Below are 114039 nucleotides of genomic sequence, written 5' to 3' on the forward strand. Positions count from 1 at the left end.
CCCGGCGCCGCCGGTGACTCCGTACGAGAAGTGGGGCCGCTGGTCGGGCTTCCGGGGGCCGGAGGGCTGGACGCCGAAGACGGCCTTCCCGTCGTTCTTCCCGCCGTCGGCGGGGGCGGCGGCCGTGGCGTGCGGGATTCCGGCGCACGCGAGCAGCAGGACGAGCAGCGCCGTGAGGAGCGCGCCGGCCGGTCGGGCGGGGCTGGGCGGGGTCATGGCGGGTCTCCAGAGGTCAGGGGCGGGGCGGAACCGCGGCGCGGTTCCGCCCCGGAGCTCACGCCTGGATCAGATGGCGGTGAGGGTGAGCGTGGTGGTGTACGTGCCGGCCTGCGTGGAGGTCGGGACGCTGAGGGCCAGGTCGGCACCGATGTGGGCGGTGCCCAGGCCGGTGCCGTTGGCCAGCGTGCGCGCGGTCTTCAGACCGCCGGTGCCGGTGTCGCCGGGGGCCACGCCCTCGGCCGCCGGGACGGTGGAGCCGGGGGTGACGGTCTGCGCGGGGGCCTTGCCGACGACCTTCGGGGACCAGCCGAGGTTCTGGCCGTTGATGGTGTGGGTGGCGCCGTCGGTGAAGTCGGTGACCTGGCCGCTCACGGTCCAGCCGGGGTTGCCGGCGCGGGTGTCGGTCAGCGTCACCGGGCTGAGGGCGCCGGCGGTGGTGAGCAGGTCGCCGTCGCCGTTGAGGACCGGCGAGGGGAGGGTGACCTGCGGGGCGTCGACGCTGATGACGAGGGCGCCGGCGTTGACGGTGGTGGTGATGGTCTCCGAGGCGGTGACGCCGGTGAACGCGCCGACGGTGTACGGGATCGCGGCGGAGTCGGAGGCGGTGTACCGGGCCGGGTCGGCCGGGACGAAGACCGCGGTGAGGGAGTGCGCGCCGGCGGCGAGGCCGGAGGTGGTCAGGACGGCGGTGCCGTCGGTGACCGGGACGGTGCCGAGCGGGACGGTGGCGCCGCCGACGGTGTCGGTGAACTTCAGCGAGCCGGTGGCGCCGGCCGGGGTGACCGTGCCGGTCAGGGTGACGGGGCTGTACTGCGGGGTGCCGGACGCCGGGGAGACGGCGAGCGCCGTGGTGGTCCGGGTGGCCGCGGCCGCCTCGACCTCGTAGGAGACGGCGGTCGACGTGGAGCCGTTGTAGGAGGCGTTGGCCGGGGTGAACACGGCGGTGAGCGCGTGGGTGCCGGCCGTCAGGTTGCTCGTGGTGAGCGTCGCGGTGCCGCCGTTGACGGTGACCGGGGTGCCGAGGTCGGTGGAGCCGTCCTTGAACTGGACGGTGCCGGCGGCGCCGGAGGGGGTGATCGTGGCGGTCAGGGTGACCGGGGAGCCCGCCTGGGCCGGGCCGGCCGGGGTGACCGCGAGCGAGGTGGCGGTGTCCGTCTTCACGGCCGGGTCGTTCGCCTGGTAGGTGGTGTCGGACGTGAACCAGATGGCGCCCGTGAAGTCGCCCAGGCTGGTGCCGTTGAACGCGGTGCGGCAGATGACGGTGAAGTCGTACTTGCCCTGGAGGGTGGTGAAGCCCGCCTGGGAGGCGTAGTCGCGCATGGTGGACGTCAGCGGGATGATCATGCCGCCGTTGCCCGCGGTGGGGTAGGTGGCGATCGGCGAGTTGCCGACCACGTTGAGGCCGCCGGCGGGGAAGCCGGAACCCTCCACCTTCACCAGGACGTTGGTGGCGTTGGCAGGGCAGGCGCCCGAGGTGGTGAAGGAGACGCCGCTGGTGTCGGCACCGGTGGCGGGGGTGGTGTCGAGGGTCCCGATGGGGGCGGCGTACGCGGCGCCCGCGGTGGCGAGGCCCGCCGCGACGGCGGTGGTGACGGCCGCGACGCCCAGCGCGAGGGCCCGGGAGATTCTGTTCTTCAGCACGGTGGAGGCTCCTGTCAGGGGGTCTGCTTGGTGATGTCGCCGCAGTTCGGGCTGGTCGCGAAGCCGTAGGTGTTGATCAGCGCGGACTGCTTGCAGATCCCGGAGTCGGGGCCGACGAAGGCGTCGCTCCACGGCGAGGTGGTGACCTTGCCGGTCGGGATGACGTTGTAGACGTCGCGCTTCACGCCGAAGCCGGTGTTGAGGACCGTGGGCGCCACGCCCTCGACGGTGCCGAGGAGGGCGCGGCCGCGGAGGTCGGCGATGGTCTGCGAGGACTGCGCCTGGTACTGGGCGATGGAGAAGGGCACGATCGACTTGTCGTCGAGGACGCGGCCGTCGTGCTCCTGGACCGGGGCGGTGCCCTTCTTGTCCTTGATGCAGGGGTAGACGCCGGCGACGACGTCGGCCTCGGTGATGCCCATCTGCGACTGCCAGAAGGAGCGCGTGCCGGAGCCGGCCTGCGGCAGGTAGACGGTCAGGTCGTAGTTCGGCCCGGCGCCCACGTAGTTCGGGTCGCAGTGGTAGATGGCCTTGAGGTCGGCCATGGCGAGCTTGCGCGGGATCGAGGAGCCGGGGGTGACGGCGTAGCTGACGCCGTCGATCGCGAACGGCACGTACGTCAGGCCGGGGCTGGCCGCGCCGAGGTTCAGCGAGGAGGAACGGGCGAAGTCGAGGCACCCGTTGGCGTTCTGGAGGGAGGACAGGAGTGCGGTGCGTCCGGCGCCGGAGCCGTTGGCGCGCGGGATCGTGCAGTTGGGGTTGGTCGCCGGGTTCTTGGTGGTGATGGTGGCCGAGCCCGTGGCGTCGTAGGAGCCGAGGACCTTCTGGCCGTTCACGGTGACGACGTCGGCGAGGCCGTTCATCACGTCCTGGGTGGTGTCGGAGCCGACACCGGCGAGCTGGCGGTACTGCGGAGGGCCGGCCGGGTCGGCGGCGGCCAGGCCGCTGCCGGCGGTGATGGCCGCGACCGCCGCGAAGGCGAGCGCGAGGCCGGTCTTCTTCTTGTTCACTGGGGGTTCTCCTCAGCTAGGCTGCGCTCCGGTGGTGCCCGGGGCGCGTGTGCAGGACTTCCGTTGGCGCGGACGAATCAGACGTTCTCGGGCATCACCTCCCCGTCCGCTCGCGTACGGCCGCCACGAGGCGCGGCAGGTACCTCGGCAGCGTCGGGCCCGCGAAGGCGGCGAGCGCGCCGACGATCAGACAGACGAGCAGCACGTACCGGACGGCGCCGACCGTCCAGGCGGGCGTCGGGGAGCCCACGGCCGTGACGGTCTGCGGGCCGGTGGCGGGCTTCGTGGCCGCGGCGGGCGGGGCGGACCGGCTCGTGCTCGGGGCCGGGCTCGCGGAGGAGCCCGTGCCGCCGGCCGCCGCCGCGCCGGCGGCGTTTCCCGAGCCGCCGCCGGATCCGTCGCCGCCCGATCCGCCCGTGGTCGTGGCGCCGTCGGACCCGCCGGTGGTGGTGCCGCCGTCGGAACCGGTGCCGGTGGTCGTGCCCCCGGTGGCCGGGGACGTGGACGGCGCGGGCGTCGGCGTGGGCGTGGGGGTGGCCGTCGGCGGCTTCACGCCCGCCTGGGTGGTCACCTGCCGCGCGGCGGTACGGGTCTGGGCGCGCAGCGTCTCGGGCAGCGGCGCGTAGCCGTGCGGCAGGCTGCCGGCGGCGACGCCCGGGGTCTGTCCCGCGCCGGCGGCGTAGGTCAGCAGGGTGCCGTAGTCGCGGCCCTCGGCGGCGGTGAGGTCGGCGGGGACGGTGGCGGCGTAGGTGAGGACGGTCAGCGGGTAGGCGGCGGGGTCCCGGGTCCCCGGGTCGGGGACGCTCACCCCGTTCGCGCCGGGTTTGCGGGCCTTCGCGCCGGCCGTCAGGGACGCCGCGTCGGGTGCGGTGAACCGGCCTGCCGCGTTGAGGAGTTCGGCCCGCATCAGGCCGTACCGCTCGGCGGTGGCGGTGTCCGTCACGGCGAGCACGGCCCGCTGGCCGGCCGGCTGCGGCGGGTCCTTCTTGTACGCGGGCGGGGTCGCGGTCGCGTCCCAGGAGGTGCGGGCCAGCGTGTCGCCGCGACCGGCGGCGCGCGCGGCGGCGTGCATGTCGGTGGCGTACGGCTTCTTGTCCTGGACGCAGAGCGGGTGCTCCGGCCGGTCGTCGAAGGTCTGGCAGTACGGGTCGCTCTTGGGGAAGGAGTCGAGGGGCGTCGCCAGGCCGCGGTAGTGCGGGTTGACCTTCATGCCGGCGTTGCCCGGGTCGCCGTGGGCGCCCTCGTCGTCGGGGGTGCCCTTGAGGAACTCGGCGGCCGCCGGGTCCTGCGCCACCCAGTCCCACAGCTGCCGGGTGGTGTCGGCGAGCGGCTGCGGGACGAGGGCGTCGCCGAGCTTGCCGCCGAAGTCCAGGTCGGCGTACTCGGGGTTGTGGCGGATGAACTCCGGGTCGCGGCCGAGGTTCTCGGGGTTGCCCGCCACGCTCTCGGCGAAGCGGGAGACGCCGTCGCGGTACGACTCCGTCAGGAGCTTGGCGACCAGGCGCGGGGTGAGCCGCAGGGTCGTCATCCGGGTGCCGTTGCGCTGCCGGACCTCGTCGGGGGCGCGGAAGGACGCCTGGCTCTCGATGGAGTAGCCGATGGTGATGCCGGAGAGCGCCACCGGGGCGTAGACCGGGGTGCGCCCGGCGGCGGCGGGGGCGGCGCGGCCGAGGAAGACCAGGCCGGGCGTGCCGGAGAGCAGTTTGACGCGGGCGGTCTCGTCGGGGACCTGGGCGTAGCCGTAGATGGCCTTCGCGCCGGTCCGGCAGAGGGTGGGCTGCCAGCGGGTGACGACCTCCGCGACCATCTCGCTGCCGAGGGTGCCGCGTTCCTCGGCGCCGATCGGGCAGTAGCTGCCGATCGGTTCGAAGCCGAGGGGGACGGTGATGCGGTGCTTCCAGTTGGCCGGGCTGAGCGGCGAGGACTGGAGCTGGCCGCTGGACTGGGCGGTGTACGGGGTGCCGTCGACCTCCTTGGTGCCGCGCGGCACGACGACCAGCCAGCAGCCGCGGCCGGTGACGGTGCCCTGCGTCTCGACGGCGGCGCCGCAGCCGAGGCCGGGCGCCTCGACGCCGGTCTGCATCTCGAAGTGGACCTCGCCGGTGCCCCGGGCGTCGGTGCGGGCGTAGGGGACCTCGTTGGTGCTGTTGACGTCGAAGAACTCGTTCCAGTTGCCGGGGCTGACGTCGTCGCCGGTGACCGAGCGGAACGGCGCGTACGAGATGCCGCTGGGGCCGGGCGGGGGCAGCGGCTGGTTCTCGGAGTCCTTGAGGTGGGCGCCGTAGTTGAGCTGCCGTCCGTTGGTGTAGGCGCCCGCGGCCTGGTTGCCGGCGCCCGCGCCGAGCGCGGAGGAGCCGCCGAACTGGCACTGGTCGGTGCCGGGGCCCCGCTCGTCGCCCCAGCACTGCATGATCTGGAGGTAGTCGGCGGCGTAGGCGGTGTCGGAGACGGTGGGCGTGCCGCCGGTCCAGTTGATCCGGACGACCTGGTTGACGAGGTTGCGGGTCTGGCCGACGGTGATCCGCAGGCCGGCGAACTCGCCGGTGCCGGAGACCGTCACCGCCGAGTTCTCGCCGGTGGCGGCGTAGGCGGGTGCGGCGGCCGGGTCGAGGCCGGTGCCGACGGTGGCGACGACCGGGACGAGGGCCAGGCAGAGGCTGCCGAGGAGGGCGCGCAGCCGGCCGGGGCGGCGGGGTCTCATCGGGGTCCCTCCCCCGCGCGGCGGGCGGCGAGCCGGCGGTGCAGCAGCGGCGGGCCGACGGTGACGGCGACGAGGAGCAGCGCGCCGAGCACCATGAGGGTGGTCTGGAGGCCGCCGCCGACGCTCGCCGCGGTGGTCACGGGGACGCCGTACAGGTCGCCGCCGCCCCCGCCGGAGCCGCTGTCCGCGCCGCCGCCGGTGGCGCCGCCGTCGCCCAGGGGCTGGCCGGTGTCGGGGTCGAGCGCGCCGCCGGTGGCCGCGCCGCCGGTGGCCGCGCCGCCGCCGGTGGCGCCGCCGGAGCCGCCCGTCGCGCCGCCCGCGGCGGTGCCGGTGGCGCCGCCGTTCGCCGCGCCGCCGGTGCCGCCCGTGCCGCCGCCGGAGCCGCCGGTCGCCCCGCCGCCGCCCGTTCCCCCGGTGCCGGCGCCGGTGGTGCCACCGGAGGAGCCGTTCGTCCGGGTCGGGGTCTTGTTGCCGCCGGTGCCGGTGTCGCACTGGGTGGCGCCCTTGAGGTCGCAGGCGGGCGGCATGGGGGCGGTCCTGGCGAGGGTGTTGGTGCCGTCGCTGGAGAAGGTCGGGTTCTTGCAGCTGCGGATGTCGATGCTCTCGGCGACCACGCCGGGGATGCGGCGGACCTGGTCCAGGCCGGCCCGCACCAGGTTGACGGGGAGCGGCGAGTAGCCGAGCCGGTCCACCGACTGCTGTCCCTGGCACAGGAAGTAGTAGGCGAACGCGCCGAGGGACTTGCCCTTCTGCGGGTTGAAGTTCGACTCCACCGCCGTCGGGACGATCATGTAGCTGTAGCTGGAGAGCGGGTAGGTCCGCGGGTCGGTGGAGTCGTAGACCCCGTCGAGGCGCTGGGTGAGGTCGGGGTTGAGGCGCGCCTCGGTCAGCGAGACCGCCACGTTCTGGGCGGTGGGTTCGGTGTAGTAGCCCTTGGCGTTGAGGATCTTGGCCACCGGGAAGCCGGTGGTGGACACGGCGTACGAGTACTCGACGTAGGTGATCGTGCCCTGGTTGCCGTCCTGGGCGACGTAGCCGGAGACGCCGTTGGAGCCGGACTGGCCGACGAAGCCGGTGCCGCCGACCACGGGGAAGTTGGAGGTCGGCCCGCAGGGGGTGCTGCGGCCCGCCCGGCGGCAGTACGCGTCCCAGAGCGCGGGGTGCTTCCTGCTCATCCAGGTGGTCAGCTGGGCGGTGGTGCCCGAGCCGTCGGAGCGGACCACGGGGACGATCCGGCGGGCCGGGAGGCTCGCCGCGATGCCCGGGTTGTCGGCCTTGAGCGCGGGGTCGTTCCACATGGTGATGGCGCCGGTGAAGATCTTGGCGACGTTCTCGCCGGACAGCCGCAGGTTGGTCACCCGCCGGTTGCCGATCCGCAGGTTGTACATGAAGGCGGTGCCGCCCGCGACGATCGGCATGTAGCTGAACTTCCGCGAGGGCGGCGGGTCGGCGACGCCCGAGTCGTTGATGCCGTACGGGATCTCCGAGACGGCGAAGTCGACGGTGCCGTTGCGGAACTGGTTGCGTCCGTCGGAGGAGCCGGTGCCGTTGTAGTTGACCGTCATCCCGTACTGCTTGACGTTGGCCCGCCACTGGTCGAGGGCGTTCTGGCTCCAGGTGGAACCGGCGCCGGAGACCGGCACGTAGCTCTCGGCGGAGGCGGGCTGAGCGGCGGGCGCCACGAGGGCGAGGGCGGTGACGAGCACGGCCAGGGTGCGCCGCAGCACGCTCGCGGGGAATGCCGGTGGGCGTCCGGACATCGGGTTCTCCTGATCGGTGGCGGGTGGTGCGGGTCGTACCGGCACGCGTACGGGACCGGGTCCGCGGGCGGATGCGGGTCGTACCGGGGTGTCGGGGTCGTACGGGCGGCCGGTCAGCCGGCCGGGGGCGGCACGGTGGGCCCTGGCCCCTCCGGGCGGTCGCCGGCCGGTGCCGGCCCTTCGGCGGCCGGTGCCATGCGCTCCAGGTCCCGCAGCGAGGCGGCGGCCCTGCGCCGCTGCTGACGGCGGCTCAGCTGGCCGGGTCCGCGCCCGCCGATCAGCCGGGCGAGCAGGAAGAGCAGCAGGACGAGGGCCATCAGCAGGGCGGCGCAGCCGAAGCCGCGGGCGATCATGGTCTTCTCCGGGGAGGCGACCAGGGTGAAGGTGGCCAGCGGCAGCGAGGTCTGCGGCCCGTCGAAGGGGTTGAGGTTGAGGCCGGTCGCGGCGCCCGAGGTCAGCAGCACCGGGGAGGTCTCGCCGATGCCGCGGGCGGTGCCGAGGATGACGGCGGTGGTGAGGCCCGAGCGGGCGGTGGGGAGCACCACCGTCCACACGGTGCGCCACTGGCCGGCGCCCAGGGCGTACGAGGCCTCCCGGAGCGAGCCGGGCACCAGCCGGATGACCACGTCCGCGGCCCGGATGATGATCGGCAGCATCATCACCGAGAGGGCGAGGGAGGCGGCGAATCCCGACTTGCCGAGGCCCAGGGCGAGGATGGCGGTGGCGTAGACGAACAGGCCGGCCACGATGGAGGGCAGCGCGGTCATCGCCTCCACGATGGTGCGCACGAAGCGGGCGTACCGGCCGGGCACCTCGTTGAGGAAGACGGCGCAGGCCAGGCCCAGCGGCACCGTGACCAGCAGGGAGATGCCGATCTGCTGGAGGGTGCCGACGATGGCGTGGACCATGCCGCCGTCGGTGAGCGGCTGGAGGGGGCCGGTGCCCGACATGTCCTCCGTGAAGAAGTTCAGGTGGGGCAGGGCCTCCCGGCCGCGCCAGAGCGCGTAGCCCACGATGAACAGCAGCGCGGCGAGCAGCAGGAACGCCAGGGCGTGGACGACGGTCCGGGCGAGCCGGGCCCGGATCGTGGCGCCGTTCTCGTCGAGGGAGACGAGCACCGCGTACAGCGCCGTGAAGACGAGGTAGGTGACGACGGTGAAGCCGATGGCGCCGTCGAAGGGCAGCACCCGCCCGAAGAGCACGGAGGTCAGGGCGACGGCGGCGGCACCGGCGCCGACCAGCGCGAAGACGTCCCTGGCGTGCAGCGAGGAGGTGGCGCGGCGGGTCTCCGCGGGGGCACCGGGACCGTCGGGGACGACGTCGGGCGTGACCGTGGCGGCGTCCGGGGTGATCTGGTCGGTGGTCAGGGTCATGCCTCGGCTCCCGTTCCGGACCGGCTGCGGGCTACCACGGAGGACGCGATGAAGTTGACGACGAGGGTCATCAGGAAGAGCGAGAGGCCGGCCGCCATCAGCGCGGACATGCCGAACGGGCTGGCCGCTCCGTAGCGCAGGGCGATCAGCGCGGAGACGGAGTTGGCGCCGTTCTCCAGGAGGTGCGGCTGGAAGACGAAGACCGGGGAGATGATCATGACGACGGCGATGGTCTCGCCGAGCGCCCGGCCGAGCCCGAGCATCGTGCCGCCGATGATGCCGCCCTTGCCGAAGGGCAGGACGACGGTGCGGATGACGCCCCACTGGCTGGCGCCGAGCGCGAAGGCACCCTCGCGTTCGCCGGGCGGCGCCTGGGCGAAGCCCTCCCGCATCACGGAGCAGGCGATCGGGGTCACCATCAGCGCCACGACGATGCCGGCGATGAAGGTGGAGGAGGTGTAGACGGTGGCCGGGGACAGCGGGTCGTCCGGGTCGGCGCCGTTCACGGCGAGGATCGGGATCCAGCCGAAGTAGGTGGAGATCCAGCGGGCCAGGCCGGTGACGTGCGGCTGGAGGAAGAAGAACCCCCACAGGCCGTAGACCACGCTCGGCACGGCCGCCATCAGGTCGACGAGGCTGACCAGGGTGCGGCGCAGCCTGCGGGGCGCGTACTCGGTGATGTACAGGGCCGTGCCGAGGGCCAGCGGCACGGCGAAGCCGATCGCCGTGAGGCCGATGAGGACGGTGCCGGGCAGGACGGCCGCGATGCCGAAGCGCCGGGAGTCGGGCTCCCAGGCCGGCGTGGTCACGAACGAGCCGCCGGCCTCGCCGAGCGCCTGGGCGGCGCGGACCGCGAGGAAGACACCGACCAGCGTCATGGTGACGAGGACGACGGCGCCGGCGCCGCGGGCGCCGATGCGGAAGACCCGGTCGGCGGGGTCGTGCGCCGCGGTCCCGGTGCGCGGCGGCTCGGCCTCGGTGGCGGCGGGGACGGTGGGGGTCACGGTGCTCACGGGGCGTTCCCCCGGACGGCGTCGGGCAGCCGCAGGTCGCGCAGCCGCCGGGTGTGCGTCACGTCGGCGGCCACGTGGCCCTCGGCGGCCGCGACCAGGAAGAGGCGGAGGCTGTCGCGGCATTCCCGCTGGCGGCGGAAGGCGCGGGAGGCGACCGCCACGCGGTGGTCGTCCACGGCGAGTTCCCACGTCCAGGCGCCGTCGGAGGAGGCCATGAGCACGTGGGGCACCGCGCGGTCGAGTCCGGCGCGGAGCCGTCCGACGGCGGCGCTGCAGGCGGTGTGGTCGCGGTGGAGCTCGGGTCCGCGCCCGAGTTCGTGATTGTTGGCGCCGACGAGCCGCCAGCTCACCGTGCCCGCGCGGCCCGCGCCGGTCGTCCCGGCGTGCCGTACCTGAGGTCTTTCGAGGTCCACCCGTGAGACAAACAGAAACCGTGGCCGAGACACGGAACCGCCCCCTTCGCCCGACCCTTCGTGCAGGGCCGACATTCGGCCACGCATTCGGGGCCGCGGGCATGACAATCACGGCGCTGGGCGCTGACCACTCCACGGACCGGTGAAGCAGCAACGGCGAGAACGTGAACGCGAGACGGAAGGCCTTGGGAGGTATGAAGGGGATCGCCGCCCTCCGGTGGTCGCGGAGCCCCACCGGGCGGGCGGGTCAGCCGCGCAGGGCTTCGGCCGGCTGTACGGAGGCCGCGCGCCGGGCGGGATGGATCCCGGCCACGACCCCGGTCGCCAGCCCGATGAACGGGGCGGTGGCCAGGACCGCCGGGTGCATGACCGGGGTCCAGTCCCTGGCCAGCGCCACCCCCAGGACGGTGAGCGTGCCGATGGCCGTGCCGACGAGCCCGCCGAGCGCGCCGAGCGTGCCCGACTCGGCGAGAAACTGGGCGGTGACGTGCCACCGCCGTGCGCCGAGGGCACGGCGCAGGCCGATCTCCCCGGTGCGCTCCAGGACCGCGACCAGGGTGGTGTTGGCGATCCCGACCGCCCCGATGACCAGGCACACCCCGGCGAGCAGCAGGAAGAGCTGTTCGAGGTCGGAGGTCACCGAGGTCCGCAGGCCCCTGGGGTCGGGCGGCGGGACCGCCTTCAGATACTCCGGGTGGTCGGGGCGCAGTGCCGTGGGGGCCTCCCCGGCCACCTGGCGGGCGGCACCCAGGTCGGTGGCGATGAGCATCCCGGCGCCCTCGGCGGGCCGCCCCCAGAGTTCGACCGCGGTGGTCTGCGGCACGAGGACCGAGAGCAGCACGTCCGGCCGGCGCCGCACGTCGTCGACGATGCCGATGACGGTGAACGGCTGCCCCCCGATGAAGACCGCCGGCCCGGTCTCCAGCGTGGCGATCCCCAGCCGTGCGGCGACGCCCGAGCCGATGACGGTGACGCGCTGGCGGGTGCCGGCGTGGAAGTCGTCGTACAGCCTGCCCTGGGAGACCCGGGGCTCGGCGGCCAGCAGGGCGCCGGGGGCGGCCGCCACCACACCGAGGGCCTCTCCCCCTCCCGTGTCGCCCACCGGGGCGGCGGTGACGGCGAGTTCGCCGCCGCCCCGGGGCCGCACCGTCCACAGCACACCGGCGTGCCGCACCCCGTTGAGCCTCTCGACGCGCTCCGAGGCGTCGTCCGGGAACGCCGGGCCGGCGAACTCGTCCTGCTCGCGGGCGATGTCCTGGACCGTCACCTCGGTCGCGGCGAGCACGTCGAAGCGCGCGTCGATCTGCGAGGAGGCGGTGGCGGTGAGCCCCAGCACGGCGACGAAGGCACCGACGCCCAGGACGGTGCCGAGCATGGTGAGCGCGGAGCGCGCGGGCCGCTGCAGCATCCCGGCCAGTGCCTCCGCCAGCAGGTCCCGCGGCGCCAGCACGGAGCGCCCGACACCGGGCGGGAGAGCGGCACGCTGCGCCCTGCCCGTACGGCTCAGCACGCGCGCACCCGCCCGCTCTCGCTCAGGACGCCGTCCCGGACGGCGACCGTCCGCCGACCGCGCGCGGCCACGGCCGGGTCATGCGTGACGAGGACGACCGTGACGCCCTCGGCGTTGAGGGCTTCGAGGAGCCGCAACACCGCCTCGGCGTTGCCGGTGTCGAGGTTCCCCGTCGGCTCGTCGCACAGCAGCAGCGAGGGCTCGGCGACCAGGGCCCGCGCCACGGCCACCCGCTGGCGCTCGCCGCCGGACATCCGGGTGGGCAGCGCCTCGGTCCGGTGGCCGAGGCCGACCCGGTCCAGCGCCTCGCGGGCCCTCCGCGGGCGCTCGCGGCGCGGCACGCCGCCGTAGACCAGGGCGAGTTCGACGTTCTCACGGGCGCTGCGGTGCGGCATCAGGTGGAAGGCCTGGAAGACGAACCCGATGCGGCGGCCGCGCAGCGCGGTGCGCTCGCCGTCCCCGAGCCGCCCGGTGTCGACGCCGTCGAGGAGATAGCTGCCCGTCGTGGGGGTGTCGAGGAGTCCGACGATGTTCAGGAACGTGGACTTGCCCGATCCGGAAGGGCCGACGACAGTGACGAACTCGCCCCCAAAGACGGCGAGTTCGCAGGGGCGGAGCGCCTCCACGGGCGGCGGCCCCGGATAGGTGAGGCCGACCTGCCGGAATGCGATGACGGGCGGCGCGGACGGGGGCGGGGTCGGGGCCGAGGTCGGGGCCGGGGCCGAGGCCGAGGTCGAGGTCGGGGCCGGGGCCGAGGTCGGGGCCGGGGTCGGGGCCGGGGTCGAGGTCGGGGCCGGGGCCGGGGCCGGGGTCGAGGTCGGGGCCGGGGCCGGGGCCGGGGCCGGGGCCGGGGTCGGGGCCGGGGCCGAGGTCGGGGCCGGGGTCGAGGTCGGGGTCGGGGCCGGGGTCGAGGTCGGGGCCGGGGTCGAGGTCGGGGCCGGGGTCGGGGTCGGGGCCGGGGTCGGGGAACTGGTCATCCGATGCCTCCCCGCGCGGCGGCGTCGGCCCGGATCCCGGTCACCACCCGGTCGCCCGCGCCGAGGACCCCGCCGTCCAGGGGAACGACCTCGACGTTGCCGTCGCCGGTGGTACCGGGCCTCACCCGGACCCGGCGCTGCCCGCCGTCGTCATCGAGCACGGTGACCGCGGTGGAGCCGTCGGCGCCCGCCGACACCGCCGTGACGGGCACGACCAGGACCTTGCCGCCGGTCGTGGCGGCCACGACCGTCAGGCGGACGTTCCGCCCGGTCCACTCGGCCCCCAGCGGCCGGCCCGGCGCCAGGACCATCAGATAGCCGTCCGCACCGGCCTGCCCCCCAGCCGGCTGCCCGTCCTGTCCGTCGCCCCCGGGACGCGGCGTCGTACGGGTGGTGGCGAGGGACCGTACGGAGGCCGTGGCGGTGGCCCCGTCGAGCTCGGAGAGGACCTCCGCCCGCTGCCCCGCCCTGATCAGGCCCCTCTGGTGGTCGGGCACGTAACCGTGCACCACCGGGGCGCCCGCCGCGACGGTCATCACGGCCCCCTGCACCTTCGCCCCGAGCCGCACCGGAAGGTCCTGCACCCGCGCCGGGAAGCTCACCAGGAACGCGACCTCCCCCGACGGCACCATGGGCCCGGCCGCCGCCCTGGCCGCGACGAGGCCCTCGCGTGCGGTCGCCAGATCCTCCCGGGCCCGTGTGACGGCCTTGCGCAGGCCGCCCAGGACCCGACCGCCGCCGCCCGCCTCGGCCGCTCCCGCGGTCACTCCCCCGGTGGTCACTCCCCCGGTGGTCGCTTCCCCGGTGGTCGCTTCCGCGACCGTTCCCACCGCCGTTCCCGCGACGGATCCCGCCGTAGTTCCCGGGGCCGCTCCCGCGGTCGGGCCGGGCGTGCCGCCCGAGCCGGTTCCGGAGCTACCGGAACCGGAGAGGGAGCCAGGGGCGCCTCCGCCTCCAGCTACAACTCCTGCTCCTGCTCCTGCTCCTGCGCCGAAGTCGGCCTCGCCCTCGGCGGTCCTCAGCGCGTCCTCGGCGTCGTCCAGGGCTCGTTCGGCCGCCGTCACCTGTGCTTCGGCCGCGGTGACGGCGGCCGGGCCCTCGACGCCGCCGACCGGGACGGGTTCGTACCCGAGTGAGCCGTAGAGCGCGGTGACCGCCGCCTTCGTACCCTCCCCGAACAGCCCCCGGTCGTCGGGGGCGGTGGAGTGGCCGAGCCGCCGGAGCGCGTCCTGGAGCCGGCCCACGTCGCTGCCGCGGGCACCGGGCTTGAGGTCGCGGTAGAGCGGCACGGTGCCCTGGAGCGCGATCACCGGCCGGCCGGATATCTCGACCAGCAGCCGGCCCGCGCGCACCTCGTCCCCCGCTTTCAGCGGCAGCTTGGAGACCGTGGGGATGCTCCCGTCGGCCGTGCCGCCGGGGGTGATCTCGACGCTCTGGCCGGCGACCACGGTGCCGCGGAGGATCACCGAGGAGGCCAGCGTCCGGTACTCGACCGGGGCCGTGATCACGGACGGCGCGGGGGGCCGGGAGTCCGCCGCGGCCTGGGCGGGTGACTTGATCAGCAAGGAGGCACCGAAGCCCGCCCCGGTGAGCGCGACCGCGCCCACCGCGACCAGGGCGACCCAGCGGCGCCTGATCCGTACCCCGTCACCACCGCCGCCGGCCCCCTCGGCCGCGGAGGACTTCTCGTCGCTCTGCATTCAGTTCGCCCATGCCTCGGCGGCCGACATGACGACCGCGTCCTGGTCCTTCTCCACCGGTGCTCGCGCCTTCTCGGCCACGCTCGGCCATGGGTCGGCGATCAGAAGTTCTACACAGTCCCCGCGCGGTTGTCGCCACGGAGGGGCGAGTCCATCACGTCGCCGGCAGGGGATCCGCGCTCCCAACCGCACGCCGCTCGGCACCGATCCGATTCCCACGCGCAGAGGCTCCGCCCCCCGTACTGGGGGCGGAGCCTCATGGCCGTTCGTCGGCCCAACGTCTTCCGCCAGGTCACCGATCGCAGCCCTCTACACCAAGAGGAGCTGGACCCCATCCTGACGTACCGACCCCGACGACCGCCCCGGCCCCGGGGGCACCGCATGTGCGCGGGCCACCCAGGGCGGCTACCCGAACGGCGGTTTCACCCGATATGACACCGTTTTAGGCTGCCCGGACACGGGACGGGTGTAATCCGTTCCGACAGCCCCGGATCGGGAGGCTCCATGCGCGGCCGGACGACTCGTCGTCGGAGCAGGACCAGGGACGCACTCCTCGCGCTCGTTCTCCTCTGCACCGGGGCCGCCCCGCTGACCGGCTGCTCCTCCGGGTCGGAGGGGGAGGACCGGACCTCCGAGACCGGCGTCGCCTCGGACGCCACCGACACCGCGGCGACCGCCGGGACGACGGGGGGAGGCGACCAGGACGAGGACGCGCAGGAGCGGCGGAGGCAGGAGAAGGACAGCGGAAGCTTCAGCCGCGCGGGCCGGCTCTCCGACGAGTTCGGTGGCTTCTTTCCGGAGAACTACACGAAGTTCATGGAGAATCCGTCGTCCGAACCCTACGTGGGCACGGTCGCGGTCGTGGACTGCTCGCCGGACGGGAAGCGCCAACCCATCGCCCCGCCGAGCCAGACCGTCACCGTCCCGCCGAAGACGGAGGGGAAGGACTTCGGGGTGTCCTTCGATTTCCCCCAGGAGCAGGGAGACGTGACCTCCAACGAGCCGCGCATCATGTGCGTGACCCTTCGGGACGAGGGCGGGTTCAGGGGTGAGGACAAGGACGCGCTCTCCGTTCAACTGAACCCCCCCAGCGAGACCCCCGGCGAAGTGACCGAGGAGACGACCGGAGAGGCCACGGGCGAGACCACCGACGGAGGCACCGGGGAAACCACCGACGGAGGCACCGGCGAGACCACCGATGGAGGCACCGGGGAAACCACCGACGGAGGCACCGGCGAGACCACCGACGGGGGCACCGGGGAAACCACCGACGGGGGCACCGAAGAAACCACCGCCGGGGGCACCGGCGAGTCCGGCGGGCTCGGCTGAGCCGCCCGAGCGAAGGGGGCCGCATGGCCGAAGGGAACCGGGGGAACGACGGGGGCCCCGGAGCCGACGGGCCCGTCACGGCCGAGGAGGACTCCGGCAGCGGCGGCCACCCCTGGAGCAACTGGGCCATCACGCTCGCCACGCTGCTCGCCCCGACCACCTTCATCGGCGCCCTGCTGCTGTACTTCGGCTTCGCCTACACCGGCGCCCTCTACGCGCACTTCGGCGTCGACGCGGCGACCCTCGGTTTCTCCACCCAGGACTACGCGCTGCGCAGCGCGGGCGCCCTCTACGTACCCGCCGGCGTCGCGCTCACCGTCGCGCTGGTCGCCGTCCTGGTCTACTACGCGGCACGCGCGCTGGGAGCAAGGAGCGGTCGCCTGCCGCCCGGCGGCCGGTTCGCGCCGTACCTGCTCTCGGTCTGCGGCCTGGTCCTCTTCGCTCTCGGCATGCTCGGCGGGCTCGGCGTGTGGGACGCCGGGGCGATGGACACCCCGCTGCTGCTCGGCAGCGGACTGGTGCTGGTCGTGTACGGCAGGGCCCTGTTCTTCAAGCTGAGCGGCGCCGACTACCCGGTGGCGCGCGAGCGGCTGGCGCTCGCGCTCGTCGCCGCGCTGGTCGGCCTGTCGTCCTTCTGGGCGGTCCACGCGTACGCGAAGCAGCACGGCGACGACGACGCCCGGTATCTGGCGCGCAATCTGTGGCTGCGCCCGGCGGTGACCGTCGACACGACGGAGCGGCTCCACCTCCCGCCCCGGCAGGTACGCGAGACCGTCCTGCCCGCCACCGACCAACCGCAGCGGTTCCGGTACAGGTACGAGGGCCTGCGCCTCCTCGCGGAGGTGAACGGCCGGATGTTCCTCATCCCCGAGAACTGGTCCGAGACGGGCGGCAGCGTGCTCGTGATCCCGGCGGGCAACGCGGTCCGCGTCGCCTTCCGCACGGACTGAGGCGTCCGGGTGACTCCGGGCGCGTCGCTGCCGTGATGCACGTCATGACGGGTGCGCCGTGGGAGTAGGAAGCCCGCGGTCGCGGAGAAACCTTCCTGCGGCCACGGGCTGCGGTGGGGCGGGTGGGACTCGAACCCATTTCGGTGACGCGTCTCACCTGCGACGTTGTCGAAGGGCCGGGCACATCCATCCGATTCCATCCGGCTGGATCCCCCCTTCAATCCCGCTGAATCGGGGGCCGTTAGGCGTTCGCCACACCACTTCTTCTGCGTCCCGCGCTCCTCATGCACTGGCGGAGTTGGGGAAGACCCCGCCTGACTGTGTTCCCGAATCACTGCGCAGGTTGCCACGGCTCCCCACGCCCTGACCCTCGTTCGCCCATTGCGCACAGCTACGTTGCGTAGTGCCGCTGCCATTGACTCGGGCGTCCGCACGTTGACGGTGACGACGTCCTCGTCCTCACCACGGGCTACAGGGGTGATCGAGCCGAAGGCCATACAGCTATGGACCCCCGTCACCGCTTGCCTTCCCTCTCGGCGTCCGGTCGACCGCAAGGACCCCGGAAAGGCGCCGATCAGGGATCGCCGTCGCGCGGCTTCCCGGCAGTGTCGAGTCCGTGACAGTTGGGTTTACCCGACCCCATGGCGGCTTCTTCAGCGCCGTGCTGCAACGTGCGGCAGTCCGCGACGAACGGCGACCTCGGCCGGACTGCGTCCCCGGATACGAGGACCGCGGCCAACGAACCTTGATCTCCTACGCGGGCAACGACCTGTGAGCGCGGCTGCCCGGGGCCACCGCGGCTTCAGCGTCGGGACATGCAGAGGTCGAGGGCCTTGTGCAGAACCTTGTCGAGTGGAAAGTCCCACTCGCCAAGGTATTCGACGGCCTCGCCGCCGGTGCCGGACTTGAACCGCAACAGTCCCAGCAGGTGGTTGCTCTCCTCCAGGGTGTCGGTGATGCCGCGGAAGTCGTAGACACCGGCGCCGAGCGCATGGGCGTCGGACACCATCCGCCACTGGATGGCGTTGTTCGGCTGGACCTCGCGCCTGCGGCTGGTGGAGGCGCCGTAGGAGTACCAGACCTGCTCGCCGACAGTCGGCATCATGGCCGCCGCGAGCACCTCACCCTCGTGGTGGGCGAGGCAGAGGCGCATGCGGTCGGGGTCCTCAGCCGCCAGCGCGGTCCACATGCGCTGGAAGTAGGCCAGCGGGCGAGGAATGAACCGGTCCCGCTCGGCGGTCTCCACGTAGATGTCGTAGAAGGCGGGCAGATCCTCGTATCCGCCCTGGACGACCTTGACGCCGGCCTTCTCGGCCTTCTTGATGTTGCGGCGCCACTGCTGATGGAGGCCCTGCTGGATCTCGTCCGGGGAACGCCCGGCGAAAGGCACCTGGGAGACGTAGCGTGGCTGGCCCGCGGCGAAGCCGTCCTCGCCTCCCGGCCCGGTCTGCTGCCGGCCCATCCGGCGCAGCCGATCGGCGATGTGGAAGGCCCGCGGCTCGTGAACAGTCGCCTCCACGTCCCGCAGCCGCCCCGCCTGCGGGTCGGCGATCGCCGCCTTGACCGCCTCGGCACTCCAGCTGATCGACCTGACATATTCCACTACTGGATTCAGCAGCCCCGCTTGTGTCCGCAGCGCTCTGGACAGAAGAAAATTCCGCCCGCGCCTCGGCCTTTAGATCGGTCAAACCCCATCCAATGTGTTATCTCATTTGGTCGGCCCCGCAGTAGCGGGAGGGGCGGAAACGATGGTGGCGAAGGCAAGGAAGTGGGCGTCTATACGTTCGCAGCAACAGCGGGGCCGACGGCCCGCCGGGCCAAACCACGATGCGGTCGAAGCTTCAGCGATGACGCCCCGCCCGTGCCGAGCCCTCGGCGATCAGGTCGACCTTCACGCCGACCCCGCTCCGACCTCACCGGATCCGGGCCGACAGATCCCCTATCTCATCGCTCTCCCGTGCACCGAGTCGATCGCACTACGCGACCAGTCGAGCTCGTCTCGGGATCCGGTCCCCTCGAGGATCAGGCGGTGGAGATCGACCCACACTCCGGCTTTCGTCCACTCCGAGAAGCGTCGATGAACTGTGGCTCCCGAAGGACCGAAGGACGCGGACGGCAATTGCTGCCATGCACAGCCCGACGTCGCCACGAACATGATCGCAGCCAGCACTTCCCTGTCACCGTGGCGCCGACGCCCACCACCCTGAGGCCGCGAAGGAACCTCTGGCACCACCCGCTGAAACAATTCCCACAGGTCATCCGGCACTAATCGCTCAACGATCCCCACCATGACGAACAGCCTATCGAGCCAGCCGGTTGAGATGATCGTGAAACGGCAGGCCCTGCATCGACATAACCCTCAAAAACCACCCAAAAGATCATCACTGCACGGGAAAGCTCTCGTATCTTGCAAATTACTGCACGTCAGGCACCCTCAAGGCCGGCGTGATCTACGAGACGCATATCGACCGGTGCTAGGTTCTGTAGCCACTGGAACTGAATCCAAGGGGGGATTCGGCGACCGTCGCCAAAATGGATCGGACGGCCGCACCAGCAGGCGTCGACTTCACTGACGTCGACTCTTCTCAACACTTTCAGTGTGTTTTCAAGAGGGGGTAGCAGTGAAACGAGTCACTACGCACAAGGTTCGCAACACAGCGGCTTCCGCGCTTCTCGCCTCAGGAGTCGTCCTCGGAGGGAACGCCGGCACGGCTTCGGCCGCGACGACCGCAGTACCCTCCTGTGCCAGTGGCAACGCCTGCGTGTACTGGAGCTCGTTCTTCAAGGACGGGATGAGGGGCTTCTACGGCAATGTGAACGAGTACGGCAGCTTTGATTCCTGGGGCGGTCGCGAAGGATACAGCGAATGGAGCACCCTTCCCGACACCCGCAAGAACGCGTTCAGCTCTCACGAGTTCTACTAGGATCGCGGCGTGCGGGCTCCATCACATGGGGCCCGCACGGCCTTTTAGTGACACCCCGATCCACTTGGAGTCGAGCATGTCCCCGATACAGGCAGGTCCCCGGCGTTCGATAATTGCGATCGGGGCTTTGCTTGCAATTCTGGTCATGTCGGGGTGCAGCACTGAAGATCCCCCCTACGAGGGATCGGCGCACAGTCCCCGAGTAGAGGGCGATTCAGTGACCGGCGCCTGGGTGCGCCTGCAGGCGACAGAGTACGGAGGCTGCCCGAAGGGCAGCTGTAAAGACTACTTGTCGAATCTTGTTCAGCAACTGGAAAGCCTCAACGAAGTGATGGCGGCGACCGACAGCGAGAAGTTCGCCAAGCCAATTGAGATCATGCAGGAAATCCCGGATTCCCCCATTGACGACATCGACTCGAAGAGGGAATCCATCCTGGACATCCGAGCGCAATCGAAGTCCCGGCTCTCCCGCCATCCAGAGGAAGCCACGGGGCTGGGGTTCCCTCTCGGCGCCTACCGCCTGTCACCGGAGGAGGACATGGTTCTCCAGCAGGGCGTGGATGCACTGGTGACCGATTGCATGGCCCGGTACGGATTCCAGTACAAACCCGCACCCGCCCGCACCCCTTCGGGGCAATCGCGAAGCCGGATCCACGGAGTCACGGAGTCACGGAGTCACGGAGTCACGGAGGAACGCGAAGCAAGGTCTTATGGCTATCGCAATCCGGAGCAGAGTAGACCTAAGAATTCCGGCAATCAGGCCGGCGCACCAGACGAGAGCGCGTGTTCACGAAGTGGTCCGCCTACATGAAGGAGAAAGGTTACTCGTACGCCACTCCGGTAGCTGTGCTCGAAGACAGCGCGATCTTTGAATCCCCGACCGCTGGCAGTCGCGAGATAAACATGGCCGTGGCCGACGTCCAGTGCAAGAAGAAGCACAACGTCGTGGGGGTGTGGTCGTCGGTCGAGATGGCTTACCAGAACGTTGCCATCGAGCAGAACGCCGAGGAATTGAGCGAAATCAAGGAGAATCTCCGCCATCAGATTCCGACCGCAAATTCCGTGATGGCGGGCCGCACAAGGTAGTAATTTCGGCAAACCTATCGGGCTTGACATTGAATGAGGAACTGGCATGTCGACGGGTGATGAGACAGAAGCGCTGACGACGCTGAGCCGCCGACGTCGATGGGTGGGAGGCCTGGTCGCCTGCACCGTGCTGCTCGCAGTGGGGGGATCACGGCCATGCAGGTGATCAAGTCGCCGGCGCAAGCGGCGGCAGAGTCGTCACCACCGCCCCCCAGCCTCTTGACAGCCGAGGTTGAATATCGCGTGCTCGCCGACGCGGTAATTCTGCGAGGCAGCGTGACGGCGAATCAACGCTACGACGTCACTGCCGTTGCGGGCGAAGCGGAGGCCTCTGCTGTGGTCACCAAACTTCCACTCGCTGCCGGCGCAGAGGTCCGCGAAGGACAACTTCTGGCAGAGATATCCGGGCGCCCCGTCGTCGCCTTGAAAGGTGGCCTTCCGCTCTATAGGGACCTCAAACCGGGTGCCGGGGGCGATGACGTCGGTCAATTGCAAGCGGCGCTGGCTCGGGTCGGTCACAGCACTGCGGGCGCTCCCGAAGGATTCTTCGGTCCTCAGACGAAAGCCGCGCTAGCAGCCCTTTACGCACGGATCGGCTACGATCCTCGGCCGGCACAGCCGGACGAAGCCTCTCTCGTCGAGGGGGCCGAGGAAGAGGTGACATCTGCCAGGCGGGCCCTCGAAGACGTCGAAGAAGCCACCGATTCCAAGCAGGGCAGCTCAGCTGTCAAACAGATCCGGCGTGCGCAGCAGGACCTTGCCAAGGCACTCGGTCGGCTGGCCGACGTAGAGGCGAAGACGGGACCGATGCTGCCCATGTCCGAGGTGGTCTTCCTGTCTCGATACCCGGGCCGTGTCGACACCGTCAACTCCCTTCTGGGGGCTCAGGTTTCAGGAAGCGTTCTTTCGGTCTCGGCCGGCGGGTTGGAAATACACGGCTACCTTCAGCAACACCAGAAGGGTCTCGTCAGGCCGAACCACCGAGTTGACATCCTGTCCGAGGCGACAGGGCAGTCGCTTTCCGGGACCGCCGTGACGGTGGCGACAACCAACGGCGATCGTCGTCGCGTTCCGGTGACGACCGGTTCAACCGGAGGCGGATACGTCGAGGTTCGCCCGAATGCCGGGGAACGCTTGGCCGCTGGCGACCGAGTGGTCGTGGGAATCAGGGACGAGGCTGTCGGGGAAGGCAACGGGTGATGGCCGACAACGCTGCGGGCCGGCAGCCGGTGATCGAGCTGCGGGCGGTCGGCCTGAGGTATCCCGGCCCCCCTCCGGTCGTAGCCCTCTCTCCTTGTGACCTGCGCATCTGGCCAGGTGAGTTCGTGACCGCGGTCGGGCCGTCAGGGGCCGGCAAGTCATCTCTGTTGAACATCATCGGCCTGCTGGACGCTGCGACCGAGGGCAACTACCTGCTGGACGGACGGGACACCGCAGCCCTCGGAGAAGCGCAACGCACTGCTCTCCGTGGGAGGGGCATCGGGTTCGTGTTCCAGGCATTCCATCTGCTGCCGCACCGCACGGCATGGGAGAACGTGGAGCTCGGCCTCATCCACGGCGGCACACCGAGGAAGGAACGCCGGGCGACGGCTCGCGATGCTCTCGTGCGCGTGGGCCTGGAGCACCGTCTCAAGGCGCTCCCGACCACCCTGTCCGGCGGGGAGCGTCAACGAGTGGCGATCGCCAGGGCTGTCGCGGGCAGTCCGTCGCTCCTGCTCTGTGACGAGCCCACGGGGAACCTCGACAGCGCCACCGCTGCAACGGTCTTGAATCTTCTTGACGAGCTGTTCCTTTTGCCGGCATTCATTTGCCTGTTCGTCGGCACGGTCGGCATTGCCAACACCACGCTCGTGGCTGTGCTCGAACGCACCGGGGAAATCGGTCTGCGTCGAGCTCTGGGAGCACGTGCACGCCACGTCGCGGCACAGTTCCTCTTGGAATCGGGGACTTGGGGGGCTCTGGGCGGCCTGATAGGGACGGCTCTCGGAATTCTCACCGTTGTCCCGGTGGCTCTGGCGCGGTCTTGGACTCCGGTGATCGATCTCGGTTTTGTGGCAGCAGCGCCTTTCTTGGGTCTGGCCACCGGGCTGTTGGCGGGCCTGTACCCAGCGTGGAGAGCGAGCCGGATCCAACCCGTCGAGGCACTCCGCCGCTGAAGTCAGGCTTCGTCGCGAAACAGAGCAACCGTCCCAGTTGCCGCCCACAACAGTGGCGCCCGGGCTCCGTCGCGACCCTGTTGGCCGAGGTCACTGTCCAGGGTTGCTCGCAGTCTCCGCCTGAGGGGCCACCTCACGTCACGTAGAGAAGGAAAACCCATGCACGTCCTCAGGCGAACGACCGTCGCCACCACTGTCATGCTCGCGGCAATCTCGCTCGGTGCCTGCGCCTCGTCCGGATCGGCCTCCGACCCGGCGAAGGACAAGGCCCCGATCGACCAAGCCAACTGGCCTGCGGAGGTCCCCACTTCCGGGCTGGTCAAGGGCCTGGAGCTGCCGCTTGAGTCCTACCTGCCCTCCTACGCGGATCAGGTCGCCGTCGACACCGCGCTGCGCACCCTGCAGACGCGGTGCATGTCCGAGTACGGGCTGACCGTCGATCTGCCGCGTCCCGGCGCGAACCCGCCGCCCCACAGCAACGCCGTCTCGATCGAGCGGCGTTACGGCCTCAGCGACCGCGCACAGGCCCAGAAGTACGGGTACGGGCTGCCGAAGGAGCTGACCCGGAGCCTCGAATCCGTCGAGGAGGGGCTTTCAGGCATCGAGGTGGAGGTCCTGACCGGGCGGAAGAAGCCCGAGTTCGCCCCGCCCAAGGGCGCCAAGGCCAGCGACGGCCATTTCGGTGGGGTCCCGGAGCCCGCGCGCGCCGAGCACAACGGAAAGAGGCTGCACGAGGGCGGCTGCGACGGCTGGTCGAAGCGGCGGCTCAAGGTGAACGAGGAGGATGCGGGCTTTGTCTCCGGGCTCGCCTCGACGAGCCTCTCCGAGTCCCGGCCGCTGAAGCCGGTCGAGAAGGCTCTCAAGAGCTGGTCGACCTGCATGAGGGGCAAGGGCCGCAAGGTCGCCGATCCGTACCGGGCGATGGAGCAGGGCTACGCCGACGGCGACGGCACCACCAAGAACGCGATCGAGCTCGCGCTGGACGACATCGACTGCAAGGAGCAGACCCGTCTGATCGAGGTCTGGTTCAAGGAGGAGTCGGCAGTCCAGAAGCGGCTGATCGAGGAGAACAAGGACCAGCTTGCCGCCATCAAGAAGCGCACGGGCGAGGTCCTTGCGGCTGCGAAGACAGTCAAGTAACCAGAGAGGGAAAGCAGTTGAGAAAGATACGTATCCGTCTGCGCGTGCCGATCACCCTTGCGGTGACCACCGCGCTGGCGATACCGCTGAGCCTGCCCGCGCAGGCCGAGGAACCAAAGCCGCCCAAGGGCGCGGCGCAGGGGTGGAGCGACACCACCCAGCAGCAGAAGAAGCTGTCCCTGGAGCCCTCCGCGATCCCCGCGAAGGACCGCGTCGGCCTGCTCGGCAAGGGCTACGAGAAATCCGCGGACACCGCGGTCACCACGACCGGTGACGGCACCGGCTTCCACCTCCTCGCGGGCAAGGAGAAGGACGGCTACCAACTCCGTACGGTGGCCAGTCTGTTCGAGGACGGTTTCGCCTCGGACACCTGGATCGGCAACCACTGCGTCACCGAGTCCGGCAAGTACGCGGCCGTCTCGTACGCGCCGCGGATGTTCACCAACAAGCCCGAACTGATGGTGCGCGGTGCCTTCACCGCGGTGGTCGACCTGACCTCGGGCGAGGTCACCAAGCTGCCGTTCCAGTCGTCGCTCGCCTACTTCTCGCCCGGCTGCGGCCAGGGCGATCAGGCGGTGTTCACCCAGCTCACCCATGACGGTGACGACAAGCAGCAGACCCGTCTGATCACCGTCGACGCGGCCACCGGCAAGAAGTCGAAGCCGGTCACGCTCGCCGGCCAGATCACCTCGGCGATCCCCACCGACGCGGGCATCGTCGCCGCCCACGGCAACAAGCTGGTACGGATCAACGGCACGGCCGAGAAGATCCTGGCGTCCACCACCACGGTGCCGTTCCAGATCACCGCCGACGCCGACGGCGGTATCACCTTCATCGACCGCGAGTTAGACAAGAAGGCGTCCGACAAGCCGGCCGCCTGGGCCAAGCACCTGGACCGTACGAAGGTGAGGCAGGGCAAGAAGACCGAGCCCGTCACCGTCGCCTCCGGCGGGCTGCACGCCTGGGACCTGACCCGCTCGGCACACGGCGAGGTGTTCGTCACCGGTGACGCCACGTCCAAGGCCCTGCCCAAGCGGGTGCACAACCCCGGCAAGCTCCCCAAGGGCGCGGCGATCTCCAGCAACGCCCAGGCGGCCCTGACCACCACCTGGTCCGATGGGAAGAGCACCCTGGTCAACCCGGAGGACGCCGCCAAGCCGCGCCCCGCCCGTACGGCCCTGCGCATGCTGGACTCGGGCAAGTCCGTGACCCTCGACCTGCGCCCCGGCGCGCACCGCGTGGGCGACGAGGCACAGGGGCACGCCCTGTCCCCCGCTCTACCCACCGGCGGCCCGGTCGACTCCGGCCCGGACATGGGCGAGAAGAGCACAGACGGCCTGGCCACGCAGGCCGTCCGTACCCAGGCCCTCACCGCGCAGGCCGACAACCCGAGCGAAGGCACCGGGGAACGCTACTGCTCGGTGGCCCGCAACGACGTGAAGAAGCAGGCGTTCCAGCCCACTCCGCGCCAGGTCGAATGGGCCGTGGACCAGGCCGTCGTCGGTGAGCTGAACTTCTACCGCGACAGCAACTGGAAGAACACCGGCATCGCCGGCGGCTACCAGCCCCAGGGCCTGTTCCCGCCGACCGTCCTCGCGGGTGACCCCAACGGCAAGCTCGACAACGAGGACCCCGACGTCACCGACAAGTGGCACATTCCCGCGCAGGTGATGCTGGGCATCACCGCGCAGGAGTCCAACATGTGGCAGGCCACCCGCTTCGCCGTGCCCGGTGTCACCGCCAACTCGCTGATCGGCAACTACTACGGCGTCGACTACGCCGCCTCCGGCGAGCAGCTCGACCCGTGGCGTATCAACTGGGCCGACGCCGACTGCGGTTACGGCATCACCCAGGCCACCGACGGCATGCGCCTGGCGGGCAAGACAAAGCCGGGCGAGACCGCCCTGTCCACGCTCGCCCAGGAAGCGGTCGCGCTGGACTACACCGCGAACGTCGCGGCCGGCGTGCGGATCCTGTCGGAGAAGTGGAACCTGACGTACAACGCCGGCATGAAGATCAACGGCGGCCACCCCAGGTGGATCGAGAACTGGTTCTTCGCCCTGTGGGCGTACAACTCCGGCTTCTACGGCACCGCCGACTCCGCGGGGCACTCGGGCGTGGGCTGGACGAACAACCCGGCCAACCCGCTGTGGAAGGCCAACCGGGTGCCGTTCCTGCAGCACGCCACCGACTCCTCCAAGGACGACTACAGCCACGCCGCGCACCCGCAGGACTGGCCGTACCAGGAGAAGGTGATCGGCTGGGCGGCGCGCCCGATCTCAGCGATGTTCGCTCCGGGTAACTTCCAGGCGGGCTATCGCCCCGCATGGTGGACCACCAACGCGGACCGCGCGAGCGCCAAGCCTCCGGTCGACCTGTTCTGCAACGCGTCGAACAACTGCAACCCGGCCAAGATCGGCGACAACGACTCCAACGACCCGGGCCTGGGTGCCTGCACCCTGGACGCGGGCAACAGCGACACCAACCCGCACTGGCTGCACTGCTGGTGGAACCAGCCAGTCACCGAAGCGCAGTGGAAGAACTGCACCACGGGGGCCAGGTGCGGCAACGGTGTGCACCGCTTCACGACGTCCTACGGCGAGCAGCCGGATGCCGGCTCCTACCCGCCGAACTGCGCCACCACGCCTCTGCCCGCCAACGCCCTGGTGGTCGACGATCTGGCGGACGGGACCATACCCGCCGGCGTGGACGCCAAGCGGGGATGCGGGGCGGTGAAGTCGAGCGGCACATTCAACTTCACGTATGTCCCGTGGGACACGCAGATGGATCTCACCAACGACGGTACGGACAACCCGACCACCGTCACCACGTATCCGGGGAAGATCGACACGCATCAGATCGGTGCGGGCTACGGCAACCACTTCTGGTTCACGCACACCCGCTCGCCCGAGTCGACCCCGGCCAACGCCGAGCGTCTGAAGGTGACCGGCACGTGGAAGCTGAACGCTCCGCTGACCAACACCACGCGCCAGGCGAAGATCTTCGCGCACATACCCGACCACGGGGCGCAGACCACCAACGCCGTGTACCGGATCCAGACCCCCGAGGGGGAAGAGGAGGCGGCGATCTCGCAGACGGCGAACCAGGCCAACAAGTGGGTGGACCTGGGCGCCTATGAATTCGGTGACCAGATTCCCGAGGTGCGGCTCGACAACTTCAACGGCGGCAACGGGTCGGCGGACATCGCCTTCGACGCGGTGGCGTTCGTCCCGGGCACGTACGAGGGTCAGGCGCTGACCGGCAACATGACGGCCGACCCGACCGCTCCGGATCCGGCGCCGGTCGAGCCGGACGAGGACGTCACCAACGGCCTCTTCGCCGCGGCCGGCAGGTCATCGGCGAACACCGCCACGGTGGCGCCGATGGCGGCCATGAGCACCGCGACGTGCTCGACGGTCAACCACTCCCTCAGCCGCAAGCGCACCACCGCCTGTATCCACAGCGACTACGCGATGACGGAGTACTCGAACACCGTCCCGGTCGTCCCGCTCGGAAGCGCGGCATTCGACCTCTACATGACGTACTACCTCGACCCCAAGAGCGCCGAGTTCTCGCAGGTCGCCACCATCCGGCTGAAGTCGATGGACGGTTCGGTGAACTCCGCCACCCTCGACTACGCGGCCAAGTGCCGCGGTTACTGCGACATCACCAGCGTCGACTGGAACGGGTCGAAGACCTTCGCCAAGGGCGACACGCTCCTGAGGACCGTCACCACGCGGTTCAAGTGGTCGCCCAGCGCCGCCACCAGGAACTCGATCACCCCTTACCTGTCTCTCGGCGGTAGGGTCAACAACACTTCGGTCGTGAATCCGACCGAATTCGAGAGTGGCCAGCTGATCATCCGCTGCGACACCGAGGTCTCCAGCGCGGGCACCGGCTGTGTGTTCCCCGGCTACAAGCCGACGTACGTCATGAACTCCAAGAAGTTCCCCGGGGCCGCGGCACACATCGACATGATGTGGCGCAAGACCAACATCAAGTGGGGTCAGCGCAGCAGCGGCAAGTCGCTCACCTACCTGGGCAACAAGATGTCCGTCGACGGCTCGGGCAAGATCCAGTCGGATCGCAACCGTCAGCTCATCTGCGGCAGGAAGTGGAAGGCCTACAGCGGCACGGGTCTGTTCAGTGACAAGTGGTCCCTGGACGCAGGGGAGCCGCGTACCGACTCGAAGAGCTGTGACGAGTTCGTGTTCGCCAACGCCGCCCAGAGCGCCGGAAACTCGGCGGGCCCCAACCCGGTCGGTTACAGCGGCGCGGAGTGCATACAGACGTATGTCAAGCGCAACGCCGACGACACCATGTCGCTCCGCCTGCGCCCGGATGCCACGGCACCGACGTGGAACGAGCCGTGTGGCCGGTCCTCGATGTCGAACTGGCAGAACACCCAGTCGATGCGGCCGTTCGGCGACTTCATCAAGGAACAGCGCCTGATGGAGGACGACGGCTACTGGGTCGACCTCGCCGGATTCACCGCACCCACTCCGTAACCGGACCATGAGAAGTGCCCCCCGGACGCTCTTCGCTTCCGGGGGGCACCTCTGTTTCACGGCGTCGCGGCCTCACGACCAGACAAGTCGCCCATCGACAACGGAACAGACCGGATGGTCTCCCGCGCCGATCCTCGTCAGCATCTCCGCCACGGAGTCGAAGTAGTGGGCCAATGACGCGTACTCGCCGGTGATCGTGGGCTCACCCACGAACCATCTTCCGATACGTCCGTCCGTCGCATCGATGAACTTCCCCGTCCAGGCGTCCTGATCCGACAGGAACGGGATCCACTCCTCGCGCCATTCGTCCCCACCGGACAAGGGGTGGTTCGCGTGGAGCCTCTCCATCGCCCGGATGCCCAGAAAGAAGCTCCCCTCGTCCGGGAACCCGTCGTAACCGCAGCAGGCGACGTCGTCGTCCACATCGCCCTCGGGAAGATCCAGATTGTTCTGCAGCAGCCACGCCCGCAGTTCCTGAGGCAATGAGACACCCATGCGCTCCTCGGCGGCCGCGAGCATCCGCTCCGGGGCCGGGCCGGGCAGGTCCGCGTGATCGGCCGGAGCATGCTCCCGGAGGAGATTCATTACGCGGGACCAGCTCTCCACCACACTCATTCCCCGCTGCCCCTCTCTGCACGGATTCGCTAGGCCACTCAACGGGCTCGCCTACTGTAGCCGGGTAGCACGGTGGGCCGGTCGAAGCGCCCTCGGGCTGCTGGAGCCCACGCTCTCCGCGGTTTGCGTCGCCGCTTGCCCCAGAGGCCTGCTGTCCGCAGGACCCCCAGGCATGACCTGTGCACGACACTGCAGCGTCCCTTCGGAGAATGCCCTACGCGATGGAGGTCGGGTCGAGGATGTCGGCGAAGGCATCCAAGGCGGCCCGCCACGGGTACGTGGCGGGGTTGCCCTGGCCAGGCTCGTTCGGGATGAAGCCGCCTTCGCCGTACAGCACCCGGACCCCGGCGCTCCGGAGGCTGTCGATCGAGCGCTCGAACTGCGGGTGCGCGACGTACGCCCGGTTCACGCACGGCATCATCGCCATGGGGATGCCCCTGCCGATGCCCTCGGCAACCACGCCGACGAGCCACTTGTCCGTGATCCCGAGCGCCCACTGGTTGATCGTGTTGAAGGTCGCCGGCGCGACGACGACGGCGTCCGGCTTCGGCCACACGTCCGGCTGCCCGGGGAGGCGGTAGTCCCAGCGGACTGGGTGGCCGGTGAGGGCGGCGAGGCCGTCGAGCGAGTCGGCGAGCCAGCGGGCCGCCGTCGGGGTGAGACCGAGGCATACGTCCCAGCCGTCGGCCTGCGCCTCCTCGATGACGCGGGCGACATCGAGGACCGGCGGCGCCGCACAGCTGAACAGGTACAGGGTCGGGTTGGTCATGTGGGCTATCCGATCACAGCCGGACCGCCCTCAACTTGTCGGCGTCCCTTGCGAATCGGTCCGCCTCGGCATCGAGTGGCACGTAGCGTTCGGGGTGACGGGTCAGAGACGGGAGACCGGGACGACGACCCGGGACGACGACCACACCGGTGCGCGGATCAAGAAACAGCGCAGGCTGGCCGGTCTGACGCAGCGGGAGCTGTCCGACCGGATTCCGTACTCGTACAGCTGGCTCACCCAAGTCGACTGCGGAGCGCGACCGGCGTCCGTGGACTTCGTCGCGGCCACGGAGGAGCTGTGTGCCCACGTCCGCGCCACCCATCTGCACGCGGCGGCGGCAGCCCTACCGGACGTGATCACGGAGCTGACCGTCCTGTGGTCGGCGCTCGCCGACGACGGAGCTGTGGCGGGCCTCGGGTTCCGCCTACCGCACCGCGCACGACGTCACGGTGAAGCTCGGCTTCTTCGATCTCGCGGGCATCGCCCTCGACCGGCTGGGCTGGGCTGGGCTGGGCTGGGCTGGGCTGGGCTGGGCTGGGCTGCTGAGCGTGCCTCGGATCCCTGTCTGGCGGGCATGAGGCAGTACCTCCGGGGGCTGGTCTACTTCCGCGAAGGGGAATACGGCATCGGTCTGCGCCTGATCCGCTCCGGCCACATCCTGCTCGACCCAGGTGACTCGACCCGCGAAGCCCTCACCTCCGCCGGCCAGCTCCACCTCGGCGGCTCCGCGCTCGCCGCGCGGGCGCAGGAGGCACGGACGGCCGGGTCACCGAGAACGTGGCTGTTGACTGCCTGCTCAATGACGGTGAACCGCTCGCTGGAGAGTGCGGCGAAGTACGCGGAGTCGAAGTAAGCGGGACCGCCCCGTTCGCGTCGGCGGCCCCTGCCGCACGCGCGGATCGGGGGCGGAGATCCTGCCCACCAGCACCCCCGAGTCACAGCCTGAGCCGCTGCGAGTCCCCACCACGCCGGTTCATGATCATCCATGATGCATGGCTACGCCACGTAGCCCGCGACGACTCACTGGTCCGGCTCGCCACCTTCCGTTTCGACGGTCTCCCCGACAGGGGCGTCGAGGAACAGCGTGCAGAGCCTGTCCAGAATCCATGAGCCGCTGGGGAATGTCGCGCCGTCGATCGTCACCGGGTGCGTGAGCATCGCGGTGGCGGCGAAGACGGCGAGGGCGGCTTCCCTCACCCCGATGACCGGGGCGAGCCGCTCGTGGAACCGGAGGAGTTGAGCCGCTCCCCGCGCGAGGATCCTGCCCTCGTAGTGCCACTCCGGGGTGTCCTCCCGCACCTCTGTGAGGACGCCGAGGCCGGCGGCGACGAGGTACGGATCCCAGGCATCGGGCTGGGAGCTCAGCCAGGCGACCATGGCCGCCAGCTCGTCGCCCTCGCGCTCCGGCCGGCACCCGCCAGGCGCGGAGCGACGACGGGTTCGGGCAGCCCTTCCCTGAGCTGCGGGAGACTCGTCTCGATCGGGCTGCTGTCGAGCACGTTATCTCCCCCGGCCTCGCGCAGGGCTTCTTCGAAGGTCGCCGGCTCCCAGACGAACGCGGTCGCGGGGCTGGAGGAATGGATCCTGAGGAGGTCGGCCCGGATCAGCGTGCCGAGGAGCGAGCCGGTCTTGCCGTTGTCCGGATACAGCAGATCCGGCCAGGACCCGACTCCGGCGATGGGAAAAGTCGACGGGGCGTACCGCAGCAGGGCCAACGCACCGACCATCTCCCGCACCCCCGAGGCAGGCACCTCCCCCGTCGAGGGGAAGACGGCCGCATACTCCTCTGCGATGACGTCCCGCTGGAGTTGCTTCCAGCGTGCATGGGCGGAGTCGGCGGCGTTCCGTTCTTCGGCCTTGGCTCTGGCGGCGTCTCGCTTGGCTTTCCGTGCGGGGTCGACGACGAGGCGCGCCGCGGCGGCCAACGACTCGTTGCAGTCCACGCAGACGGGGGCATACCCCTCGCAGACCTGCTGGAAGGCGGCTCGGGAGGTGAGGCTGAGCGGGCCTTGGCATTGCGGGCACAGCCGTCCGGCCACCACGGCCCGGACACCGGCTGCGGCGACTGCGTAGACCTGGTGTCCCCGGCCGGCGGTGTCGATGTCCTTGACCTTCTCGCACCAGAGCGGAGTGCCGAGTTCGGGCGCAAAACCGGCGAACGCCCAGTACCGCTCCCCGATCACCACGAGTTCCGCATCGGCTCCCTCTCGGGGGGCGACCGCCGGAATGAGCTGGGCAAGATCATCGACAGCCGGTCCCGGTCTGGAAGCGTCACTCAAATGACGGCCCCTGACACGACGGCTTGTTCCGGCCACCAGCGGCCGTCTCGTCAGCGCGCGCCGGTCTCCGGCTCGGGCCGGGGCAGCTCGTCCGGGTCGAGAGTGAAGGTCCGCCCGTCGGCCAGGTCGATGGGGAGTTTGCCGGTGCCGTACTGGTGCGTGTGTGCCGCGATGTAGCCGGTTCCGGTGGGCTGGGTGTGGACGACGACCTCCGCCGCGTACGGGTCCACGACCAGGTAGACGGGGATGCCGTAGCGGCCGTACTTGGCGGTGCAGTCGTCGTAGTCCTTGCGCGCCGAGGAGACGGACACCACCTCCACGATCAGCAGGACGTCCTCGAAGCTGTAGCGCTTGCCCACCCTCTGGGAATCCTCACGCAGAATCGCGAGATCGGGGGCGGAGTTCTCGTCCGCCGGGAAGTCGAGAGAGACGTCCGAGACAGTCTTCGCGTGGCGCCCGAGCGACACGATCGTGTCGTACTGCAACGATTTGATCGTGCTGGAGTGCTCCAGGCTCCGCGGAGTCATGATCACCTTCCCGTCGACACCGAAGAAGACCGTGTATCCCTCGGGGAACTCGGTGTGCATGATCGCCTCGACGCTCATCAGCGGCTCCTTCCCGTCGCCTCCCAGAATGCGATCCACCCGCGTCAGCAGCGGGCGCCACTGGCGACCTGGAGGCACCTGGGTTCGGGTACCGCCAGCCGTTCGGCGCTCATGCTGACAGCGTTCCTCGGCCCGCGCATCGGCCTGTCGTTCCGCATGGTCCGGATTCTCGCCTGGCCCGCATACGTGTGGGTCGATGTCGCCTTCCACCTGCTGCTCAGCGTCCTCGTGGGCAGGGCCGTCAGGCCCGTCCTGACCAGATGCTCGCGGCGCCGGAACGGGCCTTTGGCGGACTTCGGCACTCCTCACCACCGACAATCACCGCGCAGCCCGCCACGGACTCCCCCGCATCCTGACCCCTGCACGCCCCCTGCGCACGGTCACGTTCCGTGGCGCCGCACCTGCGGGCACGGGCGTCCACACGCTGCCCCCGCCAGGGCCGTCCGGGCCCCGACGGCCCCCGTTCGCCCCTTGCCGTACGGGAGACGGCGGCGGCACCCTCGGATCACCGGGGCCCAGGGGACGCAGCAGCAACGGTGGCCCGCGGGCAGCGGACAAGCGGCATCCGACGGTCGACGAGGACGACTGCCCCGTCGGTGTCGTCAGCCAGGGCCACCCCGGCGACGGAGCGGCGCCCGCTTACGCCCCTGGGGCCGGACCGGTCGAGGCTCGGATCACCAGTTCCGGGTCGAAGAGGAGCTCTCCGGTCGGTACGTCCCGGTTGCTGACGAGTTCCAGGATGCTCCGCCCGACCTCCAGCGCCAGGCGGTCCGTGGGCTGCCGCACCGTCGTCAGGGGCGGGTCGAGGAACTCGGTGATCATCGTCCCGTCATAGCCGACGACCGAGACGTCGCCAGGCACGGAGTACCCCTGGCGGCGGATGCCGCGAATCGCCCCGAGGGCCATGTAGTCACTCGCCGCCACGATCGCGGTGGCGCCCAGACCCAGCAGGGACGCGGCGGCGGCCTGACCGCCCTCCACGGTGTACGACTGGCGGATCACCCACCGCTCGGCGCCCTCGACACCGCGCCTGCTCATCGCTTCCACGAAGCCGCGTACCCGCCGTTCGGCGGGCTGGTTGCCCGTAGGCCCCGATGCCATGCCGATCTTGCGGTGGCCGAGCCGGTACAGGTGGTCGACGGCCAGCTCCGCCGCGAGCGCGTCGTCCGTGGTGAAGACGGGGGCGGGCACCCCGTCGGCGAACTCGCCGTTGACGCCGATGTACGGAATACGGCGGGCACGGAGCAGTTCGTACGCGTCGGTGTCGGCGCCCTCCAGCGTGTTGGACGCGGAGAGGAAGACCACGGCCGCGATGCCCTTGTCGACGATGGACGTGATGAACTCGGGCTCCTGCACACCGCCGGGGAACGCCGGACAGATCACCGTCTTCAGCCCGTGCGGGGCGAGCGAGGACTCGATGCGCTCGGCGACGTCGGCGAAGAACGGATTCGAGACGCGTTCGGTGACGACGGCGACCAGCTGGCCCTGCACCGGACGTTCGTAACCGAGCTCGGCCATGGCGCTCTCGACCGCGTCCCGCGTCCTCTTCGCCACCCCCTGCCGCCGGTTGATCACCCGGCTGACCGTCGCCTCACTCACTCCCGCGCGAGCCGCGATGTCGACGATGCCGACCTTCACAGGTCCCCTTTCGACATGAGGTTCATCCGATGCTCCTGACCAGTGCCAACCCCATCCGCGGAACGGAAAGGCTCTGCAGCCCGGGGCGGAGGGTTGTCCGGCTCCGCTCGATCATACGGCCGTCACATGCGTGGACCGCGATTTCCGTATACGCTGCGGCGCCCTCGACGTCCAGCACGAGACGGTCCACGTCCGAGGCGTTGACCAGAACCGTTTCCCTGAACTCCGCGGGCCGGACCCGCACCGCGCGCTCGCCGTGCACGGCCAGCACGCTCACCCCGCCCGCCTCGGCGCGCACCACGGTGTACAGGTTGTCGGGGCGGCCGGGCCGCACGGTTCCGTCGAGCAGCTGCGGACGCAGCCGCCGCCACTGCGCCAGCCAGAAGCGCAGCGCCTCGACATGGTCGTGCGGCAGCCTGTCGAGCCGGACGGAGATCTGCGGTACCGAGTGCAGGGCCCCGATGAGCTGCCGCGCCGCGGCTTCCACGGGGGCTGCCGCGCTCCACAGCAGAGGGTCGGAGTGTACGGCTCCGCCCACGGCGAGCAAGGACGTGTCGATCGTGCGCACCCGGTTGGCGGCGGCGTCGCCCGGGCAGTCGAACGACCGCAGCATGTTGCCGAACGGCACCATGCCGGGGCCGACGTACGGCTGCCGGAGTTCGAGCAGGAGCTCGGAACGCTCCGCTTCCAGCGCGGACCGCAGTTCGGCGAGCAGCAGGGTCAGGGTCTGCCCGATGTCATCGCCGCCGTCGCCGGCGTACACCATGGCCTCGTCCAGGAAGTCGATCTTGAGGCCGTCGAATCCGTGGTCGCGGACGAGGGACACGCATGTGTCGATCACGTGGGCCCGTACCTCGGGTCGGCGTGGATCGAGGACATGTGCCCCGGGTACGGTCGCCGCGACCGGTGCGCACGATGCCCACCGGTCGTAACAGTCCGCCTCGGGGCCGAGCAGCAGCGGGGCGATCCAGGCCATGTATCGCAGACCGGCACGGCGCACGCGGTCGACGTGCCCGGTGAAGTCGGGGAACTTCGCGGGGTCGGGCTTCCAGTCACCGCAGCCGGCGTAGCCACGCCCGCTGCCCAGGTGCTGCCAGCCGTCGTCGAGGATGAGTACTCCGCAGCCCACGTCGGTGGCGAGTTCGGCCTGCCGCTCGACGGAGGCGGCGTCCACCTGCTGGTTGAAGGCGTACCAGGTGGAGTAGACGGGCAGTCGGGCCGATTCCGGGACGGGCATGGCCCGCGTCTCGGCCGCGAACCAGTCACGCAGGGCGCCCAGCGCCGAGGCGACCGAGGGGCGGCGCGGCACGAACAGGATGCGGTGCGGGTCCGGGGCCGCGGGCAGTTCGAAGTGCACGACGTAGGTGTCGTTCTCCTCGGACACCCCGAAGCGAAGCCGGACCTCGGGCACCGGGTCGGTTGCCGCGAAGGTGAGCATGGTCGCACCGGAGTGGTCGTACAGGCATCCCGTGGCGAACCCGTCGACGAGGCTGACCGTGGACCGCCCCGCCCAGTCGGCGACGAGGGTGCGCGTCCAGCCGGCCTTGGGATGCCAGTAGCCGGTGGCGTCACCCAGGGGGAGGGACAACCGGATCTCGACGGGTGCGCCGCCGGCGTCGATGTGCAGCATCCGCAGGCCGTCCGGGAGTTCGGACAGCGTCCATGTCGGTTCGGTTCCGGGAGCGAGGACGGCCATCTCGACGGTGTCGAGCAGCGGCTCGTACGTCGCCGGCGCGAGTTCGGCGGTGGTGACGGCCTCGTGGGTCAGGGTGCTCACGTTACTCCTTGACGGCCCCGGCGAGCAGGCCGGAGACGAAATGGCGTTGCAGGGCGAGGAAGACGACGGCCATGGGGATCGCGGCGACGGCCGTTCCGGTGAGGATGGCGCCGTAGTCGGTGTCGTCCACTCCTTGCAGGGAGGCGAGTGCCACCGGGATGGTGTACGACGCTCCGTCGCGCAGCACGATCAGGGGCCAGATGAAGTCGTTCCACTGGTAGAGGAAGAGGAAGATGCCCAGGGCGGCCAGCGCCGGCTTCATCGGCGGGAGGACGACCTTGACGAAGAGCCGGAGCTCTCCGCAGCCGTCCATGCGGCCCGAGTCGAGGAGTTCGTCGGGGAGCGCCGCCATGGACTGCCGCATCAGGAAGATCCCGAAGGGCAGGGCGAGGTTCGGCATGATCACGGCCTGGTAGGTGTTGAGCCACTCCAGCTCGGCCATCAGCTTGAACAGCGGCACCAGGGTGACCTGGGCCGGGATGACGAGGCCCAGCATCAGCAGGCCGAACAGCGGATCGCGGCCCTTGAAGCGGTACTTGGCGAAGGCGTAGCCGGCGAGCGTGCACACCGCTCCCGCACCCAGCGTGTAGATGACGGCGATGCCGAGCGAGTTCAGCACGACGCGGCCGAAGGACGCCGTCTCCTGCAGGTGGGAGAGGTTCTCCGCGAGGTGTCCGCCGGGGAGCAGCGGTGGCGGGGAGTCGAAGATCTCCTGGGAGCTGTGGGTGCTGGCGATGACGAGCCAGTAGAAGGGGATGAGGACCACGGCGAGAGCGATCGCCAGGCCCGAGGTCAGCATGATGCTGGTGCCACGGCTGCGCCGTGGGCGTGTGTCGCGGCCCGTGGCTCTGCCGGTTCCGGTCGTGTCGGTGGTCATTTCCTGTCTCCCAGGACGCGGAACTGGATCACCCCGAGGATGCCGATCAGTACGGCGAGGGCGTAGGCGATGGCCGAGGCGTAGCCGAAGTCGAAGTACACGAAGGCGTTCTGGTACAGGTACACGCCGATGGTGAGGGTGGCGTTGTCCGGTCCGCCGCGGGTGAGGATGTAGGGCTCGTCGAAGATCTGCAGGGTGCCGATGGTGGACAGCACCGTGGTGAGCAGGATCGCCGGTCGCAGTCCCGGAAGCGTCACGTGCAGGAAGGACTTCCACGCACCGGCTCCGTCGACGGAGGCCGCGTCGTACAGCTCCGTGGGGATGGACTGCAGCCGTGCGAGCAGGATCACCGCGTTGTAGCCGGTGTAGTGCCAGGTGAGGGCCAGGCCCAGGGAGATCTTCGCCCACAGCGGGTCGACGAGCCAGGGCACCTCGCCGATTCCCGCCAGTCCCAGCAGCCAGTTCACCAGCCCGTACTTCTCGTTGAGCAGGACCGAGAAGATGAGGCCGTACGCCACCAGGCCGGTGATCATCGGCAGGAAGAACCCGAGCCGGAACACCGAGCGGCCGCGCAGCAGCGCCGAGTCGAAGGCGACGGCCAGGCCGGTGGCCAGCGCCAGCATCACCGGTACCTGGACGGCGAGGATCACGGCGGTGTTCCGCAGCGCGGTCCAGAACAGCGGGTCGTCGAGCAGCCGGGCGTAGTTGTCGGCCCCGACGAAGGTGTCGGCACCCCCGACCGTCTTGTAGAGGCTGAGGACGAAGGACTGGACGATGGGGTAGATCTTGAACGCGGCGAAGAGCAGCAGCGCCGGCAGGACGAAGGCGTACGGGGCCAGGCGCCGGGCGGTGAACCGTGGCGGGCGCGTCCTCTCGGCCGGGCCCGTCCGCGGCTTCGTGCCGGCCGGCGAGGTGAGGGCGGTCATCATGCCTTCTTGCGGCCGGTCTGCCGGGCGAGCTGGTCGGCGGCCTCGCGCAGTACCTTGGCGGGGTCGGTGCCGGCCAGGAGCACCTTCGTCTGGGCGTCGGTGGTGGCCTTGAGCGCGCGGGCGTAGTCGGCGGTGTAGTTGAACGCCGGCGAGTCCGCCTTCAGCGCGCCGAGGAAGACCTCGCCCTTCTTCTGGCCGCTGAAGAACGCCGACTCGACATGGAAGACCGGGTCGTCGTAGGCCTTCATCAGGGCGGGGGCGATGCCCTTCTCCTTGTAGATCCTCACCTGGTTCTCCGGGCGGGTGAGGATGAACTCGGCGAATCTCCAGGCCGCGGCCTGGTGCTTGCTGGTGCCGGACACGGCGAGGTGGGTCGAGTTGACGGTGGCACTGGTGAGGCCGCCGCGGCGGACGGCCGGGGGCAGGCGCACACCCCATGTGCCGGCCTCGCCGGGGACGGTCTCCTCGATGATGCCGCCGAACCACGTGGGCATGGGCAGTACGGCGGCGGTGCCCTTCTTGATGGAGCTGATCAGTGCGTTCCATCCGCCGGAGATGTCGCTCACGAGACCGGCGTCGTTCATCCGCTTGATGATCGTCATCGCCTTGACGGCCTCGGGCGAGTCGAGCGTGATCTCGCCGGCCGCGTTGAAGTAGAAGGCGCCCTGCAGCTGCAGGAGCATCTGGAAGAAGTTCGCGGAGTCGGCCTGGGAGGCGGGCTTGTCGATCCCGAGGAGGTACTTCCCCGTCTTGGCCTTGATCTGCTTGCCGGCCTCGATGGCGTCGTCCCAGGTGTCGATCGCCTGGACGTCGACGTCCGCGTCCTCGAAGACGTCGGCCCGGTAGTAGAAGCCGGCGGAGTTGGCTTCCCAGGGCAGGGCGTTCACCCGGCCGCCCTCGGAGGAGACGGTCTGCCACAGGCCCTTGGCGAAGGCGTCCTTGTAGGTGTCCGCGCCGAGCTTGCTCAGGTCGGCGAGGCCGCCCGGGAACTTCTCGACGTAGCCCGGCAGGTAGTCGACGCCGATGTGGAGCACGTCGGCGAGTCCGGCTCCGCCGGCCGCGAGTCCCGTGGTGATCTTGTCCCAGATGGCCGGGTTGCCGATGTCCTGGACGGTGACCTTGATGTCCGGGTACTGCTTGTTGAACGCCGGTACGAGCGCCTTCATCTCGGCGGCCGGGCCCGCCCAGCTCCAGACCTGGATGTCTCCCTTCCCCGGGTCGCCGGCCGCGCCGGCCCCCTTGTCCGTGACACCCGTGCCGGAGCAGGCGGTGACGCCTCCCAGGCCGGCACCGGCGGCGAGTATGCCGCCTGCCCGCAGAACCTTGCGACGGTTCATGCCCATGACACAACCCCTTGCCTCGCGGATCGAAGGGCCAAGCCGGCGAGCGCCAGGCTGACGAGTGGCGACGTTAACAATCAGCCAATCACGCTTGCAAGACTTCGTTGAAAATTTACTGCCTGACCCACAAAAGAATCTTGCAGGAGTGTTGCAGGGCCTCGAAGCGCACTGTTAGCGTCCGGCCACCCGTACCGGCCCACTCGCCCGGAGAGCTCATGAGACGCACTCGCCCCGCACGCCTGGCCCTCGTCGCGGCCATGACCCTGCTCACCCCGCTGACCCTGGGCGGTCAGGCCGCCGCGGCGGGCCAGCCCCTGCTGACCATCGCGAACCCCGGGTTCGAGCAGGGCTCCACCGGCTGGGCCTTCACCCCGGGCACAGGCGTCGCCTCCAACCTCCCGCACGGCGGCACCGGACTGGTCTATCTGGACGCGGGAGCGGGCAGACGGGTCTCGCAGACGGTCACCGCCGAAGCCCCCGGCATGTACGACTTCTCCGCCTGGATCGCCACCGGCGGCACCGGCGGCAGGTTCGTCGTCCGGGTCAACGGCGCCACCGTCGGCGCGGTCAGCCTGCCGAGCCGCTCCACATACGCCCGCTACACGATCAGCCGGGTGGAACTGAGGGCGGGCGACCAGCTCGAGACGTCCTTCGAATCCGGCGACGGCTGGGTCAACGCCGACGATGTCATGATCTCGCCGGCCGCCCCCGCCGACCCGGTCGTGACCTCGTCCGACCCGAAGGTCGTCGAGATGTTCGACTGGGCGAAGCGCAAGGCCAACAGCTGGGTCCAACTGCCGGGCACCGTGGGCCCGCTGAACGTCGACGAGCGCTACCCCTCGGGCTCCGGCAGCGCGACGTACGGCCCGTCCTACTGGGCGGGCTACGCCCACCGCAGCGCCTACTACTCGCGCGACATGGTCCACCAGCTCGGTGGCGCGGCCGTGCTCGGCCTGCACGCCGAGAACAAGAGCATGCTGCGGGCCTTCGCCGCCTCGTCCACGGCCAAGCACAAGTACTTCCCCGTGTGGGCCGTCAACTTCGACAACAAGACCTACCTGTCGATCGACTACCGCAATCCCCACAGCTACGTGCGCGAAGTCCCCGCCCCCTTCGAGCTGGTGGAGAAGGCCCATGAGGCCTACCGCTGGAGCGGCGACCCCGCGTATCTGAACGACCCGGTCCTGTGGGACTTCTACCAGCACACCACCAAGGAGTTCATCGCGCTCCACGACGCCCAGAAGCCCAACGGCGTCGCCGAGGGCACGGGCGACGGCATCTTCGCCGGAGCCGCGAGCTACAACGAGGTCGGCGAGGAACGACTCGCCGAGTCGGGCGACGCCATCGCCTCCCAGTACCAGGCGTACCTGGCCATGGCGGCCCTCGCGGAAGGCAAGGGCGACAGCGCACTGGCCGCCGGCTTCACCGAGAAGGCCGCCGATCTCAAGGAGTACTTCAACACGACCTGGAGCGGCACCGGCTCCGGTGAATCCATGGTCCGGGGCTACACCGTCGACGGCCAGGCGCTCACCGGCTGGGGCAAGGAGAACAGCTGGTTCATGCCCATGAAGCGGCTCATCGCCCCCGGAGCTCGCAACGACGCCTACCTCGACTACGTCGACCAGCAGGCGAGCGGAAGCGGCAAGCCGGCCAACATCGAGGCGATCTCGTACCTGCCCGACACCTTCTTCGCCCACAACCGCAACGACACCGCGTGGAAGTGGATGAACCACGTCTACGACCAGCGCGACGTCCAGCACCCGGTGTCCCGGCAGGGACCCAACGGCGACTACCCGGAGGTCTCGTACACCCTGGTCGACCAGACGGTGAAGGGCCTCATGGGCGTCGAGCCCGACGCCCCCCACCACCGGCTCACCACGCAGTCCCGCCTGCCGGCGGGCATGGGCTGGCTGAAGATCGACCGACTGGAGATCGGAGGCCAGACCTTCGCGCTGCGGCATGACGGATCCACGAAGTCGACCCTGACCAACAACGGGTCCTCCGCGTACGCGTGGGAAGCCCGCTTCCCCGGCCGACGCTCGTCGGTCACGGTGGACGGTACGGCCTGGCCGGTCAGGACCAAGGTCGTCGACGGAACGACGTACACCTACGCCGAGGTCTCCGTGCAGCCGGGCCGGACGGTGACCGTCGAGGCCGGCTGAGGCCCGGCCGGCCTCCGCCCTCGCCTCCGCCTCCGCTCCTGAGCGGGGGCGGAGGCTCCTCGCGTTCCCTCACTCCCGCCCGCTGGTGCGGGACCAGGCCCCGAGCACGGGAACGCAGTGCTCGGCGAAGTACTCGAAATCGGCGGCCGTGTTGTACACGTGCGCCGAAAGGCGCAGGTAGCCGACGCCTCCGAAGCTGGTGATGGCCACGGCGACACCCGGCTCCCGCCCGACCCGGTCACGTAGCGCGTCGGCCTCGGCGCGGGTGGCGGCCAACGGCGCGGGCAGCCGCACCAGCCGCATGGCACCGACCGGCATCCCCACATCCACGCGGCAGTCCTGACCGGTCAGGTCCGAGAACGCCACGGCGATGATCCGCTCCGCGTGGTCGGCCGGCTCGCGCATGTAGGTGCGGGCCTTCCCCCACCCCCAGGTGTCCTCGATGAAGCCGAGGGCGGCGGGCGCGGCGAGGTAGCTGGTGGCGTCGACGGTCCCCTGGGTGTCGAACCGGTCGGGGGAAGCGCGGGAAACCACTCCACAGGTGAGGCGTCCATCCGCCGGCGAAGCCGGTTCTGCTCCTCCTGAGCCGGCAGCGGCACCGCTCCGAACGACCCGTGGTTCAGGTGCTTGACCGATGGATCGAGCGACCAGGCAGCGGCGGCGGGACGGCCGTCGGCCAGCTCCAGCGGAGGCGGTGCGGTGGTGTGGTCTGTCGTGTTCACGAATATCCCAAGGGCTCGGGCAGGAATCCGGATCGGGCGCGGGGCGCAACGCCCGATCCGGCGGGTCGCCCCGTGGGGCTCCCCGCCGGATCGGGTGTCGGCGCTACTTCACCAATGCGGCCCCGGCCCAGTCGGCGTGGTCGCTGTCGATGCCGTCGCCCGCGTCCGTCACCTTCAGCACCAGGGACTTCACCCCGGCGACATTGACGTCGATGGACTGGGTCGCGCTCGACGGCGTCATCACCGACGGGCTCGCGTAGAGCTTGACCCCGTCACCCCACACCTCGAACCGGACCGTCGCGTTCGCACCGACCTCGTCATCGACACCCACATCCGACCGGAACCGCGTGTAGGCACCGTTCAGGGCGTACGTGATGGTGCCGTTGGCGTGCGTACCGACGCCCTTGGTGTACGTGGTGCCGTTCAGCCTGAGAGGGTTCGACCCGACGCTCCTGTCCTTCTGGACGGCACCCCACCCGATCGTGGGAGTACCCGTCCAGTCCAGTTCGCTGAGGGACGTCGGCGCCGGGACGTTCCCGATGAGCTTGGCCCCGGCCCAGTCGGCGTGGTCGCTGTCGATGCCGTCGCCCGCGTCCGTCACCTTCAGCACCAGGGACTTCACCCCGGCGACATTGACGTCGATGGACTGGGTCGCGCTCGACGGCGTCATCACCGACGGGCTCGCGTAGAGCTTGACCCCGTCACCCCACACCTCGAACCGGACCGTCGCGTTCGCACCGACCTCGTCATCGACACCCACATCCGACCGGAACCGCGTGTAGGCACCGTTCAGGGCGTACGTGATGGTGCCGTTGGCGTGCGTACCGACGCCCTTGGTGTACGTGGTGCCGTTCAGCCTGAGAGGGTTCGACCCGACGCTCCTGTCCTTCTGGACGGTGCCGAAGTCGCTCCGGGCGTCGGTCCAGGTCAGATCGCTCAGGTCGACCGCCGGGCCGCCCGCGGTGGTGGTGACCGCGGCGGTGTCGCTGGCCGCGGAGTAGTTCTCCGCCGCGTCGACCGCCCGCACCGTGAACGTGTACGGCGTCGAGGGCGACAGCCCGGTCGCGGTGAAGGTCGTACCCGTCGACGTGCCGACGAGCGTGGTGCCGCGGTAGATGTTGTAGCCGGTCACACCGACGTTGTCGGTCGACGCCTTCCAGTTCAGCTCCACGCTGCTCGACGTCACGTTGCTCGCCGTGAGGTCGGCCGGCGCGGTGGGCGCCGTGACGTCGCCCCCCGCGGTCCCGGCGGTCGCGGTCGCGGACGCGCCGCCTGCCAGCGGTACGGTCACGTAGGACACCGTCTGGCCGTACAGCGACTTGGTCCGTGCCGGCTGCTCGGTGCCGTTCACGTTGATCGTGGCGTGGGTTCCGTAGAACTGGGCCTCCCAGTCGACGGAGGAGCCGGAGTTGTTGGTCAGCGTCGAGCTCGTCGTGCCGGTGTGCTTGAGCTTCAGGTCGTTGCCGCCGACCTTGAGGTGGTCGATCTCCACCCACGGCGTCTCGGACGTCAGCCGCGAGACGGTGGCCAGTTTCCCGTTCGGAGCGTCCGGCTGCACTCCCATCATGCCGTCGATGGTGTTGCTGACCGCCAGGAACGAGATCTCCGGGTAACTGTTCTTGCCGTTCATGAGCTTCTTGAGCCACGACCAGCCCTCCGCGGACCGGTTGTACTGGTAGTACATCTCCGGCAGGTAGGAGGTGGCCTCGACGTTCAGGTCGTCATCGTTGGCGGCGATGAAGTCCAGATAGCCGCTGGTTCTGGGGCCGTGGTCGCCCAGGCCCGTCAGCATCATCAGGAAGCTGGCCTCGTGGCCCCAGCTGCTGTAGCCCTTGCCCGTGGCGTCCTTGCCGCGGATGTACCGGTTGTTCGAGGCGTCCCACCACTTCGCCTCGAAGTGGTCACGCACCCGCTGAGCGCGATCGGCCCACTTCGCGCTGTTGGCGTTGTCGCCCTTCGCCTTGAGGATCTCCGCGTACGCCAGCATCGACTGGTACTGGTACCCGAGCGCATCGGCGGCGGAGACGAGGTTCTCGTTCGCGAACTCGAAGAACGTCGCCGAGTACTCCCCGGACTGCTTCTTCGCCGCCGGCTGCTCGCCGGACGGGTCCGCGTCGTTCCACGTGACCTCGTGGTCGGTCAGGAACGAGCCCATGGTCGAGTCGTAGTACGCGGAAAGGGTCGGGTCGTTGATCCAGTCCGAGTCGCCCGTCCACTGGTACTGCTTGTACGCCTTGGCCATCACGTTGAACGGCGAGGGCAGTTCCCGGAAGCCCGTGCCGTCGATGTAGTACATGGCGCCGTAGGAGCTGTGCGCCCACAGCGGCCAGCCCTTCTGGCCCGGATCGTCGGCATCGCCGGCGAACGTCTTCATCATGTGGAACGTCTCGGCGTCGAGGCCGAGCGCGTGCGCGCCGTCCGACTGGTGGGAGATGTCCCGGTTGTAGTACGACTCCCGGTTGGTGTAGGCGCCCCAGTAGCCGGGCTCCACCGTGGTGTGCGTGGAGTTCTTGAGGCGCCACCACTCGGGTTCGTGCCCCATCATCGGGTTTCCCGGGTAGAACGTCATCCCCAGGGCCCGGTTCTTGCCCCAGTTGAAACCGCTGTTCAGTGTGGCGTTCGGCGAGTCGATGGTCAGCGTGCTGGTCGGCGCCCCCACGTGTTCCTGGACCGTGATGCTGTCGACGCGCGGCACCTCACCGGCGGACACAGCCGTCAGCTCGATGGTGTCACCGGCCTTGAGGGTGACTTCGCTCGACGTACGGGTGTCGATGTTCATCGGATCGGTGTAGTCGCCGCCCCACCGCTGGGACGTCGCCCACGAATCCACGGGGGCGGAGTTGACGGAGAGCCTGTAGGTCACTCCGTTCGCGGTCTTGCCGTTGTAGCGCGTGATGAGGTCGTAGGTTCCGTCGGGGCCGGTGAAGGTTGTCCTGGCCGTGCTCGTCTGGCCTGCCACGCCTTGGGCGTAGGTGACGTCGTCGACCGGAGCACCGTTCCAGGTGTGGTTGACGGTGGATGTCGTGAAGTTGGTCAGCGCCATCCTCTCGACTTCGATCACGTACGGCTCCACCGTCGCCGCCGCCACCGCGGGTGCGGGGGGAAGGGCGACGGCGGTGGCAGCCGCTGCCAGTACGGCGGAGAGTGCACAAGCAATGCGACGCATGTGCGGTCGGTTCCTCTCGTGTGGGGGTTTCCGGTCCTGAGCGCGGTCGAGCGCGGTCGAGCTCGACCGTCCATCTGGTGAGGTGCGAGAGACGCCGGGACAAAGGGGCTCCCGGCAGCCGTCGACGACCCGGGCACGGCAGAGCCGGCCCAGGCGCGGCGGAGCGGATCCGGCCCTGCCGACGGGGGGTGCGGTACGAGATCGCCGTGATCGCGTCGATGGCGAAGCGTGGCCGGGGGTACCTCCGGCCGGAGAGGTCGCCCGAGCTCGCGACTGCGGGGCGCTCGGGTGTGCTTGCCGACGCTGTCTCACGCGGCGGGCGGTACGGGGTGACGTCCCTTCATCGCCACACCATGTTGGAAGACGTTGAACTGTGTCGCCTATTGAGTACTTCACCGAGAGTGCTGTCAATAGTTGCGTCCGGTTCGATCGCGCCGGCCCCAGTCGCCCGCGGGCCGAGCGCCCAAGCCCGAGCGCGCCGCCCCGACATGCCGGATCCGGCGACGCTCCGCAGGTCAGCGGCCTGGCATGACCGGCCGACATCCGCCCGACAGCCGGCCGCGACAAGGCGATCCCGCCCGGAACGGCGCGAGTGAATTCACGCCGACCCCTGGACTTGCAACGAACCGATGATGATCGGAATGAAAGTTTTCATCAATGCCTTGCATGCCTGCGGTGAACGCGAGTAGCGTTCCGCCACGCAGACCCATCTGCACAACTGTCCGACTGCGGCAGGGGAGGAAGCGGTGTCGGCGCCCATGCACAGCCAGACCGGCCGGTCGGAGGGGGCCACTTCAGTTCCAAGCGGCCCCCTCGTCCTCGACCGCGAAGGACTCCTCAAGGCACCACCACCCGGCCTTGGGGTGGAAGCCCTCCCTCCTGGCCGTCGAACCGATCACCGAGCCGGCCGCCCGCCGCGCTCTCCCACCTCCCTACCGGCCCGGGCCCTGATCCGGAGTGCCGCGCTCCCGCCGCGGCGTCAAGCGCAGCGGCCTGCTCCGCCACGCCTACGCCCCACCGGTCGGCCTTCGTGGACGAGGCCGTACGGCACGGCGTGCACCTGCAACTGTCGGGATCCACGGCGGTCAGCCGTGGCCGATGAATTGCGTGGCGGAGCCGGCCAACCCGACAGTCGCGAGGCTGGAACGCCGCGGAGAGTGTCACGGGGCGCGGGCGTCCGGGGCCCACCGGCCCGGGTCGGCGCGCCTTCGGACGTGACGGGGGTGGAACGGCGTCGGGCCGGGTAAGAGGCCGGGCCGACCGCGGCGCATCACCCCGCCCCCCCCTGGCCGAAAGCACCACGGCCCCGCTCCCAGGCGGTCCGACGGAGTCGAGGACCGCCAGAACGTACTCGGCTGACGGGCCTCGGCCCTTACCCTCCGCTCTGCGTCAGAAGCGCGTTGGTTGCCCTTCGCGGCTGCCAGTAGATGCCGCGGCCGTCGGTGGCGATGCAGACGCGGCCGGGCCGGTCTGCTGCGGAGCAACGCGCGGTGGAACACCCCTCTCGGCCCCCTCCGCGCTCCGAAGGCCGTCTCAGAGAGTGAGGACCAGCTTGCCGCGTACCCGACCCTCCTTGCTGATGCGGTGGGCCTCCGCCGCCTCCTCCAGCGGCAGGACCGCTTGGACCTCCACACGCACGGCGCCGGAGTCGATGAGCGTGCCGATCCGCCGCAGGGCCTCTCCGTCGGGGGTGACGACGACGCGGTCGGCGTTGATTCCGGGGAGGCGGTACGCCTCGTCCACGGGTTCCGGGAGGGTGATGAGGGTGCCGCCGCGGTGTAGCAGCCGCCAGGACGCGTGCTGCACCGGGCCTCCGACGGTGTCCAGGACGATGTCGAAGGGCGCTGCGGCGGCCAGTCCGGTCGTGGCGCGGTCGATCGGCTCGTCGACGCCGAGGCGGCGCAGGAAATCCAGGTTGCGGGCGGAGACGGTGGCGGTGACGTGCGCGCCGAGGTGGCGGGCGAACTGCACCGCGAAGTGACCGACGCCGCCGGCTCCCGCGTGCACCAGGACCCGCAGACCGGCCCTCGTGCCCGCCGCCTCCAGCGCCTGCCACGCCGTGAGCGCGGCCAGGGGCACGGCGGCGGCCTCGGCGTGGGTCAGCCGGGCGGGCTTGGGCGCCACGGCGGAGGAGGGCAGGACGGCCAGTTCCTGATAGGCGCCGCCGTACGGCAGCGGAAGCATCCCGTACACCTCCGCACCGATCGCCGGGCCGCCGGGCACCGTGGCCCGGACGACACCGGACACGTCCCAGCCCATGCCGAGCGGGAACGGCTGGTCGCTGCGCACCGCCCCCTCGCGGTGCTTCCAGTCGACCGGGTTCACCCCGGCCGCCTTCACCTCCACGAGGACGTCTCCCTCCCCGGGTGTCGGCACCGGCCGCCGGGTGAGTTCCAGAACGTTTTCGTCGCCGTACCGGGAGAAGACCACTGCGCGCATCAGAACAGGCTCCTGTCGTGTCGGATGGGGTGCGGTGCGGTCGCACCTCCGTCACCTTCGCGACGCCGTAGCCGTGGAGCCATTACCCCGCGAGTACCAGGCGAGAAGCGGGCGGGGCCGGCAGAGGGGTACTCGCAGGGACAGGCAGAGCGCCACCGGTGCCGCACATACTGACGCGCATGAACTCAGCGAACGAGCTCGGCCGCTTCCTGAGCTCCCGCCGTTCCCGGGTGACTCCGCAGGAGGCCGGGCTCCCCGTCCTCGACAGGCGCCGGGTGGCGGGGCTGCGGCGCGAGGAGGTGGCCGACCTCGCAGGCGTCAGTGCCGTCTACTACGCACGCCTGGAACAGGGCCGGGCCCGTAATCCCTCCGACGCCGTGCTCGACAGTCTGGCCCGTGTCCTGCGACTCGATCCGACCGAGCGGGCCCACCTGTACGACTTGGCGCACCGGGCTCACGGCGGAAGGGCGACGCTCTCCTCGGCCCCGGTCGGCGCCGAGGAGACGGAGGAGGACGACGTCTCCGTACGGGACGGGCTGCGGCGGCTGCTGGACGCGGTGGGAGCCGTCCCGGCGTACGTCCTGGACCCGTCGATGGACGTCCTCGACGCCAACAGCCTGGCCCGCGCCCTGGTCGGTGGGCCGGCCCCGGAGCCGGCCCGCCGGCTCAACCTCGCCCGGCACGTCTTCCTCGACGCCGCCGCACGGGAGCTGTACCCGCGGTGGGCGGACGTGGCACGGCAGACCGTCGGCTTCCTGCGTCTGTCGGCCGGGCGTCGCCCCGGGGACGTACGGCTGGCCCGGGTCGTCACCGCACTGAGCCGCCACAGCAAGGAGTTCCGGTACCTGTGGGCGGCACAGGAGGTGCGGGAGAAGACCCACGGGACCAAGACCTTCCGGCATCCCGTGGTGGGCGGCTTCGACCTCGCGTACGAGACGCTCGCGCTGCCCGGTGACGAGGGCTTGTCCCTGGTCGTCTTCACGGCACCCGACGCCCGGGCGGACGCCGCGCTGCGTCTGCTCGGCAGTTGGGCGGCGCCGACCCCTGACTGTCGGGGAACTGATGGCGCGGGTCACGGATTCCTGCACAGAAATACGTGATGCATGTCCGCGCACTGCTCGCTCCGGCGGGCGGCGCGCGCCCGCTTGCCGCAGCCGATCGAGCACCATGCCTGGTCCCGCCCGCGCGCGAGGAAGCACATCCCGCAGCTCGGCGCGGGACAGCGCCGCAACCGCGCCCGCTCCGGCCCGGCGGCCGGCACGAGCGCCTGCCCGGCGACCGCCGCCGCGACCGGCCCGCCGGCCTCCTGCTCCGTGAGATGCCCGGCATCGTCGCCCCGGAACGTCACTGGAGCCGCGCGGCCAGTGCGTTGAGCCGGGCCCCCGCCGGCGCCGGCAGCGGAGCCTGCCGCGCGGCCGCGTGCAGCGCGTCCGACCGGGGCGCGCAGCTCCGCCAGGTCCTCCAGGGGCAGGTCCGCGAGTTGCCGGTCGAGCACCTTCTCCCGCCAGGACACCAGCAGCTCACCCAGCCTGCCCGCACTCGTCGCCGACCCGACCCCCGCCCTGCCCGTCCTGGAGGCGCTGTACCGCGCCCCTTCCGCCACCTCACCACCCGCCACCACCCCGGCGTGCACCGCGTTCGGCTCCCTATCAACGGACGCCCCCACGGCACAGCGGACTTCACTCCCCTGAAGTCCTGACTCCCCACACGGCCCCTACGGACGCTCAGCCCGACGCGCTTGCCGAGCGGGCCGGTCTCCTTATGGCCGACCTTGGACTCCCGTGAGTCCTTCAGGCGGGCGTGGTCACTGCGGGTGACCATGACGACCGCGTGCAGCATGAGCGGCCTGGCTGCTGACAGGCACAAGCGGACCCGAAGTCCTCACCGACGGGCAACCGATCACCTGGCCGAAGAGGGTGTCGACGAGGGCGCGCAAATTCGGCTCGGTGTGCGGCGTGTCACATGCAGGAGCCGTGGGATCGCCGTGGGATCATCGATATCGCTCCCACGGTTGCGCTCCACCCGGAACCGCAGGTCAAGAAGGCACGGACCCGGCGAGGCGACCCCAGGGCACCAGTTTCGCCGCACCGACGAGAGCCGATCACTGCACGCGAAAACACCCCTTCCGGGGCGTTTTCGCAGGTCAGAACGTTTTTCTTGGTGGGGCGGGTGGGACTCGAACCCACGGCCGACGGATTATGAGTCCGCTGCTCTAACCGGCTGAGCTACCGCCCCGAACGGTGAGGCGCGTACATGTGTGCGCGCCGTCTGCCGCAGCATAGCCGCTCATACGATCTCCTGCTCCGGAAGATCGGCTCTGCCGACCATGAAGACCGCATGCGACCGCGCATGGTTCCCCGAGACGCGAAAAAGGACCCCGAAGGGTCCTCTTTCGTTTGGCTCCCCCGACTGGACTCGAACCAGTAACCCTCCGGTTAACAGCCGAATGCTCTGCCAATTGAGCTACAGGGGATCGCGCTCCCCCGACTGGACTCGAACCAGTAACCTGCCGGTTAACAGCCGGCTGCTCTGCCAATTGAGCTACAGGGGATTGCTGCGTTGCACCGAACGGCCCCTGTCCGGCCGAACCGGGAAGGCACTCGCTCGCTGCGAGACATACATTAGCGCAAGCAGGGGGGTGCTCCGCCAATCGGTATCCCCAGGGCCTCCAGGGAAGGATCGCAGCCGTGCGGTACAAGCTGACGTTCGTCGTGGGACTAGCCCTCGGTTACGTGGTCGGGACGCGGGCAGGGCGCGAGCGGTACGAGCAGATGAAGAAGTCCGCGCAGGACTTCGCGCAGAGCCCGGCCGTGCGCAACGCGGCCGAGTCCGCCGCGCAGACCGGACGCCAGGTCGCGGGCAAGGCGGCGCACGTCGTGGGCGACACCATGGGCGACCGGCTGCCCTCCTCCGTGACCGACCGGGTGCACGCGCTGCGCAACCGCGGCCGGGTGAACGGCAAGGTCGAGGACGACGACTGGGGCACCAGCAACACCTGAACGCCGCCGGGGCACCCGTATCGCCCCCGCGTGCGGCAGAATCAAGTGCCATGGGGATAGTCGCCGGACTGGACAGCTCTGCTGAGTTCACACGCATCGTCGTCTGTGACACGGACACGGGTGCCGTACTGCGGCAGGGCTACGCCGCGCATCCCGGTGAACCGAAGGCCGTCGACGTCGATCCGCAGTCGTGGCTGCTCTCGCTCGGAGAGGCCGCCACCGGCGGGATCCTGGAGGGCGTGGAGGCCATCGGCGTCTCGGCGCAGCAGCACGGGCTCGTGCCGCTCGACGCGCAGGGCGGCCTGGTGCGGCCCGCGCTCGTCCGCAACGACAAGCGCGCCCAGATCGCCGCCGCCGACCTCGTCGAGTCGCTCGGCGGACGCCAGGCGTGGGCCGAGGCCGTCGGCTGCGTCCCCGGCCCCGGGCAGGCGGTCGCGAAGCTCCGCTGGCTGGCCCGCACGGAACCCGACCACGCCCGCCGGATCGCGATGATCCTCCAGCCCCACGACTGGCTGGTCTGGCAGCTCCTCGGCCGGCCCGCCCGCCGCACCACGGACCGCGGCGCCGCCTCCGGCACCGGCTACTGGTCCGCCCGCACCGGTGCCTACCGCCCCGACCTGGTGGAACTGGCGCTCGGCCACCAGGCGGTGCTGCCCGAGGTCCTCGGCCCGGCCGAGGCGGCCGGCACCACCCCCGAAGGCCTGCTGATCTCCGCCGGTACGGGCGAGACGATGGCCGCCGCGCTCGGCCTCGGCCTGGGGCACGGCGACGCGGTGGTCTCGCTCGGCGCGTCCGGCTCGGTGATGGCCGTGCACCACGAGGCCCTGGCCGACCCGAACGGCATGATCACCTCGTTCGCCGACGCCACCGGCATGCACCTGCCCGTCGTCCACACCTCCAACGCGGTGCGGGCGCTGCGCGGCACCGCCGAGATGCTGGGCGTCGAATCCCTGGAGGAGCTCTCCGCGCTCGCCCTGAAGTCGACCCCCGGCGCGTACGGGCTCGTCCTGCTGCCCTACCTGGAGGGCGAGCGGACGCCGAGCCTGCCGCACGCCGCGGGCACGCTCAGCGGGCTGCGGCGCGAGTCGATGAAGCCCGAGCACCTGGCGCGGGCGGCGTTCGAGGGGATGCTCTGCGCGCTCGGCGACGCCCTGGACGTGCTGCGCGGGCGGGGCGTCGAGGTGCGGCGGATCTTCCTGCTCGGGGCCGCGGCCGCCCTGCCGGCCGTGCAGGCGCTCGCGCCCGCGCTGTTCGGCGCCCAGGTCGTCGTCCCCCAGCCGGCCGACTACGCCGCCCTCGGCGCGGCCCGGCAGGCCGCCTGGGCCCTCGGCGCGGCCCGCGGCACGCTGTCGCCGTCCGCTCCCCCGGCCTGGCAGGGCGCGGCCGCGCAGCTCCTGGAGCCGGGCGACGACCTCCCCGCGGGCCAGGCGGTCCGCCAGCAGTACGTGGCGACGCGGGAGCAGATCCACCCGGGCTCGTTCGCCGGCTAGGGGTGCCCGGCCTGATCGGGCCCAGGGGTGTCCGGCCTGATCAGCCCCAGGGGTGTCCGGCCTGATCAGCCCCAGGGGTGTCCGGCCTGATCGGGCCAGGAAGCGTCCGACCTGGTCGGGCCCGGCCTGTCGGCCTGGTCGAGCCATGGGCTGTCCGGCCTACAGGGCCAGGGGGTGTCCGGGCTGATCGGTGGGACGCCCCCTGAGCGGCAGGACGCCCCGGGCGGGCACGTGCCGGGAGGCCTTGTCGCGCACGGTTCGTAAAGTCTTCGCCAGGGTTCGCCGGACACCCCCGGACACGCGGCAAACCGAGTCGTAACGTCCCGGGGGTGCGGGCGATAGTGGAGCCGTGCTCATAAGACTTCTCCGAACCCATCTGCGGCCCTATCGAAAACCCATCGCCCTGCTCGTCCTGCTCCAGTTCCTCCAGACCTGCGCGAGCCTCTACCTGCCGACCCTGAACGCCGACATCATCGACAACGGTGTCGTGAACGGGGACACCGGCTACATCCTGCGGTTCGGCGCGCTGATGATCGGCGTGTCCGTGGTGCAGGTCGTGTGCAACATCGGGGCCGTGTTCTACGGGGCCCGGACGGCGTCCGCGCTCGGCCGCGACATCCGCGGCGCGGTCTTCGACCGCGTCCAGTCGTTCTCCGCGCGGGAGCTCGGCCACTTCGGCGCGCCCTCGCTGATCACCCGTACGACCAATGACGTGCAGCAGGTCCAGATGCTGGCCCTGATGGCGTTCACCCTGATGGTCTCCGCGCCGATCATGTGTGTCGGCGGCATCGTGATGGCGCTCGGCCAGGACGTGCCGCTTTCGGCCGTCCTGCTCGCGGTGGTGCCGGTCCTCGGCGTCTCCGTCTCGCTGATCGTGCGGCGGATGCGGCCGCTGTTCCGGACCATGCAGGAGCGCCTCGACACGGTGAACCGGGTGCTGCGCGAGCAGATCACCGGCAACCGCGTCATCCGGGCCTTCGTGAAGGACGGGTACGAGGAGGAGCGCTTCCGCGGGGCCAACGCCGAGCTGACGGACGTGTCGATGGCGACCGGGCGGCTGATGGCGCTGATGTTCCCGGTCGTGATGACCGTCGTGAACGTCTCCAGCGTGGCCGTCGTCTGGTTCGGCGCGCACCGCATCGACAGCGGCGGGATGGAGATCGGCGCGCTGACCGCCTTCCTCGCCTATCTGATGCAGATCGTGATGTCCGTGATGATGGCCACCTTCATGTTCATGATGGTGCCGCGGGCCGAGGTGTGCGCGGAGCGCATCGAGGAGGTCCTCGCGACCGAGTCCAGCGTCGTGCCGCCGGCCGAGCCGGTGACGACCCTCGACCGCCGCGGGCACCTGGAGGTCAGGAGCGCGGACTTCCGGTATCCGGGTGCGGAGGAGCCGGTGCTCAAGGACGTCGGGCTGGTCGCCCGGCCCGGCGAGACCACCGCGATCATCGGGTCCACCGGCAGCGGGAAGTCGACCCTCCTCGGGCTCGTGCCCCGGCTCTTCGACGCCACCGGCGGCGAGGTCCTCGTCGACGGCGTCGACGTCCGGAAGCTCGACCCGAAGCTGATGGCACGGACCGTGGGACTCGTCCCCCAGAAGCCGTACCTCTTCTCCGGCACCGTCGCGACCAACCTGCGGTACGGCAAGCCCGACGCGACCGACGAGGAGCTCTGGCACGCCCTGGAGGTCGCCCAGGCCGCCGACTTCGTCCGCAAGCTGGAGGCCGGCCTCAACGCCCCGATCGCGCAGGGCGGCACCAACGTGTCCGGCGGGCAGCGGCAGCGGATCGCCATCGCCCGGACGCTGGTGCAGCGCCCGGAGATCTACCTCTTCGACGACTCGTTCTCGGCGCTCGACTACGAGACGGACGCCCTGCTGCGGGCCGCGCTGGCCCGCGAGACGGCCGACTCGACCGTGGTGATCGTCGCCCAGCGCGTCTCCACCATCCGGGACGCCGACCGGATCGTCGTCCTCGACGAGGGCCGCGTCGTCGGCACCGGACGGCACCAGGAGCTGATGGCGGGCAACGAGACGTACCGGGAGATCGTGCTCTCCCAGCTGACCGAGGCGGAGGCAGCCTGATGGCCGGTCCTGGTGGACGCATGATGGCCGGTGGCGGCCCCGACCAGCGGTCGATGGACTTCAAGGGCTCGGGCAAGCGGCTGCTGCGGCAGCTGGCTCCCGAGCGCGGCGCCCTGTGGGTGATGCTGTTCGCCGGCGTACTGTCGGTGGCGGCCTCCGTGGTCGGCCCGAAGATCCTCGGCAAGGCGACCGACCTCGTCTTCGCGGGCGTCGTCGGGCACCAGATCGAGAGCGGGACGAAGGCGGAGGCGATCGCCGGCCTGCGCGCCTCGGGCGACGACGGCATGGCGGACATGCTGTCCGGGGTCGACTTCACGCCGGGCCAGGGCATCGACTTCGCCGCGGTCGGCCAGGTGCTGCTCGTGGTCCTCGGGGTGTACGTGGCGGCCGGCCTGCTCATGCTGGTCTCCACCCGCATGTCGATCAAGGTGATCAACCGGACGGTCTACCGGATGCGGGAGGACGTCCAGACGAAGCTGGCGCGCCTCCCCCTGTCGTACTTCGACAAGGCGAAGCGCGGCGAGGTGCTGTCCCGGGCGACCAACGACATCGACAACATCTCGCAGACGCTCCAGCAGTCGATGGGCCAGCTGATCAACTCACTGCTCACCATCGTCGGCGTGCTCGCCATGATGCTCTGGATCTCGCCGCTGCTCGCGCTGGTGGCGCTGGTGACGGTGCCCGTGTCGGTGTTCGTCGCCGCGAAGATCGGCAAGCGGTCGCAGCCGCACTTCGTGCAGCAGTGGAAGTCCACGGGCACGCTCAACGCCCACGTGGAGGAGATGTACACCGGGCACACCCTGGTGAAGGTCTTCGGGCGGCAGGACGAGTCCGCGCGGGACTTCCGCGAGCAGAACGAGGCCCTGTACGAGGCCGGGTTCAAGGCGCAGTTCAACAGCGGCGTGATGCAGCCGGTGATGGTCTTCATCTCGAACATCAACTACGTCCTGGTGGCCGTCGTCGGCGGCCTGAAGGTGGCGACCGGCTCGCTGTCCATCGGTGACGTGCAGGCCTTCATCCAGTACTCGCGCCAGTTCTCGATGCCGCTGACGCAGGTCGCGTCGATGGCGAACCTGGTGCAGTCGGGCGTCGCCTCGGCCGAGCGGATCTTCGAGCTGCTCGACGCCCAGGAGCAGGAGCCGGACGCGCCGAGGAGCGAGGCGCCGCGGGACCTCGGTCCGGCGGACGTCAAGGGCAGGGTCGCGCTGGAGGACGTCGCCTTCCGCTACGAGGCCGACAAGCCGCTCATCGAGGACCTGTCGCTCACCGTGGAGCCGGGCCAGACGGTCGCGATCGTCGGCCCGACCGGCGCCGGCAAGACGACCCTGGTCAACCTCCTCATGCGGTTCTACGAGGTCACGGGCGGCCGGATCACCCTCGACGGGGTCGACATCGCCAAGATGCCCCGCGCGGAACTGCGGGCCGACATCGGCATGGTCCTCCAGGACACCTGGCTCTTCGGCGGCACCATCGCGGAGAACATCGCGTACGGCGCCACGCGCGAGGTGACCCGCGAGGAGATCGAGAGGGCCGCGCGGGCCGCGCACGCCGACCGGTTCGTCCGCACCCTGCCCGACGGCTACGACACGGTGATCGACGACGACGGGGCGGGGGTCAGCGCGGGCGAGAAGCAGCTGATCACCATCGCCCGGGCGTTCCTGTCCGACCCGGTGATACTCGTCCTCGACGAGGCCACCAGCTCCGTGGACACCCGCACCGAGGTGCTCATCCAGAAGGCGATGGCCCGACTCGCCCACGGCCGCACCTCGTTCGTCATCGCCCACCGGCTCTCCACGATCCGGGACGCGGACGTCATCCTGGTGATGGAGAACGGCTCGATCGTCGAACAGGGCACCCACGAGCAGCTGTTGGCGTCCGGCGGGGCCTACGCCCGGCTGTACGCGGCGCAGTTCGCGCAGGCGGTCGCCGAGGTCGACTGAACGGGCATGTGACCCATGCCGCATGATGTGCGGCATGGGTCACGCGGTGAAGAACACGGGGTACTGGGTGCCTTCGGTCGCCCTCCGGGCGCGCATACCGGGGGCGGAGCCGGCGGTGCTGCTCCTCGATGGGTCGGGCCGGGTCCGCGGGGACGCGGATCTGGTCTTCGAGGAGCAGCCCTCGCACCCGTCGGGGGCGGTGCTGACCGGCCCTTCGGGCTTCGAACTCGATCTGAACGGGGTCGAGTCCGAGGTCGAGCGGATCGTGGTCGCCGGCTGGAGCCGACACGGCGGATTCGGGATCCCCCCGGTGCTGGACGTGGTCGCGCCGGACGGCTCACCCGTCCTCTCCTACGCGCCGGTGGAAGCGCCCGACGTGCCCGCCGTCGCCTTCGGTGTCTTCTACCGGGAGGCGGGCGGCTGGAAGTTCGACGGTCTCGCGGAGGGGTACGGCTCCGGACTCGCCGGGCTCGTCACGGCGTACGGGGTCGAGGTCGCCGAGGACGAGCGGGTACCGGCTCTCGCGCGGCCGGTACGGCTGACCGGTGTGGTGAAGGTTCCGGGCGGGGCTCCTGCCCCCGGCGGGTACCTGCCGGGGTGCTTCCCGCCGCCGGAGCGGCCGTACGAGCTGGTCGACGGCTGGGAGTTCGGCCCGGTCTTCGAGCCCTTCACCGCCGAGGGCCACGGCCACCGGGTGGTCACCGTCGACGCCTCGGTCCCGCCGGGTCCCGTCCTCGTCGAGATGGCGCACGAGGGAGAGGGGTACGTCTCCGTCCATCCGCTCTCCAAGTGGAACAGGGACGAGGAGTTCCTCTTCGCCAACGCGCTGCCCGACTTCCGGGGCTGCAAGATCCTGGAGGCTCCGGAGGGCCGTCCGCTGCGCCTCCGGATCGTCGCCCCGGGCCGGTGGGTGCTGCGGGTGAAGCCGGTCGCGGCGGCCCGCCGCATCGAGACGGTCCTCCACGGCTACGGCCCCGAGCCGATCCTGTACACCGGCCCGGTGGCCGACCTTCAGGTCGACTTCTACGGCTCGCTGGAGATCGACGGGGGATACATCAGCGCCTACACGTACAGGGTGGAGGGCCGCACGACCGTGCCGAAGGACGACGATCTGCTGATGACCGCCAACGGGAAACTGCGGCGGTCGATTCCGCTCCAGGCGGGTCCGCTGGTGCTGCGCTACTACGCGGCGGGCCCGTGGACGCTGACCCTCTTGGACGTCGACAAGGGCCCGTCCTAGTCCAGGTAGCCGCGCAGTTGGTCCGCGTAGGCGTGGTCCCGCAGTTTGGTGAGGGTCTTGGACTCGATCTGGCGTATGCGTTCGCGCGTCACGCCGAAGATGCGCCCTATCTCCTCCAGGGTGCGGGGCCGGCCGTCGTCGAGTCCGTAGCGGAGCTGGACGACCTTGCGTTCGCGCTCGCCGAGGGTGGAGAGGACGTCCTCCAGGTGGCGGCGGAGCAGCAGGAAGGCGGCGGACTCGACGGGTGAGGCGGCGTCGCCGTCCTCGATGAGGTCGCCGAGTGCGACGTCGTCCTCCTCGCCGACGGGGGCGTGCAGGGAGACCGGTTCCTGGGCGAGGCGGAGGACCTCGCCGACGCGTTCGGGGGCCAGGTCGAGCTGGGCGGCGACCTCCTCGGCGGTGGGTTCGTAGCCGCGCTCCTGGAGCATGCGGCGCTGGACGCGGATGACCCGGTTGATGAGTTCGACGACGTGCACGGGGACGCGGATGGTCCGGGCCTGGTCGGCGAGGGCCCGGGACATCGCCTGGCGGATCCACCAGGTGGCGTACGTCGAGAACTTGTAGCCGCGCGCGTAGTCGAACTTCTCCACGGCCCTGATGAGGCCGAGGTTCCCCTCCTGGACGAGGTCGAGCATGGTGAGGCCGCGGCCCACGTACCGCTTGGCGACGGAGACGACGAGGCGGAGGTTGGCCTCGATCAGCTTCCGCTTGGCGATCCGGCCGAGGACGACGATCCGGTCGAGGTCACCGGCCAACCGGGTGTCCAGATCAGGGGTGTTGGCGAGCTTCTCCTCGGCGAAGAGCCCCGCCTCGACCCGGCGGGCGAGCTCGACCTCCTCCTCGGCGGTGAGCAGCGGGATGCGGCCGATCTCGCGGAGGTACTGGCGGAAGAGGTCGGAGGAGGGGCCGTTGCCGCCGAGGTCGGTCCTGCGCCGCTGGACCGGGACCTCGGGGCGTTCGGCCTGCTCGTCCGGTTCGGTGGTCTGGATCTCGGTCTGCACGGCGGGCGACCTCCAGGTGGGGCGGAACGGCACCGTCACCCAGTGTGGGGTACGACACATCGCCGCCACGAGGGGCGTGCGGTGACTTTTTGAGTCCGTTCCGTGACCGTGGGTCAGAGTGCGGCGGCGCCGTTGTTCCGGAGGGACTGGCCGTACTGGGTGAGCACCCACAGTTCGTTCTGGACGGCCGCGAGCTGCTCCGGGTCGCCGTGCGCGCCGAGCCGGGCGAGGGTGCCCTGGACGTCGCGGATGCGGCGGTCGACGGCGCGGAGCCGGACCGTGACGAGCTGGTCGCCGGCGTAGGCCTCGTCGACGTTCTTGGCGAAGATCGTCTCGACGGCGAGTTCGGTGACGAGGGAGCGGACCGTGTCGTTGGGGGCGGCCTCGCGGACGGTGTCGAGGTAGTCGGAGGGCGCGCCGGTGGCGCCGCCCGCGTCCTGGACGCACTGGCGGACGGCCGCGTACGGCGGGGCGGTGAACTCGTCGATGCCGTACGCGTCGAAGGCCGGGGAGACCAGTTCGGGGCGCTGGAGGGCGAGCTTGAGGAGTTCGCGCTCGGTGCGGTGGGCGGGGCTGCGCAGGTTGAGCGCGGGCCCGGAGGGGGCGGTCGGCGGGGCCGGGGTGTCGTAGCCGCGCTGCGGGGCGGGCTGTGCGGGGCCCTTGCCGCCGCGGTCGCGGGCCCAGCGGGCGAGCTGGGCGACGCGCTTGACGACGAACTGGGTGTCGAGGATGCCGAGCATGCCGGCGAGCTGGACGGCGACCTCGTGCTGGGCGCCGATGTTCTTGATGCGGGCGACGACGGGCGCGGCCTCGTCGAGGGCGGCGGCCCGGCCGGCCGGGGTCTCCAGGTCGTAGCGCTTCACGATCTGGCGGAGCGCGAACTCGAAGAGCGGGGTGCGGGGCTGGACGAGTTCGGCGACGGCCGCGTCGCCCTTGGCGAGCCGGAGTTCGCAGGGGTCCATGCCGTCGGGGGCGATGGCGATGTACGTCTCGGCGGCGAACTTCTGGTCGTCCTCGAAGGCGCGCAGGGCGGCCTTCTGGCCGGCGGCGTCGCCGTCGAAGGTGAAGATGACGCGGGCCGAGCCGTTGTCCATGAGGAGCCGGCGGAGGATCTTGATGTGGTCGCCGCCGAAGGCGGTGCCGCAGGTGGCGATGGCGGTGGTGACGCCGGCGAGGTGGCAGGCCATGACGTCGGTGTAGCCCTCGACGACGACGGCCCGGCTGACCTTGGCGATGTCCTTCTTGGCCAGGTCGATGCCGTAGAGCACCTGGGACTTCTTGTAGATCGGCGTCTCGGGGGTGTTGAGGTACTTGGGCCCGTTGTCGTCGTCGCGGAGCTTGCGCGCGCCGAAGCCGACGACCTCGCCGCCGACGTCCCTGATCGGCCACATGAGGCGGCCGCGGAAGCGGTCGATGGGGCCGCGCCGGCCGTCCTGGGAGAGGCCGGAGACGATCAACTCCTTGTCGGAGAAGCCCTTGCCGCGGAGGAAGCGGGTCAGGTGGTCCCAGCCGGCCGGGGAGTAGCCGACGCCGAAGTGCTCGGCGGCGGCCTGGTCGAAGCCGCGCTCGGCGAGGAACTTCCGGCCGATCTCGGCCTCGGCGGAGCCGAGTTGGTCGACGTAGAACTGGGCGGCGACCTTGTGCGCCTCGATCAGGCGGATGCGCTCGCCGCGCTGGTGGCCCGGGTTGTAGCCGCCCTCTTCGTACCTCAGGGTGATGCCCGCCTTGGCGGCGAGGCGCTCGACCGTCTCCGAGAAGGAGAGGTGGTCGATCTTCATCACGAAGGCGATGGTGTCGCCGCCCTCCTGGCAGCCGAAGCAGTGGAAGAGTCCCTTGCTGGGGCTGACCTGGAAGGAGGGCGACTTCTCGTCGTGGAAGGGGCAGAGGCCCTTGAGGTTCCCGCCGCCCGCGTTGCGCAGCTGGAGGTACTCGGACACGACGGCGTCGATCGGGACCGCGTCCCGTACCGCCTTCACGTCGTCATCGTTGATCCTGCCTGCCACGCGTGAAGTCTACGTGGGGGCGGAGGTGATCAGATCAGGCTCTCCAGGGGTACGGAGGGGTCGGCGAGGGCGTCGGGGTCCACGGCCGTGCGGGAGCGGATGAGCTGCTGGATCGGCTCTGTGACGTCCCACACATTCACGTTCATGCCGGCGAGGACCCGGCCCTCCTTGAGCCAGAAGGCGATGAACTCGCGCTTCCCGGTGTCGCCGCGGACCACCACCTGGTCGTACGAGCCGGGCGGCGCCCAGCCCGAGTACTCCATGCCCAGGTCGTACTGGTCGGTGAAGAAGTAGGGCACCCGGTCGTACGAGACGTGCTGCCCGAGCATGCCGCGGGCGGCGGCCGGGCCGCCGTTCAGGGCGTTGGCCCAGTGCTCGACGCGGAGCCGGGTGTGCAGGCGCGGGTGGAGTGCGGCGGCCACGTCCCCGGCCGCGTAGATGTCGGGGTCGGAGGTGCGCAGCGACGCGTCGACGGCGATGCCGCCGCCGTCGGCGCGGTCGACGAGGGCCAGCCCCGCGTTCTCGGCGAGGGCGGTGCGGGGCGCGGCGCCGATCGCGGCGAGCACGGCGTGCGCCGGGTGCTCCTCGCCGTCGTCGGTGCGGACGGCGAGGACCATGCCGTCCTGGCCGACGATCTCGGTGAGCCGGGCGCCGAAGTGGAAGCGGACGCCGTGGTCGGTGTGCAGGTCCGCGAAGAGCTGGCCGAGCTCGGGGCCGAGGACCCGGTGCAGCGGGGTCGGGTCGGCCTCGACGACGGTGACCTCCGCGCCGTAGCCCCGGGCCGCCGCCGCGACCTCCAGGCCGATCCAGCCGCCGCCGGCGATCACCAGGTGGCCGTTGTCCCGGCCGAGGCCGGCGAGGACCTGGCGGAGCCGGTCGGCGTGGGCGAGCCGGCGCAGGTGGTGGACGCCGGCCAGCTCGGTGCCGGGGATGTCGAGGCGGCGCGGCTCGGCGCCGGTGGCCAGCAGCAGCTTGTCGTAGCGGATGACGGTGCCGTCGCCGAGGCGCACGGTGCGGTCCTCGCGGTCGACGGCGGTGACGGACTGGCCGAGGTGCAGCTCGACGTCGTTCGCCGCGTACCAGGCGGCCTCGTGGACGAAGACGCCGTCGCGCTCCTTCGCGCCGGTCAGGTAGCCCTTGGACAGGGGTGGGCGCTCGTAGGGGTGGTCGCGTTCGTCTCCGATCAGGATCACCCGGCCGTTGAACCCCTCGGCCCGCAAGGTCTCCGCCGCTTTGGCCCCTGCCAGGCCCCCGCCGACGATGACAAAGGTCTGATCTGCGTCGACCACGTCGTTTCCTCCTCTTTGCGACCGCTTCCAACCTACGCCCCCCGGCGTTCGTCGGGCCGTTCCGGCTCGGGGCGTGCATGCGAGCGTCCCGCACGGAGGGAGGGGAGGGAAGAGGACCTACCCGCCGTGGCGGCGGAAGCGGTCGTGGAGGGCGCGGGCGGAGGCGTCGGTGAGGTTGGCGATCTGGTCGACGATGACGCGCTTGCGCGCACGGTCGTCGCGGGCCGCGTCGAACGCCGCCCGGAACTGCGGTTCGAGACCGTCCGGGGCGCGGGCGACGAGTGCCTCGGCGAGTTCCGCGACGACGATCCGCTGGTCGGCGCGGAGGGCCTCCTGCTCGGCGCGCTGCATCACGTACCGGTCGGCGACGGCCTTGAGGACCGCGCACTCGTTGCGCGCCTCGCGCGGCACCACGAGTTCCGCGGCGTAGCGGGTGAGGCGCCCGGATCCGTACCGCTCGCGGGTGGCGCCCTCGGCCGCGAGGCAGAACCGGCCGATCAGCTGGCTGGTGGCGTCCTTCAGCCGGGCCTGGGCGACGGCCGAGCCGTCGTATCCGTGCGGCCACCACTCCTGGTCGACCAGCCGGTCGAGCGCGTCCGCGAGCTCCTGCGGATCGGTGTCCTCCGGTACGTAGCGGCCGATGGCGACCGCGAAGACGTCGGCGCGCTCGGGCTCGGCCAGCAGCAGGTTCGGGTCGATGTGACCCGCGTGCAGACCGTCCTCGAAGTCGTGGACCGAGTACGCCACGTCGTCGGACCAGTCCATGACCTGCGCCTCGAAGCACTTCCGGTGGGCCGGCGCGCCCTGCCGGATCCATCCGAAGACCGGCAGGTCGTCCTCGTACACCCCGAACTTCGGCGAACCGGGGTCCTCGGGGTGCCCGCCCCGCACCCACGGGTACTTGGTGGCCGCGTCGAGCGCGGCGCGGGTCAGGTTGAGGCCGACGCTGACCAGGTCCCCGTCGGCGTCCTTCACGAACCGCTTCGGCTCGATGCGGGTGAGCAGGCGCAGCGACTGCGCGTTCCCCTCGAAGCCGCCGCAGTCCTTCGCCACGTCGTTGAGCGCCTGCTCGCCGTTGTGCCCGAACGGCGGGTGGCCCATGTCGTGGGACAGGCAGGCGGCCTCGACGAGGTCCGGGTCGCAGCCGAGCGCGGCGCCCAGCTCCCGGCCCACCTGCGCGCACTCCAGGGAGTGGGTCAGCCGGGTGCGGGGGCTGGCGTCCCAGGCGTGGCTGCGGGTGCCGGGCGTGACGACCTGGGTCTTCCCCGCGAGCCTGCGCAGCGCCGCGGAGTGCAGGACACGGGCCCGGTCGCGCTGGAAGGCGGTGCGGCCGGGGCGTTTGTCGGGCTCCGCCGCCCAGCGGTCGGTCGCGGCGGAGTCGTAGCCCGGGGTGTCGGTGGTGGTGTCCTGTCCTGAGGTGTCCGTGATGCCTTCCATGCGTCGACGGTAACCGGAGGGACCGACAGAAGCGCTCAGATGGCGGCGAGTTCCCGCGCGGGGGTGGTCGTACGGGCGGCCGTGCGGGCGGCCGGGTGCGCGGTCGTGTGCGACGCGGCCGGGTGCGCGGTCGTACGGGCCCGGTCGTAGCGGTGCAGGACGAGGCGGGCGAGGGCCGGGTGGGCGCCGAGCGGGTCCGCGGCGATCCAGGAGGCGTGGGCGGCGGCCCGGGTGGCGAAGAGGCCGGGCGCCGTGAAGCAGGAGGCGACCGCGACCCGGTGGCGGCCCCGGGCGGCCAGGGCCCGTACGGCTTCGGCGACGGTGGGCGCGGCGGCGGAGGCGTACGCGGGCACGACCGGGACGCCCCCCAGGCGCTCGCCGAGCAGCGCGGCGATCCGCCGGATCTCGGCCCCCGACCGCGGGTCCCGCGAGCCCGCCGACGCGAGCACCACCCCGGTGTCCCGGGCCCGCCCGTCCCCCGGCTCCCAGCCCGCCTCGGCGAGCCGCCCCACGAGCGCCTCGACCAGCAGCGGGTGCGCCCCCAGCGGCTCCGCCACCACGGCCCGGAGCGCGGGCGCCGCGGCGACGGCGGCGGGCAGGTCGTGCGTGACGTGGTGGCCGGGCGCGAACAGCAGCGGGACGAGCACCGCGTCCCGGCCCTCCGCGGCGACCTCCGCGAGCGTGTCGTCCAGCAGCGGCGCGTTCAGCTCTATGTGCGCCAGGCGTACGTCGAGCCCGGGGCGCAGCTCCCTGACCCGCTCCAGCAGGCGGCCCAGCGTGGCCCTCGCCCGGGGGTCCCTGCTGCCGTGGCCGACGGCGAGGAGCGTGGGGGCGGGTGCGGCCGGTGCGGGGGTGGTGCGGCCCTGTCCGGCGAGGGTGGGGACGTTCATGGCCGGCGTGCCTCCTCGTCGTGTCTCTCGTGCGGCTCGGGCTTCTCGCGCCGCTCGGGTGTCTCGTGCTGCTCGGGCGGCTCGGGTGTCTCGCGCCGCCCGTGTTCTTCGTGCTGCTCGTGTTTCCGCTGCCGGCGGTCGTACGGACGCACCTCGGCCGGTCGCGCCGCGAGCCGTCCGGCTCCGTCCGTGTGCCGATCCTGACGGGGGCGCGTTGCCTCGCCGTTTCGGCCGCGTGACGTGTCTTTGCCGCCGCCTCACGCGTCCCGGCCCCCGCCTGCCAGCCGGGCCGCGCGGGCCGGTGTGGCATCCCGGCGGCAGGGCGCCGAGAATGGGAGGGCCGGACGGGGCGCGAGGGCACCCGGGGATCCGGCAGGGACCCAGGTGATCGCGCATGTGCCGCTGGCTCGCGTACTGGGGGACGCCGGTGCTGCTCGACACCATCCTGTACAGGCCGACCCACTCCCTGATCGACCAGAGCCTGCACTCCAAACTCGGCGTGGAGACCACCAACGGCGACGGGTTCGGCGTCGGGTGGTACTCGGCGCACAACGACACCCCCGCGCTGCTGAGGGACGTCGGCCCCGCCTGGAACAACCGCAACCTGCGGGAGCTGGCGGACCACGTCAGGTCCCCGTTGTTCTTCGCCCACATCCGGGCCTCGACCGGGACGGCCGTGCAGCAGTCGAACTGCCACCCCTTCCGGTACGGCCGCTGGATGTTCATGCACAACGGAGCCGTCGAAGGGTTCCCGGTCGTCCGCCGCGACCTCACGATGCTCGTCGCCCCCGGGCTGTACACGAACATCGAGGGCACCACGGACTCCGAGGTGATGTTCTACCTGGCCCTCACCTACGGGCTCGACGAGGACCCGCCCGGCGCGGTCGCGAGGATGGCGGGCGTGGTGGAACGGGTCTGCCGGGAGCACGGGGTGGAGTTCCCCCTCCAGATGACGCTCGCCCTCACCGACGGCGAGCGCGTCTGGGTCTTCCGCTACTCCAGTGCGCGCGCCTCCCGGTCGCTGTTCTACAGCAGCCGGGTGGACGCCCTGCGCAGGCTCCACCCGGACCTCGGGTTCCTGCAGCACGTGTCCGGGGACACCCGTCTCGTCGTCTCGGAACCCCTCGGGGACCTGCCCGGGGCCTGGAACGAGGTGCCGGAGAACAGCTACGGCGTCGTCCAGCCCGGGAACGACGAGCTGCACCGCTTCGCGCCCGCGGCGGCGTGACGCCCCGCGGGGAGGAGGCCCCCCAGTGCTGCGACCGGAAAGGTTTGCCGGTCACAGCACTAGCTGCTCAGCCAGACGCGGAGGGGGCCGGCGGGGGTGAAGCCGGTGGCGAGGGCCGGGGGGAGGTCGGTGGCGGATTCGTAGCCGACGAGGGGGCGGTCGGCGGGGGCGGCGGAGAGCGCGCCGGCCCAGACGTCGGAGGGGTCGGTGTCGCCGGCGGCGAAGAGGTTGGAGAGGCCGGTGACGCGCGCGCTCGCGGTGAGGACGGCGCCGCCGAGGATCCGCCCGTCGGGGTCGTATCCGGCGACGACCGTGGTGGCGGGGTCGGCGAGGAGTCCGGGGCGGAAGAGCTCCGCGTCCTCGGCGTCGTCGCCGCTCCAGGCGAGGGCCCAGGCGGCGAGTTCGTCCGGGGTGCGGGCGGGGCGCCAGTCTCCGGGGGCCTGGGGGGCGGGGAGGCCGGCGGGGCGGGCGATCCACTGGGCTTCGAAGAGGAGCTGGAAGCCTTCGGCGGCGAGGTCGAGGCGGGCGAAGCTGTCCTTGACGGAGGCGCCGGGGGTGCTGCGGTCGATGCCGGTGAGGACGTCCTCGACCCCGGCGTCCTCGGTCAGGGTGACCGCGTCGGGGTAGTAGAGCGGGGTTCGGCGGTCGCTGGTCCAGCTGCGGGGCCCGAAGGCGCCGGTCAGGCCGTGGGCGTGGCACATGGCCTGGCACCACTCGGCGTTGTTGCGGACCGCGTCCCCGAGGACGTCGTCAGTGATCATGGGCGGATGGTACGGGTCCGCGCTCCTTCCCCTCCCCTCTTTTTTCGTTCCGAATCACGGAATATCTTTTCCGTTATGAGAATGCCCCTGCCCGTGCTCCCCTCTCCCGCGCTCCCCTCTCCCGCGCTCCCCCGGCGCGCCGCCGCCGAGTTCGTCGGCACCGCCGCCCTCGTCGCCGTGATCGTCGGCTCCGGCATCCGCGCCGACTCCCTGAGCCAGGACGTCGGTGTCCGGCTGCTGGCCAACGCCGCCGCGTCCGCCCTCGGCCTCGGCCTGCTGATCGCGCTGATCGGTCCGCTGTCCGGGGCGCACTTCAATCCGGTCGTGACGCTCTCGGAGTGGTGGTCGCGGCGCCAGGAGCGGGGCGGCCGGGAGGCCCTCGTCTACATCGCCGCCCAGCTCGCCGGAGCCGTCGCGGGCGCGCTGCTCGCCGAGGCCATGTTCGGGCGGGCGCCGGGCGCCTGGGCGAGCGAGCCGCGGTCCGCGCCGCACCTGCTCCTCGGGGAGGCCGTCGCCACCGCGGGCCTCGTCCTCGTCGTGCAGGGGCTGCGCCGCATCGGGCGCCCGGGCCTCGCCCCCGTCGCGGTGGCGGGGTACATCGGGGCGGCGATCTGGTTCACCTCGTCCGGGTCGTTCGCCAACCCGGCGGCGACGGTCGGCCGCGCGTTCTCCGACTCGTTCACCGGCATCGCGCCCGGGTCGGTGCCGGCGTTCGCCGCGGCCCAGCTGCTGGGGATGCTGCTCGGGATGGCGCTGGCCGGTGTGTTGTACGGAACACCCCGGGCCGCCGGTGAACCGAACGCCGCCGAGGCGCGTCGGACGGGGTGACAGTCCCTCACCGATCCGCACCCCACGGAGGTTCCCGCATGCCGGCACCGGCACGGCTCGCCCGGCTGATCCCCCGCACGACCCGGGCCCGCCGCCGGACCGTCCAGGCCGTGGTGCTGGGAGCGGTGCTCGCGCTCGCCCCGGCCACCTGGATGCACACCGCCGCGTCCGGCAAGCTGCGGACGACCGCCGACGTGCCGGCCCGGGACGTCGCCGTGGTGTTCGGCGCCGGGCTGTGGAACGGGCGGCCCACGCCGTACCTAGCGCACCGGCTCGACACGGCGGCCGAGCTGTACCGGACGGGCAAGGTGCGGGTACTGCTGGTCACCGGCGACAACAGCAGGACCGCGTACGACGAGCCGAGCGCGATGCGGACGTACCTCACCGCGCGCGGGGTGCCGGACGGCCGGATCGTGAGCGACTACGCGGGCTTCGACACCTGGGACTCGTGCGTGCGGGCCCGGAAGGTGTTCGGCGTGGACCGGGCGGTGCTCGTGACGCAGGACTTCCACGTCAAGCGGGCCGTCGCGCTGTGCGGCCGGGCGGGCGTGGACGCGTACGGGGTGGGGGTCGCCGAGCCCCACGACCGCACCTGGTACTACGGCACCACGCGGGAGCTGTTCGCGGCGGGCAAGGCGGCGCTCGACGCCGGTCTGCGCCCGGACCCGCACTTCCTCGGGCCGCGGGAGGACGGGGTCGCCCAGGCACTGTCCGGAAAGTAGCGCCGCCCGCCCGCGAGCCGGGCGGGTCCTTCCGGACGGGGTCGCCCAGGCCCTGTCCGGAAAGCAGCGCCGCCCGCCCGCGAGCCGGGCGGGTCCTTCCGGACGGGGCCGAGGCCCTCTCCTCACCTCGGGACCCGCCGTGAGCTGAGCGGAGAGCACCGCGCCCGTAATAAGCGGCGCGGCCCGGCGTAACACTGCGGACGCATGCTGGCCGCATGTCCGACACCACCGCGGTTCCCACCCACTGCCCCTACTGCGCCCTGCAGTGCGGCATGTCGCTCCGCCCCACCGGCGTCCCGGAGCTGCCCGCCGAGGTGGTCGAGCGGACCGGTTTCCCCGTCAACCGGGGCGCGCTGTGCGGCAAGGGCCGCACCGCCCCCTCCGTACTCTCCTCCCGGGTCAGGCTCACCGAGCCCCTGGTCCGATGCCCTGACTCGGGGGCCCTGCGGCCCGCGACCTGGGAGGAGGCCCTCTCCGCCGTCGCCGAGGGGCTGTCCCGGACCCGCGCCGACCACGGCTCCGACGCCGTGGGGGTCTTCGGCGGCGGCGGTCTCACCAACGAGAAGGCGTACACGCTGGGCAAGTTCGCCCGGCTCGTCCTCGGCACCTCGCAGATCGACTACAACGGCCGCTTCTGCATGTCGTCGGCGGCGGCCGCGCACCAGCGGGCCTTCGGCCTCGACCGGGGACTCCCCTTCCCCCTGGAGGACATCCCGAAGACGGGCTGCGTGATCCTCGTCGGCTCCAACCTCGCCGAGACGATGCCGCCCGCGCTGCGCTACCTCACCGAGCTGCGGGAGAACGGCGGAAAACTGATCGTCGTCGACCCGCGCCGCACCCGCACCGCCGAGCAGGCCGACCTGCACCTGGCGCCGCGCCCCGGCACGGACCTCGCGCTCGCCCTCGGCATGCTCCACCTCGTGGTGGCCGAGGGCCGGGTCGACGAGGAGTTCGTCGGGGAGCGCACCGAAGGCTGGGCGGCGGCGCGCGCCGGGGCGATGTCGCACTGGCCCGAGCAGGTCGAGCGGATCACCGGGGTGTCCGTGCCGCAGCTGCGGGAGGCGGTCGCGATGTTCTGCGACGCCGGGAGCGGCATGGTGCTGACGGCACGCGGCCCCGAGCAGCAGTCCAAGGGCACCGACACGGTGGGCGCCTGGATCAACCTCTGCCTGGCCACCGGCAGGGCGGGCCGGCCGCTGAGCGGTTACGGCTGCCTCACCGGCCAGGGCAACGGCCAGGGCGGCCGCGAGCACGGCCAGAAGGCCGACCAGCTGCCCGGCTACCGCAAGCTCGACGACCCGGCCGCCCGGGAGCACGTCGCCGGCGTCTGGGGGGTGCCCCCGGAGTCGCTGCCGGGGCCCGGGCGGAGCGCGTACGAGCTCCTCGACGCGCTCGGCGGCGACGTGAAGGCGCTGCTGCTCATGGGCTCCAACCCGGTGGTGTCCGCGCCGCGCGCCGCGCACGTCGAGGGGCGGCTGCGGTCGCTGGACTTCCTCGCCGTCGCGGACGTGGTGCTCTCCGAGACCGCCGAACTCGCCGACGTCGTCCTGCCCGTGACCCAGTGGGCGGAGGAGACCGGCACCATGACGAACCTGGAGGGCCGGGTGCTGCTGCGCCGCCGCGCGCTGACCGCGCCGGAGGGCGTGCGCAGCGACCTGGAGGTCCTGCACGCGCTGGCCGGGCTGCTCGGCTGGGAGAAGGGCTTCCCGACGGACCCGGAGGAGGTCTTCGACGAGCTGCGCCGCGCCTCGGCGGGCGGCCCCGCCGACTACGCGGGCATCAGCTACCGCCGCATCGAGGAGGAGCAGGGCGTGTTCTGGCCCTGTCCGGACCCGGGGCACGCGGGCACGCCCCGGCTGTTCCTCGACCGGTTCGCGACGCCCGACGGGCGGGCCCGGTTCGTGCCGGTCGTGCACCGGGCGGCCGCCGAGGAGACGGACGCCGAGTACCCGGTCGTCCTGACCACCGGCCGGGTCGTGTCCCAGTACCAGTCGGGGGCGCAGACCCGGCGGGTCGACGAGCTGAACGCGGCGGCGCCCGGCCCCTTCGTGGAGCTGCACCCGCGGCTCGCCGAGCGGCTCGGTGTCGCGGAGGGCGAGCGGCTCGCGGTGGTCTCGCGGCGCGGCCGGGCCGTCGCGCCCGCCCGGATCACCACGGCCATCCGCCCGGACACCGTCTTCATGCCGTTCCACTGGTACGGGGAGGGGCGCGCGAACACCCTGGTGAACCCGGCGCTCGACCCGGTCTCCCGGATGCCCGAGTTCAAGGTGTGCGCGGTCCGCCTGGAGCCGGCCGGCTCCGCGGACGCCGCGGACGGCTGACCCGGCCGCCGCGGCCGGACGCGCCCCGCGGCCGACCGGAGGAACCCGAACCGGTCGCCGTCCCCGGCTCGGTCCCTACGGCCTGTTGAACCAGTCGCCGCTCTCGATGAGCGGGCCGAGGGGCGCGTCGGGGGCCGCGAGGAACACCCAGGCGGAGACCCGTGCCGCGTCCCGTACCCGGACGACGTCCATCGCCACCCGCTCGTACCCGACGGGCAGTTCGAGGCGGTCGAGGAGGCCGAAGAGCTCGCCGTAGGTGCCGGGCGCGGGGGTGAGGAGGGTGCCGACCACCTGGCCGTCGTCGGCCGGGACGACGTACGGGTAGCCGGGTCCGTCGTGCAGGACCGCGCCGTGCAGCACGGCGTCCGCCTCGGTGCCGATCCGGCCGGCGAGGAACCGGTCGTGGTTGTACGCGCCCGGGCGCAGCGTCCCGTAGACGAAGAACGGCCGCTCGTCGTCGGCCGGCGCGAGGGCTTCGACCGAGAGGGGCGCCGAGGTCTCCCGCTCGACCCAGCGGGCGTAGTCCTCACTGGCCCGGGTCACCCGGGTGGCGACGATCTCGGGCGTCTCGTAGTCGTGCGCGGCGACGAGGTGCGCCTCCAGGGCCGGGTAGCGGGCCTCGGTGGTCTTGAGGACGACCTGCCACTCCTCGGTGGTCTCGATCGCCCCCCGCCAGTGGTAGACGGAGGTGACGGGCCCGGAGATCTGCGCGCAGGCGGCGAGCCGGGCCTCGACGGCGCCGCGCGCCAGGGCGTCGGCCTTGGCGCGCGTGTCGGTGGTGGTGCGGACGGTGACGATCACGCCTCCACCGTAGGGGCGAACTGCGCCGCGTGCAGCCGGGCGTACGCGCCGCCCGCCGCGAGGAGTTCCTCGTGCGTGCCCTGTTCGGCGATCGACCCGCCGTCCATGACGAGGATGGTGTCGGCGTCCCTGATCGTGGAGAGCCGGTGGGCGACGACGAAGCTGGTGCGGCCCGCGCGGAGCGAGGACATGGCCTGCTGGACGAGGAGCTCGGTGCGGGTGTCGACGGAGCTGGTGGCCTCGTCGAGGACGAGGATCACCGGGTCGGACAGGAAGGCGCGGGCCAGGGTGACCAGCTGCTTCTCGCCGGCGCTGAGTCCTCCCCCGTCCTCGTCGAGGACGGTGTCGTAGCCGTCGGGCAGGGTGCGGACGAAGCGGTCGGCGTGCGCGGCCCGCGCGGCCTGGACGATCCGCTCCCGTGACACCTCGCCGGGCACCCCGTAGGCGATGTTGTCGGCGATGGTGCCGCCGAAGAGCCAGGTGTCCTGGAGGACCGTGCCGATGCCGGAGCGCAGTTCCTCGCGGGTCATCCGGGCGATGTCCACCCCGTCGAGGGTGATGCGGCCGCCGGTCACCTCGTGGAAGCGGAGGAGGAGGTCGACCAGGGTCGTCTTGCCGGCGCCGGTCGGGCCGACGACGGCGACGGTCCGGCCCGGCTCCACGGTGAGCGACAGGTCCTCGATGAGCGGCTTGTCGGCCTCGTGGCGGAAGGCGGCCTTCTCGAAGGAGACCCGGCCCAGGAGCTCGGCGGGCTTCTCCGGCCGGGCCGGCTCGGGGGACTCCTCCTCGGCGTCGAGGAGGTCGAAGACCCGCTCGGCGGAGGCCACGCCGGACTGGAGGAGGTTGGCCATGGCGGCGACCTGGTTGATGGGGCCGTTGAAGTCGTACGAGTACTGGACGAACGCCTGGACGTCGCCGACGGTCAGGCTGCCGCTCGCCACCCGCAGGCCGCCGGCCACGGCGACGACGACGTAGGTGAGGTTCCCGACGAGGGTCAGGGCCGGCTGGATGAAGCCGGACACGAACTGGGCGCGGAAGCCCGCCCGGTACAGCTCCTCGCCGAGCTCGTCGAAGCGGCGGACGGCCTCGGCGCGGCGGCCGAAGGCGACGACCTCGGTGTGGCCGGTGATCATCTCCTCCACGTGGCCGCCGAGCCGGCCGGTGACCGCCCACTGCTTCACGAACTGCGGCTGGGCCCGTTTGCCGACGAAGGCGGCCACGGCGACCGAGACGGGCACGGTGGCGAGGGCGACGAGGGCGAGCACCGGGGAGATCCAGAACATCATCAGGAGGACGCCGACCAGGCTGAGCAGGGCGCGCGTCATCTGGCTGAAGGCCTGCTGGAGGGTCTGCGTGACGTTGTCGATGTCGTTGGTGGTGCGGGAGAGGACCTCGCCGCGCGGCTGCCCGTCCAGGTAGGTCAGGGGCAGCCGGGCCAGCTTGTGCTGGGCCCGCTCCCGGAGCCGGTGGCCGGCCCGCTGGACGAGGGTGGTGGCGATCCGCAGCTGGACCCAGGTGAACAGCGACGAGCCGGCGACGACGGCGACGGAGAGGGCGAGGATCCGTCCGACGGCGGGGAAGTCGACGCCGGCGGGCCCGCCGGCCCCGGCGACGACGAGGTCCGTGGCGCGGCCGAGGAGGAGCGGGCCGAGGACGGACAGGGCGACGGCCGTGGCCCCGGCGGCGACGACGGCGAGCAGGCGGGCCCGGTCGGGGGCGAGGGTGCGCAGCAGGCGGAGGCCGGAGGACCGGAAGGAGAGCGAGCGTTCGGGGGAGGGGCCGGAGGGGGCGGACGGGCCGGGGCCGCGCTGGGGCGGGGGTCCGGTGCGGGCGGGGGCGGCGGGGCTCGGGGTGCGGGTCGCCGTGGCCGTGCTCATGCGGCTTCCTCCTCGGTGAGCTGGGAGAGGACGATCTCCCGGTAGGTGGCGTTGTCCCGCATGAGGGACGTGTGGGTGCCGGTGCCGACGGTCCGGCCCCGGTCGAGGACGACGATCCGGTCGGCGTGCCGGACGGTGGAGACGCGCTGGGCGACGATCACCACGGTCGAGTCCGCCGTCTCCGCGCGGAGCGCGGCCCGGAGCAGGGCGTCCGTCCTCGGGTCCAGTGCGGAGAAGGAGTCGTCGAAGAGGTAGAGGCGGGGGCGGGCGACGAGGACCCGGGCGATGGCGAGCCGCTGCCGCTGTCCGCCGGAGAAGTTGGTGCCGCCCTGGGAGACGGGCGCGTCGAGCTTCTCGTCGAGGTCGCGGACGAAGTCGGCGGCCTGGGCGACCTCCAGGGCGTGCCAGAGTTCCTCGTCGGTGGCGTCGGGCCTGCCGTAGCGGAGGTTGGTGGCGACGGTCCCGGAGAAGAGGTACGGCTTCTGGGGTACGAGGCCGACCGTCTCGGCCACCAGCCGGGGGTCGAGTCTGCGGACGTCGACGCCGTCGACGAGGACCTCGCCGCCGGTGGCGTCGAACAGCCGGGGCACGAGCCCGAGGAGGGTCGACTTGCCGCTGCCGGTGGAGCCGATGATCGCGGTGGTCTCACCGGGCCGGGCGACCAGCCCGACGTCCGTGAGGACCGGCTCCTCCGCGCCCGGGTACCGGAAGCCGACGCCCTCGATGTCCAGCCGGCCGGGGCCGGGGAGCACCCGGACGGGGTCGGCGGGCGGGGCGACGGAGGGGACGGTGTCGAGGACCTCGCGGACGCGTTCGGCGCCGGCCTCGGCCCTCGGCATGTGCATGAGCAGGAAGAGGACCATCATCACGGACATGGAGGTCTGGAGGAGGTAGCCGAGGAAGGCGAAGAGCCCGCCGGGCTGGAGGGCTCCGGAGTCGATGCGGTGGGCTCCGACGTAGACGAGGGCGACGGTGGTCAGCTGCCAGACGATCAGCACGGTCGGGAACATGAGGGCCTGGAGCCGGCCGGCCCGGAGCCCGACGGCGAGGAGGTCGTCGTTGGCCGCGGCGAAGCGTTCCCGCTCGTGCCGGTCGCGGACGAAGGCGCGGACCACCCGGACGCCGGCGATCTGCTCGCGCAGCACCCGGTTGGTCCGGTCGACGCGCTCCTGCATGCCGCGGAAGAGGGGCCGCATCCGCAGGACGACGGTGCCGACGGCGCCGGTCATCACGGGCACGAACAGCAGCAGGACGAGGGCGAGCGGTACGTCCTGGCGCAGGGCCATGGCGATCCCGCCGGCGCACAGCAGGGGCGCGGCGACCAGCATCGTCAGGGCGAGCACGGCGAACGTCTGGATCTGCTGGACGTCGTTGGTGGTACGGGTGATCAGCGAGGCGGCGCCGAAGCGGCCGCGCTCCCGGGCGGAGAAGTCCTGGACCCGGCGGAAGACCTCGGAGCGCAGGTCACGGGCGACGCCCAGGGCGATCCTGGCCCCGGTGCAGGTGGCGGCCGCGGCCGCCACCGCCTGGAGCAGGGTGACGGCGATCATCACGGCGCCGCCGCCGAGGACACGGTCGGTGTCCCCGCGCAGGACGCCGTGGTCGATGACGCCGGCGTTGAGGGCGGGCAGGGCGAGGGAGGCCAGGGACTGGACGAGCTGGAGGGCGACGAGGAGGACGAGGAGGGGCCGGTAGGGCCTCAGGCGGGGGGCGAGGAGACGCAGCAGCATGGCGGGGGGTCCTCACGAGCCGTACGGGCGGACGGACTTGGCGTCCTTCAGGGCGCGTCCCCACCAGCCGAGCTGGTCGAGGAGCACCTTGGCCGCGCCTTCGGCCGCGGCGGGGTCCTGGAGGCGGCCGTCCTGGTCGAACCGCCCGTGGGCGTTGTGGAAGGAGACGGTGTCGCGGACGGTGACGGCGTGCATCTCGGCGAAGACCTGGCGGAGTTGTTCGACGGCGCGCAGGCCGCCGGAGACGCCGCCGTAGGAGACGAAGCCGACGGGCTTGGCCTGCCATTCGGTGTAGTGCCGGTCGATGAGGTTCTTGAGGGACGCGGGGAAGGAGTGGTTGTACTCGGGGGTGAGGACGACGAAGGCGTCGGCGTCGGCCAGGACCGGGGAGACCTTGGCGAGTTCGGCCCGGACGGCCGGCGACGGGTCGTGGGAGAGGGAGGTCGGGAGGTCGACCTCGGCGAGGTCGACGACGGTGGCGGCGAAGTCCTCGCGTCCGGCGAGGCGGGAGCGGAACCAGTCGGCGACGACCGGCCCGAAGCGGCCTTCGCGGTCGCTGGCGACGATCAGGGCGAGGCTCAGGGGGGTCGAAGGGGCGGCGGGCGAGGTGGAGTTCGTGAGGTCCATGCGGATGATCGTGGTACCTCGAGTTTGGTTGAGGTCAAGCGCCGCTTCCGGGGCACTCCGAGGGGCCCTTCCCCGGCCCGTACGGTGAGGGCATGACCACGCCTCCCCCGTACATCGAGATCGACGGCGCCCCGGCGGCCGACCCGGAGCTGCTGGCCGCCGTCATGACCGGCTTCGGCCATTTCACGGCCATGCAGGTGCGGGACGGCCGCGTGAAGGGGCTCGGCCTCCACCTCGCCCGCCTCGACCGCTCGACCCGGGAGCTCTTCGGCCGGGGGCTGGACGGCGACGAGGTCCGGGCCCTGGCCGCCGGAGCCCTGGAGGCGGCCGGGCGGCGGGACGCCTCCCTGCGGGTGTACGTGTACCCGGGCGTCCGCGTCGCGGTGACCGTCGCCGCCCCCGCCCCGGACGGCCTCGGCGCCCCGCAGCGGCTGGCCACCGCCGAGTACTGGCGCCCCGCGCCGCACATCAAGCACCTCGGCGGCTTCGGCCAGAGCTACCACCGCGAGGCGGCCGTGCGCGCCGGCTTCGACGAGGCCCTGCTGACCTCCCCGTACGGCGAGGTCGCCGAGGGTGCCGTCACCAACATCGCCTTCTGGGACGGCACTTCGGTGGTGTGGCCGTCGGCGCCCTGCCTGGAGGGCATCACCATGGCGCTCCTCGAAGCCCGCCTGGAGTCGGTCCGCCGCCCGGTGACCCTCGCCGACCTCCCCGGCTTCCGCGCCGCCTTCGTGACCAATTCCAGGACGATCGCCGCCGTCACCGCGATCGACGGGACCACGTTCCCGGTGGACGGGGAGCTGATGCGGCGGGTGCACGCGGCGTACGGGTCCGTGGAGGGGGAGGCGCTCGGGACAGCCGGGTCACCCGTTCGGCACGGACTGTCGGACGGTGCCCTGTAACCCGTTCTGACCTGCGGAAACGTCGAGGATCCAGTCGACACTCCGTATCGGACGGCCCAATCCTGATGCACCATCAGCAGGCGGGGGGCGCGGCGCGGCCTTTACCTCGGTCACAGAAGGTCGATTCCGGGATGTCCCTCCCGGGAGGACCGCCCGGCATGACCGCTCGCGCGCCCCGGAGGATCCCCATGCGCACCACTGCCCGCCTGCTCACCGGTACCGCGCTGACGGTCGTCGCGCTCGGGGCGTTCGCCGCCCCGGGGGCGTACGCGAACAACGAGAAATCCGAGTCGCTGGAGATCTTCCCGTCGTCCGCCTCGCCCGGCACCACCGTCACCGTCAACACCCTCGCCTGCGGCAAGAACGGGCACGGGGTCGGGGACGCGAACTCGCTCGGCGCGGGCGAGTTCCAGCTGAATCCGAGCACGCACAAGGACGTCGTGGTCGGGCAGTTCCACGTGCCGGAGCACGCCAAACCCGGCACCCACTGGATCAGCGTGGCCTGCGACAACGGCAGGACCGCCCGGGGCGAGATGAACGTGAAGCACCGGAGTCCGAGCGGGCACGTACAGACCGGTGTCGGGGGCAGTGTGGGCCCCGACACCGCCCAGGTCACGGCGGGCGCGGCGGTGCTGGCCGCGGCTGCCGTCGGCGGTGTCTGGCTCCTGCGCCGCCGGGCGAGCGGCGCGCAGGGGCACTGAGACGACCGCCCGTCCTGCCCCCGCCGCGTGCCGGAGACGGCCCGGCGGGGGCAGGGCCACATCCGTGAACCGACCGAGGGGACCGAGGTGAGCAACAGGAGCAAGGGCTGGGGCATAGCCGTGGCCGCCTGCGTCGGGATCTGGCTCGTCCAGAACGGCTCGGAGGGCGTCACCCCGCCCGTGCCGTCCGCCGCCCAGGCCTTCGCCGCCGGGCCGAGCGTGCACACGGACGCGGCCGCCGATCCGCTGCCGCCGTCGGCGCCGGTCCGGCTGCGCATCCCGGAGACCGACGTGGACACCCCGATGATGCGGCTGGGCCTCGGTGCGAACGGCGCGCTCGACGTGCCGCCGGCCGGGAACCGGAACCTGGCCGGCTGGTACGGGGACGGCACCGCGCCCGGGGCGAAGGGGACCGCGATCGTCGCGGGCCACGTCGACAACGCCGACGGTCCCGCCGTGTTCTACACGCTGGGCGCGCTGAAGAAGGGGCACCGGATCGAGGTGGACCGGCAGGACGGCCGTACCGCCGTCTTCACGGTCGACGCGGTCGAGGTGTACGACAACGAGCACTTCCCGGACCGGAAGGTGTACGACGAGGCCGACCGGGCCGAGATCCGGGTGATCACCTGCGGGGGCGGCTTCTCGGAGAAGAACGGCTACCAGGGCAACGTGGTCGCCTTCGGCCACCTCATCGGCGTCAGGTAGCGGGCGGTCACGCCCACTGGTCGAAGGCGAGCTTCGCGACCAGCGAGAAGACCACGACGATCAGCACGCCGCGGACGAACTCGGCGCCCTTGCTCAGCGCCATCCGGGCCCCGAGCATGCCGCCCGCCAGGTTGAAGACCGCCATGACGGCGGCGAGCCGCCAGTACACGCTGCCCTGGTGGGCGAACATGGCGAGCGCGCCCGCGTTGGTGCAGACGTTGACGATCTTGGAGGTGGCGGAGGCGGTCACCAGGTCCAGGTGGAGCACGGCGGTGAGCGCGAGGACGAGGAAGGTGCCGGTGCCGGGGCCGAACAGGCCGTCGTAGAAGCCGATGCCGCCGCCGACGACCACGATCGCGGTGACGATCCTGGCCCGGGTCAGCGGTGCCCGGTCCTCCCCCTCGGGCTTCACGCCGAAGGACGGCCGCAGCATCACGAAGGCCGCGACCGCGAGCAGCACCACCATGATCACCGGGCGCAGGACCTCGCTGCTGATGCCGGCCGCGAAGAACGCGCCGCACATGGAGCCGACGAGGGCCGCGAGTCCGATCCGCACCGCCGTCCCCACCTGGACGGGCGCCTTGCGGAGGTAGGTGACGGCGGCCCCGGTGGTGCCGACGATCGAGACGGCCTTGTTGGTGCCGAGGATGTGCGCGGCCGCGACGTGCGGCAGACCGAGCAGCAGGGCGGGCAGCTGGAGCAGCCCGCCGCCGCCCACCACGGCGTCGATCCAGCCCGCCACGAGCGCGGCGAGGCAGAGCAGGACAAGGGTGGTCAGCGATATCTCGGGCATGGCCGTGACCCTACGGAGGAGATCGTTGCCCCGTCCATTGATCACCTCATCGTTGAGCCAACTCTGAGGTTGCCGCGCCCGGCTCCCGGTCCGGGGCCGGCGGGGCGGCCGGTGTGACGACCGCCGTGAGCAGGGTCGCGGCGAGTGCTCCGGTGCCGAGGAGGGCCGCGGCGAGCCGTCGGCGGACGAGCTCGGCGGAGGGGTGCGGCGCGCTGTGTCTAGCCATGGTCGAAGTCCTCGCTGTGGATGCGGGAGGCCGGTACGCCGGCCCGGAGCAGGGAGTCGGTCGCGGCCCGGGACATCCCGGGCGGGCCGCACAGGTACACGTCGTGGGCGGCGATTTCGGGCACCAGGTCGCGCAGCGCGCGGGGTGCGAGGGGGTCGAAGGCGCCGTCCGAGGGGCCGAGCAGGAAGTGCAGGGCGGCCTGCCGTTCGCGGGCGATGGCCTCCAGTTCGGCGCGCAGGACGAGGCCGGCCTCGTCGGAGGCGCGGTAGAGGAGGGTGACGTCGCCGGGCCCGCCGGGCAGCGTCTCGAAGAGGGCGCGCAGCGGGGTGACGCCGACGCCGCCGGCGAGCAGGAGGACCTTGCGGCGGGTGCGGCGGTGGGCGGTGAGCGCGCCGAACGGACCCGCGGCGAGGACGCGGGTGCCGGGGCGGAGCCGGCGGATGCGGCGGGTGTGGTCGCCGAGGGCCTTGACGGTGATGCGCAGGGTGTCGTCGCGGACGGGGGCGGAGAGGGAGAAGGGGAGGGCGGTCGCCCAGAGGCCGCGCCGCAGGAAGCGCCAGCGGAAGAACTGGCCGGGTTCGGCGCACAGCCGGGCCACTCCCCTGCCCCGGACGAGGACGGAGACGACGCCGGGTCCCTCGTCGCGGACCTCGGCGACCCGCAGTTCGTGGCGGAACGCGGCCCGGACGGGGACGACGAGCCGGTACCAGAGGAGGAGGACGGCGACGGTGGCGTGGGCCATCGACCACAGCCAGCGGGTGGCGAGTCCGCCGGCGAGGTCGGGTCCCGCGAGCTGGTGGACGAAGCCGAGCGCGGCGGCGAGGAGGGCGCTCAGGTGGATCGCCCGCCAGGTCTCGTGCCGGACCCTGCTCCGTACGGCCCGGGCGGAGGTGACGCCGACGGCGACGAACAGGGCGGTGCCCGCGGTGGCGGTGGCGATGGCCCCGTAGGAGAGGAGGTCCCCGGTGGCGGTGACGAGGTCGGTACGGGTGTGGACGGCGTATCCGCAGAGCGCGAGGAGCGCGTGGGCGCCGATCAGGCCGAGGGTGTACCGGCCGCCGACCGCGTGCCAGCGGGCGAGCCGGTCGGCGCCGACGCCGTGCTCGACGGCCGGGATCCGGGCCATGAGCAGGAGGAGGACGAGGACGCCGTAGCCGGCGAGGAGGCCGGTGAGGTGGGCGCCGGTCGCGAAGAACGCGTCGAGCCGGGCGGACGGCCGGGCCTGGACTCCCCAGAGCAGGCCGAGGGCCCCCGCCCCGGCGACGATCCCGTTCCGCAGCCGCTCGGGGGCGAGCCGCGGCGCGGGGGCGGGGGCGGGGTGCGCGGCGGGGGCGAGCCGCGGCGCCGGGGCGGGGTGCGCGGCAGGGGCGGGGTGCGCGGGCGGGACGGGGGGCACGGGCGGGACGGGGGGCACGGCAGCGGTGGGGTGCGCGGGCGGGGCGGGGGGAGGCAGCCGGGTCGGCTCCGGTCCCCGGGCGGCCGCGGCCGCGGGGGACGGCTCGGCGCGGAGGGGTACGTAGAGGGGGTGGGGGCGGGCCTCGATGGTCACATCCGGCACCCTAGGGCCGCCCGTATACGGGAATCCGCGGCTCGGTCCGCTCCCCCCGATCCTTAAGGCGGGCTTGAGTCGAGGCTGATCGCCGGTTAATCCTCCGGGGCCCTCACAGCGCGCCGGGGCGGTGGCTGAGATCAGCGTTCCGTACGGGAAACAGTCGGGATGCCGTCGGGTAACACCGGCCGCGCACTCTTCCGGGTATGAGTACACGGATCGTGGTGGTCGGGGGCGGAACGGCGGGCGCCCGGCTCGCCCAGCGCCTGCCCGTCACCCTCCTCGGCGAGGAGTCGCACGCACCGTACAACAGGGTGCTGCTCGCCGATGTCCTCGCCGGGCGGTACGCCCCCGAGGTCATCGCCCTGCCCGAGGCCCGCGAGCCGGCCCGGCTCGGGGTGCGGGCGGTGCGGATCGACCGGGCGGCCCGCACGGTGGAGTGCGCGGACGGCTCCCTCGTCGGCTACGACCGGCTGGTCCTCGCCACCGGCTCCAACCCGGTGCTGCCGCCGCTGCGCGGCCTGCGCGGGGCGGCCCTGCCGGACGGCGTCCACCCGTTCCGCACCCTCGACGACTGCCTGGAGCTGCGCTCCGTGGTCCGGCCCGGCGTGCGGGCGGTGGTCATCGGCGGAGGGCTCCTCGGGGTCTCGGCGGCGCGGGCGCTGGCCTCGCTCGGCGCCGAGGTGGTCCTGACCCAGCAGGGCGAGCGCCTGATGGAACGCCAACTCGACGCCCACGCCTCGGTCCTGCTCCGCGAGCACGTCGAGTCCCTCGGCGTCGAGGTGCACACCGAGTGCCGCGTGAGCGGCCTGCGGCAGCGCGACGGGGCCGTCACGGCCGTCGAGATCGCCGACGGCTTCGTGCTCGACGCCCAGGTCGTCGTCCTCGCCTGCGGGGTGCGGCCCCGCGTCGCCCTCGCCCGCGAGGCGGGGCTCGACGTCGCCACCGGCGTCGTCGTCGACGACGAGCTCCGCACCTCCGACCCGTACATCCACGCGATCGGCGACTGCGCCGAGCACGCGGGCCGGAACTACGGCCTCGCCGGCCCGGCGGTCGAACAGGCCGACGTGCTGGCGGACCTGCTCACGGCCGAGCTGCCGGGCGCCCGCTACACCGGCACCCGCGCCCTCACCCGTCTCACCCTCGGCGGTGCGCAGCCGCTGGACCTCGCCGCGTTCGGCGAGGTCACGGCCCGGCCGGGCGACGACGTCGTCCAGCTGACCGACGCCACGCGCAGCGCCTACCGCAAGGTCGTCGTCCGCGGTGACCGGCTCGTCGGGGGCGTCCTCCTCGGCGATCTGGCCGCGGTCGGCTCGCTCGCCCAGGCGTGGGAGGGCGACGAAGCCCTTCCCGACGCCCCCCTGCTCCACCTGCTCACCCACGACGGAGGCTCCTGACATGAGCGCTGACATGACCGCGCACACCCCGACGATCGTCCTGGTCGGCCACGGAATGGTCGGCCAGCGGTTCCTGGAGGCGCTCGCCGACCGTGGCGTCACCGAGCGGGCCCGGATCGTGGTGCTCTGCGAGGAGCCGCGCCCCGCGTACGACCGCGTGCAGCTGACCTCGTACTTCTCGGGCAGGACGCCCGACGACCTGTCGATGGTCGAGGCCGGCTTCATGGAGAAGCACGGCATCGAGCTGTACGTGGGCGACCCGGCCGAGTCGGTGGACCGGGAGGCCCGCACGGTCACCGCCCGTTCCGGGCAGGTCTTCGCCTACGACTCGCTGGTGCTCGCCACCGGCTCGTACCCCTTCGTGCCCCCGGTCCCCGGCAAGGACGCCCGCGGCTGCTTCGTCTACCGCACGATCGAGGACCTGCTCGCGATCGAGGAGTACGCGAAGACGGCGACGACCGGCGCGGTCGTCGGCGGCGGTCTGCTCGGCCTGGAGGCGGCGGGCGCCCTGAAGGGCCTCGGACTCGACACGCACGTCGTGGAGTTCGCTCCGCGGCTGATGCCGGTGCAGGTCGACGAGGGCGGCGGCGCGGCCCTGCTCCGCACCATCGAGAAGATGGGCCTGACCGTCCACACGGGCACGGGCACGCAGGAGGTCGTGACGACCGACGGCGCCGTGACCGGGATGAAGCTCTCGGACGGCTCCGAACTGGCCACGGACATGGTGGTGTTCTCGGCGGGCGTCCGGCCCCGCGACCAGCTGGCCCGCGACTGCGGCCTCACGGTCGGCGAGCGCGGCGGCATCGCGGTCGACGAGCTGTGCCGCACGTCCGACCCGGCGGTCTTCGCGATCGGCGAGTGCGCCCTGGCCTCGGACGGCCGGGTGTACGGCCTGGTGGCGCCGGGCTACGAGATGGCGCAGACGGCGGCGTCGGCCATCGCCGACGAGACGGTGGACGGCTTCACCGGCGCCGACATGTCGACGAAGCTGAAGCTGCTCGGCGTGGACGTGGCCTCGTTCGGCGACGCGCACGGCACGGCCGAGGGCTGCCTCGACGTCGTCTACTCGGACTCCCGCTCGGGCGTCTACAAGAAGCTGGTGATCTCCGGCGAGGGCGTGCTGCTCGGCGGTGTCCTGGTCGGCGACGCCGAGCAGTACGGGCTGCTGCGGCCGCTCACCGGCACGGTGCCGCCCGTCTCCCCCGAACAGCTGGTGCTCCCGGCGGGCGCGGGCGCTCCGGTGGCGCTCGGCCCGTCGGCGCTGCCGGACGACGCGGTGATCTGCTCCTGCCACAACGTCACGAAGCACGCGATCGGCCAGTGCTCCTCGCTGGCCGAGGTGAAGAAGTGCACCAAGGCCGGCACGGGCTGCGGCAGTTGTGTGAAGGTGATCGAGAAGCTGCTGCCGGCGGCCAAGGACAAGGGGCTCTGCGGCTGCTTCTCCTACACCCGCAGCGAGCTGTACGAGATCGCCCGCACCCTGCGGGTGACCTCCTTCGCGGCGCTGCTCGACTCGCACGGGCGGGACGGGGCGAAGGGCGGGGACGGCTGCGAGGTCTGCAAGCCGACCGTCGGCTCGATCCTGGCCTCCCTCGCCCCCGTGCTCGGCATCGACGGCTACATCCTGGACGGCGAGCAGGCCTCCCTCCAGGACACCAACGACCACTTCCTCGCGAACATGCAGCGCAACGGCTCGTACTCGGTCGTGCCGCGCATCCCCGGCGGTGAGATCACCCCGGAGAAGCTGATCGTGATCGGCGAGGTGGCGCGGGACTTCGGGCTCTACACGAAGATCACCGGCGGCCAGCGGATCGACCTCTTCGGCGCGCGGGTGGACCAGCTCCCGTCGATCTGGACGCGCCTCGTGGACGCGGGCTTCGAGTCGGGGCACGCGTACGGCAAGTCGCTGCGCACGGTGAAGTCCTGCGTCGGGCAGACCTGGTGCCGCTACGGCGTCCAGGACTCGGTGAAGACCGCGATCCAGCTGGAGCTGCGCTACCGGGGGCTGCGCTCCCCGCACAAGCTCAAGTCGGCGGTCTCCGGCTGCGCCCGCGAGTGCGCGGAGGCCCAGTCGAAGGACTTCGGCGTCATCGCGACGGCGAACGGCTGGAACCTGTACGTCGGCGGGAACGGCGGCGCGACCCCGCGCCACGCGGACCTGCTCGCGCAGGACCTGTCGGACGCCGAACTGGTCCGGCTCATCGACCGGTTCCTGATGTTCTACATCCGGACGGCGGACCGCCTTGAGCGGACGTCGACCTGGCTGGAGCGCCTGGAGGGCGGGCTCGACCACCTGAAGGACGTGGTGGTGCACGACTCGCTCGGCCTCTGCGACGAGCTGGAGGCGCTGATGGCGGCGCACGTCGAGGGCTACCAGGACGAGTGGGCGCAGACCCTGGACGACCCGGACCGGCTGCGGCGCTTCGTCTCCTTCGTGAACGCCCCGGACGCCCCGGACCCGTCGGTCCGGTTCGTGCCGGAGCGCGACCAGATCAAGCCGGACCTCACGGTCCTGACGCTCGGACCGACGATCACCACGCTGGAAGGGGCTTCCTCCTGATGACGACCCTCACCGAACACTCCGCGGACACCGCGACGGTGCTCGAACTCTCCCCCGCCCCGGACGCCTGGATGACGGTGTGCGAGGAGGCCCGGCTGACCCCGGGCCGGGGCATGGCGGCGCTCCTCCCGGACGGCCGGCAGGCCGCGGTGTTCCGCGACCGGGCGGGGCGGGCGTACGCGATCGACAACCGCGATCCGTTCACGGGGGCGCAGGTGCTGGCCCGGGGGCTCGTGGGCTCGGCGGACGGCCGGCCGTTCGTGGCCTCGCCGCTCCTGAAGCAGCGCTTCGACCTGGAGACGGGCCGCTGCCTGGACGACGACGAGGTCGCGGTGGCGGTCTACCCGATCCGCTCGGTCTAGCCCGGTCCGGCTCGGTACAGCCCGGTCCGGGGTGGGCGGGCTCGGTCCGGCCCGCCCGGCCCCCGGCTCGATCCGGCTCGATCCGGCCCCGACTCGATCAGGCTTGACCGATCGTTCCAGAAAACCTTGACCGATCGTCTCGGAACGCCGTACGGTCGACGCGTGGCCAGGACCAAGGAATTCGATCCGGACGCCGCGCTCCAGGCAGCCCTCGAACTGTTCTGGGCGCGCGGCTACGAGGCGACGACGATGTCGGACCTCGTGGAGCACCTCGGGATCGGCCGCGCGAGCCTCTACGCGACCTTCGGGAACAAGCACGAGCTGTACCTGAGGACGATGGACCGCTATCTGGAGACACGGGACCCCCGGATCGTCGAGGAGCTGTCCGCGCCGGGTCCGGCCCTGCCGGCCGTGCGTGCGCTCGTCCGCCGGTTCGCCGCCGAGGCGGCGGCCGACGACGAGCGCCTGAACGGCTGTTTCGTCACCAACTCGGCGGCGGAGCTGGGGCCGCACGACGCGGCCGTCGCCCGCCGGGTCGAGCTCAGCTGGGAGCAGGTCGAGACGCTCCTGCACGGGGCGCTCGCCCGGGCCCGCGCCGGGGGCGAGCTCCCGGCCGACCGCGACCCGCGGGCCCTCGCCCGGATGCTGCTCGTGCTGCTGCAGGGCATCCGGGTGGTCGGCAAGGCGTCGAGCGACCCGGGCCGGGTCAGGGACGCGGCGGAGCAGGCACTGGAACTGCTGGACTGAGGAACGGGGCGCCCCGACGGGCGCCCTTTCCTCGGCGCCCATATTGGAACGTACGGTCAAGTTCACTACAGGGGGACACGGGCATGACGACGACGGCAGAGGTACGGGCGGTCCGGGAAGGCACGTCCCACCGGCCCACCCGACCCGGTTTCCTGCTCCTCGGCGGCGTGCAGGCGACGCTCGTCTTCACGCTCGCCTCCCTCGCCGTGCCCCTGCCCCGCATCGGCGCCGAGTTCCGGCTCGACCGCGCCGAACTGATCCTGCTGAGCGCCGCGTACGGACTCACCTTCGCCGGACTGCTCCTCCTCGGCGGCCGGCTCGCCGACCGCTTCGGCGGACGCCGGGCCCTCACCGCCGGACTGCTGCTCTTCGGCGCGGCCTCCGCCGCCGCCCCGCTCGCCCCCGGATACGAGACGCTGCTCGCCGCCCGGTTCGGCCAGGGCGTCGGCGCGGCGCTGGTCGCCCCGGCCGCGATGGCCGTGCTGCGGGCGCTGTTCCCCGAACCGGCCGCGTACGGACGGGCGATGGCCACCTGGGGCGGCCTCTCCGTCCTCGGCGCCACCGCCGGGAACCTCCTCTCCGGGGTGATCGCGGCCGCCGCCTCCTGGCGCGCGACCTTCACGGTCCCCGTCGCCGTCACCCTCGCCGCCCTCCTCCTCGCCCCGCGCCTGCTGCCCGCCACCCCGCCCGGCGCGGGCCGGTCCCTCGACCTGCCCGGCGCGCTGCTCGCCACCGCCGGGATCACGCTCGCCAGCCACGGGCTCGTGCTCACCGACACCCACCCCTGGGGATCCGCCCCGGTCCTCGTGCCGCTGCTCACCGGGCTCGTCCTGCTCGCCGCCTTCGGGGCCGTCGAGCGGCGGACCGCCGACCCGCTGCTGCCGCCGGACTTCCTGCGCGACGGCCGCCGCGCCCTGGGCCTCGCGGCGATCGGGCTCACGGCGGCCGGGACGGCCACGGTGTTCGTCCTGCTCTCGCTCGCGCTCCAGCAGCAGCGCGGCTGGTCCGCCCTGTCCACCTCCGCCGCCTTCGTGCCCTTCGCGGTCGCGCTGCTCGGCGCGGGCCGGCTCGCGGGCCCGCTGATCGGACGGTACGGCCCCGGGCTCGTGACCGGTGCGGGGCTCGGCACGGCCGGCGCCGGGCTCGGGCTGCTCGCCGCGACCGGCTTCGAGACCTCCGTGCCGTACGCGTACGGGCTGCTGCCCGGCCTGCTCCTGCTCCCGGCCGGCGGCGCGCTGTCCTTCGCGGGCGCCGCCGTCCTCGCCACCGAAAGGGTTCCGGCGCACCGCGCGGGGCTCGCCGGCGGCGTCCTGAACACGGCGATGGAGCTCGGGCCGACCGTGCTCTTCGCCGTCCTGCTCACCCTCGGCGGCGACGCGGTGTCGCTGGCGGCCGCGGCCGCCCTGTTCGCGGCCCTGGCCGCCCCCACCGCCCTCGCCGCTCGCACGCACCACGCCGAGTGACCGCGTCCACAACCAAGCAACCGCATCCACAGAGGAGTCACCCATGTCCGCACGCTTCACCGGCCGCACCGTCCTCGTCACCGGCGCCGGTTCCGGACTCGGCCGGGCCATCGCGCTCGCCTTCGCCGCCGAGGGCGCGAAGGTCGTCGTCGCCGGCCGCACGGCCGAACCGCTCGACGGGACGGTCGCCCTGATCGAGGCCGCCGGCGGCACCGCGGCCGCGGTCACCGCCGACGTGGCGAGCGCCGCGTCGACCCGCGACCTCGTCCGCCGCGCGGTCGAGCTCTTCGGAGGCCTGGACGTCGCCGTGAACAACGCGGGCGTCTTCCGGGGCGGCCACAGCGCCGCGGACTTCCCACTGGAGGACTGGAAGACGCTGCTCGACATCAACGTGACGGGGGTGCTGCACGCCCTCCAGGCCGAGGTGGCGCACATGCGGGCGCACGGCGGCGGGGCGATCGTGAACATCGCGTCCAACCTGGGCCCGCACGTCCGGATCCCCGGCGTCTTCGGCTACCAGGTCTCCAAGGCGGCCGTCTCCGCGATCACCCGGGCCGCCGCCCTGGACCACATCGCCGACGGGGTCCGCATCAACGCGGTCAGCCCCGGCGCCTCGGAGTCCACGATGTCGCTGCTGCCCGGCGAGTCCGAGGCCGAGCGCGAGGTCCGCATGAAGGAGCAGTCGCCGCTGGGCCGCATCTCGTCCGCCGCCGAGGTGGCGGCGGCGGTGCTCTACCTCGCCTCGGACGACGCGGCCTCCGCCGTCGGCACGGACCTGGTCGTCGACGGCGGCGTCTCGGCCTGAGGACGAGGGCGCCCCGGCCGCCCGGTGCCGGGCGGCCGTGCCGCGTACGGCGCCGGGGGCTCAGCCCTGGACGGCCGCCGGGTCCATCCAGAAGACCTCCCAGTGGTGGCCGTCCAGGTCGGTGAAGGAGCGGCCGTACATGTGGCCGAGGTCCATCGGGTCCTTCGCCGGGCCGCCGCCGGCGGCGAGGGCGGCGTCGGCCAGCCGGTCGACCTCCTCGCGGCTCTCGGCGCTCAGCGTGACCAGGACCTCGGTGGTCCTGGTCGCGTCGGAGATCTCCTTGCCGGGCGCGAGGAAGGCGGTGAACTTGGGCTCTTCGAGGAGCATCGTGAAGATCGTGTCGCTGAAGACCACGCAGGCGGTGGTCTCGTCGCTGAACTGCGGGTTCGAGGAGAAGCCGAGCTTCTCGAAGAAGGCCTTGCTCGCGTCGGCGCTCTTGACGGGCAGGTTCACGAAGATCATCTGCGGTGCCATGGGGCTCTCTCTTCCGTCGTGCGGTGCTGTCGAGAGGTAAGACGGGCTCGCCCCTCGAAACTCATCGCTCCCCGGAGAAATTCTTTTCGCTCAGGCGGCCGACCGCAGTCGGAGGGCCGCCAGCGGTACGAACCCGCCGCCCCCGCCGCCGGTCGCCGCCGCCGGCCCGGCCAGCCGCCGCAGCATCGCGACGGCGATCCGCTCCCCCTGCCCCTTCGCCCGCTCGGCCAGCGGTCCCCGGTGCAGTCCGTCCACCGTCGCGTGCCACAGCTGCACCCAGCGCCCGAAGTGCGCGGCCGTCAGCGGGCGCGCCGAGTGCAGGGCCGCGTGCGGGGCGAACGCGTCCCGCCCGTACTCCGCGCTCCGCAGCAGCGCCCGCTCCCAGAAGTCGCCGATCCTCGGCAGGTGGACCTCCAGGTCCGTCCCCGCGATCTCGGTGAAGAACGGCCCGATGAGCGGATCGGCGAAGGCCGCGCCGTAGAAGCGGCGCAGCACCACGTCGATGTCGTGACGGTCGCTGATGTCCCGGGTGGCACGCATGCCGTCCAGTGTCCCCCGCCCCTCGCCGCTCCCCCAGTGCCGAAGGGCTCCCCCAGTGCCGAAGGTCCCGCCCGCCGGAGGCCTGGCCCCCGCCCGCCGCTCCCGCCCGCCGGAGGCCTCGCCCCCGCCCGCCGCTCCCGCCCGCCGGAGGCCTCGCCCCCGCCCGCCGCCGAAGGTCCCGGCATCCGCCGCTTCCGCTTCATCGCGTGTTGCTGCCCCGGCCATGCGGCGCTCCTAGGTTCCTCAAGCGCGCGACCCCGTCGCCGACCGGCATGGCGGGGCGGTTCACCATCCTTCTCGGGAGTGAGACGTGGAGCGACGCAGTTTTCTGCGCGGAGCGGTCATCGGCACGTCGGCGGCGGCCTTCGGCGGCAGCCTGTGGCAGAGTGCGGCGTTCGCCGCACCGGCCCAGCCGGGAGCGGGCCCGTACGGGGCCCTCGGCGCGGCGGACGCGAACGGCATCCAGCTGCCGGCCGGCTTCACCAGCCGGGTGATCGCGCGGTCCGGGCAGACCGTGACCGGCACCTCGTACGCCTGGCACAGCGCCCCCGACGGCGGCGCCTGCTTCGCCGACGGCACCGGGTGGATCTACGTCTCCAACTCGGAGATCAACCCGAGCGGCGGCGCGAGCGCGGTGCGGTTCGACTCCGCCGGCGCGATCACCGGCGCGTACCGCATCCTCTCCAACACCCGGCAGAACTGTGCCGGCGGCAAGACCCCGTGGAACACCTGGCTGTCCTGCGAGGAGGTGTCGCTCGGCTACGTCTACGAGACGAACCCGTGGGGCGGCACCGCGACCCGCCGGGACGCGATGGGCCGGTTCAAGCACGAGGCCGCGGCGGCCGACCCGGTGCGCCAGGTCGTCTACCTGACCGAGGACGAGTCGGACGGCTGCTTCTACCGGTTCGTCCCCACCACCTGGGGCAACCTGTCCTCCGGCACGCTCCAGGTCTTCAAGGCGGGCACGGCCACCTCCGGCACCTTCACCTGGCAGAACGTCCCGGACCCGGACGGCTCGCCGACCACCACCCGCAACCAGGTCTCCGGCGCCAAGCGCTTCAACGGCGGCGAGGGCTGCCACTACGCGGACGACACCGTGTGGTTCACCACCAAGGGCGACAACCGCGTCTGGCAGGTGAACCTCGCCGCCGGCACGTACGAGCTGGCCTACGACGACTCGCTGGTGGTCGGCGGCGGCGCCCCGCTGACCGGCGTCGACAACATCACCGGCTCGTCCTCCGGCGACCTGTACGTCGCCGAGGACGGCGGCAACATGGAGATCTGCCTCATCACCCCGGACGACGTCGTGGCGCCGTTCCTGCGGATCACCGGCCAGTCCTCGTCCGAGATCACCGGACCGGCCTTCTCCCCCGACGGCACGCGGCTGTACTTCTCCAGCCAGCGCGGCACGAGCGGCAGCTCGTCGGGCGGCATCACCTACGAGGTCAAGGGCCCGTTCCGGGCGTAACCGCCCTGGTGGCAGCGCAGGTCGACCGTCCGCTGGGCGCCGCCGAGGAGGGCGGCGCCCAGCGGCGTCAGGGTGTGCAGGACCGCGTTGCCGTTGCGGAGGGTCGCGATGAGCCCGGCCTCCCGCAGGACGCCCGCGTGCTGGCTCGCCGAGGCGAGGGAGACCCCGGCCCGGCGGGCCAGCTCGCTCGTCGTCCCGCCGTCGCCGATGGCGTGCAGGACCGCCGAGCGGGTCTGGCCGACCAGCTTGGCGAGCGAGGAGCCGCCGGGCGCGCGGACGGTCGGCGCCTCGCCGTGGGTGACGGGGTAGACGAGGACCGGCGGCAGCGCGGGGTCGCGCAGCACGACCGGGGTTCCCCGGCAGAAGTACGAGGGCTGGAGCAGCAGCCCCCGCCCGTCGAGGTGGACGTCCCGGTCGACCGGGTAGTCGGCCTCCAGGACGGGCGCGCGCCAGCGCAGCATCGGCGGCAGCGAGGCGAGGAGTTCGTCCGCCCCGCCGTCGAGCAGCGCGCGGCCGCGCCGGGCCCGGTCGGCCTCGACCTGGGCGCGGATGTGCGGCCAGTACGGCTCCACGGCGGCGCGGTGGTAGCCGCGCAGCGCGCCGACGAGCCGGTCGAAGGGCTCCGCCCCGCCGTCGGCGAGGGCGCGCAGCGAATGGGGCACGGTCCGGCCGCCGGAGCGGTCGGCGGCGAGCAGCGAGAGCTCGCCGCGGAGCCGTCCGGTGTCGGTCGCGCGGATCGCCTGAAGGCCTTCGTCGAGGCCGCTGACGCCCTCGGCGGGCGTCAGGAAGTCCGGAAAATAGCCGCGGCTGGGGACCAGCGCGGCGAGGAGCCGGGTCTCACCGCCGAGCCTCATCCGGGTTTCCGAGCGCCATTCCCCGTAGACCACGGGTCCGCGCCGGTCTCTTAAACGGTGAAAGCTGAGAATCGTTTCCCACAGAACATCGGGCCGGGCAGCGGTCCTCACCCCCGCCAAGTCGTTTCCGGTGAAATGAATCCGCAGCATGACGTCCCCACCTGTGCACTCGCAACCACCCCCGACAACGAGTATGCACAGCATCACTGCACGTTACCAGGGTGTTTCAGCCACAGTTGAAAGGCATCGCGGCGATCAGGGGGGAACCGAAAAGCTGTACGGGTCGGGCAGGAAACCTTCAGGACCGAGGTGACGTGTCGAAGACCGTGGGGGGCTTTGCGCGTCTGGCGGCGGTCGGCGAGGGTTGCGGCTCACCTGCCCGGCATCGGTAAAGGGCGCGGCCTCCGGGTGGGGATCCGGAGGTCGCGCCCGAACCGTTCTTTGCGGCACGGAACAGAAAAGTTCAATAGCCAATAATTCAATCGGCCGCAATTGAACAGGAACTCACATCTGATCGACGGCCGCACGAAATGAGCGGGACGAAAGACGACGGGACGGACACCTCCGCACAAAGGTGTCCGCCCCGTCCCTGTGATTCCGGAACCGCCGCCCGCCGGTGAGGGTCGAAGAATGACCGGCGGCGACCCCGGTGGTTCACCGGTTTCCGCTGCTGAACCGGGGTTCAGGAGGGCCCGACCGCCACTCCTGAACGCCGGTTCAGCAGGACTCGGTGGCCGCTGCTGAACCTCCGTTCAGCACGGCTCAGCGGCTGTCGCTGCCCTTCGCCTCGGCGGCCGCGCGGCCCGCCTCCAGGCGCGCCACCGGGATCCGGAAGGGCGAGCAGGAGACGTAGTCGAGGCCGACCTCGTGGAAGAAGTGCACCGACTCCGGGTCGCCGCCGTGCTCGCCGCAGACACCGAGCTTGATGTCGGGGCGGGTGGCCCGGCCGGCCTGCACGGCGCTGCGCACGAGGGCGCCGACGCCGTCCTTGTCGATGGTCTCGAAGGGGCTGACGCCGAAGATGCCCTTCTCCAGGTACGCGGTGAAGAACGAGGCCTCCACGTCGTCGCGGGAGAAGCCCCAGACCGTCTGGGTCAGGTCGTTGGTGCCGAAGGAGAAGAACTCCGCGGCCTCGGCGATCTGACCGGCGGTCACGGCGGCGCGCGGCAGCTCGATCATGGTGCCGAGCGCGAGCTTGAGCTCGACGCCGGTCTGCGCCCGGACCTCGGCGATGACCTGCTCGGCCTCCTCGCGGACGATCTCCAGCTCCTGGACGGTGCCGACGAGCGGGATCATGATCTCGACGCGCGGGTCGCCCTTGGCGTCGATGCGCTGGGCCGCGGCCTCGGCGATCGCCCGGACCTGCATGGTGAACAGGCCGGGGATGACCAGGCCGAGGCGGACGCCGCGCAGACCCAGCATCGGGTTCTGCTCGTGCAGCCGGTGCACGGCCTGGAGCAGGCGCAGGTCGTTCTCGTGCGGCTCCTTGCGGGACTCGGCGAGGGCGACGCGCACCGAGAGCTCGGTGATGTCGGGCAGGAACTCGTGCAGCGGCGGGTCGAGCAGGCGGACCGTGACGGGCAGCCCGTCCATGGCCTCGAAGAGCTCGATGAAGTCCTGCTTCTGCAGCGGCAGGAGCGCCTTCAGCGACTCCTCGCGCTCGGCGTCCGTGTCGGCCAGGATGAGGCGCTCGACGTACTGGCGGCGCTCGCCGAGGAACATGTGCTCGGTGCGGCACAGGCCGATGCCCTGGGCGCCGAAGCGGCGGGCGCGCAGCGCGTCCTCGGCGTTGTCGGCGTTGGCGCGGACGCGCAGCCGGCGGACGCGGTCCGCGTAGGCCATGATCCGGTGCACGGCGGCGACGAGCTCGTCGGCGTCGTCGGCGCCGGCGTGCATGCGGCCCTCGAAGTACTCGACGACCGGGGACGGTACGACGGGCACCTCACCGATGTAGACCTTGCCGGTGGAGCCGTCGATGGAGACGACGTCGCCCTCCTCGACGACCTGGCCGTCGGCCGTGGTCATCCGGCGGCGCTTGGTGTCGACCTCGAGCTCCTCGGCGCCGCAGACACAGGTCTTGCCCATGCCGCGGGCGACGACGGCGGCGTGCGAGGTCTTGCCGCCGCGGGAGGTGAGGATGCCCTCGGCGGCGATCATGCCGTCCAGGTCGTCCGGGTTGGTCTCGCGGCGGATCAGGATGACCTTCTCGCCGGAGCGGGACCACTTGACCGCGGTGTACGAGTCGAAGACGGCCTTGCCGACGGCCGCGCCCGGGGAGGCGGCGATGCCGCGCCCGATCTGCTCGACCTTCGCGTTCTCGTCGAACTTCGGGAACATCAGCTGGGCGAGCTGGGCGCCGGTGACGCGCTGGAGCGCCTCGGCCTCGTCGATCAGGCCCTGGTCCACGAGCTGCGTGGCGATGCGGAAGGCGGCACCGGCGGTGCGCTTGCCGACGCGGGTCTGGAGCATCCAGAGCTGGCCGCGCTCGATGGTGAACTCGATGTCGCAGAGATCCTTGTAGTGGGTCTCCAGCGTCTCCATGATGTGCATGAGCTGGTCGTACGACTTCTTGTCGATCGACTCGAGGTCGGCCAGCGGCACGGTGTTGCGGATGCCGGCGACGACGTCCTCGCCCTGCGCGTTCTGCAGGTAGTCGCCGTAGACGCCGGCGTGGCCGGAGGCGGGGTCGCGGGTGAAGGCGACGCCGGTGCCGGAGTCGGGGCCGAGGTTGCCGAAGACCATCGAGCAGACGTTGACGGCGGTGCCGAGGTCGCCGGGGATGCGCTCCTGGCGGCGGTACAGCTTGGCGCGGTCGGTGTTCCAGGAGTTGAAGACGGCCTCGATGGCGAGGTCCATCTGCTCGCGGGCGTCCTGGGGGAAGTCGCGGCCGGTCTGGGCCTTCACGATCTTCTTGAAGTGCTTGACGACCTTCTTGAGGTCGGCGGCGTCCAGGTCGGTGTCGCTGGCGACCTTCTTCGCGGCCTTGGCCTCGTCGAGGGCCTCCTCGAAGAGCTCGCCGTCGACGCCGAGGACGGTCTTGCCGAACATCTGGATCAGGCGGCGGTACGAGTCCCACGCGAAGCGCTCGTTGTCGGCCTGGCGGGCGAGGCCGGCCACGGACGCGTCGGAGAGGCCGATGTTGAGGACGGTGTCCATCATGCCCGGCATGGAGAACTTCGCGCCCGAGCGGACGGAGACCAGCAGCGGGTCGTCGGCCTGGCCGAGCTTCTTGCCCATCTGCTGCTCGAGGGCGTCGAGGTGGGCGGTCACCTCGTCGCGGAGCTCGACCGGCTCCGAGCCGCTCTCGAGGTAGACCTTGCACGCCTCGGTGGTGATCGTGAAGCCCGGAGGCACCGGCAGGCCGAGGTTGGTCATCTCGGCGAGGTTGGCGCCCTTGCCACCGAGCAGGTCCTTCAGGTCCCTGTTGCCCTCGGTGAAGTCGTACACGAACTTCTGATCAATGTTTCCCGACACGGGTCTCGACTCCTCGACGACTCGGTTGGCTGCCCTGACGGCGAGGAACATACCCAGATCGAAGGCTTCTGGGGAGGTACGCCTAGCGGACACCCGGTCTTAACCACCCGTCCGCCAGCACTTCGAAAGTTACCGATCAAAACATTCCGCTTTCACCGCCCGAAGGCTGTTCGACCGAAAGCACGGGAATCACGCTCACATGAGCGTCCAATCGAGCACTTGCGTTCAAGACTTGAACGCAAAAGGGGTGGCACCGGGTGCCACCCCTTCAGGCGGTACAGTCGTCGGTAACCTGCTCATGTGAGCGCCACCCCCCTCAGGGGTGGCGAGGATCACTCCCCAGGAAAGGCCGGATCTCAGCCGCCGGACGTGTCCAGCTCGGCGTCCTCACTCACCCCGGCGCAGTCGTACGGGTCCTTCAACCAGCCGTCCGGCAGGACGACTCGGTTGTTTCCGGACGTACGACCCCGAGGGCCGTCCGCACCCACCGGCCACGGCTGGTCCAGGTCGAGCTCGCTCAACTGAGCGCGCAGTTCGTCCAGGGACGAGGTGATGGCGAGCTTCTTGCGCATCTCCGAACCCACCGCGAAGCCCTTCAGGTACCAGGCCACGTGCTTGCGGAAGTCGATGACACCGCGTGCCTCGTCGCCCAGCCACTCGCCGAGCAGCCGCGCGTGCTTCACCATCGCGTCCGCGACGACGCGCAGACCCGGCTGGGCGTACTCGCCGGTGCCCTCGAAGCCCGCCACGAGGTCCCCGAAGAGCCACGGGCGGCCCAGGCATCCGCGGCCCACGACGACGCCGTCGCAGCCCGTCTCCCGCATCATCCGCAGGGCGTCGTCCGCCGACCAGATGTCGCCGTTGCCGAGCACCGGGATCTCCGGCACGTGCTCCTTGAGGCGCGCGATGGCGTCCCAGTCCGCCGTGCCGCCGTAGTGCTGGGCCGCCGTCCGCCCGTGCAGGGCGATCGCCGTCACGCCCTCCTCGACCGCGATGCGGCCGGCGTCGAGGTACGTGATGTGGTCGTCGTCGATGCCCTTGCGCATCTTCATCGTGACCGGCAGGTCGCCCGCGTTGGTCACGGCCTCGTGCAGGATCGCCCGCAGCAGCGGCCGCTTGTACGGCAGGGCCGAGCCGCCGCCCTTCCGCGTCACCTTGGGGACCGGGCAGCCGAAGTTCAGGTCGATGTGGTCGGCGAGGTCCTCGTCGACGATCATCCGCACGGCCTTGCCGACCGTCACCGGGTCCACCCCGTACAGCTGGATCGAGCGCGGCTTCTCGGTCTCGTCGAACCGGATGAGCTGCATCGTCTTCTCGTTGCGCTCGACCAGGGCCCGCGTCGTGATCATCTCGCTCACGAACAGCCCCTTGCCGCCGCTGAACTCGCGGCAGAGGGTACGGAAGGGGGCGTTGGTGATGCCGGCCATCGGGGCGAGCACCACCGGCGGCTGCACGATGTGCGGCCCGATGGCGAGGGGGGAGAACGCGGTCATGCGCCCCATTGTCGCGCACCGCGCAGGTCTTTAGTTAGCCGTACTATCCGCGCATGGCCGAGCTCACAGCCGCGGGGCCCCCCGACCGGTCCCGGCTCACGCATGCGAGGCCCCGCCGACCGGCGCCGGCTCACCCGCGCGAAGCCCGGCCGACCGGTCCCGGTTCACCCACGCGGGGCCGCTCCCACCGGCGCCGGGCGCGCCGCCGCCGGACGCTCCGTCCCACGGGTGACCACGTCCAGGAGGCGGGCGGTCCCGGCGCGGGTCTCGGCGTCCACGGGGACGTACGCGACGAGGTGGGGGCCGGAGTTCGGGCCGAGCCAGAGGTTGGTGTGCTCGAACCGGAGGAGCCCGACGTGGGCGTTGTGGATGACCTTGGTGCGGCCGCCCGGCGCGACCACGTCGTGCCGGGCCCAGATCTCCCGGAACTCGGGCGAGGCCGCTTCGAGCCGCTGGACGAGCTCCTTCCAGGCGGGCTCGGCCAGGTGCTCGGCCATGGAGGCGCGGAACTTGCCGGCCAGGATGGGCAGGAGGTCCGGCAGGTCGGTGGCGGCGGCCCGGAAGTCCTCGTTCGTGAAGGCCAGCCAGAGCGAGTTGCGGTCCTCGCGGGGCAGCGCGTCCAGGTCGCAGAAGAGGTGCCCGAAGGTCCGGTTGTGGGCGAGGAAGTCGAAGCGGCTGTTCTGGACGGCGGCGGGCACGGGCTCCAGCTGCTCCAGGAGCGTCCGCAGCGCGGGCGTGACGGCCGGGGAGGGAGCGCCGGGATGCGGGTCGGCCTGTCCGGCGAGCGCGAAGAGGTGGGTCCGCTCGGTCGGGTCGAGGAGCAGCGCGCCGGCGAGCGCGTCCAGGACCTGCGGGGAGACCTGGATGTCCCGGGCCTGCTCCAGCCAGGTGTACCAGGTGACGCCGACGGCGGAGAGGTGCGCGACCTCCTCGCGCCGCAGCCCGGGCGTGCGGCGGCGCCTGCCCCGGGGCAGGCCCACCTGCTCGGGGCTGATGCGCTCGCGCCGGCTGCGCAGGAAGGCGGCGAGCTCGTGCCGCCGGGTCTCGGGTGCCGCCGTCATCGCTGTCGTCACGCCTTCAGGGTGCCGGGGCCGCCGGCCCGCTGCCAGGTACTCGTACTACCAGGATAAAGACACTCTGGTACCAGGCTGAGCGGACGCGGATCGTCGGATGCGTGACTTCGACCCCGGCTTCCGGCCGCACTCCCGCCCCGGGCGGCGCCTCCGCCTCCGGCCGCCCCTCCGCCCCCGCTGCCGCCCCGGCCCGCCGAGGCGCCTCCTCCCCCGGCGCCTCCGCCACGACGACCGCCGCGGCCGGCACGACGACCGACCCGCCCGGTGCGGCGGCGTCCGCGCTCGGCACCCCGGGGCTCTTCACCGTCCTGCTCGGCGCCGCGCTGCCGCTGATCGACTTCTTCATCGTCAACGTCGCCCTGCCGTCCATCGACCACGACCTCGCCGCGGGCCCGGTGATGCTGGAGCTGGTCGTGGCCGGGTACGGGCTGCCGTACGCCGTGCTGCTGGTGCTCGGCGGGCGGCTCGGCGACCTCTTCGGCCGCCGCAGGCTCTTCCTCTCCGGCATGGCCGCCTTCGGCCTGACCTCGCTCGCCTGCGGGCTCGCCCCGGACGCCTGGAGCCTCGTCGGGGCGCGGGTGGCGCAGGGGGCCGCGGCGGCGCTGATGCTGCCGCAGGTGCTGGCGACCATCCACGCGGCGACGGAGGGGCCGCGGCGGGCGAAGGCGCTGAGCCTGTACGGGGCGACCGCCGGCCTGTCGATGGCGGGCGGCCAGATCCTGGGCGGGGTGCTCGTCGCGGCGGACCTCGCGGGCTCGGGCTGGCGCGCGGTGTTCCTGGTGAACGTGCCGATCGCCGCGGTCGGCCTGCTGCTGGCCGCGCGGACCGTCCCGGAGACCCGCTCGGAGCGGCCGGCTCCGGTGGACGTGGCGGGCACGCTGCTCCTCGCGGCCGCCCTGCTCACCCTGCTCGCCCCGCTGACGGAGGGCAGGGCGGCGGGCTGGCCGCTGTGGACCTGGGTCGCGCTCGGGGCGTTCCCGCTCGTGGCCGCGGGCTTCTGGCGGGTGGAGCGGCGGCTCGACCGCACGGGCGGCACCCCGCTGGTGCCGCCGAGCCTGCTCCGCCTGACGTCGCTGCGGCGCGGCCTCGTGCTCGTGCTGCCGCTGTCGGCGGGCTTCAGCGGCTTCATGTTCGTGATCGCGGTCTCGCTCCAGCAGGGTCTGGGCCTCGGCGCGGTGGCCTCGGGCCTCGCCCTGGTCCCGATGGCGGTGGCCTTCTTCGCCGCGTCCCTCGCGGGTCCCCGGCTGATCCGCCGCTGGGGGACGCGGGTGGTCCCGGTGGGCGCCCTGCTCCAGGCCGCCGGTCTCGGTCTGATCGCGGTGACGGCCGGGCGTTCCTGGCCGGACCTTTCGGTGGCGGCCCTGATCCCCGGCATGGCGGTCGCGGGGGTGGGGCAGGGGCTCCAGCTGCCGGTGCTCTTCCGGGTGGTGCTCTCGGAGGTCCCGCCGGAGCGGGCGGGCGTGGGCAGCGGCGTGATGGTGACCACGCAGCAGGCGGCGATCACGCTGGGCGTGGCGACGCTCGGCTCCCTCTTCCTGTCGCTCTCCGCCTCGGGTCCGACGGGTACGGCGCTGACGGTGACCCTCCTCATCCAGCTGGCGATGGCGCTCCTGACGGCGGTGCTCGCGCTGCGGCTGCCGAGGTCGGTGAGCTGAGCGACCCCATGAGCGACCCCACCACCCCCGGGAATGACAAATATTGAAATCTGTCATCGGTCATGCCATGCTTCTTCCATGACGACGACACGGAACTCCCTCACCACCCGCACCCTCGGCACCACGGGCCCGGCCGTCTCCGCCCTCGGCCTCGGCTGCATGGGCATGTCCGCCCTGTACGGCGAGAGCGACCGCGCCGAGTCGATCGCGACGATCCACGCCGCCCTGGACGCCGGCGTGACGCTGCTCGACACGGGCGACTTCTACGGGATGGGCCACAACGAGCTGCTGATCGCGGAGGCCCTGCGCAGCGCGCCCGCCGCCGCCCGCGAGCAGGCGCTGACCAGCGTGAAGTTCGGCGCGCTGCGCACCGTCGAGGGCGCCTTCACCGGGTACGACGGCCGCCCGGCCGCCGTGAAGAACTTCGCGGCGTACTCGCTCCAGCGCCTGGGCTCCGACCACATCGACATCTACCGGATCGCCCGCGTCGACCCCGACGTGCCGATCGAGGAGACCGTCGGCGCCATCGCCGAACTGGTCGAGGCGGGCCACGTCCGGCACATCGGCCTCTCCGAGGTCGGCGCGGACACCCTGCGCCGGGCGGCGGCCGTCGCCCCGATCGCCGACCTCCAGATCGAGTACTCGCTGGTCTCCCGCTCCATCGAGGAGAAGATCCTCCCCACCGCCCGCGAGCTCGGCATCGGGATCACCGCGTACGGGGTCCTCTCCCGCGGCCTGATCAGCGGCCACTTCACCCGGGACCGCGCGCTCGGCCCCGGCGACTTCCGCGGCATGTCCCCGCGCTTCCAGGGCGACAACCTCGGCCGCAACCTGGACCTGGTGGACCGGCTGCGCGAGGTCGCCGAGGCCAAGGGCGTCACGGTCGCCCAGACCGCCGTCGCCTGGGTCCTCGCCCGGGGCGAGGACATCGTCCCCCTCGTCGGCGCCCGCCGCCGCGACCGCCTCGCCGAGGCCCTCGGCGCCCTCGACCTCACCCTCGACGCCGCCGACCTGGCGGCGATCGAGGCGGCCGTCCCCGCGGGCGCCGCCGCCGGCGACCGCTACCCCGCGGCCCAGATGGCCCACCTGGACAGCGAGCGCTGACCGGCACCCGCAGGCCTCCGGCAGCTGACAGGTACTGTCACTCCATGGCCGCCACCGAGACCCTGACCGCCGAGCGCATCCTCGAAGCCACCGAGGAGGTGCTGCGACGGTACGGCCCCGCGAAGGCGACCGTGGTGGACGTGGCGCGGGTGCTCGGGGTGAGCCACGGCAGCGTGTACCGGCACTTCCGCACCAAGGCGGCGCTGCGCGAGGCGGTGACGGAGCGGTGGCTGGAGCGGACGATCGTGGCGCTGCGGCCTCGGGTCGAGAGCGGGGAGCCGGCGGACGAGCGGCTGACCGGGTGGCTCACGGCGCTCTTCGACCTCAAGCGCGAGAAGGCCGGTGGCGACCCGGAGCTGATGGCCACCTTCCAGGTGCTGATCGGCGAGAACAGCGCGGTGGTCGACCGGCACGAGGAGCACCTCGTCGAGCAGATCGCCCGCATCCTGGCGGACGGTCACCGCGAGGGCCTGTTCGCGGCCCCGGAGCGGGACGCCACGACGACGGCCCGCGCGGTCTTCCACGCCACGGACCGCTTCCACAATCCGGCGCACGCGGGCGAGTGGTCGGCCCCGGGCGCGGAGGACGCGTTCGCGGCGGTCGTCTCCCTGGTGCAGCGGGCCCTGCGCGCCTGAGGGCCGGCGGGGCGGGAACGGCCGGAAGGCCCCGCGGCCGCGGCCCCTTGAAGATCACTTGGCGTGGAGTTCCCCTTCCCTGCCCGGTGCGTGACCAGCGTTCCCCCGCACCGCGACCGCAGAAGCACCCAGGGGGAAGCACGTCCACACCCGCCAAGCCGGCCCGCTCGGGCGGGGCGTCCGCGATCGGCTGGGTCCTCACCGTCGGCCTCAACGCCGTCGCGCCGATCCTCACGTACAACACGCTGACCGAGGACCACGGCTGGTCCGAGTTCTCCGCGCTGCTCCTGAGCAGCGCCTGGCCGGTCCTGGACACCGCGATCGTGGCCGCCTGGCGCCGCAAGGTCGACGAGGACCATGGTCGCCCTGAGCCCGGTCATGATCTACGGCGTCCTGGGCGTGTGGACGGTCCGGTTCGGGAAGCGCCGTGCGGCCGAGGGGGCCCGGCGCCAGGCCGAGGCGGCGGCCGCCGCTGCCGCGACCGCCTGACGGCACGGGAAAGCCCCCGGTTCCGAGTGACGGGACCGGGGGCTTCCTTCGCGCGCGGGGTGACTCAGCAGCCGAGCAGGCGGCTGCCCAGGTAGCCCTGGATCTGGTCGAGGGAGACGCGCTCCTGCTTCATGGTGTCGCGCTCGCGCACGGTCACCGCGTTGTCGTCGAGGGTGTCGAAGTCGACGGTCACGCAGAACGGGGTGCCGATCTCGTCCTGGCGGCGGTAGCGGCGGCCGATGGCGCCGGCGTCGTCGAACTCGATGTTCCAGTTCTGCCGCAGGTCGGCCGCGAGGCCCTTGGCCTTCGGGGAGAGCTGCGCGTTGCGCGAGAGCGGCAGGACGGCGACCTTGACCGGCGACAGGCGCGGGTCGAGGCGCAGCACGGTGCGCTTCTCCATGACGCCCTTGGCGTTGGGGGCCTCGTCCTCGATGTACGCGTCGAGCAGGAACGCCAGGAGCGTGCGGCCGAGGCCGGCCGCGGGCTCGATGACGTACGGCGTCCAGCGCTCGCCGGCCTCCTGGTCGAAGAAGGTCAGGTCGGTGCCGGAGGCCTTGGAGTGCGCCTTCAGGTCGTAGTCGGTGCGGTTGGCGACGCCCTCCAGCTCGCCCCACTCGCTGCCGCCGAACGAGAAGCGGTACTCGATGTCGGCGGTGCGCTTCGAGTAGTGGGAGAGCTTCTCCTTCGGGTGCTCGAACCAGCGCATGTTCTCCTCGCGGAGACCCAGGCCGGTGTACCAGTTCCAGCGCTGCTGCATCCAGTACTCCTGCCACTCCTCGTCCTCACCCGGCTTGACGAAGAACTCCATCTCCATCTGCTCGAACTCGCGGGTGCGGAAGATGAAGTTGCCCGGAGTGATCTCGTTCCGGAAGGACTTGCCCATCTGCGCGATGCCGAACGGCGGCTTCTTGCGCGAGGTCAGCTGGACCTGGGCGAAGTTGGTGAAGATGCCCTGGGCGGTCTCGGGGCGCAGGTAGGCGACGGAGCCGGAGTCCTGGGTCGGGCCGAGGTGCGTGGAGAGCATGCCCGAGAACTGCTTGGGCTCGGTGAAGGTGCCCTTGTTGCCGCAGTTGGGGCAGTTGAGGTCGGTGAGGCCGTTCTCGGGGAGTCGGCCGTGCTTCGCCTCGTACGCCTCCTCCAGGTGGTCGGCGCGGAAGCGCTTGTGGCAGGAGGTGCACTCGGTCAGCGGGTCCGTGAAGGTGGCGACGTGACCGGAGGCCTCCCAGACCTCGGGGGCCAGGATGACCGACGAGTCGATGCCGACGACGTCCTCGCGCGAGGTGACCATGTAGCGCCACCACTGGCGCTTGATGTTCTCCTTCAGCTCGACACCCAGCGGCCCGTAGTCCCAGGCGGCACGCTGGCCGCCATAGATCTCGCTGCACGGGTAGACGAAGCCACGGCGCTTGCTCAGGCTGACGATGGTGTCGATCTTGTCGGCGGCCACGGTGCTCTCTTCATTACGACGACGAAGTGCGAATGCCTCAGGTTACCGGCGCCCGCACCCCCCGTATCAAATCGGTTCGGCGGCCGGGGCCCGCCGACCGGGCGTGGGTGGGGTCACGCGTAGGGCAATTGACAACCGTTTCCAGTTTTGTTGAAAATGAGTGTCATGAACGTACGTCGCCTCATACCCAGCACCGCCCTCGCCGGAGCCGTCGCGCTCGGGCTCGTCTCCCTCTCCGCCTGCGCCGGCACGTCCGACGCGGCCGACAAGGGGAGCGGCGGGAAGCTGGACGTCGTGGCGTCGTTCTACCCGATGCAGTACCTGGCGGAGCAGATCGGCGGCGGGCACGTCGCCGTGAACACCCTGACGAAGCCGGGCGTCGAGCCGCACGACCTGGAGCTCAAGCCGCGGCAGATCGGCGAGCTCGGCGACGCCGACGTCATCCTCTACCTCAAGGGCGTCCAGCCCGCCGTCGACGAGGCGATAGCCCAGGCCGGCGTGAAGAGCACGGTCGACGCCGCCACCCTCACGAAGCTCGAGGAGCACGGCACCGGGGCCGGCCACGACCACGAGGGCGAGGAGGCCGGGCACGACCACGGCTCCGAGGCCGGCGCCGACCCGCACATCTGGCTCGACCCCGTGAAGTACGCCGAGGTCGCCAAGGGCGTCGGCAGCGCCCTGGAGAAGGCGGACCCGGCCCACGCGGCCGACTACGCGAAGAACACCGACGCCCTGGTGAAGAAGCTCGCCGCCCTGGACACCGAGTTCGAGACGGGCCTGAAGAACAGCGCCACCCGGACCTTCATCACCACCCACTCCGCCTTCGGCTACCTCGCCGAGCGGTACGGCCTGGAGCAGGAGGGCATCACCGGCATCGACCCCGAGTCCGAGCCGAGCCCCGCCCGCATCAAGGAACTCCAGGACATCGCGAAGAAGGACAAGGTCTCCACCGTCTTCTTCGAGACCCTCGCGAGCGACAGGACCGCGAAGACCCTCGCCGGCGACACCGGTCTCACGACCGACGTGCTCGACCCGCTGGAGGGAATCACGGACAAGTCCAAGGGCGATGACTACGTCGAGGTCATGCGGTCCAACCTCGCCGCGCTGAAGAAGGCACTCGGCGCCAAGTGACCACGGCAGCACAGCAGGAGGCACGAGCCATGGCAGCCCAGGAACCGGAACCCGTCATCGCCGTCCGCGGGGCCACGGCGGCCCTCGGCGCCCGGCCCGTCCTCCGCGGCGTCGACCTCACCGTCGGCCGCGGCGAGGTCGTCGCGCTGCTCGGCGCCAACGGCTCAGGCAAGTCCACCGCGGTCCGCGCGATCATCGGCCAGGTGCCGCTGACCGGCGGCACCATCGAGCTGTTCGGCACCGCGCGGAAGCGGTTCCGCGACTGGGCCCGCATCGGCTACGTACCGCAGCGCACCACCGCCGCGAGCGGCGTCCCCGCGACCATCCGCGAGGTCGTCTCCTCGGGCCGGCTCTCCCGCCGCGGCTTCGGCTGGACCACCCGGGCCGACCGGGCCGCCGTCGAGCGCGCCATCGAACTCGTCGGTCTCGGCGACCGCGCGAAGGACTCCGTCTCCGCGCTCTCCGGCGGCCAGCACCAGCGCGTCCTGATCGCCCGCGCGCTCGCCTCCGAGCCCGAACTGCTGATCATGGACGAGCCGATGGCCGGCGTGGACCTCGCCAGCCAGGAGATCCTGGCCGCGACGCTGCGCGAGCAGGTCGCGGGCGGCACCTCCGTCCTCCTCGTCCTCCACGAGCTGGGCCCCCTGGAGCCGCTGATCGACCGGGCCGTCGTCCTGCGCGACGGCTGCGTCGTCCACGACGGCCCGCCGCCCGAGGCCCTCGGCCAGCACGCGCTGCCGGGCCACGACCACGTACATCCGCACGCGGCCGGCGAGCCGCTCCGCACAGGACTGCTGACCTGATCATGGACTTCCTCGAACCTGCCTTCATGCAGCGGGCGCTGCTCGCGGCCGTCCTCGTCGGCATCACCGCCCCCGCCGTCGGCATCTACCTCGTCCAGCGCCGCCAGGCCCTGATGGGCGACGGCATCGGCCACGTCGCCATGACCGGTGTCGGCCTCGGCTTCCTGCTGAACTCCAGCCCGGTCTGGATGGCGACCCTCGTCGCCGTCGTCGGCTCGGTGGCCATGGAGCTGATCAGGGCCTACGGGAAGACCCGCGGCGACCTCGCGCTCGCGCTGCTCTTCTACGGCGGCATGGCCGGCGGCGTCCTGCTGATCAACCTGTCGTCGACCGGCTCCAACGCCAACCTCAGCTCGTACCTCTTCGGCTCGCTGTCCACCGTCTCCACCTCGGACGTGACGGCGATCAGCGTCCTCGCCGCCTTCGTCGTCCTCGTCACGGTCGGCCTGCGCAAGCAGCTCTTCGCCGTCAGCCAGGACGAGGAGTTCGCCCGGGTCACCGGCCTGCCGGTGCGCGCCCTGAACCTCCTGATCGCGGTCACGGCCGCGGTCACCGTCACGGTCGCCATGCGGGTCGTCGGCCTGCTCCTGGTCAGCGCGCTCATGGTGGTGCCGGTCGCGGCCGCCCAGCAGCTGTCGAAGTCCTTCCGCGCGACCTTCGTCCTCGCGGTGGCGACCGGCGTCACGGTCACCCTGGCGGGCACGGTCACCTCCTACTACCAGGACGTGCCGCCCGGCGCGACGATCGTCCTGTACGCGATCGGCGTCTTCATCGCCCTGACCCTGCTCGCCGCCCCGCTGGCGAAGCGGCGGGCGCGCGCGGCGGAGCAGGCCACGAGGGAGTGCGACGCGCCCCTTCCGGCGACCCGCCGGCCGAGCGACGACGTGAAGGTCTGATCCCGGCCTGGCTCCGGGGGTACGGGGGGCTGGCAGAATGGCGGGGGCGAACACAACCAAGGAGGCCCCCGTGGTGACGGCAGGACCCCCCGTACGCGGCCGCTCGACCAAGCAGCGGGCCGCCGTGTCGGCGGCACTGAACGAGGTGGACGAGTTCCGCAGCGCCCAGGAGCTGCACGACATGCTCAAGCACCGCGGCGACTCCGTCGGCCTCACCACCGTCTACCGCACGCTCCAGTCCCTCGCGGACGCGGGCGAGGTCGACGCGCTGCGCACCAGCGACGGCGAGACCGTCTACCGCCGCTGCTCGACCGGCGACCACCACCACCACCTCGTCTGCCGCGTCTGCGGCAAGGCCGTCGAGGTCGAGGGCCCCATGGTGGAGCAGTGGGCCGAGACCATCGCCTCGGAGCACGGCTTCGTGAACGTGGCGCACACGGTGGAGATCTTCGGCACCTGCGCCGACTGCGCCGACGAGTGACCTGACATACGAAGGGCCCGCACCGAAGCGATTCGGTGCGGGCCCTTCGTCTTTCGGGTCACATGCGGGTGGCGTTCCGGTCCAGGACCTCCCGGAGCCGGTCGACGTCGGCGGCGTCGGCGAGCCCCCGCTTGGGGAGCGCCGCCATGCCCACGCCGCCCTTGTCGGCGGACAGCAGGACGAACTGGGTGGGCGTCTCGGCGTACCGGGACATCAGCTGCCAGCGGCCCACGACCTCGCTCTCGCGGGTCGCCCAGCGGACCCCCTGCTCGTCGACGCTCGCCCGGTGCTCCCCCTGCCGTTCGACCATCGGGAACATCTGCCGGGCGACGAGCCGCGGCATCAGCGGCCCGAGGACGGCGGCGACGAGACCGAGCGAGGCCATCAGGGCCACCGGCCCGGGCTTCGCACCACCGGGTCCGGTCAGCAGCAGGACGACGACCAGGAAGGCCAGCACCGCCGCGGACGGCAGCAGCCACCGCAGGCGCCGGAACGAGCCGTGCCGCAGCTGCACCCGCACCGCGTCGACGAGGTCCTCACGCGTCGGCGTGTAGACCAGCTCCATCGCGCACCCCCTCCCCCTCCCCCGCCCCCGTCAGGCCTTGTCGAGGACGGCGAGGTCGGCCGGGTCGACGCCGCCGAAGCGGCGGTCGCGCTGGGCGTACTCGATGCAGGCGCGCCAGAGGTCGCGGCGGTCGAAGTCGGGCCACAGGACGTCCTGGAAGACCATCTCGGCGTACGCGCTCTGCCAGATCAGGTAGTTGGAGGTGCGCTGCTCGCCGCTGGGCCGGAGGAAGAGGTCGACGTCCGGCATGTCCGGGTAGTAGAGGTACTTCTGGATGGTCTTCTCGGTGATCTTCGACGGTTCGAGGCGACCCGCCTTGACGTCCTCGGCCATCGCCTGCGCCGCGTCGGTGAGCTCCGCGCGTCCGCCGTAGTTCATGCAGAAGTACAGCGTCAGCTTGGTGTTGTCCTTGGTCTGCTCCTGGGCGACCTGGAGCTCCTTGGCGACCGACTTCCACAGCTTGGGCATGCGGCCCACCCAGCGCACCCGGATGCCGAGCTCGTCGAGCTGGTCACGGGTCTTGCGGATGAAGTCGCGGTTGAAGTTCATGAGGAAGCGCACCTCCTCGGGCGAGCGCTTCCAGTTCTCGGTGGAGAAGGCGTACAGCGAGATCGCCCCGACGCCCATCTCGATCGCGCCCTGGAGCACGTCGAGCACCTGCTCCGCCCCGACCTTGTGGCCCTCGGTGCGGGGCAGCCCGCGCTCCTTGGCCCAGCGGCCGTTGCCGTCCATCACGATCGCGACGTGCTCCGGCACCAGCTCGGACTGGAGCTTCGGCGGACGCGCACCGGACGGGTGCGGCTCGGGGGTCCGGTATTCCCGGCGCTGGCGCCCGAGGATTCGTGCGATGGCCATGGCGTGGTCTCTCCTAGCTTTTCTCTACGTACCGCAGGGAGCGCAGGCCGCGCTCCAGGTGCCAGTGCAGGTAGGCGGACACGAGTCCGCTGCCCTCTCTGACGTGACGCGGCTCGCACGCGTCCGCCGTCGCCCAGTCGCCGGTGAGGAGCGCGCTGAGCAGGCCGATGGCCTCCGAGGAGGGTACGACGCTTCCGGGCACCCGGCAGTCGCCGCATATGACACCGCCCGCGGCGACCGAGAAGAACCGGTTGGGCCCGTGGATTCCGCATTTGGCACAGTCCTCGAAGCTGGGCGCGTAGCCGTTCACGGCGAGGGAGCGGAGGAGGAAGGCGTCGAGGATCAGGTGCGGGGCGTGCTCGCCCCTGGCGAGCGTCCGCAGGCCGCCGACCAGCAGCAGGTACTGCTGGACGGCGGGTTCGCCCTCGTGGTCGGTGAACCGCTCGGCGGTCTCCAGCATGGCCGTGCCGGCCGTGTAGCGGGCGTAGTCGGTGACGATGCCGCTGCCGTACGCGGCGATGGTCTCGCTCTGCGTGCAGAGCGGCAGTCCGCGGCCGACCAGCTCACTCCCCCGGGCGAAGAACTGCACGTCCACGTGCGAGAAGGGTTCGAGTCGCGCCCCGAACTTCGACTTCGTCCGCCGCACCCCGCGCGCCACCGCGCGTACCCGTCCGTGACCGCGCGTGAGGAGGGTGATGATGCGGTCCGCTTCACCCAGCTTCTGGGTGCGCAGCACGATGCCGTCGTCGCGGAACAGACTCATGCGCCCCATTCTCGCGTACGGCACCGACAGCCCGGCCCGGGGCGGGACGCCCGCCCGTCCGCGGGGAGACGCAGGTCACATCCGCCCGTGTCACAGGGCTCCGGGCCGTCTCGTCCCAGGGGGTGGAAGCAGCAAGCGAGCGACACACCCACGAAGGAGCACCCCATGGACGCGCGACTCGACCTCCTCGCCAACCCCGTCGTCGGCAAGGCCCTCAAGCACCTCATGGCGGCGGGCAAGGCCGTCAAGGAGTCGACGGTCCCGGCCGCCACCCAGGAGCTCGTCGCCCTCCGCGTCAGCCAGATCAACGGCTGCGCCGCCTGCATCGACATGCACACCAAGGAGGCGGCCCTCGCCGGCGAGACCCCGCTGCGACTCAACCTCGTGGTCGCCTGGCGCGAGGCCACCGTCTTCACCGAGGCCGAGCGCGCCGCCCTCGAACTCGCCGAGGAGGGCACCCGGACCGCCGACGCGGCCGGCGGCGTCAGCGACGAGGTCTGGGAGCGCGCCGCCCTCCACTACGACGAGGCGGAGCTCACCGCCCTCGTCCTCCACATCGGCTTCATGAACATGGCGAACCGGATGAACGTCATGACCCGCCAGCCGGCCGGCGACTACGTCCCCGGCCGGTTCCACTGACAGGCGCCGCCCACCTGGATGACCATGAAGCGCCCGCGCACCCCGCGGGCGCGCCGGAAACGCCGGAACGGGGAGAGGAAGTCGTCATGAGCAAGGTCGAGGAGTTCGAGGAGCTGCGCCCGCTGCTCTTCTCCATCGCCTACCGCATCCTGGGCAGCGTCAGCGAGGCCGAGGACGCCGTGCAGGAGACCTGGCTGCGCTTCGACGGCTCCTCCACCGTCCCCGTCTCCACCAAGGCCTTCCTCTCCACCACCGTCACCCGCCTCTCCATCGACGTCCTGCGCTCCGCCCGCGTCCGCCGCGAGGAGTACGTCGGCCCCTGGTTCCCCGAACCACTCCTCAGCGACCCCTACGAGGACCCCGCCCGCTCGGCCGAACTCGCCGACTCCGTCTCCATGGCCGCGCTCCTCCTCCTCGAACGCCTCAGCCCCCTGGAACGCGCCGTCTTCCTCCTCCGCGAGGTCTTCGCCTTCGAATTCCACGACATCGCGGAATCCGTCGACCGCTCCGAAGCCGCCTGCCGCCAACTCCTCGTCCGCGCCCGGCGCCACATGCACGACGGCCGTCGCCGCTTCGCCGCCGACCGCCGCGAACGCCAGGAACTCGCCACCCGCTTCTTCGACGCCCTCCAGAACGGCGACGTCGGCGAACTCCGCAACCTCCTCTCCGCCGACGTCCAGCTCGTCGGCGACGGCGGCGGCAAGGCCCCCAACCTCGCCCGCACCGTCCTCGGCGCGGACAACGTCGCCCGCCTCCTCGGCACCGTCTTCCCCACCCTCGTCGAGATCGACGTCACCTGCGAACCCCACGAGGTCAACGGCCAGCCCGGCGCGCTCTACCGCGACCGCGACGGCAGGATCCTCCAGGCCATCTCGCTCGACGTCCTCGACGGCCGGATCCAGACCATCCGCGCCGTCCTCAACCCCGACAAGCTCGCCCACCTCGGCCCCGTCGCCGACGCCTGGGCCCTCACCCGCGAACTCCACGCGCTCCGCCGCCGCCCCTCCTGACCGCGCCGCGCGGGCCGGCACCCACCTCCTCGTGCCGGCCCGCGAGCCCCTCAGGGCACCTCGCCCCTGCTCCGCGCGTTCACGTGCGCCGTCGCCGCGCTCAACCGCTCCGACGACGTCGCCTCCCGCACCTCCTCCGGCTCCACGTCCCACTCCCGCCCGCCCCCCAGCGGACGCACCTGCACGTAGGGCCCCTCGTGCCCCATCACCCTCCCGACCCGTCCGGTACGGATCTCGACGACGTACGACCCGATGGGCAGCGTCACGTTCGACTCTCCTCCCTCGGCAGTACGGCGGCGGCAAGGAGCCGGGCCGTTTCCACCGTGCAACATCCCAATTCCACGAGCGGCCTCGGCGGGTCGGCCGCGAGCGTGACGACGTCGAGCCCCAGCGACGGGAGCGTGATTCCCGCCCTCCCGAGCGCCTGACGCAATTCCGCCACCGCCTCTTGCGCGGCTCCGACCGTCCCCGCGGCCGTCTTCATAGAGTCTTCCTTCACCAACGTATGCCTTTCTGAATCCATTTCCCGCTTCGCCTCTCCAGGGTGGGGTCGGATCCGTAGAATCGGCAGACTCGCAGGCCGTACAACTGGGGCGTAGGGTTGGGGAGTTAATCCATGGCCAGAGGCAAGCAGCAGGACACCTGGGAGTTCTTCGGCGAGCTCCTCGAGGAACGCCGGGAGACGGCGGGACTGTCGCAGGAGAAGCTGGGCGGACTGGTGTTCGTCTCCGGCGGATACATCGGACTGTTCGAGCAGGGAATTCGAAAGCCTCAGCTGGATGTCGCGGAACGAATCGACCGCTTCCTACAAACCGGCGGTATTTTCGAACGAACGGTACGCAAACTCATCGACACATCGCCGTACGCGTCCTATTTCCACGCGGTGGCGGAGCTGGAGACGGTGGCGACGAGGATCTGCGAGTTCGCACCGACGGTGGTGCCGGGATTGATGCAGACGCCGGAGTACGCGCGAGCGGTGACCGTGGCGACCCACGCCTTCGCGGCGGAGGAGTTCATCGAGGAGAAGGTCAGCGCCCGAGTCGGCAGAGCGGCGATCCTCAGGGGCACTACAAGGCCCGAGTATTGGGCTGTTCTGCACGAGAACGCGGTCCTCACCCCTGCGGGAGGCCCCTTGGTGATGGCAGCGACGCTGGAGCACATCGCCACGCTGGCCCGGGAGCGCCGAGCGCTGGTCACCGTGCTGCCCCGATCGGTCGGCGCACACGCGTACATGACCGGCTCGCTCAAGCTGATGGAGTTTGACGACCAGCCACCAACGGCCTATGCGGAGAAGGCGTTTTCAGGGACGCTCATCGATGATCCGACGGTGGTGAAGCAGGCACAGCGCGCCTACGATCTGCTCAGGGTCGCCACCTTGTCGCCGGAGGCGTCCCTGAACCTGATCGAGTCGGCGGCGGAGGACTACAGACGATGCGCCAGTTCGACCTGAACACCGCCCACTGGTTCAAGAGTTCCTTCAGCAACGGCGACGGCGGCGACTGCATCGAGGTCTCGTACGACTTCGTGGGCGCCGCCTGGCGCAAGAGTTCCTACAGCAACGGTGACGGCGGCAACTGCATCGAGGTCTCGTACGACGTCCCCGGCGTCGTCCCCGTCCGTGACAGCAAACTCACCGACGGCCCCGTGCTGATCGTCCCCGCCGCCGCCTGGTCCGCGTTCGTCGCCGACGTCGCGAGATGACGGCCGTCGGGAGGATCGTCCTCGCGGTGGTCGGGGACTCGCTCTACGAGTCGTGGTACATCCCCGGGCGCGGGATCACGGTGATGGCGGAGTTCGACCACCACACGCACGTCGCGCGCGTGTAACGGTATGCGGACGGGGCCGGGGACAGCCACACGTACACCTCGAAGACCGGCGGTGACCGGGTCGCGGTGAGCCGTCTCCCGCGTGCGCCGCACCGCGCGGTCGTCGCGTCGTCGACCGGGGAGCGGGTCGCGCTGGGGTTCATGACGGTGGTCGGCGGCGCGGTGTGCGTCGCCGGGGAAGTAGTGGTAGGTGGAGCCGAGCGGCGCGACGGCGTGCTCGGCGGTCTCGCGGATGCTGGTGGCGTTGAGGCCGCGGCGGCGGATCACGTCGGCGGCGCCGGCCACGATCCGTTCCCGTGCCTGGGGGCTGCGGTCGGTCACGCCGGGGCTCTCCTTCGACGCCGGTACCGCTGGGTGCGCCGGTGGTCGCAGCGTGACGGGGGGTGGCGGCGGGGCGGCCCTTCACATACGGAACGTGCCAAACGGCTTCACGCAGTGTCACCCTCACCCCTACGATCGAGTCATGTCGATCTTGTCGTCCACACCTCCCCTCAGGGGCCCCGAGGGCACCGGCCTGCGCATCGAGGGCGAGGCGCTCCTCCTGCGCCAACCGCAGGAGGAGGTGCTCATCCCGCTGAAGGCCGTCGCGCGGCTCCGCGCGGAGGGGCGGGGCGTCGCCATCGAGCTGACGGCCGCGCCGGGGGCCGTGCCGGCCGTCCTCCGGTTCGAGGACGTGGACGAGGCCGCCGCGGTGGCGTTCGCCGACGCGGTGAACGCGGTGCTGCCGGAGGAGCCCGAGGCGGTGGACGGCGTCCAGTACCTCGCGGGCGACCGCCTGGGCGACCGGCACGCCACGCTGCTCATCCGCAGGCTCAAGCGGATGGCGCTGTACGGGACCCTCGTGATCGTCGCCCTGTCCGTGCTGGTGTGCGTCACCGGGCACCCGGCCGCCCTGATCGCGATCATCCCGTCCGGCTTCTTCGGGCTGCTGTTCCTGGTCCTCGGCACGGGGGGCGGGTATCCGGTGTACGAGGAGTGGTACCTGCGCAGGCACGGCGTCACGGTGACCGCCGACCGGGTGCCCGGCCGGCCGGGCCAGTACGTCTACATCGATCCCATGGGGCTGGAGCGCAACGTGCGGAAGTTCGCCTCCACGTGGACCATCGAGGTCGCCTACGACCGGCGGGACCCGGGGCGCGTGGTCGCGCTGCGGAGCCGGGGCATGCGGGGGCTGGACATCGCGATGGCGGGGTCGGGCCTCCTCATCGGCTTCCTCGGCGCCGCCGGGGCGGTCGCGGCGACCGTCGTCGCCCTCCTCGGCGTCGGCGGCTTCTGAGCGCGCCCGCGCCCCTCCACACACTCGCTTATGGAACCCATAAGTCCACCTTATGAGCCCATAGACCGGGCCCGGGTACCACTCCGCGCGGGAGGTTATTTAGGGTGGCCTAAGTGTCGGCGGCTTCGCCGCCACGTCGCTTGCGAAGGGAAACCCGTCATGCCCCGCCCCCTCCGGGTCGCGATCGTCGGCGCCGGCCCCGCCGGAATCTACGCCGCCGATGCGCTGCTGAAGTCCGACGCCGCCGCCGAGCCGGGCGTGTCCATCGACCTCTTCGAGCGGATGCCCGCCCCCTTCGGCCTCATCCGCTACGGCGTCGCCCCCGACCACCCGCGCATCAAGGGCATCATCACCGCCCTCCACCAGGTGCTCGACAAGCCGCAGGTCCGCCTCTTCGGCAACGTCGACTACGGCACCGACATACACCTCGACGACCTGCGCGCCTTCTACGACGCCGTGATCTTCTCGACCGGCGCCATGGCCGACCGCGAGCTCCGCATCCCCGGCGTCGAGCTCGACGGCTCGTACGGTGCCGCCGACTTCGCGTCCTGGTACGACGGCCACCCGGACGTCCCGCGCACCTGGCCGCTCGAAGCCGAGAAGGTCGCCGTCCTCGGCGTCGGCAACGTGGCCCTCGACGTGGCGCGCATCCTCGCCAAGACCGGCGACGAGCTGCTGCCGACCGAGATCCCGGCGAACGTCTACGACGGCCTCAAGGCCAACAAGGCCGTGGAGATCCACGTCTTCGGCCGCCGCGGCCCGGCCCAGGCCAAGTTCAGCCCCATGGAGCTGCGCGAGCTGGACCACTCCCCCACCATCGAGGTCATCGTCAACCCCGAGGACATCGACTACGACGAGGGCTCGATCGCCGAGCGGCGCAAGAACAAGCAGACCGACATGGTCGCCAAGACCCTGGAGAACTGGGCGATCCGCGACATCGGCGACCGCCCGCACAAGCTCTTCCTCCACTTCTTCGAGTCGCCCGTCGAGATCCTCGGCGAGGGCGGCAAGGTCGTGGGCCTGCGCACCGAGCGCACCGAGCTCGACGGCACCGGCAACGTCAAGGGCACCGGCACCACCACCGACTGGGACGTGTCGGCCGTCTACCGCGCCGTCGGCTACCTCTCCGACGAACTGCCCAAGCTCCCCTGGGACACCGCCAGCGGCACCGTGCCCGACGAGGGCGGCCGGGTCGTCGAGGAGACCGGCGAGCACATGGCCTCCACCTACTGCACCGGCTGGATCCGCCGCGGCCCCGTCGGCCTCATCGGCCACACCAAGGGCGACGCCAACGAGACCGTGGCGAACCTCCTGGACGACTTCGCGAACGGCCGCCTGCTCACCCCCGACACCCCGGAGCGGGAAGCGGTCGTGTCCTTCCTGGAGGGCAAGGGCCTCACGTACACCACGTGGGAGGGCTGGTACGCCCTCGACGCCGCCGAGAAGGCGCTGGGCGAGCCGCAGGGCCGCGAGCGCGTGAAGATCGTCGAGCGCGAGGACATGCTGCGCGCCAGCGGCGCCATCCAGTAGTCGCACCCCGGTGGTCGCGAGGCCCCCGCCCCTTCCCGGTCCTACCCTGAAAGGACCGGGAAGGGGCGAGAGCCATGTCCGCACCCACGATCCGCACCCGTCGCACGGCGGACGCCGACGACGCGGTCGAACGGGCCAGGGAAGCCGCCGGCCGCGAGTCCTGGGCGGAGGCGTACGCGCTGCTGCGCGCCCACGACCGGCACCCGTCCCGCGCGCTGACCGCCGACGACCTGTCCGTGCTCGCCGACGCCGCCTGGTGGTCGGGGCACATCGACGAGTCCGTCACCGCCCGGCTTCGCGCGCACGCCGCCTTCCTCGCCGCCGGCGACCACCGGGGCGCCGGGCTCGCCTCC

97 protein-coding genes, 3 tRNA genes and 3 pseudogenes (2 of these 103 cut by a window edge) are annotated in these 114039 nt (G+C 71.7%); 47 read left to right on the plus strand and 56 right to left on the minus strand.

Annotated elements, in window-relative coordinates:
* The 11 genes from ACIQFX_RS10575 to ACIQFX_RS10625 all read right to left on the minus strand — a co-directional run.
* Nucleotides 1-216: the 5' portion of a WxL protein peptidoglycan domain-containing protein gene (locus ACIQFX_RS10575; RefSeq protein WP_402460882.1), read on the minus strand. Its footprint begins 1788 nt before the window's first position; only the first 216 of its 2004 coding nucleotides appear in the window; the start codon lies at nt 214-216; its stop codon lies beyond the left edge, outside the window.
* 69 nt (nt 217-285) lie between these two features.
* Entirely contained in the window at nt 286-1860 is a 1575-nt protein-coding gene (locus ACIQFX_RS10580) for an Ig-like domain repeat protein (RefSeq protein ID WP_402460884.1), read from the minus strand.
* Between the two features lie 14 nt (nt 1861-1874).
* The gene (locus tag ACIQFX_RS10585; RefSeq protein ID WP_402460885.1) at nt 1875-2870 is read right to left on the minus strand and encodes a substrate-binding domain-containing protein; all 996 of its coding nucleotides are present in this window, start codon (nt 2868-2870) and stop codon (nt 1875-1877) included.
* 94 nt (nt 2871-2964) lie between these two features.
* Nucleotides 2965-5571 carry a hypothetical protein gene (locus ACIQFX_RS10590; protein ID WP_402460887.1) on the minus strand — a complete coding sequence of 869 codons (2607 nt, stop codon included), beginning with the start codon at nt 5569-5571 and terminating at the stop codon, nt 2965-2967.
* Complete coding sequence (locus ACIQFX_RS10595) at nt 5568-7331, minus strand: phosphate ABC transporter substrate-binding protein PstS (RefSeq protein WP_402460889.1); 1764 nt, start codon at nt 7329-7331, stop codon at nt 5568-5570. Before ACIQFX_RS10595 ends, ACIQFX_RS10590 begins: the two co-directional genes overlap by 4 nt.
* A gap of 113 nt (nt 7332-7444) precedes the next feature.
* A complete protein-coding gene (gene pstA, locus ACIQFX_RS10600) occupies nt 7445-8704 on the minus strand; it encodes a phosphate ABC transporter permease PstA (protein ID WP_402460891.1) in 1260 nt (419 codons plus the stop codon).
* Nucleotides 8701-9717: a phosphate ABC transporter permease subunit PstC gene (gene pstC / locus ACIQFX_RS10605; protein ID WP_402460893.1), complete on the minus strand. Its 1017-nt coding sequence runs from the start codon at nt 9715-9717 to the stop codon at nt 8701-8703. The genes pstA and pstC overlap by 4 nt, the downstream gene beginning before the upstream one ends.
* The gene (locus ACIQFX_RS10610) at nt 9714-10130 is read right to left on the minus strand and encodes a hypothetical protein (RefSeq protein WP_402460895.1); all 417 of its coding nucleotides are present in this window, start codon (nt 10128-10130) and stop codon (nt 9714-9716) included. Before ACIQFX_RS10610 ends, pstC begins: the two co-directional genes overlap by 4 nt.
* A gap of 247 nt (nt 10131-10377) precedes the next feature.
* The gene (locus ACIQFX_RS10615) at nt 10378-11637 is read right to left on the minus strand and encodes an ABC transporter permease (RefSeq protein ID WP_402461561.1); all 1260 of its coding nucleotides are present in this window, start codon (nt 11635-11637) and stop codon (nt 10378-10380) included.
* Nucleotides 11634-12311, minus strand: coding sequence for an ABC transporter ATP-binding protein (locus ACIQFX_RS10620; RefSeq protein ID WP_402461564.1), 678 nt, complete (start codon nt 12309-12311; stop codon nt 11634-11636). Before ACIQFX_RS10620 ends, ACIQFX_RS10615 begins: the two co-directional genes overlap by 4 nt.
* Before the next feature lie 302 nt (nt 12312-12613).
* Nucleotides 12614-14317: a peptidoglycan-binding protein gene (locus tag ACIQFX_RS10625; RefSeq protein WP_402460897.1), complete on the minus strand. Its 1704-nt coding sequence runs from the start codon at nt 14315-14317 to the stop codon at nt 12614-12616.
* A 504-nt stretch (nt 14318-14821) separates the two neighbouring features.
* Here ACIQFX_RS10625 and ACIQFX_RS10630 point away from each other — a divergent pair.
* Nucleotides 14822-15646 carry a hypothetical protein gene (locus ACIQFX_RS10630; RefSeq protein WP_402460898.1) on the plus strand — a complete coding sequence of 275 codons (825 nt, stop codon included), beginning with the start codon at nt 14822-14824 and terminating at the stop codon, nt 15644-15646.
* Between the two features lie 23 nt (nt 15647-15669).
* Nucleotides 15670-16596 carry a hypothetical protein gene (locus ACIQFX_RS10635; RefSeq protein WP_402460899.1) on the plus strand — a complete coding sequence of 309 codons (927 nt, stop codon included), beginning with the start codon at nt 15670-15672 and terminating at the stop codon, nt 16594-16596.
* A gap of 802 nt (nt 16597-17398) precedes the next feature.
* On the opposite strand, the pseudogene ACIQFX_RS10640 reads toward ACIQFX_RS10635, so the two are convergent.
* Nucleotides 17399-18175 (minus strand): annotated as a pseudogene (locus ACIQFX_RS10640) (lipid II:glycine glycyltransferase FemX); the annotation flags it as partial.
* 360 nt (nt 18176-18535) lie between these two features.
* Nucleotides 18536-18886 (minus strand): transposase, encoded by a 351-nt coding sequence (locus ACIQFX_RS10645; protein WP_402460900.1) that lies wholly within the window; start codon nt 18884-18886, stop codon nt 18536-18538.
* Between the two features lie 851 nt (nt 18887-19737).
* Here ACIQFX_RS10645 and ACIQFX_RS10650 point away from each other — a divergent pair.
* The 6 genes from ACIQFX_RS10650 to ACIQFX_RS10675 all read left to right on the plus strand — a co-directional run bounded on the left by ACIQFX_RS10650 (nt 19738) and on the right by ACIQFX_RS10675 (nt 28410).
* Nucleotides 19738-20331, plus strand: coding sequence for a hypothetical protein (locus ACIQFX_RS10650; RefSeq protein WP_402460901.1), 594 nt, complete (start codon nt 19738-19740; stop codon nt 20329-20331).
* Nucleotides 20304-20606, plus strand: coding sequence for a hypothetical protein (locus tag ACIQFX_RS10655; RefSeq protein WP_402460903.1), 303 nt, complete (start codon nt 20304-20306; stop codon nt 20604-20606). The genes ACIQFX_RS10650 and ACIQFX_RS10655 overlap by 28 nt, the downstream gene beginning before the upstream one ends.
* Nucleotides 20607-20762: 156 nt before the next feature.
* Nucleotides 20763-21806 (plus strand): peptidoglycan-binding protein, encoded by a 1044-nt coding sequence (locus ACIQFX_RS10660; RefSeq protein ID WP_402460904.1) that lies wholly within the window; start codon nt 20763-20765, stop codon nt 21804-21806.
* Nucleotides 21806-22762, plus strand: a complete 957-nt coding sequence (locus ACIQFX_RS10665; RefSeq protein ID WP_402460906.1) for an ATP-binding cassette domain-containing protein — start codon at nt 21806-21808, stop codon at nt 22760-22762. The genes ACIQFX_RS10660 and ACIQFX_RS10665 overlap by 1 nt, the downstream gene beginning before the upstream one ends.
* A gap of 159 nt (nt 22763-22921) precedes the next feature.
* Nucleotides 22922-23902 (plus strand): hypothetical protein, encoded by a 981-nt coding sequence (locus tag ACIQFX_RS10670; protein WP_402460907.1) that lies wholly within the window; start codon nt 22922-22924, stop codon nt 23900-23902.
* A gap of 44 nt (nt 23903-23946) precedes the next feature.
* Nucleotides 23947-28410 (plus strand): hypothetical protein, encoded by a 4464-nt coding sequence (locus ACIQFX_RS10675; RefSeq protein WP_402460908.1) that lies wholly within the window; start codon nt 23947-23949, stop codon nt 28408-28410.
* A gap of 72 nt (nt 28411-28482) precedes the next feature.
* Here ACIQFX_RS10675 and ACIQFX_RS10680 read toward each other — a convergent pair whose 3' ends face one another.
* Both ACIQFX_RS10680 and ACIQFX_RS10685 read right to left on the minus strand, forming a co-directional pair.
* A complete protein-coding gene (locus tag ACIQFX_RS10680; protein ID WP_402460910.1) occupies nt 28483-29025 on the minus strand; it encodes an SMI1/KNR4 family protein in 543 nt (180 codons plus the stop codon).
* Between the two features lie 214 nt (nt 29026-29239).
* The gene (locus ACIQFX_RS10685) at nt 29240-29794 is read right to left on the minus strand and encodes a flavoprotein (protein ID WP_402460911.1); all 555 of its coding nucleotides are present in this window, start codon (nt 29792-29794) and stop codon (nt 29240-29242) included.
* A 574-nt stretch (nt 29795-30368) separates the two neighbouring features.
* Between ACIQFX_RS10685 and ACIQFX_RS10690 the strand changes: the two genes are divergently transcribed.
* Nucleotides 30369-30647 (plus strand): hypothetical protein, encoded by a 279-nt coding sequence (locus ACIQFX_RS10690; protein WP_402460913.1) that lies wholly within the window; start codon nt 30369-30371, stop codon nt 30645-30647.
* 167 nt (nt 30648-30814) lie between these two features.
* Here the strand turns inward: ACIQFX_RS10690 and ACIQFX_RS10695 are convergent, their stop codons facing one another.
* From ACIQFX_RS10695 to ACIQFX_RS10730, 8 genes are all read right to left on the minus strand, one after another.
* Nucleotides 30815-31171: a hypothetical protein gene (locus tag ACIQFX_RS10695; protein ID WP_402460915.1), complete on the minus strand. Its 357-nt coding sequence runs from the start codon at nt 31169-31171 to the stop codon at nt 30815-30817.
* A complete protein-coding gene (locus ACIQFX_RS10700; RefSeq protein WP_402460917.1) occupies nt 31156-32073 on the minus strand; it encodes a hypothetical protein in 918 nt (305 codons plus the stop codon). Before ACIQFX_RS10700 ends, ACIQFX_RS10695 begins: the two co-directional genes overlap by 16 nt.
* 50 nt (nt 32074-32123) lie before the next feature.
* Complete coding sequence (locus ACIQFX_RS10705; RefSeq protein ID WP_402460918.1) at nt 32124-32678, minus strand: Uma2 family endonuclease; 555 nt, start codon at nt 32676-32678, stop codon at nt 32124-32126.
* A 639-nt stretch (nt 32679-33317) separates the two neighbouring features.
* The gene (locus ACIQFX_RS10710) at nt 33318-34316 is read right to left on the minus strand and encodes a LacI family DNA-binding transcriptional regulator (protein ID WP_402460920.1); all 999 of its coding nucleotides are present in this window, start codon (nt 34314-34316) and stop codon (nt 33318-33320) included.
* Nucleotides 34317-34338: 22 nt separating this feature from the next.
* Nucleotides 34339-36093 (minus strand): glycoside hydrolase family 36 protein, encoded by a 1755-nt coding sequence (locus ACIQFX_RS10715; protein WP_402460922.1) that lies wholly within the window; start codon nt 36091-36093, stop codon nt 34339-34341.
* Between the two features lies 1 nt (nt 36094).
* Complete coding sequence (locus tag ACIQFX_RS10720; protein ID WP_402460923.1) at nt 36095-36970, minus strand: carbohydrate ABC transporter permease; 876 nt, start codon at nt 36968-36970, stop codon at nt 36095-36097.
* Complete coding sequence (locus tag ACIQFX_RS10725) at nt 36967-37896, minus strand: carbohydrate ABC transporter permease (RefSeq protein ID WP_402461567.1); 930 nt, start codon at nt 37894-37896, stop codon at nt 36967-36969. The genes ACIQFX_RS10720 and ACIQFX_RS10725 overlap by 4 nt, the downstream gene beginning before the upstream one ends.
* Entirely contained in the window at nt 37896-39242 is a 1347-nt protein-coding gene (locus ACIQFX_RS10730) for an ABC transporter substrate-binding protein (RefSeq protein WP_402460924.1), read from the minus strand. The genes ACIQFX_RS10725 and ACIQFX_RS10730 overlap by 1 nt, the downstream gene beginning before the upstream one ends.
* A 212-nt stretch (nt 39243-39454) precedes the next feature.
* Here ACIQFX_RS10730 and ACIQFX_RS10735 point away from each other — a divergent pair, with 212 nt between their 5' ends.
* The gene (locus tag ACIQFX_RS10735; protein WP_402460926.1) at nt 39455-41401 is read left to right on the plus strand and encodes a hypothetical protein; all 1947 of its coding nucleotides are present in this window, start codon (nt 39455-39457) and stop codon (nt 41399-41401) included.
* Between the two features lie 69 nt (nt 41402-41470).
* Here the strand turns inward: ACIQFX_RS10735 and ACIQFX_RS10740 are convergent, their stop codons facing one another.
* Both ACIQFX_RS10740 and ACIQFX_RS10745 read right to left on the minus strand, forming a co-directional pair.
* Nucleotides 41471-41935, minus strand: coding sequence for a hypothetical protein (locus ACIQFX_RS10740; RefSeq protein ID WP_402460927.1), 465 nt, complete (start codon nt 41933-41935; stop codon nt 41471-41473).
* Nucleotides 41936-42226: 291 nt separating this feature from the next.
* On the minus strand, nt 42227-45289 hold the full coding sequence (locus ACIQFX_RS10745; RefSeq protein ID WP_402460929.1) for an NPCBM/NEW2 domain-containing protein: 3063 nt from the start codon (nt 45287-45289) through the stop codon (nt 42227-42229).
* A 1039-nt stretch (nt 45290-46328) separates the two neighbouring features.
* Here ACIQFX_RS10745 and ACIQFX_RS10750 point away from each other — a divergent pair.
* Nucleotides 46329-46536, plus strand: a pseudogene (locus ACIQFX_RS10750) (metallophosphoesterase); the annotation flags it as partial.
* Nucleotides 46537-46822: 286 nt separating this feature from the next.
* Here the strand turns inward: ACIQFX_RS10750 and ACIQFX_RS10755 are convergent.
* Nucleotides 46823-47728, minus strand: coding sequence for an NADP-dependent oxidoreductase (locus tag ACIQFX_RS10755; RefSeq protein WP_402460931.1), 906 nt, complete (start codon nt 47726-47728; stop codon nt 46823-46825).
* A gap of 179 nt (nt 47729-47907) precedes the next feature.
* Here ACIQFX_RS10755 and ACIQFX_RS10760 point away from each other — a divergent pair, with 179 nt between their 5' ends.
* Nucleotides 47908-48828 carry a helix-turn-helix domain-containing protein gene (locus tag ACIQFX_RS10760; RefSeq protein WP_402460933.1) on the plus strand — a complete coding sequence of 307 codons (921 nt, stop codon included), beginning with the start codon at nt 47908-47910 and terminating at the stop codon, nt 48826-48828.
* Here ACIQFX_RS10760 and ACIQFX_RS10765 read toward each other — a convergent pair.
* From ACIQFX_RS10765 to ACIQFX_RS10780, 4 genes are all read right to left on the minus strand, one after another.
* Nucleotides 48801-49241, minus strand: coding sequence for a CGNR zinc finger domain-containing protein (locus ACIQFX_RS10765; RefSeq protein WP_402460934.1), 441 nt, complete (start codon nt 49239-49241; stop codon nt 48801-48803). The genes ACIQFX_RS10760 and ACIQFX_RS10765 overlap by 28 nt on opposite strands.
* Nucleotides 49242-49886: 645 nt before the next feature.
* Nucleotides 49887-49963 (minus strand) — tRNA-Ile (locus ACIQFX_RS10770).
* Nucleotides 49964-50125: 162 nt separating this feature from the next.
* Nucleotides 50126-50201, minus strand: a tRNA-Asn gene (locus tag ACIQFX_RS10775).
* A 5-nt stretch (nt 50202-50206) separates the two neighbouring features.
* Nucleotides 50207-50279 (minus strand) — tRNA-Asn (locus tag ACIQFX_RS10780).
* A 136-nt stretch (nt 50280-50415) separates the two neighbouring features.
* On the opposite strand from ACIQFX_RS10780, the gene ACIQFX_RS10785 reads away from it, so the two are divergent.
* The 5 genes from ACIQFX_RS10785 to ACIQFX_RS10805 all read left to right on the plus strand — a co-directional run bounded on the left by ACIQFX_RS10785 (nt 50416) and on the right by ACIQFX_RS10805 (nt 57480).
* On the plus strand, nt 50416-50727 hold the full coding sequence (locus tag ACIQFX_RS10785) for a YtxH domain-containing protein (RefSeq protein WP_402460935.1): 312 nt from the start codon (nt 50416-50418) through the stop codon (nt 50725-50727).
* A gap of 50 nt (nt 50728-50777) precedes the next feature.
* Nucleotides 50778-52217: an FGGY family carbohydrate kinase gene (locus ACIQFX_RS10790; RefSeq protein WP_402460937.1), complete on the plus strand. Its 1440-nt coding sequence runs from the start codon at nt 50778-50780 to the stop codon at nt 52215-52217.
* A gap of 349 nt (nt 52218-52566) precedes the next feature.
* Nucleotides 52567-54300: an ABC transporter ATP-binding protein gene (locus tag ACIQFX_RS10795; protein WP_402460939.1), complete on the plus strand. Its 1734-nt coding sequence runs from the start codon at nt 52567-52569 to the stop codon at nt 54298-54300.
* Nucleotides 54300-56240, plus strand: a complete 1941-nt coding sequence (locus ACIQFX_RS10800) for an ABC transporter ATP-binding protein (protein ID WP_402460940.1) — start codon at nt 54300-54302, stop codon at nt 56238-56240. Before ACIQFX_RS10795 ends, ACIQFX_RS10800 begins: the two co-directional genes overlap by 1 nt.
* 34 nt (nt 56241-56274) lie before the next feature.
* A complete protein-coding gene (locus ACIQFX_RS10805; RefSeq protein WP_402460942.1) occupies nt 56275-57480 on the plus strand; it encodes a TerD family protein in 1206 nt (401 codons plus the stop codon).
* Here ACIQFX_RS10805 and ACIQFX_RS10810 read toward each other — a convergent pair.
* From ACIQFX_RS10810 to ACIQFX_RS10830, 5 genes are all read right to left on the minus strand, one after another.
* On the minus strand, nt 57477-58481 hold the full coding sequence (locus tag ACIQFX_RS10810; RefSeq protein WP_376485400.1) for an RNA polymerase sigma factor: 1005 nt from the start codon (nt 58479-58481) through the stop codon (nt 57477-57479). The genes ACIQFX_RS10805 and ACIQFX_RS10810 overlap by 4 nt on opposite strands.
* Before the next feature lie 113 nt (nt 58482-58594).
* Nucleotides 58595-60484: a DNA primase gene (gene dnaG, locus ACIQFX_RS10815; RefSeq protein ID WP_402460943.1), complete on the minus strand. Its 1890-nt coding sequence runs from the start codon at nt 60482-60484 to the stop codon at nt 58595-58597.
* Between the two features lie 29 nt (nt 60485-60513).
* The gene (locus ACIQFX_RS10820) at nt 60514-61773 is read right to left on the minus strand and encodes an NAD(P)/FAD-dependent oxidoreductase (protein ID WP_402460945.1); all 1260 of its coding nucleotides are present in this window, start codon (nt 61771-61773) and stop codon (nt 60514-60516) included.
* A gap of 117 nt (nt 61774-61890) precedes the next feature.
* Nucleotides 61891-63210: a deoxyguanosinetriphosphate triphosphohydrolase gene (locus tag ACIQFX_RS10825; protein ID WP_402460947.1), complete on the minus strand. Its 1320-nt coding sequence runs from the start codon at nt 63208-63210 to the stop codon at nt 61891-61893.
* Nucleotides 63211-63245: 35 nt separating this feature from the next.
* Nucleotides 63246-64100, minus strand: a complete 855-nt coding sequence (locus ACIQFX_RS10830; protein ID WP_402460949.1) for a sirohydrochlorin chelatase — start codon at nt 64098-64100, stop codon at nt 63246-63248.
* A gap of 394 nt (nt 64101-64494) precedes the next feature.
* On the opposite strand from ACIQFX_RS10830, the gene ACIQFX_RS10835 reads away from it, so the two are divergent.
* Nucleotides 64495-65328 carry a class II glutamine amidotransferase gene (locus ACIQFX_RS10835; RefSeq protein ID WP_402460950.1) on the plus strand — a complete coding sequence of 278 codons (834 nt, stop codon included), beginning with the start codon at nt 64495-64497 and terminating at the stop codon, nt 65326-65328.
* A gap of 59 nt (nt 65329-65387) precedes the next feature.
* Here ACIQFX_RS10835 and ACIQFX_RS10840 read toward each other — a convergent pair whose 3' ends face one another.
* Nucleotides 65388-66089 (minus strand): hypothetical protein, encoded by a 702-nt coding sequence (locus ACIQFX_RS10840; RefSeq protein ID WP_402460952.1) that lies wholly within the window; start codon nt 66087-66089, stop codon nt 65388-65390.
* A gap of 75 nt (nt 66090-66164) precedes the next feature.
* Here ACIQFX_RS10840 and ACIQFX_RS10845 point away from each other — a divergent pair, with 75 nt between their 5' ends.
* From ACIQFX_RS10845 to ACIQFX_RS10855, 3 genes are all read left to right on the plus strand, one after another.
* The gene (locus ACIQFX_RS10845) at nt 66165-66917 is read left to right on the plus strand and encodes an aquaporin (RefSeq protein ID WP_402460954.1); all 753 of its coding nucleotides are present in this window, start codon (nt 66165-66167) and stop codon (nt 66915-66917) included.
* Between the two features lie 38 nt (nt 66918-66955).
* On the plus strand, nt 66956-67639 hold the full coding sequence (locus tag ACIQFX_RS10850; protein WP_402460956.1) for a vancomycin high temperature exclusion protein: 684 nt from the start codon (nt 66956-66958) through the stop codon (nt 67637-67639).
* A 215-nt stretch (nt 67640-67854) separates the two neighbouring features.
* Nucleotides 67855-69960: a molybdopterin oxidoreductase family protein gene (locus ACIQFX_RS10855; RefSeq protein ID WP_402460958.1), complete on the plus strand. Its 2106-nt coding sequence runs from the start codon at nt 67855-67857 to the stop codon at nt 69958-69960.
* Between the two features lie 75 nt (nt 69961-70035).
* Here the strand turns inward: ACIQFX_RS10855 and cutA are convergent, their stop codons facing one another.
* From cutA to ACIQFX_RS10875, 4 genes are read right to left on the minus strand one after another with little or no spacing between them, the layout of a single operon-like run.
* On the minus strand, nt 70036-70761 hold the full coding sequence (cutA, locus tag ACIQFX_RS10860; protein ID WP_402460960.1) for a divalent cation tolerance protein CutA: 726 nt from the start codon (nt 70759-70761) through the stop codon (nt 70036-70038).
* Nucleotides 70758-72638, minus strand: coding sequence for an ABC transporter ATP-binding protein (locus ACIQFX_RS10865; RefSeq protein WP_402460961.1), 1881 nt, complete (start codon nt 72636-72638; stop codon nt 70758-70760). Before ACIQFX_RS10865 ends, cutA begins: the two co-directional genes overlap by 4 nt.
* Nucleotides 72635-74368 (minus strand): ABC transporter ATP-binding protein, encoded by a 1734-nt coding sequence (locus tag ACIQFX_RS10870; RefSeq protein WP_402460963.1) that lies wholly within the window; start codon nt 74366-74368, stop codon nt 72635-72637. Before ACIQFX_RS10870 ends, ACIQFX_RS10865 begins: the two co-directional genes overlap by 4 nt.
* A gap of 12 nt (nt 74369-74380) precedes the next feature.
* The gene (locus ACIQFX_RS10875; RefSeq protein ID WP_402460965.1) at nt 74381-74995 is read right to left on the minus strand and encodes an NADPH-dependent FMN reductase; all 615 of its coding nucleotides are present in this window, start codon (nt 74993-74995) and stop codon (nt 74381-74383) included.
* A gap of 92 nt (nt 74996-75087) precedes the next feature.
* On the opposite strand from ACIQFX_RS10875, the gene ACIQFX_RS10880 reads away from it, so the two are divergent.
* From ACIQFX_RS10880 to ACIQFX_RS10890, 3 genes are all read left to right on the plus strand, one after another.
* Nucleotides 75088-75897: an aminotransferase class IV gene (locus tag ACIQFX_RS10880; RefSeq protein WP_402460967.1), complete on the plus strand. Its 810-nt coding sequence runs from the start codon at nt 75088-75090 to the stop codon at nt 75895-75897.
* A gap of 188 nt (nt 75898-76085) precedes the next feature.
* Nucleotides 76086-76598, plus strand: coding sequence for a hypothetical protein (locus ACIQFX_RS10885; protein WP_402460969.1), 513 nt, complete (start codon nt 76086-76088; stop codon nt 76596-76598).
* An 87-nt stretch (nt 76599-76685) separates the two neighbouring features.
* The gene (locus ACIQFX_RS10890; RefSeq protein WP_402460971.1) at nt 76686-77303 is read left to right on the plus strand and encodes a class F sortase; all 618 of its coding nucleotides are present in this window, start codon (nt 76686-76688) and stop codon (nt 77301-77303) included.
* Nucleotides 77304-77310: 7 nt separating this feature from the next.
* Here ACIQFX_RS10890 and ACIQFX_RS10895 read toward each other — a convergent pair whose 3' ends face one another.
* From ACIQFX_RS10895 to ACIQFX_RS10905, 3 genes are read right to left on the minus strand one after another with little or no spacing between them, the layout of a single operon-like run.
* Entirely contained in the window at nt 77311-78096 is a 786-nt protein-coding gene (locus ACIQFX_RS10895; RefSeq protein ID WP_402460973.1) for a sulfite exporter TauE/SafE family protein, read from the minus strand.
* Between the two features lie 46 nt (nt 78097-78142).
* Nucleotides 78143-78322 carry a hypothetical protein gene (locus ACIQFX_RS10900; protein ID WP_402460974.1) on the minus strand — a complete coding sequence of 60 codons (180 nt, stop codon included), beginning with the start codon at nt 78320-78322 and terminating at the stop codon, nt 78143-78145.
* A complete protein-coding gene (locus ACIQFX_RS10905) occupies nt 78315-79871 on the minus strand; it encodes a ferric reductase-like transmembrane domain-containing protein (RefSeq protein WP_402460976.1) in 1557 nt (518 codons plus the stop codon). Before ACIQFX_RS10905 ends, ACIQFX_RS10900 begins: the two co-directional genes overlap by 8 nt.
* A gap of 206 nt (nt 79872-80077) precedes the next feature.
* Between ACIQFX_RS10905 and ACIQFX_RS10910 the strand changes: the two genes are divergently transcribed.
* The 6 genes from ACIQFX_RS10910 to ACIQFX_RS10935 all read left to right on the plus strand — a co-directional run bounded on the left by ACIQFX_RS10910 (nt 80078) and on the right by ACIQFX_RS10935 (nt 87205).
* Complete coding sequence (locus tag ACIQFX_RS10910; protein ID WP_402460978.1) at nt 80078-81268, plus strand: NAD(P)/FAD-dependent oxidoreductase; 1191 nt, start codon at nt 80078-80080, stop codon at nt 81266-81268.
* A gap of 1 nt (nt 81269) precedes the next feature.
* Complete coding sequence (nirB, locus tag ACIQFX_RS10915) at nt 81270-83828, plus strand: nitrite reductase large subunit NirB (protein ID WP_402460979.1); 2559 nt, start codon at nt 81270-81272, stop codon at nt 83826-83828.
* Nucleotides 83828-84190, plus strand: coding sequence for a nitrite reductase small subunit NirD (gene nirD, locus ACIQFX_RS10920; protein ID WP_402460981.1), 363 nt, complete (start codon nt 83828-83830; stop codon nt 84188-84190). Before nirB ends, nirD begins: the two co-directional genes overlap by 1 nt.
* Before the next feature lie 162 nt (nt 84191-84352).
* On the plus strand, nt 84353-84937 hold the full coding sequence (locus ACIQFX_RS10925) for a TetR/AcrR family transcriptional regulator (RefSeq protein WP_402460983.1): 585 nt from the start codon (nt 84353-84355) through the stop codon (nt 84935-84937).
* 83 nt (nt 84938-85020) lie between these two features.
* Nucleotides 85021-86400: an MFS transporter gene (locus ACIQFX_RS10930; protein WP_402460985.1), complete on the plus strand. Its 1380-nt coding sequence runs from the start codon at nt 85021-85023 to the stop codon at nt 86398-86400.
* 43 nt (nt 86401-86443) lie between these two features.
* Nucleotides 86444-87205: an SDR family NAD(P)-dependent oxidoreductase gene (locus tag ACIQFX_RS10935; RefSeq protein ID WP_402460987.1), complete on the plus strand. Its 762-nt coding sequence runs from the start codon at nt 86444-86446 to the stop codon at nt 87203-87205.
* A gap of 60 nt (nt 87206-87265) precedes the next feature.
* On the opposite strand, the gene ACIQFX_RS10940 is transcribed toward ACIQFX_RS10935, so the two are convergent.
* On the minus strand, nt 87266-87679 hold the full coding sequence (locus tag ACIQFX_RS10940) for a VOC family protein (protein WP_402460988.1): 414 nt from the start codon (nt 87677-87679) through the stop codon (nt 87266-87268).
* A gap of 90 nt (nt 87680-87769) precedes the next feature.
* Nucleotides 87770-88219 carry a group III truncated hemoglobin gene (locus ACIQFX_RS10945; protein ID WP_402460990.1) on the minus strand — a complete coding sequence of 150 codons (450 nt, stop codon included), beginning with the start codon at nt 88217-88219 and terminating at the stop codon, nt 87770-87772.
* 310 nt (nt 88220-88529) lie between these two features.
* Between ACIQFX_RS10945 and ACIQFX_RS10950 the strand changes: the two genes are divergently transcribed.
* Complete coding sequence (locus ACIQFX_RS10950) at nt 88530-89687, plus strand: alkaline phosphatase PhoX (protein WP_402460992.1); 1158 nt, start codon at nt 88530-88532, stop codon at nt 89685-89687.
* Here the strand turns inward: ACIQFX_RS10950 and ACIQFX_RS10955 are convergent.
* The 4 genes from ACIQFX_RS10955 to ACIQFX_RS10970 all read right to left on the minus strand — a co-directional run bounded on the left by ACIQFX_RS10955 (nt 89657) and on the right by ACIQFX_RS10970 (nt 96569).
* Entirely contained in the window at nt 89657-90691 is a 1035-nt protein-coding gene (locus ACIQFX_RS10955) for a helix-turn-helix domain-containing protein (RefSeq protein ID WP_402460993.1), read from the minus strand. The two genes, ACIQFX_RS10950 and ACIQFX_RS10955, sit on opposite strands and share 31 nt — an antisense overlap.
* Nucleotides 90692-91303: 612 nt before the next feature.
* Nucleotides 91304-94015 (minus strand): pyruvate, phosphate dikinase, encoded by a 2712-nt coding sequence (gene ppdK / locus ACIQFX_RS10960; protein WP_402460995.1) that lies wholly within the window; start codon nt 94013-94015, stop codon nt 91304-91306.
* Between the two features lie 356 nt (nt 94016-94371).
* A complete protein-coding gene (gene dusB, locus ACIQFX_RS10965) occupies nt 94372-95508 on the minus strand; it encodes a tRNA dihydrouridine synthase DusB (RefSeq protein WP_402460997.1) in 1137 nt (378 codons plus the stop codon).
* A 164-nt stretch (nt 95509-95672) separates the two neighbouring features.
* Nucleotides 95673-96569, minus strand: coding sequence for a helix-turn-helix domain-containing protein (locus ACIQFX_RS10970; RefSeq protein ID WP_402461570.1), 897 nt, complete (start codon nt 96567-96569; stop codon nt 95673-95675).
* A gap of 113 nt (nt 96570-96682) precedes the next feature.
* Between ACIQFX_RS10970 and ACIQFX_RS10975 the strand changes: the two genes are divergently transcribed.
* From ACIQFX_RS10975 to ACIQFX_RS10990, 4 genes are all read left to right on the plus strand, one after another.
* Entirely contained in the window at nt 96683-98236 is a 1554-nt protein-coding gene (locus tag ACIQFX_RS10975) for an MFS transporter (RefSeq protein ID WP_402460999.1), read from the plus strand.
* A 78-nt stretch (nt 98237-98314) separates the two neighbouring features.
* Complete coding sequence (locus tag ACIQFX_RS10980; RefSeq protein ID WP_402461001.1) at nt 98315-99340, plus strand: aldo/keto reductase; 1026 nt, start codon at nt 98315-98317, stop codon at nt 99338-99340.
* A 44-nt stretch (nt 99341-99384) separates the two neighbouring features.
* Complete coding sequence (locus tag ACIQFX_RS10985; protein WP_402461003.1) at nt 99385-99975, plus strand: TetR family transcriptional regulator; 591 nt, start codon at nt 99385-99387, stop codon at nt 99973-99975.
* Between the two features lie 357 nt (nt 99976-100332).
* Nucleotides 100333-100464, plus strand: a complete 132-nt coding sequence (locus ACIQFX_RS10990; protein ID WP_402461005.1) for a hypothetical protein — start codon at nt 100333-100335, stop codon at nt 100462-100464.
* A 64-nt stretch (nt 100465-100528) separates the two neighbouring features.
* Here ACIQFX_RS10990 and ACIQFX_RS10995 read toward each other — a convergent pair whose 3' ends face one another.
* On the minus strand, nt 100529-101911 hold the full coding sequence (locus ACIQFX_RS10995) for a glycine--tRNA ligase (protein WP_376490425.1): 1383 nt from the start codon (nt 101909-101911) through the stop codon (nt 100529-100531).
* A 165-nt stretch (nt 101912-102076) separates the two neighbouring features.
* Between ACIQFX_RS10995 and ACIQFX_RS11000 the strand changes: the two genes are divergently transcribed.
* The 4 genes from ACIQFX_RS11000 (at nt 102077) to ACIQFX_RS11015 (ending at nt 105222) form a co-directional block, all read left to right on the plus strand.
* Complete coding sequence (locus tag ACIQFX_RS11000; protein WP_402461006.1) at nt 102077-103042, plus strand: metal ABC transporter substrate-binding protein; 966 nt, start codon at nt 102077-102079, stop codon at nt 103040-103042.
* A gap of 29 nt (nt 103043-103071) precedes the next feature.
* Nucleotides 103072-103845, plus strand: coding sequence for a metal ABC transporter ATP-binding protein (locus tag ACIQFX_RS11005; RefSeq protein WP_402461007.1), 774 nt, complete (start codon nt 103072-103074; stop codon nt 103843-103845).
* Nucleotides 103846-103847: 2 nt separating this feature from the next.
* Nucleotides 103848-104741 carry a metal ABC transporter permease gene (locus tag ACIQFX_RS11010; protein ID WP_402461008.1) on the plus strand — a complete coding sequence of 298 codons (894 nt, stop codon included), beginning with the start codon at nt 103848-103850 and terminating at the stop codon, nt 104739-104741.
* 70 nt (nt 104742-104811) lie between these two features.
* On the plus strand, nt 104812-105222 hold the full coding sequence (locus tag ACIQFX_RS11015) for a Fur family transcriptional regulator (protein WP_402461009.1): 411 nt from the start codon (nt 104812-104814) through the stop codon (nt 105220-105222).
* A 58-nt stretch (nt 105223-105280) separates the two neighbouring features.
* On the opposite strand, the gene ACIQFX_RS11020 is transcribed toward ACIQFX_RS11015, so the two are convergent.
* Genes ACIQFX_RS11020 through recO form a run of 3 tightly spaced genes read right to left on the minus strand, consistent with a single transcriptional unit; the run spans nt 105281 to nt 107405 of the window.
* Nucleotides 105281-105787: a YcxB family protein gene (locus ACIQFX_RS11020; RefSeq protein ID WP_402461011.1), complete on the minus strand. Its 507-nt coding sequence runs from the start codon at nt 105785-105787 to the stop codon at nt 105281-105283.
* Between the two features lie 30 nt (nt 105788-105817).
* On the minus strand, nt 105818-106642 hold the full coding sequence (locus ACIQFX_RS11025) for an isoprenyl transferase (RefSeq protein ID WP_402461013.1): 825 nt from the start codon (nt 106640-106642) through the stop codon (nt 105818-105820).
* Between the two features lie 13 nt (nt 106643-106655).
* A complete protein-coding gene (gene recO, locus ACIQFX_RS11030) occupies nt 106656-107405 on the minus strand; it encodes a DNA repair protein RecO (protein WP_376490418.1) in 750 nt (249 codons plus the stop codon).
* Nucleotides 107406-107570: 165 nt separating this feature from the next.
* Between recO and ACIQFX_RS11035 the strand changes: the two genes are divergently transcribed.
* Both ACIQFX_RS11035 and ACIQFX_RS11040 read left to right on the plus strand, forming a co-directional pair.
* Nucleotides 107571-108044, plus strand: a complete 474-nt coding sequence (locus ACIQFX_RS11035) for a carboxymuconolactone decarboxylase family protein (protein WP_402461015.1) — start codon at nt 107571-107573, stop codon at nt 108042-108044.
* A gap of 86 nt (nt 108045-108130) precedes the next feature.
* Complete coding sequence (locus ACIQFX_RS11040) at nt 108131-109054, plus strand: RNA polymerase sigma-70 factor (RefSeq protein ID WP_402461017.1); 924 nt, start codon at nt 108131-108133, stop codon at nt 109052-109054.
* A gap of 50 nt (nt 109055-109104) precedes the next feature.
* Here the strand turns inward: ACIQFX_RS11040 and ACIQFX_RS11045 are convergent, their stop codons facing one another.
* On the minus strand, nt 109105-109320 hold the full coding sequence (locus tag ACIQFX_RS11045) for a hypothetical protein (protein WP_384893360.1): 216 nt from the start codon (nt 109318-109320) through the stop codon (nt 109105-109107).
* Nucleotides 109317-109538, minus strand: a complete 222-nt coding sequence (locus tag ACIQFX_RS11050; RefSeq protein ID WP_402461019.1) for a hypothetical protein — start codon at nt 109536-109538, stop codon at nt 109317-109319. The genes ACIQFX_RS11045 and ACIQFX_RS11050 overlap by 4 nt, the downstream gene beginning before the upstream one ends.
* Before the next feature lie 132 nt (nt 109539-109670).
* Here ACIQFX_RS11050 and ACIQFX_RS11055 point away from each other — a divergent pair, with 132 nt between their 5' ends.
* Genes ACIQFX_RS11055 through ACIQFX_RS11065 form a run of 3 tightly spaced genes read left to right on the plus strand, consistent with a single transcriptional unit; the run spans nt 109671 to nt 110880 of the window.
* Nucleotides 109671-110504, plus strand: a complete 834-nt coding sequence (locus ACIQFX_RS11055) for a Scr1 family TA system antitoxin-like transcriptional regulator (protein ID WP_402461021.1) — start codon at nt 109671-109673, stop codon at nt 110502-110504.
* Complete coding sequence (locus tag ACIQFX_RS11060) at nt 110486-110755, plus strand: DUF397 domain-containing protein (RefSeq protein ID WP_402461022.1); 270 nt, start codon at nt 110486-110488, stop codon at nt 110753-110755. The genes ACIQFX_RS11055 and ACIQFX_RS11060 overlap by 19 nt, the downstream gene beginning before the upstream one ends.
* Nucleotides 110752-110880, plus strand: a complete 129-nt coding sequence (locus ACIQFX_RS11065) for a hypothetical protein (protein ID WP_402461605.1) — start codon at nt 110752-110754, stop codon at nt 110878-110880. The genes ACIQFX_RS11060 and ACIQFX_RS11065 overlap by 4 nt, the downstream gene beginning before the upstream one ends.
* A gap of 174 nt (nt 110881-111054) precedes the next feature.
* On the opposite strand, the pseudogene ACIQFX_RS11070 reads toward ACIQFX_RS11065, so the two are convergent.
* Nucleotides 111055-111201: pseudogene (locus ACIQFX_RS11070) on the minus strand (TetR family transcriptional regulator); the annotation flags it as partial.
* A 142-nt stretch (nt 111202-111343) separates the two neighbouring features.
* On the opposite strand from ACIQFX_RS11070, the gene ACIQFX_RS11075 reads away from it, so the two are divergent.
* The 3 genes from ACIQFX_RS11075 to ACIQFX_RS11085 form a co-directional block, all read left to right on the plus strand.
* The gene (locus tag ACIQFX_RS11075) at nt 111344-112156 is read left to right on the plus strand and encodes a hypothetical protein (protein ID WP_402461024.1); all 813 of its coding nucleotides are present in this window, start codon (nt 111344-111346) and stop codon (nt 112154-112156) included.
* A gap of 159 nt (nt 112157-112315) precedes the next feature.
* Nucleotides 112316-113686, plus strand: coding sequence for an FAD-dependent oxidoreductase (locus tag ACIQFX_RS11080; protein WP_402461026.1), 1371 nt, complete (start codon nt 112316-112318; stop codon nt 113684-113686).
* Between the two features lie 74 nt (nt 113687-113760).
* Nucleotides 113761-114039: the start of a LuxR C-terminal-related transcriptional regulator gene (locus tag ACIQFX_RS11085; protein ID WP_402461027.1), read on the plus strand. The gene runs 1476 nt beyond the window's last position; the window shows 279 of its 1755 coding nt (coding positions 1-279); its start codon is at nt 113761-113763; the stop codon falls past the right edge of the window.

Origin of the sequence: Streptomyces sp. NPDC093089, assembly GCF_044754405.1 — a bacterium.
GTDB lineage: Bacteria > Actinomycetota > Actinomycetes > Streptomycetales > Streptomycetaceae > Streptomyces.

What these genes read in the sequence shown, in the direction of transcription:
- pstA (WP_402460891.1), bottom strand. Translation starts at nt 8,704, where the DNA reads ATGACCCTGACCACCGACCAGATCACCCCGGACGCCGCCACGGTCACG.
- ACIQFX_RS10985 (WP_402461003.1), top strand. Translation starts at nt 99,385, where the DNA reads ATGGCCGCCACCGAGACCCTGACCGCCGAGCGCATCCTCGAAGCCACC.
- ACIQFX_RS10880 (WP_402460967.1), top strand. Translation starts at nt 75,088, where the DNA reads ATGACCACGCCTCCCCCGTACATCGAGATCGACGGCGCCCCGGCGGCC.
- ACIQFX_RS10835 (WP_402460950.1), top strand. Translation starts at nt 64,495, where the DNA reads ATGTGCCGCTGGCTCGCGTACTGGGGGACGCCGGTGCTGCTCGACACC.
- ACIQFX_RS10935 (WP_402460987.1), top strand. Translation starts at nt 86,444, where the DNA reads ATGTCCGCACGCTTCACCGGCCGCACCGTCCTCGTCACCGGCGCCGGT.
- ACIQFX_RS10665 (WP_402460906.1), top strand. Translation starts at nt 21,806, where the DNA reads ATGGCCGACAACGCTGCGGGCCGGCAGCCGGTGATCGAGCTGCGGGCG.
- recO (WP_376490418.1), bottom strand. Translation starts at nt 107,405, where the DNA reads ATGAGTCTGTTCCGCGACGACGGCATCGTGCTGCGCACCCAGAAGCTG.
- ACIQFX_RS10755 (WP_402460931.1), bottom strand. Translation starts at nt 47,728, where the DNA reads ATGCGCGCAGTGGTCTTCTCCCGGTACGGCGACGAAAACGTTCTGGAA.
- ACIQFX_RS10980 (WP_402461001.1), top strand. Translation starts at nt 98,315, where the DNA reads ATGACGACGACACGGAACTCCCTCACCACCCGCACCCTCGGCACCACG.
- ACIQFX_RS10800 (WP_402460940.1), top strand. Translation starts at nt 54,300, where the DNA reads ATGGCCGGTCCTGGTGGACGCATGATGGCCGGTGGCGGCCCCGACCAG.
- nirB (WP_402460979.1), top strand. Translation starts at nt 81,270, where the DNA reads ATGAGCGCTGACATGACCGCGCACACCCCGACGATCGTCCTGGTCGGC.
- ACIQFX_RS10875 (WP_402460965.1), bottom strand. Translation starts at nt 74,995, where the DNA reads ATGGACCTCACGAACTCCACCTCGCCCGCCGCCCCTTCGACCCCCCTG.
- ACIQFX_RS10805 (WP_402460942.1), top strand. Translation starts at nt 56,275, where the DNA reads ATGGGTCACGCGGTGAAGAACACGGGGTACTGGGTGCCTTCGGTCGCC.
- ACIQFX_RS10885 (WP_402460969.1), top strand. Translation starts at nt 76,086, where the DNA reads ATGCGCACCACTGCCCGCCTGCTCACCGGTACCGCGCTGACGGTCGTC.
- ACIQFX_RS10840 (WP_402460952.1), bottom strand. Translation starts at nt 66,089, where the DNA reads ATGATCACTGACGACGTCCTCGGGGACGCGGTCCGCAACAACGCCGAG.
- ACIQFX_RS10895 (WP_402460973.1), bottom strand. Translation starts at nt 78,096, where the DNA reads ATGCCCGAGATATCGCTGACCACCCTTGTCCTGCTCTGCCTCGCCGCG.
- ACIQFX_RS10590 (WP_402460887.1), bottom strand. Translation starts at nt 5,571, where the DNA reads ATGAGACCCCGCCGCCCCGGCCGGCTGCGCGCCCTCCTCGGCAGCCTC.
- ACIQFX_RS10630 (WP_402460898.1), top strand. Translation starts at nt 14,822, where the DNA reads ATGCGCGGCCGGACGACTCGTCGTCGGAGCAGGACCAGGGACGCACTC.
- ACIQFX_RS10945 (WP_402460990.1), bottom strand. Translation starts at nt 88,219, where the DNA reads ATGCGTGCCACCCGGGACATCAGCGACCGTCACGACATCGACGTGGTG.
- ACIQFX_RS10645 (WP_402460900.1), bottom strand. Translation starts at nt 18,886, where the DNA reads ATGGTGGGGATCGTTGAGCGATTAGTGCCGGATGACCTGTGGGAATTG.
- nirD (WP_402460981.1), top strand. Translation starts at nt 83,828, where the DNA reads ATGACGACCCTCACCGAACACTCCGCGGACACCGCGACGGTGCTCGAA.
- ACIQFX_RS10680 (WP_402460910.1), bottom strand. Translation starts at nt 29,025, where the DNA reads ATGAGTGTGGTGGAGAGCTGGTCCCGCGTAATGAATCTCCTCCGGGAG.
- ACIQFX_RS10685 (WP_402460911.1), bottom strand. Translation starts at nt 29,794, where the DNA reads ATGACCAACCCGACCCTGTACCTGTTCAGCTGTGCGGCGCCGCCGGTC.
- ACIQFX_RS10855 (WP_402460958.1), top strand. Translation starts at nt 67,855, where the DNA reads ATGTCCGACACCACCGCGGTTCCCACCCACTGCCCCTACTGCGCCCTG.
- ACIQFX_RS10730 (WP_402460924.1), bottom strand. Translation starts at nt 39,242, where the DNA reads ATGGGCATGAACCGTCGCAAGGTTCTGCGGGCAGGCGGCATACTCGCC.
- ACIQFX_RS11050 (WP_402461019.1), bottom strand. Translation starts at nt 109,538, where the DNA reads ATGAAGACGGCCGCGGGGACGGTCGGAGCCGCGCAAGAGGCGGTGGCG.
- ACIQFX_RS10660 (WP_402460904.1), top strand. Translation starts at nt 20,763, where the DNA reads ATGCAGGTGATCAAGTCGCCGGCGCAAGCGGCGGCAGAGTCGTCACCA.
- ACIQFX_RS10850 (WP_402460956.1), top strand. Translation starts at nt 66,956, where the DNA reads ATGCCGGCACCGGCACGGCTCGCCCGGCTGATCCCCCGCACGACCCGG.
- ACIQFX_RS11055 (WP_402461021.1), top strand. Translation starts at nt 109,671, where the DNA reads ATGGCCAGAGGCAAGCAGCAGGACACCTGGGAGTTCTTCGGCGAGCTC.
- ACIQFX_RS10870 (WP_402460963.1), bottom strand. Translation starts at nt 74,368, where the DNA reads ATGCTGCTGCGTCTCCTCGCCCCCCGCCTGAGGCCCTACCGGCCCCTC.
- ACIQFX_RS10830 (WP_402460949.1), bottom strand. Translation starts at nt 64,100, where the DNA reads ATGAACGTCCCCACCCTCGCCGGACAGGGCCGCACCACCCCCGCACCG.
- ACIQFX_RS11025 (WP_402461013.1), bottom strand. Translation starts at nt 106,642, where the DNA reads ATGGCCATCGCACGAATCCTCGGGCGCCAGCGCCGGGAATACCGGACC.
- ACIQFX_RS11080 (WP_402461026.1), top strand. Translation starts at nt 112,316, where the DNA reads ATGCCCCGCCCCCTCCGGGTCGCGATCGTCGGCGCCGGCCCCGCCGGA.
- ACIQFX_RS10790 (WP_402460937.1), top strand. Translation starts at nt 50,778, where the DNA reads ATGGGGATAGTCGCCGGACTGGACAGCTCTGCTGAGTTCACACGCATC.
- ACIQFX_RS11035 (WP_402461015.1), top strand. Translation starts at nt 107,571, where the DNA reads ATGGACGCGCGACTCGACCTCCTCGCCAACCCCGTCGTCGGCAAGGCC.
- ACIQFX_RS11020 (WP_402461011.1), bottom strand. Translation starts at nt 105,787, where the DNA reads ATGGAGCTGGTCTACACGCCGACGCGTGAGGACCTCGTCGACGCGGTG.
- ACIQFX_RS10635 (WP_402460899.1), top strand. Translation starts at nt 15,670, where the DNA reads ATGGCCGAAGGGAACCGGGGGAACGACGGGGGCCCCGGAGCCGACGGG.
- ACIQFX_RS10690 (WP_402460913.1), top strand. Translation starts at nt 30,369, where the DNA reads ATGAGGCAGTACCTCCGGGGGCTGGTCTACTTCCGCGAAGGGGAATAC.
- ACIQFX_RS10760 (WP_402460933.1), top strand. Translation starts at nt 47,908, where the DNA reads ATGAACTCAGCGAACGAGCTCGGCCGCTTCCTGAGCTCCCGCCGTTCC.
- ACIQFX_RS11065 (WP_402461605.1), top strand. Translation starts at nt 110,752, where the DNA reads ATGACGGCCGTCGGGAGGATCGTCCTCGCGGTGGTCGGGGACTCGCTC.
- ACIQFX_RS10735 (WP_402460926.1), top strand. Translation starts at nt 39,455, where the DNA reads ATGAGACGCACTCGCCCCGCACGCCTGGCCCTCGTCGCGGCCATGACC.
- ACIQFX_RS10825 (WP_402460947.1), bottom strand. Translation starts at nt 63,210, where the DNA reads ATGGAAGGCATCACGGACACCTCAGGACAGGACACCACCACCGACACC.
- ACIQFX_RS10695 (WP_402460915.1), bottom strand. Translation starts at nt 31,171, where the DNA reads ATGGTCGCCTGGCTGAGCTCCCAGCCCGATGCCTGGGATCCGTACCTC.
- ACIQFX_RS11060 (WP_402461022.1), top strand. Translation starts at nt 110,486, where the DNA reads ATGCGCCAGTTCGACCTGAACACCGCCCACTGGTTCAAGAGTTCCTTC.
- ACIQFX_RS10595 (WP_402460889.1), bottom strand. Translation starts at nt 7,331, where the DNA reads ATGTCCGGACGCCCACCGGCATTCCCCGCGAGCGTGCTGCGGCGCACC.
- ACIQFX_RS10705 (WP_402460918.1), bottom strand. Translation starts at nt 32,678, where the DNA reads ATGAGCGTCGAGGCGATCATGCACACCGAGTTCCCCGAGGGATACACG.
- ACIQFX_RS10670 (WP_402460907.1), top strand. Translation starts at nt 22,922, where the DNA reads ATGCACGTCCTCAGGCGAACGACCGTCGCCACCACTGTCATGCTCGCG.
- dusB (WP_402460997.1), bottom strand. Translation starts at nt 95,508, where the DNA reads ATGACCGCGTTCTCCCCCCTCGCCATCGGGCCGCACATCGTGCAGCCG.
- ACIQFX_RS11040 (WP_402461017.1), top strand. Translation starts at nt 108,131, where the DNA reads ATGAGCAAGGTCGAGGAGTTCGAGGAGCTGCGCCCGCTGCTCTTCTCC.
- ACIQFX_RS11000 (WP_402461006.1), top strand. Translation starts at nt 102,077, where the DNA reads ATGAACGTACGTCGCCTCATACCCAGCACCGCCCTCGCCGGAGCCGTC.
- ACIQFX_RS10745 (WP_402460929.1), bottom strand. Translation starts at nt 45,289, where the DNA reads ATGCGTCGCATTGCTTGTGCACTCTCCGCCGTACTGGCAGCGGCTGCC.
- ACIQFX_RS10940 (WP_402460988.1), bottom strand. Translation starts at nt 87,679, where the DNA reads ATGGCACCGCAGATGATCTTCGTGAACCTGCCCGTCAAGAGCGCCGAC.
- ACIQFX_RS10955 (WP_402460993.1), bottom strand. Translation starts at nt 90,691, where the DNA reads ATGCTGCGGATTCATTTCACCGGAAACGACTTGGCGGGGGTGAGGACC.
- ACIQFX_RS10930 (WP_402460985.1), top strand. Translation starts at nt 85,021, where the DNA reads ATGACGACGACGGCAGAGGTACGGGCGGTCCGGGAAGGCACGTCCCAC.
- ACIQFX_RS10900 (WP_402460974.1), bottom strand. Translation starts at nt 78,322, where the DNA reads ATGGCTAGACACAGCGCGCCGCACCCCTCCGCCGAGCTCGTCCGCCGA.
- ACIQFX_RS11005 (WP_402461007.1), top strand. Translation starts at nt 103,072, where the DNA reads ATGGCAGCCCAGGAACCGGAACCCGTCATCGCCGTCCGCGGGGCCACG.
- ACIQFX_RS10970 (WP_402461570.1), bottom strand. Translation starts at nt 96,569, where the DNA reads ATGACGGCGGCACCCGAGACCCGGCGGCACGAGCTCGCCGCCTTCCTG.
- ACIQFX_RS10865 (WP_402460961.1), bottom strand. Translation starts at nt 72,638, where the DNA reads ATGAGCACGGCCACGGCGACCCGCACCCCGAGCCCCGCCGCCCCCGCC.
- ACIQFX_RS11010 (WP_402461008.1), top strand. Translation starts at nt 103,848, where the DNA reads ATGGACTTCCTCGAACCTGCCTTCATGCAGCGGGCGCTGCTCGCGGCC.
- ACIQFX_RS10910 (WP_402460978.1), top strand. Translation starts at nt 80,078, where the DNA reads ATGAGTACACGGATCGTGGTGGTCGGGGGCGGAACGGCGGGCGCCCGG.
- ACIQFX_RS11075 (WP_402461024.1), top strand. Translation starts at nt 111,344, where the DNA reads ATGTCGATCTTGTCGTCCACACCTCCCCTCAGGGGCCCCGAGGGCACC.
- ACIQFX_RS10720 (WP_402460923.1), bottom strand. Translation starts at nt 36,970, where the DNA reads ATGACCACCGACACGACCGGAACCGGCAGAGCCACGGGCCGCGACACA.
- ACIQFX_RS10725 (WP_402461567.1), bottom strand. Translation starts at nt 37,896, where the DNA reads ATGACCGCCCTCACCTCGCCGGCCGGCACGAAGCCGCGGACGGGCCCG.
- ACIQFX_RS10845 (WP_402460954.1), top strand. Translation starts at nt 66,165, where the DNA reads ATGAGAATGCCCCTGCCCGTGCTCCCCTCTCCCGCGCTCCCCTCTCCC.
- ACIQFX_RS10990 (WP_402461005.1), top strand. Translation starts at nt 100,333, where the DNA reads ATGGTCGCCCTGAGCCCGGTCATGATCTACGGCGTCCTGGGCGTGTGG.
- ACIQFX_RS10625 (WP_402460897.1), bottom strand. Translation starts at nt 14,317, where the DNA reads ATGCAGAGCGACGAGAAGTCCTCCGCGGCCGAGGGGGCCGGCGGCGGT.